General features: G+C 33.0%; 121 protein-coding genes, 4 tRNA genes and 5 pseudogenes (2 of these 130 running past the window's edge). 93 read left to right on the plus strand and 37 right to left on the minus strand.

Going from position 1 to position 115,343, the window contains the following annotated elements:
• The 3 genes in view from GKR88_14850 to GKR88_14860 are tightly spaced (at most 41 nt apart) and all read right to left on the minus strand, a layout consistent with a single transcriptional unit that may run on beyond the window.
• A protein-coding gene (locus GKR88_14850; GenBank protein ID QMU65435.1) for a hypothetical protein crosses the window boundary here: on the minus strand, nucleotides 1–179 show its 5' end (the start). 907 nt of this gene lie to the left of the window's left edge; 179 of the gene's 1,086 nt are visible here — the first part of the coding sequence; its start codon is at nucleotides 177–179; its stop codon lies beyond the left edge, outside the window.
• A 41-nt stretch (nucleotides 180–220) separates the two neighbouring features.
• Complete coding sequence (locus GKR88_14855) at nucleotides 221–1,078, minus strand: IS3 family transposase (protein ID QMU65436.1); 858 nt, start codon at nucleotides 1,076–1,078, stop codon at nucleotides 221–223.
• Nucleotides 1,078–1,449 (minus strand): transposase, encoded by a 372-nt coding sequence (locus GKR88_14860; GenBank protein QMU65437.1) that lies wholly within the window; start codon nucleotides 1,447–1,449, stop codon nucleotides 1,078–1,080. Before GKR88_14860 ends, GKR88_14855 begins: the two co-directional genes overlap by 1 nt.
• Before the next feature lie 899 nt (nucleotides 1,450–2,348).
• Here GKR88_14860 and GKR88_14865 point away from each other — a divergent pair.
• Together GKR88_14865 and GKR88_14870 are read left to right on the plus strand one after the other, a co-directional pair.
• Nucleotides 2,349–3,266, plus strand: a complete 918-nt coding sequence (locus GKR88_14865; protein QMU65438.1) for a hypothetical protein — start codon at nucleotides 2,349–2,351, stop codon at nucleotides 3,264–3,266.
• Nucleotides 3,267–3,767, plus strand: coding sequence for a hypothetical protein (locus GKR88_14870; GenBank protein ID QMU65439.1), 501 nt, complete (start codon nucleotides 3,267–3,269; stop codon nucleotides 3,765–3,767).
• Between the two features lie 32 nt (nucleotides 3,768–3,799).
• Here the strand turns inward: GKR88_14870 and GKR88_14875 are convergent, their stop codons facing one another.
• On the minus strand, nucleotides 3,800–4,129 hold the full coding sequence (locus tag GKR88_14875; protein QMU65440.1) for a helix-turn-helix domain-containing protein: 330 nt from the start codon (nucleotides 4,127–4,129) through the stop codon (nucleotides 3,800–3,802).
• A 135-nt stretch (nucleotides 4,130–4,264) separates the two neighbouring features.
• On the opposite strand from GKR88_14875, the pseudogene GKR88_14880 reads away from it, so the two are divergent.
• The 6 genes and pseudogenes from GKR88_14880 (at nucleotide 4,265) to GKR88_14905 (ending at nucleotide 10,328) form a co-directional block, all read left to right on the plus strand.
• Nucleotides 4,265–5,791: pseudogene (locus tag GKR88_14880) on the plus strand (hypothetical protein).
• Between the two features lie 110 nt (nucleotides 5,792–5,901).
• Nucleotides 5,902–6,837: a tyrosine-type recombinase/integrase gene (locus GKR88_14885; protein QMU65441.1), complete on the plus strand. Its 936-nt coding sequence runs from the start codon at nucleotides 5,902–5,904 to the stop codon at nucleotides 6,835–6,837.
• A 6-nt stretch (nucleotides 6,838–6,843) separates the two neighbouring features.
• Complete coding sequence (locus GKR88_14890; GenBank protein ID QMU65442.1) at nucleotides 6,844–7,869, plus strand: tyrosine-type recombinase/integrase; 1,026 nt, start codon at nucleotides 6,844–6,846, stop codon at nucleotides 7,867–7,869.
• A gap of 119 nt (nucleotides 7,870–7,988) precedes the next feature.
• The gene (locus tag GKR88_14895; GenBank protein QMU65443.1) at nucleotides 7,989–8,243 is read left to right on the plus strand and encodes a hypothetical protein; all 255 of its coding nucleotides are present in this window, start codon (nucleotides 7,989–7,991) and stop codon (nucleotides 8,241–8,243) included.
• Between the two features lie 623 nt (nucleotides 8,244–8,866).
• Nucleotides 8,867–9,859 (plus strand): hypothetical protein, encoded by a 993-nt coding sequence (locus tag GKR88_14900; protein ID QMU65444.1) that lies wholly within the window; start codon nucleotides 8,867–8,869, stop codon nucleotides 9,857–9,859.
• Complete coding sequence (locus tag GKR88_14905; protein ID QMU65445.1) at nucleotides 9,828–10,328, plus strand: hypothetical protein; 501 nt, start codon at nucleotides 9,828–9,830, stop codon at nucleotides 10,326–10,328. Before GKR88_14900 ends, GKR88_14905 begins: the two co-directional genes overlap by 32 nt.
• 14 nt (nucleotides 10,329–10,342) lie before the next feature.
• Here GKR88_14905 and GKR88_14910 read toward each other — a convergent pair whose 3' ends face one another.
• Nucleotides 10,343–10,678 carry a helix-turn-helix domain-containing protein gene (locus tag GKR88_14910; GenBank protein ID QMU65446.1) on the minus strand — a complete coding sequence of 112 codons (336 nt, stop codon included), beginning with the start codon at nucleotides 10,676–10,678 and terminating at the stop codon, nucleotides 10,343–10,345.
• Nucleotides 10,679–10,827: 149 nt separating this feature from the next.
• Between GKR88_14910 and GKR88_14915 the strand changes: the two are divergent.
• The 7 genes and pseudogenes from GKR88_14915 (at nucleotide 10,828) to GKR88_14945 (ending at nucleotide 16,751) form a co-directional block, all read left to right on the plus strand.
• Nucleotides 10,828–11,169: pseudogene (locus tag GKR88_14915) on the plus strand (hypothetical protein).
• A 904-nt stretch (nucleotides 11,170–12,073) separates the two neighbouring features.
• Nucleotides 12,074–13,243: a hypothetical protein gene (locus GKR88_14920; GenBank protein ID QMU65447.1), complete on the plus strand. Its 1,170-nt coding sequence runs from the start codon at nucleotides 12,074–12,076 to the stop codon at nucleotides 13,241–13,243.
• Nucleotides 13,230–13,949, plus strand: coding sequence for a hypothetical protein (locus GKR88_14925; GenBank protein QMU65448.1), 720 nt, complete (start codon nucleotides 13,230–13,232; stop codon nucleotides 13,947–13,949). Before GKR88_14920 ends, GKR88_14925 begins: the two co-directional genes overlap by 14 nt.
• Before the next feature lie 333 nt (nucleotides 13,950–14,282).
• Complete coding sequence (locus tag GKR88_14930; GenBank protein QMU65449.1) at nucleotides 14,283–15,776, plus strand: type IV secretion system DNA-binding domain-containing protein; 1,494 nt, start codon at nucleotides 14,283–14,285, stop codon at nucleotides 15,774–15,776.
• Nucleotides 15,777–15,809: 33 nt separating this feature from the next.
• Nucleotides 15,810–16,001 carry a hypothetical protein gene (locus GKR88_14935; GenBank protein ID QMU65450.1) on the plus strand — a complete coding sequence of 64 codons (192 nt, stop codon included), beginning with the start codon at nucleotides 15,810–15,812 and terminating at the stop codon, nucleotides 15,999–16,001.
• Nucleotides 15,998–16,351 (plus strand): hypothetical protein, encoded by a 354-nt coding sequence (locus tag GKR88_14940; protein QMU65451.1) that lies wholly within the window; start codon nucleotides 15,998–16,000, stop codon nucleotides 16,349–16,351. Before GKR88_14935 ends, GKR88_14940 begins: the two co-directional genes overlap by 4 nt.
• Nucleotides 16,352–16,376: 25 nt before the next feature.
• Nucleotides 16,377–16,751, plus strand: a complete 375-nt coding sequence (locus GKR88_14945; GenBank protein ID QMU65452.1) for a hypothetical protein — start codon at nucleotides 16,377–16,379, stop codon at nucleotides 16,749–16,751.
• 63 nt (nucleotides 16,752–16,814) lie between these two features.
• Here the strand turns inward: GKR88_14945 and GKR88_14950 are convergent, their stop codons facing one another.
• A complete protein-coding gene (locus tag GKR88_14950; GenBank protein ID QMU65453.1) occupies nucleotides 16,815–17,033 on the minus strand; it encodes a helix-turn-helix domain-containing protein in 219 nt (72 codons plus the stop codon).
• 59 nt (nucleotides 17,034–17,092) lie between these two features.
• Here GKR88_14950 and GKR88_14955 point away from each other — a divergent pair, with 59 nt between their 5' ends.
• From GKR88_14955 to GKR88_14970, 4 genes are all read left to right on the plus strand, one after another.
• Complete coding sequence (locus GKR88_14955) at nucleotides 17,093–17,284, plus strand: type I addiction module toxin, SymE family (GenBank protein QMU65454.1); 192 nt, start codon at nucleotides 17,093–17,095, stop codon at nucleotides 17,282–17,284.
• A 192-nt stretch (nucleotides 17,285–17,476) separates the two neighbouring features.
• Nucleotides 17,477–17,848, plus strand: coding sequence for a transposase (locus GKR88_14960; protein ID QMU65455.1), 372 nt, complete (start codon nucleotides 17,477–17,479; stop codon nucleotides 17,846–17,848).
• Complete coding sequence (locus GKR88_14965; protein ID QMU65456.1) at nucleotides 17,848–18,705, plus strand: IS3 family transposase; 858 nt, start codon at nucleotides 17,848–17,850, stop codon at nucleotides 18,703–18,705. The genes GKR88_14960 and GKR88_14965 overlap by 1 nt, the downstream gene beginning before the upstream one ends.
• 144 nt (nucleotides 18,706–18,849) lie before the next feature.
• Nucleotides 18,850–19,389 (plus strand): hypothetical protein, encoded by a 540-nt coding sequence (locus GKR88_14970; GenBank protein QMU65457.1) that lies wholly within the window; start codon nucleotides 18,850–18,852, stop codon nucleotides 19,387–19,389.
• A 581-nt stretch (nucleotides 19,390–19,970) separates the two neighbouring features.
• Here the strand turns inward: GKR88_14970 and GKR88_14975 are convergent.
• Entirely contained in the window at nucleotides 19,971–20,411 is a 441-nt protein-coding gene (locus GKR88_14975) for a hypothetical protein (protein ID QMU65458.1), read from the minus strand.
• A gap of 166 nt (nucleotides 20,412–20,577) precedes the next feature.
• Between GKR88_14975 and GKR88_14980 the strand changes: the two genes are divergently transcribed.
• Complete coding sequence (locus tag GKR88_14980) at nucleotides 20,578–20,820, plus strand: helix-turn-helix domain-containing protein (protein ID QMU65459.1); 243 nt, start codon at nucleotides 20,578–20,580, stop codon at nucleotides 20,818–20,820.
• A gap of 46 nt (nucleotides 20,821–20,866) precedes the next feature.
• On the opposite strand, the gene GKR88_14985 is transcribed toward GKR88_14980, so the two are convergent.
• Nucleotides 20,867–21,088: a hypothetical protein gene (locus GKR88_14985; protein ID QMU65460.1), complete on the minus strand. Its 222-nt coding sequence runs from the start codon at nucleotides 21,086–21,088 to the stop codon at nucleotides 20,867–20,869.
• Between the two features lie 478 nt (nucleotides 21,089–21,566).
• Entirely contained in the window at nucleotides 21,567–21,956 is a 390-nt protein-coding gene (locus tag GKR88_14990) for a helix-turn-helix domain-containing protein (protein ID QMU65461.1), read from the minus strand.
• 145 nt (nucleotides 21,957–22,101) lie between these two features.
• On the opposite strand from GKR88_14990, the gene GKR88_14995 reads away from it, so the two are divergent.
• From GKR88_14995 to GKR88_15025, 7 genes are all read left to right on the plus strand, one after another.
• Nucleotides 22,102–23,706, plus strand: a complete 1,605-nt coding sequence (locus GKR88_14995) for a hypothetical protein (protein QMU65462.1) — start codon at nucleotides 22,102–22,104, stop codon at nucleotides 23,704–23,706.
• A gap of 191 nt (nucleotides 23,707–23,897) precedes the next feature.
• Entirely contained in the window at nucleotides 23,898–24,806 is a 909-nt protein-coding gene (locus tag GKR88_15000; GenBank protein QMU65463.1) for a tyrosine-type recombinase/integrase, read from the plus strand.
• A complete protein-coding gene (locus GKR88_15005; GenBank protein QMU65464.1) occupies nucleotides 24,803–25,678 on the plus strand; it encodes a tyrosine-type recombinase/integrase in 876 nt (291 codons plus the stop codon). Before GKR88_15000 ends, GKR88_15005 begins: the two co-directional genes overlap by 4 nt.
• Nucleotides 25,679–25,743: 65 nt before the next feature.
• Nucleotides 25,744–25,992, plus strand: a complete 249-nt coding sequence (locus tag GKR88_15010; GenBank protein QMU65465.1) for a hypothetical protein — start codon at nucleotides 25,744–25,746, stop codon at nucleotides 25,990–25,992.
• Nucleotides 25,979–26,311 (plus strand): hypothetical protein, encoded by a 333-nt coding sequence (locus GKR88_15015; GenBank protein ID QMU65466.1) that lies wholly within the window; start codon nucleotides 25,979–25,981, stop codon nucleotides 26,309–26,311. The genes GKR88_15010 and GKR88_15015 overlap by 14 nt, the downstream gene beginning before the upstream one ends.
• A 100-nt stretch (nucleotides 26,312–26,411) precedes the next feature.
• On the plus strand, nucleotides 26,412–27,287 hold the full coding sequence (locus GKR88_15020; protein QMU65467.1) for a hypothetical protein: 876 nt from the start codon (nucleotides 26,412–26,414) through the stop codon (nucleotides 27,285–27,287).
• A 124-nt stretch (nucleotides 27,288–27,411) separates the two neighbouring features.
• Entirely contained in the window at nucleotides 27,412–27,654 is a 243-nt protein-coding gene (locus GKR88_15025) for a hypothetical protein (protein ID QMU65468.1), read from the plus strand.
• Between the two features lie 7 nt (nucleotides 27,655–27,661).
• Here GKR88_15025 and GKR88_15030 read toward each other — a convergent pair whose 3' ends face one another.
• Nucleotides 27,662–28,009: a helix-turn-helix domain-containing protein gene (locus GKR88_15030; GenBank protein QMU65469.1), complete on the minus strand. Its 348-nt coding sequence runs from the start codon at nucleotides 28,007–28,009 to the stop codon at nucleotides 27,662–27,664.
• 138 nt (nucleotides 28,010–28,147) lie between these two features.
• Here GKR88_15030 and GKR88_15035 point away from each other — a divergent pair, with 138 nt between their 5' ends.
• The 7 genes from GKR88_15035 to GKR88_15065 all read left to right on the plus strand — a co-directional run bounded on the left by GKR88_15035 (nucleotide 28,148) and on the right by GKR88_15065 (nucleotide 34,684).
• Complete coding sequence (locus GKR88_15035; GenBank protein ID QMU65470.1) at nucleotides 28,148–29,671, plus strand: hypothetical protein; 1,524 nt, start codon at nucleotides 28,148–28,150, stop codon at nucleotides 29,669–29,671.
• A 106-nt stretch (nucleotides 29,672–29,777) separates the two neighbouring features.
• Nucleotides 29,778–30,770: a tyrosine-type recombinase/integrase gene (locus tag GKR88_15040; GenBank protein ID QMU65471.1), complete on the plus strand. Its 993-nt coding sequence runs from the start codon at nucleotides 29,778–29,780 to the stop codon at nucleotides 30,768–30,770.
• Entirely contained in the window at nucleotides 30,760–31,743 is a 984-nt protein-coding gene (locus GKR88_15045; protein ID QMU65472.1) for a tyrosine-type recombinase/integrase, read from the plus strand. The genes GKR88_15040 and GKR88_15045 overlap by 11 nt, the downstream gene beginning before the upstream one ends.
• Nucleotides 31,744–31,780: 37 nt before the next feature.
• Nucleotides 31,781–32,029, plus strand: a complete 249-nt coding sequence (locus tag GKR88_15050; protein QMU65473.1) for a type II toxin-antitoxin system prevent-host-death family antitoxin — start codon at nucleotides 31,781–31,783, stop codon at nucleotides 32,027–32,029.
• Nucleotides 32,030–32,290, plus strand: a complete 261-nt coding sequence (locus GKR88_15055) for a Txe/YoeB family addiction module toxin (protein QMU65474.1) — start codon at nucleotides 32,030–32,032, stop codon at nucleotides 32,288–32,290.
• Between the two features lie 979 nt (nucleotides 32,291–33,269).
• Nucleotides 33,270–34,181, plus strand: coding sequence for a hypothetical protein (locus tag GKR88_15060; protein ID QMU65475.1), 912 nt, complete (start codon nucleotides 33,270–33,272; stop codon nucleotides 34,179–34,181).
• An 11-nt stretch (nucleotides 34,182–34,192) separates the two neighbouring features.
• Nucleotides 34,193–34,684, plus strand: coding sequence for a hypothetical protein (locus tag GKR88_15065; protein QMU65476.1), 492 nt, complete (start codon nucleotides 34,193–34,195; stop codon nucleotides 34,682–34,684).
• 242 nt (nucleotides 34,685–34,926) lie between these two features.
• Here the strand turns inward: GKR88_15065 and GKR88_15070 are convergent, their stop codons facing one another.
• Together GKR88_15070 and GKR88_15075 are read right to left on the minus strand one after the other, a co-directional pair.
• Complete coding sequence (locus tag GKR88_15070; GenBank protein ID QMU65477.1) at nucleotides 34,927–36,159, minus strand: helix-turn-helix domain-containing protein; 1,233 nt, start codon at nucleotides 36,157–36,159, stop codon at nucleotides 34,927–34,929.
• On the minus strand, nucleotides 36,122–36,469 hold the full coding sequence (locus tag GKR88_15075; GenBank protein QMU65478.1) for a helix-turn-helix domain-containing protein: 348 nt from the start codon (nucleotides 36,467–36,469) through the stop codon (nucleotides 36,122–36,124). The genes GKR88_15070 and GKR88_15075 overlap by 38 nt, the downstream gene beginning before the upstream one ends.
• Before the next feature lie 139 nt (nucleotides 36,470–36,608).
• Here GKR88_15075 and GKR88_15080 point away from each other — a divergent pair, with 139 nt between their 5' ends.
• The 6 genes from GKR88_15080 to GKR88_15105 all read left to right on the plus strand — a co-directional run bounded on the left by GKR88_15080 (nucleotide 36,609) and on the right by GKR88_15105 (nucleotide 43,169).
• Nucleotides 36,609–38,195: a hypothetical protein gene (locus tag GKR88_15080; protein QMU65479.1), complete on the plus strand. Its 1,587-nt coding sequence runs from the start codon at nucleotides 36,609–36,611 to the stop codon at nucleotides 38,193–38,195.
• 39 nt (nucleotides 38,196–38,234) lie between these two features.
• Complete coding sequence (locus GKR88_15085) at nucleotides 38,235–39,194, plus strand: tyrosine-type recombinase/integrase (GenBank protein QMU65480.1); 960 nt, start codon at nucleotides 38,235–38,237, stop codon at nucleotides 39,192–39,194.
• A 19-nt stretch (nucleotides 39,195–39,213) separates the two neighbouring features.
• A complete protein-coding gene (locus GKR88_15090) occupies nucleotides 39,214–40,245 on the plus strand; it encodes a tyrosine-type recombinase/integrase (protein ID QMU65481.1) in 1,032 nt (343 codons plus the stop codon).
• Between the two features lie 87 nt (nucleotides 40,246–40,332).
• On the plus strand, nucleotides 40,333–40,827 hold the full coding sequence (locus GKR88_15095; protein QMU66742.1) for an ORF6N domain-containing protein: 495 nt from the start codon (nucleotides 40,333–40,335) through the stop codon (nucleotides 40,825–40,827).
• A gap of 880 nt (nucleotides 40,828–41,707) precedes the next feature.
• Nucleotides 41,708–42,700, plus strand: coding sequence for a hypothetical protein (locus tag GKR88_15100; GenBank protein ID QMU65482.1), 993 nt, complete (start codon nucleotides 41,708–41,710; stop codon nucleotides 42,698–42,700).
• Nucleotides 42,669–43,169: a hypothetical protein gene (locus GKR88_15105; GenBank protein QMU65483.1), complete on the plus strand. Its 501-nt coding sequence runs from the start codon at nucleotides 42,669–42,671 to the stop codon at nucleotides 43,167–43,169. The genes GKR88_15100 and GKR88_15105 overlap by 32 nt, the downstream gene beginning before the upstream one ends.
• 14 nt (nucleotides 43,170–43,183) lie before the next feature.
• Here the strand turns inward: GKR88_15105 and GKR88_15110 are convergent, their stop codons facing one another.
• Nucleotides 43,184–43,519: a helix-turn-helix domain-containing protein gene (locus tag GKR88_15110; GenBank protein ID QMU65484.1), complete on the minus strand. Its 336-nt coding sequence runs from the start codon at nucleotides 43,517–43,519 to the stop codon at nucleotides 43,184–43,186.
• Between the two features lie 149 nt (nucleotides 43,520–43,668).
• Here GKR88_15110 and GKR88_15115 point away from each other — a divergent pair.
• From GKR88_15115 to GKR88_15125, 3 genes and pseudogenes are all read left to right on the plus strand, one after another.
• Nucleotides 43,669–44,010 (plus strand): annotated as a pseudogene (locus tag GKR88_15115) (hypothetical protein).
• A gap of 822 nt (nucleotides 44,011–44,832) precedes the next feature.
• The gene (locus GKR88_15120) at nucleotides 44,833–45,834 is read left to right on the plus strand and encodes a hypothetical protein (protein QMU65485.1); all 1,002 of its coding nucleotides are present in this window, start codon (nucleotides 44,833–44,835) and stop codon (nucleotides 45,832–45,834) included.
• A 2-nt stretch (nucleotides 45,835–45,836) separates the two neighbouring features.
• A complete protein-coding gene (locus tag GKR88_15125; protein ID QMU65486.1) occupies nucleotides 45,837–46,610 on the plus strand; it encodes a hypothetical protein in 774 nt (257 codons plus the stop codon).
• 292 nt (nucleotides 46,611–46,902) lie between these two features.
• Here the strand turns inward: GKR88_15125 and GKR88_15130 are convergent, their stop codons facing one another.
• Nucleotides 46,903–47,217 carry a helix-turn-helix domain-containing protein gene (locus GKR88_15130; GenBank protein QMU65487.1) on the minus strand — a complete coding sequence of 105 codons (315 nt, stop codon included), beginning with the start codon at nucleotides 47,215–47,217 and terminating at the stop codon, nucleotides 46,903–46,905.
• A 105-nt stretch (nucleotides 47,218–47,322) separates the two neighbouring features.
• Between GKR88_15130 and GKR88_15135 the strand changes: the two genes are divergently transcribed.
• From GKR88_15135 to GKR88_15195, 13 genes and pseudogenes are all read left to right on the plus strand, one after another.
• Nucleotides 47,323–48,828 carry a hypothetical protein gene (locus GKR88_15135; GenBank protein ID QMU65488.1) on the plus strand — a complete coding sequence of 502 codons (1,506 nt, stop codon included), beginning with the start codon at nucleotides 47,323–47,325 and terminating at the stop codon, nucleotides 48,826–48,828.
• 103 nt (nucleotides 48,829–48,931) lie between these two features.
• Nucleotides 48,932–49,891, plus strand: a complete 960-nt coding sequence (locus GKR88_15140; GenBank protein ID QMU65489.1) for a tyrosine-type recombinase/integrase — start codon at nucleotides 48,932–48,934, stop codon at nucleotides 49,889–49,891.
• A complete protein-coding gene (locus GKR88_15145) occupies nucleotides 49,881–50,864 on the plus strand; it encodes a tyrosine-type recombinase/integrase (GenBank protein ID QMU65490.1) in 984 nt (327 codons plus the stop codon). Before GKR88_15140 ends, GKR88_15145 begins: the two co-directional genes overlap by 11 nt.
• 36 nt (nucleotides 50,865–50,900) lie before the next feature.
• Nucleotides 50,901–51,149: a type II toxin-antitoxin system prevent-host-death family antitoxin gene (locus tag GKR88_15150; protein ID QMU65491.1), complete on the plus strand. Its 249-nt coding sequence runs from the start codon at nucleotides 50,901–50,903 to the stop codon at nucleotides 51,147–51,149.
• Nucleotides 51,150–51,410 (plus strand): Txe/YoeB family addiction module toxin, encoded by a 261-nt coding sequence (locus tag GKR88_15155; protein ID QMU65492.1) that lies wholly within the window; start codon nucleotides 51,150–51,152, stop codon nucleotides 51,408–51,410. It abuts the gene before it with no gap.
• A gap of 347 nt (nucleotides 51,411–51,757) precedes the next feature.
• A complete protein-coding gene (locus GKR88_15160; GenBank protein ID QMU65493.1) occupies nucleotides 51,758–52,108 on the plus strand; it encodes a hypothetical protein in 351 nt (116 codons plus the stop codon).
• Nucleotides 52,109–52,137: 29 nt separating this feature from the next.
• A protein-coding gene (locus tag GKR88_15165; protein ID QMU65494.1) for an IS3 family transposase occupies nucleotides 52,138–53,303 on the plus strand; the annotation gives its coding sequence in 2 pieces (ribosomal slippage) (nucleotides 52,138–52,402 and nucleotides 52,402–53,303; 1,167 coding nt in all).
• A 30-nt stretch (nucleotides 53,304–53,333) separates the two neighbouring features.
• A pseudogene (locus GKR88_15170) lies at nucleotides 53,334–53,525 on the plus strand (ISAs1 family transposase).
• Between the two features lie 100 nt (nucleotides 53,526–53,625).
• Nucleotides 53,626–53,711, plus strand: a tRNA-Ser gene (locus GKR88_15175).
• Nucleotides 53,712–53,723: 12 nt separating this feature from the next.
• Nucleotides 53,724–53,798, plus strand: a tRNA-Pro gene (locus GKR88_15180).
• A gap of 6 nt (nucleotides 53,799–53,804) precedes the next feature.
• Nucleotides 53,805–53,878 (plus strand) — tRNA-Arg (locus tag GKR88_15185).
• A 238-nt stretch (nucleotides 53,879–54,116) separates the two neighbouring features.
• Nucleotides 54,117–55,202 (plus strand): glycosyltransferase, encoded by a 1,086-nt coding sequence (locus tag GKR88_15190; GenBank protein ID QMU65495.1) that lies wholly within the window; start codon nucleotides 54,117–54,119, stop codon nucleotides 55,200–55,202.
• Nucleotides 55,186–56,316, plus strand: a complete 1,131-nt coding sequence (locus tag GKR88_15195) for a hypothetical protein (protein QMU65496.1) — start codon at nucleotides 55,186–55,188, stop codon at nucleotides 56,314–56,316. The genes GKR88_15190 and GKR88_15195 overlap by 17 nt, the downstream gene beginning before the upstream one ends.
• Here GKR88_15195 and GKR88_15200 read toward each other — a convergent pair.
• Nucleotides 56,313–56,984: an ATP-binding cassette domain-containing protein gene (locus GKR88_15200; protein ID QMU65497.1), complete on the minus strand. Its 672-nt coding sequence runs from the start codon at nucleotides 56,982–56,984 to the stop codon at nucleotides 56,313–56,315. The two genes, GKR88_15195 and GKR88_15200, sit on opposite strands and share 4 nt — an antisense overlap.
• A 169-nt stretch (nucleotides 56,985–57,153) precedes the next feature.
• Here GKR88_15200 and GKR88_15205 point away from each other — a divergent pair, with 169 nt between their 5' ends.
• The 4 genes from GKR88_15205 to GKR88_15220 all read left to right on the plus strand — a co-directional run bounded on the left by GKR88_15205 (nucleotide 57,154) and on the right by GKR88_15220 (nucleotide 65,432).
• Nucleotides 57,154–60,195 (plus strand): tetratricopeptide repeat protein, encoded by a 3,042-nt coding sequence (locus tag GKR88_15205; protein ID QMU65498.1) that lies wholly within the window; start codon nucleotides 57,154–57,156, stop codon nucleotides 60,193–60,195.
• Entirely contained in the window at nucleotides 60,195–61,964 is a 1,770-nt protein-coding gene (locus GKR88_15210) for a hypothetical protein (protein ID QMU65499.1), read from the plus strand. The genes GKR88_15205 and GKR88_15210 overlap by 1 nt, the downstream gene beginning before the upstream one ends.
• 366 nt (nucleotides 61,965–62,330) lie before the next feature.
• Nucleotides 62,331–63,764: a M20/M25/M40 family metallo-hydrolase gene (locus GKR88_15215; protein QMU65500.1), complete on the plus strand. Its 1,434-nt coding sequence runs from the start codon at nucleotides 62,331–62,333 to the stop codon at nucleotides 63,762–63,764.
• A 39-nt stretch (nucleotides 63,765–63,803) separates the two neighbouring features.
• Nucleotides 63,804–65,432, plus strand: a complete 1,629-nt coding sequence (locus GKR88_15220; protein ID QMU65501.1) for an amidohydrolase family protein — start codon at nucleotides 63,804–63,806, stop codon at nucleotides 65,430–65,432.
• 550 nt (nucleotides 65,433–65,982) lie between these two features.
• Here GKR88_15220 and GKR88_15225 read toward each other — a convergent pair.
• The 3 genes and pseudogenes from GKR88_15225 to GKR88_15235 all read right to left on the minus strand — a co-directional run bounded on the left by GKR88_15225 (nucleotide 65,983) and on the right by GKR88_15235 (nucleotide 69,016).
• A pseudogene (locus GKR88_15225) lies at nucleotides 65,983–66,668 on the minus strand (DDE transposase).
• A 124-nt stretch (nucleotides 66,669–66,792) separates the two neighbouring features.
• Nucleotides 66,793–67,179, minus strand: coding sequence for a hypothetical protein (locus tag GKR88_15230; protein ID QMU65502.1), 387 nt, complete (start codon nucleotides 67,177–67,179; stop codon nucleotides 66,793–66,795).
• Nucleotides 67,180–67,321: 142 nt separating this feature from the next.
• On the minus strand, nucleotides 67,322–69,016 hold the full coding sequence (locus tag GKR88_15235; GenBank protein QMU65503.1) for an asparagine synthase B: 1,695 nt from the start codon (nucleotides 69,014–69,016) through the stop codon (nucleotides 67,322–67,324).
• Nucleotides 69,017–69,371: 355 nt separating this feature from the next.
• On the opposite strand from GKR88_15235, the gene GKR88_15240 reads away from it, so the two are divergent.
• From GKR88_15240 to GKR88_15270, 7 genes are all read left to right on the plus strand, one after another.
• Entirely contained in the window at nucleotides 69,372–70,763 is a 1,392-nt protein-coding gene (locus GKR88_15240; protein QMU66743.1) for an anthranilate synthase component I family protein, read from the plus strand.
• Nucleotides 70,764–70,825: 62 nt separating this feature from the next.
• The gene (locus GKR88_15245; protein QMU65504.1) at nucleotides 70,826–71,401 is read left to right on the plus strand and encodes an aminodeoxychorismate/anthranilate synthase component II; all 576 of its coding nucleotides are present in this window, start codon (nucleotides 70,826–70,828) and stop codon (nucleotides 71,399–71,401) included.
• Nucleotides 71,402–71,436: 35 nt separating this feature from the next.
• Complete coding sequence (gene trpD / locus GKR88_15250) at nucleotides 71,437–72,429, plus strand: anthranilate phosphoribosyltransferase (GenBank protein ID QMU65505.1); 993 nt, start codon at nucleotides 71,437–71,439, stop codon at nucleotides 72,427–72,429.
• Nucleotides 72,430–72,436: 7 nt separating this feature from the next.
• Nucleotides 72,437–73,222, plus strand: a complete 786-nt coding sequence (gene trpC, locus GKR88_15255) for an indole-3-glycerol phosphate synthase TrpC (GenBank protein ID QMU65506.1) — start codon at nucleotides 72,437–72,439, stop codon at nucleotides 73,220–73,222.
• Nucleotides 73,223–73,245: 23 nt separating this feature from the next.
• A complete protein-coding gene (locus GKR88_15260) occupies nucleotides 73,246–73,860 on the plus strand; it encodes a phosphoribosylanthranilate isomerase (GenBank protein QMU65507.1) in 615 nt (204 codons plus the stop codon).
• 54 nt (nucleotides 73,861–73,914) lie between these two features.
• Nucleotides 73,915–75,099: a tryptophan synthase subunit beta gene (gene trpB / locus GKR88_15265; protein ID QMU65508.1), complete on the plus strand. Its 1,185-nt coding sequence runs from the start codon at nucleotides 73,915–73,917 to the stop codon at nucleotides 75,097–75,099.
• A 3-nt stretch (nucleotides 75,100–75,102) separates the two neighbouring features.
• Nucleotides 75,103–75,870: a tryptophan synthase subunit alpha gene (locus GKR88_15270; protein ID QMU65509.1), complete on the plus strand. Its 768-nt coding sequence runs from the start codon at nucleotides 75,103–75,105 to the stop codon at nucleotides 75,868–75,870.
• Between the two features lie 153 nt (nucleotides 75,871–76,023).
• Here GKR88_15270 and GKR88_15275 read toward each other — a convergent pair whose 3' ends face one another.
• The 4 genes from GKR88_15275 to GKR88_15290 all read right to left on the minus strand — a co-directional run bounded on the left by GKR88_15275 (nucleotide 76,024) and on the right by GKR88_15290 (nucleotide 80,561).
• Nucleotides 76,024–76,902 carry an IS982 family transposase gene (locus GKR88_15275; GenBank protein QMU65510.1) on the minus strand — a complete coding sequence of 293 codons (879 nt, stop codon included), beginning with the start codon at nucleotides 76,900–76,902 and terminating at the stop codon, nucleotides 76,024–76,026.
• Between the two features lie 188 nt (nucleotides 76,903–77,090).
• Nucleotides 77,091–78,053, minus strand: a complete 963-nt coding sequence (locus tag GKR88_15280) for a hypothetical protein (protein ID QMU65511.1) — start codon at nucleotides 78,051–78,053, stop codon at nucleotides 77,091–77,093.
• Between the two features lie 96 nt (nucleotides 78,054–78,149).
• The gene (locus GKR88_15285; GenBank protein QMU65512.1) at nucleotides 78,150–78,599 is read right to left on the minus strand and encodes a hypothetical protein; all 450 of its coding nucleotides are present in this window, start codon (nucleotides 78,597–78,599) and stop codon (nucleotides 78,150–78,152) included.
• Nucleotides 78,600–78,668: 69 nt separating this feature from the next.
• On the minus strand, nucleotides 78,669–80,561 hold the full coding sequence (locus GKR88_15290) for a type IV secretion system DNA-binding domain-containing protein (protein QMU65513.1): 1,893 nt from the start codon (nucleotides 80,559–80,561) through the stop codon (nucleotides 78,669–78,671).
• Between the two features lie 211 nt (nucleotides 80,562–80,772).
• Here GKR88_15290 and GKR88_15295 point away from each other — a divergent pair, with 211 nt between their 5' ends.
• Nucleotides 80,773–81,120 (plus strand): transposase, encoded by a 348-nt coding sequence (locus tag GKR88_15295; GenBank protein ID QMU65514.1) that lies wholly within the window; start codon nucleotides 80,773–80,775, stop codon nucleotides 81,118–81,120.
• Nucleotide 81,121: 1 nt separating this feature from the next.
• The gene (locus tag GKR88_15300) at nucleotides 81,122–82,099 is read left to right on the plus strand and encodes a DDE transposase (GenBank protein ID QMU66744.1); all 978 of its coding nucleotides are present in this window, start codon (nucleotides 81,122–81,124) and stop codon (nucleotides 82,097–82,099) included.
• On the opposite strand, the gene GKR88_15305 is transcribed toward GKR88_15300, so the two are convergent.
• A complete protein-coding gene (locus tag GKR88_15305) occupies nucleotides 82,079–82,309 on the minus strand; it encodes a hypothetical protein (protein QMU65515.1) in 231 nt (76 codons plus the stop codon). The genes GKR88_15300 and GKR88_15305 overlap by 21 nt on opposite strands.
• Nucleotides 82,310–82,426: 117 nt before the next feature.
• Here GKR88_15305 and GKR88_15310 point away from each other — a divergent pair, with 117 nt between their 5' ends.
• The 3 genes from GKR88_15310 (at nucleotide 82,427) to GKR88_15320 (ending at nucleotide 84,917) form a co-directional block, all read left to right on the plus strand.
• The gene (locus GKR88_15310; protein ID QMU65516.1) at nucleotides 82,427–83,077 is read left to right on the plus strand and encodes a helix-turn-helix domain-containing protein; all 651 of its coding nucleotides are present in this window, start codon (nucleotides 82,427–82,429) and stop codon (nucleotides 83,075–83,077) included.
• 16 nt (nucleotides 83,078–83,093) lie between these two features.
• Nucleotides 83,094–83,807: a hypothetical protein gene (locus GKR88_15315; protein QMU65517.1), complete on the plus strand. Its 714-nt coding sequence runs from the start codon at nucleotides 83,094–83,096 to the stop codon at nucleotides 83,805–83,807.
• 219 nt (nucleotides 83,808–84,026) lie between these two features.
• Nucleotides 84,027–84,917 carry a tyrosine-type recombinase/integrase gene (locus GKR88_15320; protein QMU65518.1) on the plus strand — a complete coding sequence of 297 codons (891 nt, stop codon included), beginning with the start codon at nucleotides 84,027–84,029 and terminating at the stop codon, nucleotides 84,915–84,917.
• Here GKR88_15320 and GKR88_15325 read toward each other — a convergent pair.
• Nucleotides 84,909–85,787, minus strand: coding sequence for a tyrosine-type recombinase/integrase (locus tag GKR88_15325; GenBank protein ID QMU65519.1), 879 nt, complete (start codon nucleotides 85,785–85,787; stop codon nucleotides 84,909–84,911). The genes GKR88_15320 and GKR88_15325 overlap by 9 nt on opposite strands.
• Nucleotides 85,788–86,189: 402 nt before the next feature.
• On the opposite strand from GKR88_15325, the gene GKR88_15330 reads away from it, so the two are divergent.
• The 5 genes from GKR88_15330 (at nucleotide 86,190) to GKR88_15350 (ending at nucleotide 88,889) form a co-directional block, all read left to right on the plus strand.
• Nucleotides 86,190–86,495 (plus strand): hypothetical protein, encoded by a 306-nt coding sequence (locus GKR88_15330; protein QMU65520.1) that lies wholly within the window; start codon nucleotides 86,190–86,192, stop codon nucleotides 86,493–86,495.
• Between the two features lie 226 nt (nucleotides 86,496–86,721).
• Nucleotides 86,722–87,168, plus strand: coding sequence for a DNA repair protein (locus tag GKR88_15335; protein ID QMU66745.1), 447 nt, complete (start codon nucleotides 86,722–86,724; stop codon nucleotides 87,166–87,168).
• A gap of 187 nt (nucleotides 87,169–87,355) precedes the next feature.
• Nucleotides 87,356–88,171 carry an N-6 DNA methylase gene (locus GKR88_15340; GenBank protein ID QMU65521.1) on the plus strand — a complete coding sequence of 272 codons (816 nt, stop codon included), beginning with the start codon at nucleotides 87,356–87,358 and terminating at the stop codon, nucleotides 88,169–88,171.
• 85 nt (nucleotides 88,172–88,256) lie between these two features.
• Nucleotides 88,257–88,490, plus strand: coding sequence for a hypothetical protein (locus GKR88_15345; GenBank protein ID QMU66746.1), 234 nt, complete (start codon nucleotides 88,257–88,259; stop codon nucleotides 88,488–88,490).
• Between the two features lie 213 nt (nucleotides 88,491–88,703).
• Nucleotides 88,704–88,889 carry a hypothetical protein gene (locus tag GKR88_15350; protein ID QMU65522.1) on the plus strand — a complete coding sequence of 62 codons (186 nt, stop codon included), beginning with the start codon at nucleotides 88,704–88,706 and terminating at the stop codon, nucleotides 88,887–88,889.
• 187 nt (nucleotides 88,890–89,076) lie between these two features.
• On the opposite strand, the gene GKR88_15355 is transcribed toward GKR88_15350, so the two are convergent.
• The 7 genes from GKR88_15355 to GKR88_15385 all read right to left on the minus strand — a co-directional run bounded on the left by GKR88_15355 (nucleotide 89,077) and on the right by GKR88_15385 (nucleotide 95,243).
• Complete coding sequence (locus GKR88_15355) at nucleotides 89,077–90,384, minus strand: type IV secretion system DNA-binding domain-containing protein (protein ID QMU65523.1); 1,308 nt, start codon at nucleotides 90,382–90,384, stop codon at nucleotides 89,077–89,079.
• A gap of 43 nt (nucleotides 90,385–90,427) precedes the next feature.
• Nucleotides 90,428–91,309 (minus strand): hypothetical protein, encoded by an 882-nt coding sequence (locus tag GKR88_15360; GenBank protein ID QMU65524.1) that lies wholly within the window; start codon nucleotides 91,307–91,309, stop codon nucleotides 90,428–90,430.
• A gap of 534 nt (nucleotides 91,310–91,843) precedes the next feature.
• Nucleotides 91,844–92,176, minus strand: coding sequence for a hypothetical protein (locus GKR88_15365; protein QMU65525.1), 333 nt, complete (start codon nucleotides 92,174–92,176; stop codon nucleotides 91,844–91,846).
• A 350-nt stretch (nucleotides 92,177–92,526) separates the two neighbouring features.
• A complete protein-coding gene (locus GKR88_15370) occupies nucleotides 92,527–93,261 on the minus strand; it encodes a hypothetical protein (GenBank protein ID QMU65526.1) in 735 nt (244 codons plus the stop codon).
• A gap of 183 nt (nucleotides 93,262–93,444) precedes the next feature.
• Entirely contained in the window at nucleotides 93,445–94,692 is a 1,248-nt protein-coding gene (locus GKR88_15375) for a hypothetical protein (protein ID QMU65527.1), read from the minus strand.
• Entirely contained in the window at nucleotides 94,676–94,999 is a 324-nt protein-coding gene (locus GKR88_15380; protein ID QMU65528.1) for a hypothetical protein, read from the minus strand. Before GKR88_15380 ends, GKR88_15375 begins: the two co-directional genes overlap by 17 nt.
• Nucleotides 95,000–95,009: 10 nt before the next feature.
• On the minus strand, nucleotides 95,010–95,243 hold the full coding sequence (locus tag GKR88_15385) for a hypothetical protein (GenBank protein ID QMU65529.1): 234 nt from the start codon (nucleotides 95,241–95,243) through the stop codon (nucleotides 95,010–95,012).
• A gap of 187 nt (nucleotides 95,244–95,430) precedes the next feature.
• Between GKR88_15385 and GKR88_15390 the strand changes: the two genes are divergently transcribed.
• From GKR88_15390 to GKR88_15400, 3 genes are all read left to right on the plus strand, one after another.
• The gene (locus tag GKR88_15390) at nucleotides 95,431–95,754 is read left to right on the plus strand and encodes a hypothetical protein (GenBank protein QMU65530.1); all 324 of its coding nucleotides are present in this window, start codon (nucleotides 95,431–95,433) and stop codon (nucleotides 95,752–95,754) included.
• Nucleotides 95,755–95,841: 87 nt separating this feature from the next.
• Nucleotides 95,842–96,411 (plus strand): sigma-70 family RNA polymerase sigma factor, encoded by a 570-nt coding sequence (locus GKR88_15395; protein ID QMU65531.1) that lies wholly within the window; start codon nucleotides 95,842–95,844, stop codon nucleotides 96,409–96,411.
• Complete coding sequence (locus GKR88_15400; GenBank protein QMU65532.1) at nucleotides 96,389–97,345, plus strand: response regulator; 957 nt, start codon at nucleotides 96,389–96,391, stop codon at nucleotides 97,343–97,345. Before GKR88_15395 ends, GKR88_15400 begins: the two co-directional genes overlap by 23 nt.
• Nucleotides 97,346–97,521: 176 nt before the next feature.
• Here the strand turns inward: GKR88_15400 and GKR88_15405 are convergent.
• A tRNA-Leu gene (locus tag GKR88_15405) sits at nucleotides 97,522–97,608 on the minus strand.
• Between the two features lie 359 nt (nucleotides 97,609–97,967).
• Here GKR88_15405 and GKR88_15410 point away from each other — a divergent pair.
• Nucleotides 97,968–99,299, plus strand: a complete 1,332-nt coding sequence (locus GKR88_15410) for a tyrosine-type recombinase/integrase (GenBank protein ID QMU65533.1) — start codon at nucleotides 97,968–97,970, stop codon at nucleotides 99,297–99,299.
• On the opposite strand, the gene GKR88_15415 is transcribed toward GKR88_15410, so the two are convergent.
• Nucleotides 99,296–101,581, minus strand: a complete 2,286-nt coding sequence (locus GKR88_15415) for a hypothetical protein (protein QMU65534.1) — start codon at nucleotides 101,579–101,581, stop codon at nucleotides 99,296–99,298. The two genes, GKR88_15410 and GKR88_15415, sit on opposite strands and share 4 nt — an antisense overlap.
• Nucleotides 101,582–101,610: 29 nt before the next feature.
• Between GKR88_15415 and GKR88_15420 the strand changes: the two genes are divergently transcribed.
• The 11 genes from GKR88_15420 to GKR88_15470 all read left to right on the plus strand — a co-directional run bounded on the left by GKR88_15420 (nucleotide 101,611) and on the right by GKR88_15470 (nucleotide 110,874).
• Nucleotides 101,611–102,159, plus strand: a complete 549-nt coding sequence (locus GKR88_15420; GenBank protein QMU65535.1) for a hypothetical protein — start codon at nucleotides 101,611–101,613, stop codon at nucleotides 102,157–102,159.
• A gap of 399 nt (nucleotides 102,160–102,558) precedes the next feature.
• On the plus strand, nucleotides 102,559–102,771 hold the full coding sequence (locus tag GKR88_15425; GenBank protein ID QMU65536.1) for a hypothetical protein: 213 nt from the start codon (nucleotides 102,559–102,561) through the stop codon (nucleotides 102,769–102,771).
• Nucleotides 102,772–102,823: 52 nt separating this feature from the next.
• The gene (locus GKR88_15430) at nucleotides 102,824–103,765 is read left to right on the plus strand and encodes a hypothetical protein (GenBank protein ID QMU65537.1); all 942 of its coding nucleotides are present in this window, start codon (nucleotides 102,824–102,826) and stop codon (nucleotides 103,763–103,765) included.
• Between the two features lie 202 nt (nucleotides 103,766–103,967).
• Entirely contained in the window at nucleotides 103,968–105,035 is a 1,068-nt protein-coding gene (locus GKR88_15435; protein ID QMU65538.1) for a hypothetical protein, read from the plus strand.
• A 425-nt stretch (nucleotides 105,036–105,460) separates the two neighbouring features.
• Nucleotides 105,461–106,456, plus strand: coding sequence for a transposase (locus tag GKR88_15440; GenBank protein ID QMU65539.1), 996 nt, complete (start codon nucleotides 105,461–105,463; stop codon nucleotides 106,454–106,456).
• A 631-nt stretch (nucleotides 106,457–107,087) separates the two neighbouring features.
• Nucleotides 107,088–107,372, plus strand: coding sequence for a helix-turn-helix domain-containing protein (locus tag GKR88_15445; GenBank protein QMU65540.1), 285 nt, complete (start codon nucleotides 107,088–107,090; stop codon nucleotides 107,370–107,372).
• A 3-nt stretch (nucleotides 107,373–107,375) separates the two neighbouring features.
• On the plus strand, nucleotides 107,376–107,678 hold the full coding sequence (locus GKR88_15450; protein QMU65541.1) for a hypothetical protein: 303 nt from the start codon (nucleotides 107,376–107,378) through the stop codon (nucleotides 107,676–107,678).
• A 31-nt stretch (nucleotides 107,679–107,709) separates the two neighbouring features.
• Entirely contained in the window at nucleotides 107,710–107,976 is a 267-nt protein-coding gene (locus GKR88_15455; GenBank protein ID QMU65542.1) for a hypothetical protein, read from the plus strand.
• A complete protein-coding gene (locus tag GKR88_15460) occupies nucleotides 107,936–109,459 on the plus strand; it encodes a TraM recognition domain-containing protein (protein QMU65543.1) in 1,524 nt (507 codons plus the stop codon). The genes GKR88_15455 and GKR88_15460 overlap by 41 nt, the downstream gene beginning before the upstream one ends.
• Entirely contained in the window at nucleotides 109,434–110,021 is a 588-nt protein-coding gene (locus GKR88_15465; GenBank protein QMU65544.1) for a hypothetical protein, read from the plus strand. Before GKR88_15460 ends, GKR88_15465 begins: the two co-directional genes overlap by 26 nt.
• Nucleotides 109,981–110,874 (plus strand): hypothetical protein, encoded by an 894-nt coding sequence (locus GKR88_15470; protein QMU65545.1) that lies wholly within the window; start codon nucleotides 109,981–109,983, stop codon nucleotides 110,872–110,874. The genes GKR88_15465 and GKR88_15470 overlap by 41 nt, the downstream gene beginning before the upstream one ends.
• A 335-nt stretch (nucleotides 110,875–111,209) precedes the next feature.
• Here the strand turns inward: GKR88_15470 and GKR88_15475 are convergent, their stop codons facing one another.
• The 3 genes from GKR88_15475 to GKR88_15485 all read right to left on the minus strand — a co-directional run bounded on the left by GKR88_15475 (nucleotide 111,210) and on the right by GKR88_15485 (nucleotide 113,455).
• Nucleotides 111,210–111,959: a T9SS type A sorting domain-containing protein gene (locus GKR88_15475; GenBank protein QMU65546.1), complete on the minus strand. Its 750-nt coding sequence runs from the start codon at nucleotides 111,957–111,959 to the stop codon at nucleotides 111,210–111,212.
• Between the two features lie 369 nt (nucleotides 111,960–112,328).
• Nucleotides 112,329–113,084, minus strand: coding sequence for a hypothetical protein (locus tag GKR88_15480; protein QMU65547.1), 756 nt, complete (start codon nucleotides 113,082–113,084; stop codon nucleotides 112,329–112,331).
• A gap of 11 nt (nucleotides 113,085–113,095) precedes the next feature.
• Nucleotides 113,096–113,455: a methyltransferase domain-containing protein gene (locus tag GKR88_15485; GenBank protein QMU65548.1), complete on the minus strand. Its 360-nt coding sequence runs from the start codon at nucleotides 113,453–113,455 to the stop codon at nucleotides 113,096–113,098.
• Between the two features lie 386 nt (nucleotides 113,456–113,841).
• Here GKR88_15485 and GKR88_15490 point away from each other — a divergent pair, with 386 nt between their 5' ends.
• Nucleotides 113,842–114,936, plus strand: coding sequence for an IS4 family transposase (locus tag GKR88_15490; protein ID QMU65549.1), 1,095 nt, complete (start codon nucleotides 113,842–113,844; stop codon nucleotides 114,934–114,936).
• A 147-nt stretch (nucleotides 114,937–115,083) separates the two neighbouring features.
• Here the strand turns inward: GKR88_15490 and GKR88_15495 are convergent, their stop codons facing one another.
• A protein-coding gene (locus tag GKR88_15495) for a hypothetical protein (protein ID QMU65550.1) crosses the window boundary here: on the minus strand, nucleotides 115,084–115,343 show its 3' end. 1,015 nt of this gene lie beyond the right edge of the window; 260 of the gene's 1,275 nt are visible here — the last part of the coding sequence; the start codon falls outside the window, past its right edge — the gene reads right to left on this strand; the stop codon is at nucleotides 115,084–115,086.

Genomic DNA, 115,343 nt, shown 5'->3' on the forward strand with positions numbered 1-115,343 from the left:
CCGCCTTTTACACCACCAAGTGATTTCCATTGTTTTGGTAAATCGTATTCACTTTTTCCATTTACCAATTTTCGACCAGGTTCATACATTATTTCAATTGTATAACTACAACTTTGAGAATATACCAACTGATGAATATTAAAAACTATAACTAATATTAATAAACTGTGTTTCATCATATGTCTCGTCCTAAAATAGGGCTACAGTTAATTATTAAAATTTATGCTACATTTTTGTGCACGTAATTAGGTGTTTTATAATCTAAAGATAAATGTAATCTTTTATTATTATATAATTTGATTGCATTTTTTGTTGCTTTTTTGGCGTGATTGATATTTGTAAATGTTTGGTCGAGGAAGAATTCATCTTTTAAAATTCCGTTAACTCTTTCGGCCATTGCGTTTTCGTAGCAATGATTTTCTTGGGTCATACTGATTTGTATCTTTTTTCTTTTCAAAATTTGAGTATAAACATTGCTACAATATTGTATTCCTCTATCAGAATGATGTATGATTTCTTCGGTATTTTTAGTTTGATAAATAGCTTTATTTAAAGCTCTAACACAGCCTTTAAGTTCTAAACTATCACTAATATCATAGCCTACTATTTTTCTTGAATACATATCAGTAATAAGTGCTAAATAACAAAATCCATTTATAGTTCTTATATAGGTAATATCCGAAGCCCAAACTTGGTTAGGTCTATTAATGATCAGGTCTTTTATGATATTTTTATATTTATAAAAACGATGGTAAGAGTTGGTTGTTTTAGAAGAATATTTTTTCCTTCTAATTAACAAATTATTTTCTTTTAAGATTCTAAATAACTGGTCTCTACCTATATTTATATTCTGTTTCCTAAAATCATTATGTAAGGATTTCATTAGCTTTCTAGTACCTTCTCTGGGTAATGTTTTCCTGCTTTTTTTAACAAGCATTATTACATTTTGTTCTATTTGTTTTTTAAGAACAAACCTTTTTTGATATTTGTAATAAGCATCTCTTTTTAACTCGAAAGCATTACAAATAGTAGCGATGGCGTACCTTCTTTTTTTTCTATTAATCGGTGCTATTTTCATTAAGGCTTTATGTTTAAGTTTTTTTTTAATTCTTCAACATTTTTATAGCCAAGATTTTCAGCAGCTACTTCAAGATAACTATCATTCACAAGTTTATCTAGATCCTTTTTAATAAGAAGATCTTTGAGTTGTTTTAGCTCTTTTTGAAGGGCTTTAATACGGGATAATTCGTCGTCTGTTTGCACGGTTACACGGGTGTTCATTAAATCTTTACGGTCATATTTTTTAATCCATACGTTTATCGTACTAGATTGTATGCCGTAAGTTAAGGCAATTTGTCTTTTGGAATGGTTTCCTTTGGTAAGTTCTGCTAATACTTTGAGTTTAAAACTCTCACTATAACGTCTTACATATCCATCATTTTTATACATATACTTGTTGTTTTTTGTATACATATTTCAGGACGGGTCACAGATAAGAAAGAAAACGAAAAACCACGAACTCAAATAGGTTATAAAAAAGATAGAAAGTAAAATCCCCACAAAACAAAATCCAGTTTTTTCGTTCCTCAAAATCCTCTGCTTTTTGTTTTGTTCCGCTCGCCACCGCCAAAATAATTTTTAAGTCACAGTTTTTGTAAGCCAACACACAAACAGCACTTTGTAAGTTGCTCGTTCCTCACAATCACAAAAAGCTGTGCCAACGCTCAAAAACAAAAAATCTGCCATAAAAATTACCCCAAGCTAAGTTACATAATTGGCATTATAATACTGCCAACATCCGCCAACGCTCGAAAAACCAAAGCCGTAGTTATAATGTAAATTATGTAAAATAGCCAGCATCGCCCACGCTTTTTGCAGCCACTTCTGCCAATGCCTACGCTACTTCCAACGCTCACGCACTACGAATGCTATTTAATTTTTTGCTATCGCAAACTGTGTGAAAAACAAGTCATTTTATTTTTGGTGGAAAATCCACGCATCAGCCACCTCTTTTTCCACCAAAAATAAAACGTTTTAAAACTTGCCGATTTAGAGGATGTTGGAGCGAGGAAAATCGACAAGTTTTAAAATGAAACAACTGAAAGGCGTTAGTCTTCGTCCGAGTAAGCAAAAGCGATGGAAGAAATGAGAAAGGGAGTATTTAACATAAAACTGGTTATAACTTACAGTTTGGGCGAAGTAAGGATTTAAGCGACTGTATTATAACCCGTTTTATGTTACAATATCGAGGAAAAGGAAGCGGAGAAAATACAGAGGTTTTTGAGATACGAAAATACTGGATTTTTGGAGCGTGGAATTCATTAGAAGTTTATATATTGTAAGTTCAAATGGGATGCAAACAGCTTACATATAAAAACTCAATTTTTTTAAAAGTAGTTCATAGTAAAAATGACAAAACTGCTTCTAAAAATGTGTTAAGTTCGTACAGATATAACTATCAAGGTCAGGAGCTTGACCAAGAGACTGGAAAAGTTGCATTCCAGTTGAGATTATACGACCCAAGAATAAATAGATGGCTTACCACAGACCCAGCAGGACAATACCATTCTCCTTATATGGCAATGGGAAATAATCCAATAACAAGAACAGACCCTGATGGTGGAGAAGATGAACCTGTATATGGTAGTGACGGAACTTATAGAGGTGATACAGTTGAAGGTTTTACAGGAGAGCCAATAATTTATGATGGTGATTTAGATTTTTCTAAAATGACGGCAGATGAATTAGTAACAGCAGGTGGTTCTTTTTATGATTTAACGCTTCTTACAAGTGCTGCCAAATCATCAATTTTAACCCATATTGTTTCAAGATTTGATGGTAATAAAGTTTATGATAAAACATTTGACATTAGTTCAATAGAGGGAAGTAAAATTTATTTCGATAGAAATGATGCTGGGGGATGGAATTCTAGACCTAAGAGTATGCATTCTTCCTGGAATGATAGGATTACATCAACAGGGCAATACAGTTATACCACTACGGTTGAAAATGTACAGAGTTCTGCAATTGTACACGAGTGGTATTCTCACATTATAAAGGGTCAAGGGAATTATAATCATCTAAAATCTCATAGGTTAGCCTATAAAAATGTTATTAATTTTAAAAAGTTACGGAATAAAACAACTGATGATTACAAAGGCTTTAATTTAAGAGCCTTACAACAATACACAAAAGAAGAAACAGGACGTAATTTAGTAGATCCTCTTTATAGAGGTTTATATAATCGTTATAAAAATTCTTATTAAATGAAAAAGTTACTGTTTTTTTCATTCATTTTAGTTTTTTGTCATTGTAAGAAACAAACTTCTAATAGTTTAAATAAAGAAGTTATGTTAAACGTCAACAAAAAAGACATAGGAGGTAATTTTTTACAAAAAAATGATAGTCTTTCTATTATTTTTTGGAATAGTTATAATGCAGTTGAATATCATATATCATATATCAACGATGGTATTATTTATGTGAAAAACAAAAATAAATCATCAATTAAGAGAGTAACATCAGAATTAAAAATAAAAGAATTTATTAAATATATTGACAGTTTATATATCAGAAAATTAAATCCAATTAATTCTAAAAAAGAAAAAACAATTATTCCTGTATCTGATTATTCAAAGATTATTGTAGTAGGGTTTAAAAACGATAAAATCCTTTTTAAAAGAGAAGATATATTATTTAGTAAGGATTATTTTTCAGAATCATTTTTAGATTTTCAAAAATTTTTAATACAAATTTGTAAAGAATAATAGTTATAAAAAGAGCCATAACTGGCTCTTTTTTACGAATACGCCAATCTCGCTTTAGCATCTCTAATCATTGCATCTATTGTAAAAAGTATGTGTTCTCTGTCTGTATTAGGCAATTTTTGAATTGTTAAAATCCTTTCCGAAATATTTTCATCCATTAAGAGTTCTGTTTTACCAACCAAATAATCTAAAGAAACATTAAAAATATCTGCTAATTTACTGGCTATCTCAATAGATGGTTTTGCTTCTTCACGTTCGTATCTGCCAATAACATTTTGATGTACACCAATTTTATTAGATAAATCTTCTTGTGATATCTTATGTTGTTTTCTTAACTCCAAAACTCTTTTACCAAAACTCATAAATGTACTATTTAAACTTAAAATGTAATAGAATACAAAGATAAAATACTTTTCAAGGTATAAAAATACAGTTTTGATTTGTTTTTTAAACACAAAAAGTTATTTTTGCACAGTAAAGTGTATAAATACAAACTTATGAACAAATTAAACTTTGACAACCCAGACCAATTAATTTACGAAAACGATATTTTACAACTCACAATTTTAGGAGGTATAAAGTTAGAGGGTTTAGATAGAATGCGAGTAACGATAAAAGTACAGTTACAAGAAAGTAGCCGACCACCTGTAAGGCATAATTTAGATTTATACAACGATACACAATTAGAAAAATTTATACGAAAGGTTGCAGAAAAATTAGAAATAGGAACAAGTATCATAGCAGCTTCACTATCAGAACTCACAGAAGAACTGGAAAAATACAGGCTTCAAGAAATCAAGAAAAGAACAGAAGATTTAAAACCCAAAGTAAAACAGCTTACCAAAAAGGAACTTGAAGAGACTACTAACTTTTTACTCAATCCAAACCTATTAGAAAAAACAAATGAACTTATTGGGGAATCAGGAGTTATTGGCGAAGTGGTAAACCGCCAACTCATGTATTTAATAATGACAAAACGTAAACAAGAACAGCCTTTACATGTTATAAGTTTTGGAGCTTCGGGAACAGGAAAAACACATTTGCAAGAAAAAATAAGCTAATGCATACCACAAGAAGATATTATAAACATTACCACTTTAAGCGATAATGCCTTTTACTATTTTGGCAAAACAGATTTAAAATACAAAGTCATTGTTATTGAAGATTTAGACGGATTATTAAATGCACTTTACCCATTACGAGAACTGCAAACCAAAAAACGCATTGTAAAAACCATTGTTAGAAAAGACAGCAATGGAAAAACCAAAACCATACATTTAATTGTTGAAGGTCCAGTTTGCGTAGCAGGATGCACCACAAAGGAGCAAATCTATGAAGATAACGCAAACAGGAGTTTCCTACTCTATTTAGATGAAAGCAAAGAACAGGACGAGCGTATAATGGATTATCAACGTCAATTATCTGCTGGTAAAATAGATGTACACAAACAAAGGGAAATACAAGAATTTTTACAGAATGTACAACGTGTATTAAAACCCATTAGAATTATCAATCGGTATGCAGAGCAATTAGTATTACCAAAATCTGTGTTTAAACCAAGACGAACCAACAATCATTATTTACAGTTTATAGAAGCAGTAACCTATTATTATCAATTACAAAGAGAAAAAAAATACGATAAAGATACAGGCCAAGAATATATTGAAGTAGCCATACAAGATATAGAAATAGCAAACCGACTTTTAAAAGAAACCTTGTTGCGAAAAAGTGATGAACTTAATGGAGCAACAAGAAATTACCTTGAAAGCCTTAAAAGTTATCTAAAAGCTAAAAAGAAGAAACAGTTTACAAATCGAGAAATCCGTCAAGCTCTACGAATAAACCCAAGTAATCAAAAGCGTTACAATCTACAATTACAAATCGGTTACTACATCAAGAAAGTACAAGGTAAAAAAGCAACAGGTTATCATTATGAAATCGTAAGCACTACAGAATACAACCAACTACAAAAACAGATAAACAGCATATTAGACAAGACTTTGGAGAAGTTAAAAAAGCTGTAAACGGTTCAATGGTTCAACAGTGGTTCAATCTACAAATGGACTACCTAAATAAAACATAATCAAATAGTTAATATAGTGGTTCGCAAAGTTCACTAAAAAGGGTATGCGCAATGAAAAAATTAATCTTAAAAAACGAGAGCTTCCAATATATCGAAAAGAGTTTTAGAGAATGGTTAGACATTTTAGGCTATGCAGAAAGTACGGTTTACAACTTACCAAATCATATACGAGAACTCTTTTATTTTTTAGAACAAAACAATATTAACAACATCAATAGGTTAGATAATCAAATTATAAAAGAACATTACAATAATTTAAAATTACGGAGTAACGATAGAAAAGGTGGAGCATTAAGCAATGGTAGTCTGAACAAACATTTACAAGCACTCTATAAGTTTACCGACTACTTACGCCAAAGCGGCAAGATGCTCTTGCCCCAATTAAACATTGACTGGGAAAATGACGAGACCAAACATATTGAAACCTTAACTAGAGAAGAAATTAGACAATTATACAAAGTAACCTACGGTTACAACGAGCATACACAATTGGAACCATTAAATGCCAGAGACAGGGCTATGCTCACCATATTCTACGGCTGTGGAGCAAGACGAAATGAGGGGTATCACTTGAATGTTGACCATATCAATTTTGATAAAAAGGTGTTGCACATCAAGAAAGGAAAAGCCCATAAAGAACGGTTAGTACCCTTTAATAAAACCAATAGTGAATACTTGCAAGAGTACATTTACGATAGTCGTCCACAGCTTGTAAAAGATAGACGGGAATCGGCACTTTTTATCAGTCAGCGAGGTAAACGTATGCACACAGTATCGATAGCATTACGCTTAAAATTATTACAACAAAGAACAGACGATATCCGATTACAACAAAAGAATGTACGCCTGCATGTTTTACGTCATAGTATTGCTACACATTTACTCTCAAATGGAATGTCATTAGAAAACATCAGCAGATTTTTAGGACATAATTCATTAGAATCCACCCAAGTGTATACCCACCTGACAATGTCAGGAGATAATTAAAAAGTGATGAGAAAAAATAATAGCAGCGGTGCTTCACCGCTAGGTAAAACCAAAGATAGTTCTACACGAAAAAAGAAAGTAACCCAAGATGCAGAACTGGAATTATTACAACGATTACAAAATGAAAAAGACCAACCAGGGTTTATAAAATACTTACTTCAAAAAGGGTACAGTATTAAAAGTGGCGAACGCTATTTAAAGGATATTGAACGCTATAAAAAGTGGTTAGATAAACAAAACATTACACAAGAAGTAGTTAGTTACAACGATATTACACATTATATCCAAAGCAAAAAAGGAAAGGTAAAACAAATTACTATTGCAACAGTTTTAGCGAGTTTAAAGCAATATTACAATTATCTTCAAGAGTTGGGTTTTGTAACAGAAAATCCAACGCTAAATGTACAAATCAAAGGTGTTAAACGAAGAATCTTACACAACATTTTAAGCACACAAGAGTTAGAGAAAATATACTTTGATTACAAACGTGTCCCTGCGGAGGCAGGGAACTCATCCAAAATAAGTTTGTCTAAAAAACGGAATGAAATCATTATAAGTCTGTTAATTTATCAAGGATTAAATACAAATGATATACAGAACTTAATTACCAAAGATGTAAAATTACGAGAGGGAACAATCTACATTAAAGGCAGTCGCCGAAGTAACGAAAGAACCTTAAAACTGGAATCACATCAAATCTTGGATTTTATGGAATACACCTTGCAGGTAAGGCAAACAATTATAAATGAGACTAAGAAAGAAACAGACCTGTTTTTTGTTACTCAGGGAAGCAGTTTAAAATTACAGAACGTGATGCAAAAGCTGATGGGTAAACTACACAAACAAAACAAACAAGTTCAAAGCGTACAACAAATCAGAGCTTCGGTAATTACCGGTTGGCTAAAAGTGTATAATCTTCGTGAAGTACAATACTTTGCAGGGCATCGTTACGTGAGTTCCACCGAAAATTATCTAATAAATGACTTAGAAGATTTAAAAGAAGATATAGGTAAATATCATCCAATTGGCTGATAAAAACCTGGAATCTGAAACCCCAATCCCGCACTTTCTATTATCAATTTTTTTGATAGCACCATAATAAAAATTGATAGTACAAGGCTTCTGGCCAGTGATTTAGCAAAACCTGAAACTTGAAACTTCTCAAACTTGAAACCATCTATAGCGGAATCAAAGGTGTTCACTCCGCCCATGCTATGCAGCACTTTTTAACGCTTCTGCGCTTCGCTCCGGCTTATAAAAAGCTGCTGCTCCCTTCTTCTGCTTCGTTCACCCGCAGCTACCCTGTATTTTTGCTTGTCCTGAAACAAGTTCAGGACAAGCAAAAATCCACCGCTGCTTCATTGGGCGCAGCCGCTGGTGCCAAACTCTACTGCGTATTTTTTTGATATTTAAAGATTGTTCAAACATAGGAACAAAAAATACTTGTGGCGCGTCCACAGGGCTCCTTGGTCGCCCATCTGTGTTCACGTCAAGTTTGGCGCTGCGCTATGGCTACGCCTTATTTTGCGTTCGCCACGCAGGCACACTCAAACGCCGTTTGGCTTGCCAATCAGTACGTAATCAGCTTTGTGAAAAAGGGTTCATTTTATTTTTAGTGGAAAATCTACCGCCTTTATCCACCTCTTTTTCCACTAAAAATAAAACGTTTGATACATTACCAACGTTTTAAAAAACAACGAAAAAGAGGTTGCTGATGCGAGGATTTTCGTTGCTTTTTAAAATGAAAACTTCTTCACAATTTTCTGAATCATAACTAAAAATATCCATTGAAGTTCCACTGCAAAGGTCGGCAGCTTGGGGCGAAGCTACGGGAGTATTTTACATAATTGACATTATAACGACAGTTTTTTTACCACTAAAAAATAACAATCAAAAAAACTGTGCGAAGCGTACTTATAATGCCAATTATGTAACATATCGAGGGTAGGGAAGCGGAAAAAATACAGGGGATTTTTATGAAATAAAATACTGGATTTTTGGAGCGTGGAATCAATCAAAAGTTTATATATTGTGTGTTCAAATGGGATGCCAACAACTAACATATAAAAAATCAAATTTTTTAAAAGTAGTTCATAGTAAAAATGACAAAACTGCTTCTAAAAATGTGTTAAGTTCGTATAGATATAACTATCAAGGTCAGGAGCTTGACCAAGAGACTGGAAAAGTTGCATTCCAGTTGAGATTATACGACCCAAGAATAAATAGATGGATGGCGCCAGACCCAGCACAACAATATCCATCGCCATATATGAGTATGGGAAATAATTGGGTAAATCAAATTGACCCTGATGGAGCGAAAGCAGATGATTGGTATGTAAATAAAGAAACAGGAGAATTGGAGTGGCACGCAGGCAGTGCAAATATTGAAGGGCTTACTTGGGTAGGTACAGACACAGCTTCTAGTGAGTATTTGAGTAGTATGTCTACTCTTTTTGGTGGTTCTGGTGAAGTTCCTTTTAGTGGTGGTTTATATTGGCAAGGAGTGAAAGATTATGGTTCTGCTCGTTGGGAACAAATAAAGAAAGGACAGTTATTTGGACAGGCTATGATATCTGCTGTTCCAGGAAAAGGGCTTTTAGTTAATAGCGAACAAGTAGCAAGTAATGTACAAACAGCAGCTTGGTTGTATGAGACGGACTTTGGTAATGCGGAATATGCATACTATGGAGGACGGTTTACAGGAGGTTTAGCAGAAACAGCTACACTAGCTTTAGTAACAAAGAAAGCAGGGAATCTTTTTGGAAGTTCTAGGTTTTTAAGAGATGTAGGACATAAATCATTATTTACATTTGGAGGAAGCCCAACAAAAAGATATTTATCTGGTTTTCAAATAGGTGGATTTAGATTCCAAGCACATAAACATTGGCTACCTTTAAAGGGAGTATCACCAGGAACAAAAGTTCCTCACATAAACTTCAGTTTTGGTAGCGGAAGTAATTATCACATTTTATTAGGAGGTTTTAGAAATAATGGTTCAAGATTTTTCAAAGGAGGTTTTTAATAGTAAAGAAAAAATTGATGTTTTTTTAGATGGATTAGCGACATACAACTTAAATGAAGATGTCGCAAATGCTCTACGTCTTTTAAAGAAAATCGATTTTAAAAATCATTCTGTTTTATTAGAAAATTTAATAGAAGAATTTCAAGTGATTGTTGTATCTAAATCTAATCCTGATGAAACTATCACAGCGGTTTTTAGAAGAGAAGGACATCATAAATTTTATATAAGCGGCTGTAAGTTTTGTTCCAATGATTTTAGAGAAAGTAATCTTTTAGAATTATTTGAAGTAATTTTAAAAGGTAATTATAGAGATAAAATATTATTAAAGTCAGGAGAAATACTTGAAAAAGAAGTTTCGTTATTAAATATTACAAGAAGAATTAAAACAGGATGGTTTAATTTTTTTAGAAATCCTGATAAAACAATTAATAAAACAGGTATGGATGTATTAACGGAAGAAGAGCTTTAGGCTCTTCTTTCCTTTTAAATACTTCCCAATTTAATTTTAGTAATCATAGCATCAAGCGCAAATAAAATATGTTCTTGTTCTTGTTTAGAGAAACTTGCAATATCATTAAGACGTTTAAGCATAGAAGAATCTTTAAGCACGTTTAAATTATCCGTTTCCCCAAGTAAATACCCAACATTAGTATCAAGAGCTTCTGCTAATTTTTTGACTACATCAATAGTTGGCTTCACTTCGTTACGCTCATATTTACCAATAATAGAATGATTGGTATTTAGCAATTTAGCTAAAGCCGATTGCGAAAGGTTTTTAGCTTCTCTACATTCTCGTAATTTTTTTCCAAAACTCTGCATATATAAAGTCAAATATGGTATTAAAAAGTAGTTAAATAACTGTATTTACAAATATACCGTTCATAATTGATATAAAAAAGCAATAAATATTTTGTTTAATTAGTCATAAGTTGTAATTTTGGGTAATAAATGAACAGTAAAATATTTTTATGAAACTAAATTCTAATAATCCAGACCAATTAATTTATGAGAATGAAATACTACAACTTACAGTTTTAGGAGGAATAAAATTAGAAGGATTAGACAGAATGAGAAGTACTTTAAAAGTACAGTTACAAGAAAGTAGTAGACCACCAGTAAGGCATAATCTTGATTTATACAACGATACACAATTAGAGAAATTTATAAGAAAAGTTGCAGAAAAGTTAGAAATAGGAACTTCAATAATATCAGCAAGTTTAAGCGAACTCACAGAAGAATTAGAAAAATACCGATTGCAAGAAATTAAGAATAGAACAGAAAATTTAAAACCTAAAGTAAAACAACTTACTAAAAAAGAATTAGAAGAATCTCAAACGTTTTTATCGAATCCAAATCTCTTAGAAAGCACTAATAAATTAATAGAACAATCTGGCGTAGTTGGCGAAGAAATAAACCGACAAGTAATGTATCTTATTTTTACACAACGCAAACAAGCACAACCTTTACACGTTATTAGTTTAGGAAGTAGCGGAACAGGAAAAACACATTTACAAGAAAAAGTAGGCGAACTCATTCCAGAGGAAGAACGAGTAAGCATTACTACATTATCAGAAAACGCTTTTTATTATTTTGGAAAACAAGAACTTAAAAACAAAGTAATATTAATAGAAGATTTAGACGGAGCAGAAAATGCGTTGTATCCATTACGAGAATTACAAACTAAAAAACGGATTGTAAAAACCATTGCCAGTAAAAACAGCAAAGGCGAAACCCAAACTAAATATTTAATTGTTGAAGGGCGGAGCGTTAAGAAAAGGTACAGTGTACCTTTTTAGCGAACGAGCCAGCCGGCGAAAGGTGGCGGTAGTCTTCATCCTGTTTTAAATCATAGCTACTATCATCAATCTTAGTTCCACCGTGCGCTCAGGCAGCAAGGAGCTTGGGACTATTTTACATAATTTACATTCTAACTACAGAGCGAATACCATTAAATCATAACTAATGATGAGCCTGTATTAGAATGTAAATTATGTATAAATAGGAGGATAAGGGAGTCCCCGAAGAACAGAGGCAGTTTGGTAAAACGGCTGGGCTTCGGGGGCCAGGAATTACTAACCAATAACTAATTAACCAATCATCAATCAAAAAAAATTTATATCTTAGCATCGGCTATGACAGCAAGCACCGGTACATATCAATATTTTTATCTCAGTAAGGGGATACCGGTTCAAAAAGAGCAAACTACCAAAAAAAATGTATCAGATTACTTTTCCTTTGGGATGCCAATGCCGAATAGACAAATTATTAATGGTGAACCGTATAGATACCGTTATCAAGGCTTCTGATAATCAGTACGTACAACAACTTGAAAATGTGTATGTAAATGAAATTATTCCTATAGCCTTAGAAAAAGCAAAGGATGATGCAAGCCACAATATTCCGTCTCCAGAGGCTAAAAATTTTATTCAGAGTAATTTTTTGACCACTCGTTTTAACAGGGAAGTAATTAATTACAAATCTTCATCTCAAAATTCCCAGCAACAATTTCACATGAACGAGGAAATAAAGATTTTTAAAAGGCAAAAAACTCGCCTTATGGAGAAAGTAAAAAAAGTAAAAAATGATCTTCGTATTAAGGAAAGAGCCATTGAGAATTTAAAATCGTACCGTGAGAGAATTGCACAATACAATAAAGTATATCCTGGAATTATAGGTTTGTGCTCTGGAGAGGCACTATTTTCAGCTACGAGTCTGCAACTACTGATGCCTAATATGCTCCTTAGTTTGTTGGTAGGATGTGTTTTTGGAGTGGCTCTATATTTTTCAGCATTAATAGGTTGTAACGTTTTACGCCGTACAAATACCAGAATTCAATTCATCGGAGCTTTAGTTCTTATTCTAAGTATTGTAGGCGGGATTTTTCTAACGCTGGGGGACTTTAGGTTAGAATATTTAAAGGTGATGTCTAACGGAAAAACTGGCTTTGAATTGTCCGCTTTTCAATTTATGGCAATTCAATTATTTATGTTCACTTGTGCATTATTTTTAAAGTATAATTATCTGCCTTTAAAATCTGAGATTGAAAAGTACCAGCAATGGAAAAACGCAAAAAAGGGAATTCAAAAAGATATAGCACAAAAAAATGATTTAGAGAATACTTTAGAAACTTTAGAACAAAATTTGAGTACAAGTCTTATTACAAGACGAACGTTGATTAGTAGCTCCAAAGATGTAGAGTTGAAAATAAAAGCAATGTATGAAGATGCTTACCAAGTGTATGTTAGTAAGAACATTCATTTTAGAAGTGATTCGATGATTCCAATTTGCTTTGAAGATAATCAAGGACTGCCTCCACTTACCTTATACTTCCAAGACAACAGTTTACTAGAGTTTAACAATGCTGATATGAATGATGAAATATAAGATACTACTATTGGTTTTTGTTCTTGCTAGTTGCAAGACAGAAACACCGAAAACAGAAGCATACACCATACTGTATGATGTAACTGACCCACTTATTGCAACTCCAAATGTCAGAGAAATTAAGGGTTTTGCAAATGCGACCAATACCGATAAAACACTTTTAATTCGGTATTTAGAAATTTCGGATGTAGATTTTAATTCTGTAAGTGAATTGGTGCGAAAAGCCAGCAAAGGAGGGCTTTTAAGTAATGCAGTTGATGAGAAACAAGTAGCTGATAGATTTCAAAATAATTTAACCCAACTTCTCACACGAAAGGATTCTATTATTCCATCCTCTCATTCTTCCATTTTTGGACCTATTATATCGGAAATTAAAGTATTAGCATCACTTCCAGAAAACGTCTCGAAACGTATTATTATTTATAGTGATTTAATGGAGAATAGTAATTGGCTATCGTTTTATCGCACTCACGATGTTTTGTTATTACAACGTCATCCCGAGAAACTAATAAAACGCTATTTACAAAAGGCTGAAGGCTTACAAAACACCTCGAAGCTTAGTGTTCATATTGTTTTTATTCCTAAAAACAATGCAGAGAATGAACGCTATTTGAAGCTTCAAAAAGTATATACAATGGTGTTTAAAGAACTAAAAATTCCTATTTCGTTCTCGGCAAATCTTACCAAAGCCCAAGACAATTTATGAATTGAAAATCATGTCCGATGATAGATAAAAGCAGTGGAAACACTGCTTTTTAAAACAGCTAAAAAAACATGTCTCCACTAAAAAAAACGAATACAAAATAATAAAATGAAAACATTTTTTACCATACTCACATTTCTATTCAAAATTTGCCTCATTGGTATCTATTGTCTTACTAGAGCAAGTGAGCTTTTACTTACGGCATTCAATTCTGCCTTCAAAAAGCTAATTGATGTAAATATAAAATAGGTCGATTAGATAAAAAGAAGAAAGAATATAGAGAAAAGAAACTGGAAGAAAAATAATTAATAATAATAAAACGCATAGAACATATATATGATACATGATATTTTAGATAGTATTTCTGACGGATTAGACAGTTTATTACAACTAATCGTTGGTGGTAAACACAATTACAGAGGAAGGACCGGCAATGCCAGACGAATACTCAAAAGAAAACACAAAAAAGGCAATGGACTTAAAATTGGCGATAAATACATCGCCTTAGACCAAACTTTAAAAGGCGGAATGTTATTGCTTGGAAAAACTGGGGCAGGGAAATCGAGTCGTATATTTTTAAATAACTTATTGTCTTATAGCGAATTATCTTCAATTTCATTCATCTGTTTAGATTTAGCAAAAGAATTACGAGATGTCGCTGGCGGTAGTTTACAAGAACATCTTGATGGGGAAGACATCGTTAATTTCTCTGATGCAAATGCAAGTACGACGACGTGGAATCCTCTACAAGATTTAAAACCCCAAGACATCCACCGTTTTGCATCAGACTTGGTGGCAAGTACGACTACGCAGAATGCAAATACAGACCCTATTTGGGCAAATCTTAGCGCTTCACTTATTAGTTATATAATTCAACTTTTAAAAGGTTTAGAATTGGTTTTAGACACAAATAAATTTACCAATTTATACAACGTACGGTTTCTCGTTGTTCAACTACAAGGAGAATTTGAAAAAATGAATATGCTAATTGCCAAATACGCAGATGATTTTTTATACAGTAATCTAAAGGCAATTTTAGCCAATGATAAAAAAATGTTGAACAGCATTTTCTCATCCACTTTGTCAGTTCTCAATCTTTGGCAAGATAAACATATAATTCGTACCACTTCCAGCACTACACTTGATATGGAATCCTATCGTTCTCAGAAAAAAATATTGTGGATTCAAAGTTCCATTACCCAACAAAAACGATTAATGGGGTTAAACTCATTATTTCTAAAAGCGTGGTTTACCCATATCATGGATGCAGGAATTCCAAAAAAAGAAGAGAATACTATTGGATTTTTAGCGGATGAAATGTCGGCAGTCCGAACGATGGATAAGGGCTATATCCCTTTTATTTCCAGTCAAATACGTAAGTTTAAAGCATTCGGTGTCTTTGGTTTTCAGTCCTATAGCCAATGTATAGAATTATATGGAAAAGAGGGAGCAACTACCTTAAAAGCGAATACAGGAACGGTACTTTATTTAGGACAACAAGATTTAGAAACGGCTACTCATATTAGCAAGTCTTTAGGAAGGTATTCTTATGAAAAAGATGGAAAAACCCTGTCAAGAGAAGTACTTACTCCTGAAGAAGTGATGCACAGTCATACCAAAGAAGGAGGTTTTTTATTGTGTAATAATGAAAGACCTATACAGCTAAAAAGTATCAAACCTTACTATGTAGATAGAAAAATGAAAAAACAAGCAGAAATACCAACGCCAGAGATTTTTGCGAACAATCCTATGCCTGAACTCTTGCCAATCGATATGTTGATTGGTGCAGTTGCAATAGAAGATTCAGTAGTTAGTAAAGCAGTACAATAGATAAATAACTTAATGATAAAGCATATACAAATTATGAAAAACAACAAAACAGACGTAAAAATGAAATTTTTGGAAGCAATTACAACACTTATTATGTGCATCGCTTTTTGTGCAGTGATAAAAATTGATTTAAAAAAATCAGATCTTACAAAAAGAATAGAAAGGCGATTGGATAGTATTGAATGCATCTTGAATAACAAATTTAAAACACCATTAAAAAAATGAAAACAAAAAACACTTCTATGTTCGGCATTTTATCCGTACTAAATAAAGCCTTTTTTTTTGCTGAAAAAGGCTTGGAAACCCTGTCTATACAACTAGAAAATAAAGTAGATAGATGGACAGGGAAAAAATCTAAAAACAAACGTCAAGAATGGATTAACAAAAGGGAGAAAGAACGGAAAAAACAATTACAAATGATTGCGGAGGAGCATCAAGGTTTTTTAGAAATGCAAAAAGAGACGAAAACTACACCTAATACAGAAAAACAAATTAAGGAACGATTTGAAGCATTAGAAGCCCAAGATAAGGCTAATGAAAATGAAGATTCTTTAGATGTTGATGTTGAACGCTAAAAACGATTTACAGGAAGATAATCAAATGAACACAACAGAATTTCCATACACAAATGTACAAGAGTATTTAGATGCTACTGGTGTTTTAGAAACAGGCACAGCAGAAGAAATAGCATATTCTCGTAAAGTGTTTCGTAAACTGTATTTACAGCAATATCAAAAGCGTAGATATGACAAAACGCATATAAATATTAGTATTTCTTTTTCAAAAAAAGAACAAGAATTGATACAACAACTAGCGATTGAAAACGGAAAAAAACTCGCTAGTTTTTTAAAAGATATGGCACTTGATTATGCAAAAGATAGTACAGGAAATTCAAAATCACTTACCGATACAAAGAATTTTATAGCAATCAAACGTCTGTTATCACTTAGTTGGGCGCAATTGGCAATAAAATGATAAAATCTGTTGGTTATCAAATAAAGTGGAATCATACATCTAAAGTAATACAGTAAAATTGAGCTATTTTAGAAGTACAGAAACCGAAATTTCTAATCCATCAGCAATTTTCATCAAAGTAAACAAACGAGGATTCGTTTTTCCGTTTTCAATCATATACAATTGAGTTCTTCCAATTCCACAATCAAAAGCAAAAGACTTTTGGTCAATCTCTTTTTCTTCTCTTAATTGCTTGATTTTAGCACCTAATTTTTTAAAATATTTTAATTCTTTTGTGTTCACTATACCGAATTTCGATAAATTATTTATATATTGTGTTCGTCATAACGAACAAGTTTTTAATGAGTCGATTTAGAAAGCTAAAAATTTATCAAAAATACCAATCTCGCGAATGGAGTAAATATGCTGTTGTTCCTGAAATTCGACTTGAAGGAAAATGGTTGAGAGAACTTGGATTTGAAATCGGAAAAGAAATTGAGATTGACCAACAAAAAAATAAACTGACTATTACACTAACTGACAAAAACGAATGAAAAGTAACATACGCCCAACACGGTATATAAAAAATAGCGGTTTAAGTGCTTCATTTAAAGTTAGTTTTGTAAATTTAGCATTAGGTATAAATTGAAAAGTCAGTGCTTTTAAGTCCGCTACTTTTCATATACTAAATCGTTATGATATTGTATGACCCGTCCTGAAATATGTATACAAAAAACAACAAGTATATGTATAAAAATGATGGATATGTAAGACGTTATAGTGAGAGTTTTAAACTCAAAGTATTAGCAGAACTTACCAAAGGAAACCATTCCAAAAGACAAATTGCCTTAACTTACGGCATACAATCTAGTACGATAAACGTATGGATTAAAAAATATGACCGTAAAGATTTAATGAACACCCGTGTAACCGTGCAAACAGACGACGAATTATCCCGTATTAAAGCCCTTCAAAAAGAGCTAAAACAACTCAAAGATCTTCTTATTAAAAAGGATCTAGATAAACTTGTGAATGATAGTTATCTTGAAGTAGCTGCTGAAAATCTTGGCTATAAAAATGTTGAAGAATTAAAAAAAAACTTAAACATAAAGCCTTAATGAAAATAGCACCGATTAATAGAAAAAAAAGAAGGTACGCCATCGCTACTATTTGTAATGCTTTCGAGTTAAAAAGAGATGCTTATTACAAATATCAAAAAAGGTTTGTTCTTAAAAAACAAATAGAACAAAATGTAATAATGCTTGTTAAAAAAAGCAGGAAAACATTACCCAGAGAAGGTACTAGAAAGCTAATGAAATCCTTACATAATGATTTTAGGAAACAGAATATAAATATAGGTAGAGACCAGTTATTTAGAATCTTAAAAGAAAATAATTTGTTAATTAGAAGGAAAAAATATTCTTCTAAAACAACCAACTCTTACCATCGTTTTTATAAATATAAAAATATCATAAAAGACCTGATCATTAATAGACCTAACCAAGTTTGGGCTTCGGATATTACCTATATAAGAACTATAAATGGATTTTGTTATTTAGCACTTATTACTGATATGTATTCAAGAAAAATAGTAGGCTATGATATTAGTGATAGTTTAGAACTTAAAGGCTGTGTTAGAGCTTTAAATAAAGCTATTTATCAAACTAAAAATACCGAAGAAATCATACATCATTCTGATAGAGGAATACAATATTGTAGCAATGTTTATACTCAAATTTTGAAAAGAAAAAAGATACAAATCAGTATGACCCAAGAAAATCATTGCTACGAAAACGCAATGGCCGAAAGAGTTAACGGAATTTTAAAAGATGAATTCTTCCTCGACCAAACATTTACAAATATCAATCACGCCAAAAAAGCAACAAAAAATGCAATCAAATTATATAATAATAAAAGATTACATTTATCTTTAGATTATAAAACACCTAATTACGTGCACAAAAATGTAGCATAAATTTTAATAATTAACTGTAGCCCTATTTTAGGACGAGACAGTAGAAATGCTCCATTTTGAAAATAATTATTCAGAATTACAACAAAGTTATGAGGAGTTAATCGATCTTTTTAAACAACTAGAAACGCTATTAGAACCCATTAAATGATTGTAAAAAGTATTTCTCACACAAGTGATAGAAAGTCCGCTAGAAAACTGATTAAATACATCTTTGATGCTAGAAAACCACTCAAAGACAATGAAGGAAATCAATTGATTTTTAAACAGCACATACGAGGCTTTGAGGATAAAGACAAATGGGCAAAACAGTTTGAAAATTTAGAACAGGGAAGACAATCTTTTTATGCCAATAAATCGGTGATTTGTTATCATGAAGTGATTTCTTTTTCGGATAAATCAACCAAATATTTAAACCGAGTTATTATTAAAGATTTGGTCAACAAATACATCAAACTACGAAGTAATGAAGAAATGCTTTGTGTTGGAGCGGTGCATTTTGAGAAGAATAAAAATTATCACGCACATTTAATTTTTAGCGGTTTAAAAACATCAGATTATAAGAGTGCGAGAATTTCTAAAAAACGCCTATCTGATATAAAAAACCAGCTCCAGGCATACCAAATTAATAAGTACCCTCAATTGGAAGATAGTGTGGTACGACATGGTTTAAAAAAAAAGAATTAACCAAAGCCTATTCTGAAAAAGAAACTCAATATAAGAAAAGGAAACAAAAATTATCAGATAAGGATATCGTCTTTGGAAAAGCAAAATATTATTTTCAAAAAAGTAATAGCATTACTCAATTTGAAAAATTACTGCAAAAAAACAACCTCAAAACCTATTCTCGTAATGGTAAACTAACAGGAGTTTATTTTGGAAAACGAAAATACCGTTTTAAACATAGTCTAGGAATTGACTTGCAATTGCTACTATTAAAAAAAGACAAAACTAAGGAGCGTTTTGCATCCTTACAAAGACAAAGAAACCAACAAGATTTAGACAGATCCAATGACATAGAACGCTAGAAAAAAGCGTTCTATTTTTTTTGGTGGTGGTAAAAGGGAGTTTGAGGGAAGCCCTCAACCAGATGCAAGTTTTATTGATAACTTTAGTTTCAATTAAACTTGCAATCTGGCTTTGGATTGTCCTAAAAGTTTTGCCATTTGAAATTTGGCAATTACGACTTAGGAAAATCCAAACCAAATGTCCTAAAAGCCCACAGGCGACTTAGGACATTTGCCAGCGAATTAATATATAAAAGACAATTAGATACTCTCATATTCTCGTTTAATTTTATCAAACAATTCTTCGTTTCCTTTTTTAGCCGAAGCATAGAAGTTTGTCGAATAATTAATAGTTAATCGAATAATAACTTCGTTTGAAACAATAGTAGCAGTAACATTTTTAATAGTATGCTTACCAGTTGCTACACCTGTAATTGTATTCACTTTTGAATAGGAAACCAAAATCATATAGACATCTGTCTCAAGCGTTTTTTTATCTTCATCTTTTTTGTTCAGTTTAAGATTTACTAATGCTTTTTCAAGGTTTCGCAAACTCTCGGCAACGGTTTTGCCATCTTTAATAGGTAGTTTATATTCTGCTTCATAACTTTCTAAATCACCACCAACCGCCGTGCCTAAAACTCCACAGCTGAATATTGAACTTACAATAATTGTAAATGCTAAATAATATAGTTTTTTCATTTTTTATATAGTTTTTCTACTCCGTGGCTCGACTGGAGTGTTCTATTTGAGCCGTTAGGGAGGGCAAACATAAACAATTAATTCAAAAAGACGGCGTAAACGCCGTTAATTATTTTTAAGAATACTAATACTTTCCATCAGTTTTAAAACATAAATATTTAATACGATGATGTACTCAAATGACGAGGAATTAAAAAAAATATTTGGAAAGAGAATCAAACAACTTCGTAAAGAATATAAATTATCGCAATCGGAGTTGTCAGCATTAACTAATATAGATAAAGGTTCACTTCAGAGAATAGAAAGAGGTTATAATTCAACACTTAAAACTTTCAGAAAATTAGCCAATGCGTTTGAAATAACAATGTCGGAATTATTTGATTTTCCAAAAGAAGATACAAAAAAGTAATTGCAAATAAAAACACCTTTTTTAGGATGTTTGTTTAGTTGCAGGATTAACCGTAACATTTACCAGGATTTTTATTTACTACTTTCTGTAATTCTTTTAAAGCCTTTGGATTACTTCTATAATCTTTCATTTGTTTGCCCGTTCGCCAGTAGAAAATATAATTAGGTGTATCAGAAAAGTTATTTATTACATCCTTTACAGCTTCATATTGTTTAAGGTAATTTGCATTATTTAATTCCGAAGCATCATCAATAATACTTTCGTACATTTTGCTTCCTAAGAGAATAACAAAACATTCAAGGCTATCAATATTGCTGTTAAATTCATGGAAGGCATCAAGTATAGGGTTGTTTATTTTTTTACTTGTTTTTTCGATGAGTTTTTGAAGCCACTCGTCAAAAGCAATAATATCTTTTAAAGGACGATTTGTAGCTCCTTGGGCTATCCCTTCAAGCTGTTCATTCCAATCTTAACGTTTATGTAGTGATGCATCTATCCATTTCCAAAATTGTTGTGATTTCATATAATATAGTACCAAAAATAGACATCGGAATAAAAGATTTAAGTGTTAAGCAAAAATCATCCGATGTCTATTTCTGGTCTTAAATCTTAATAATGATTATTGCTTAACATAGATAGTATAGCATAACAGGTAAAATGATGCAAGGAATTTGGTAGCTAACTTTTAAAGCAAAAAGAGAAAACAAAACAGAAAAAAACAAAAAGAAAAGAAATAAAAAGATACTTTAAGATTTACGCACTCGCTCCAATTCCGCCAAACGTTTTTTCATCTTCACATCCTGCAATTGCTCCAAACGACTTTTCTCCAATACCGTATCAATTAAGATTTCTACAATACCTCTGTCGGTTTCAGAAAGGGAATTAATCATTTCTAGTTTCTGCGCTAACGAACGATCTTTAATATCAGAAGATTGAAACAATTCTACAACTGCAACACCAAGTGCAGCAGCTATTCGAACAATAGAGGCTAAACTCGGATTAGAACCCCCACGCTCCAAACGTGAATAAGTAGGCACAAGCATCCCACAGCCTTCTGCTACGTCTTTTTGTGTGAGTCCTTTTTCTTTACGAATACGTTTAATGCTGGCGAGTAACAATGCTTGTGTAGGCTCCATTTGAGGTGTTTTAATGTCAATTATCGCCCAAACATAGGGTAAAAATCTATAAAAACCAAAAAACACAAGTTTTATTTATTTTTATAAACAAATTAGTTTATATTTGAAAATAATTATTGTGTAATTTGTTTTGTAATATTATTTATTGAAACCACTTAAAAACATACCGCCCAAAAATACGGAATTTATTGTTCCGAAAATAGCAGATGCTGTGGAGGGAAGCAACACCTATGGATTGGATATTTCGAATCCCGATTATATTGTTTTTAAAAGTGAAAATATTGTGATTGAAATAATTGGTGGCATCCATGATGTGATGTTATCCTCTCTTCGTGTGAGTTTAAAAATATACAAAGTAGGTACCATTTCTCCAATGGAGATTTACAGAAGTTCTTTGGTAGATGTTTTTAATGACAATCAAGTCGATTATGTAATTACCAAAGTATGTGAACGCTTAAAAATTGAAAGCCTACGTTTTCAAAATATCTTATATGATTGTATAGAACGCTTGGACAACTACAGACGTAATAAAGAGAAATTTACAACCCCTGTAATTGCAATTCCATCAAGATACAAACAAGAAGCACAAACCATTTTAAAACAAGAAAATGTAGTACAGGGAATTTCAAATTTATTAGCAAGCGCAGGAATCAGTGATGCACGATTGGGGTTACAATTATTCATTACTTCCATATCAAGAATAACAGACAAACCTTTGCATACGATTGTAAATGCACCAAGACTGTTGGCACATGCGTTAATTTCAGAATACAAAGAAGTACTTCCTAAAGAACATCTACATGAAGTAACTACCATAAGCAAACACGCTTTATCTTATCCACCAACACCAGATTTTTGGAATCATAAAACTTTAATGTTACATCAGCTAGATAGTATTAAAGAAAAAGACAACACCTTATTAGAATATTTATTACAAGGACAATCCAAGCGATTAGTAACTCAAAGTGATGCAAAAACTGGAAACTACGAATCCCAAAAAAAAGATGTTACGTCCACCATTAATTTGATTAGTTATACTAGTACAGATTACCATCCCGTTTTTGGTAGTAAATACGCCTTATGCATTCCCTTAAAAAACACCAATAAAACCCAAGAGAAAATCTACGAACGAGAAGTCAAAGAACTATCTGGTCTTTGGGATAGTGAAAAAAGTAATCAAGCATCAGAAATCTTGCAACACATCCAAAGAGGATTGAAATCCTTTTCTATTTACAATCCCATCATAGAACAAGTAAACATTACAACTTTTTTTGGAAATGACATCAAAGCGATGAGTCAGTATTTACAAGTAGTAAATTGTATTACCCTACTACATCAGTATCAAGTAGATATTAAACTGACAAAAACCAAACAATATATTGATGTTAAAGCTGAATATATGATTGTAGCATTGGAAACCTTTCGAGAAGTCTGGTTGAAGAAAGACGATGAATTGTATTTCAATGTACGAAGTACTTTTAATACCATTAAGAAAAATATAAAAAAGCAACATCCAAGTGATTACTTAAGCCAAACCTTTCTGTTAAAAGAAATCAGAAAAGCAGTTGGTAAATCACCCGTAACGATGCAACGACACCTAAAAACTTTAGAGCTTTATGGAAAGATAGAACGCTCTGGTGGAAATAATAGAATTGGTTACCAGTACAAAATATTAGAATGGCAAGATGCGAATAGCAAAGTAGCCGCCTATGAAAAGTTAATAGATGAACTAAAAACAGGAACTATTTGAGTTTGTTTCTCATTGGCAAATCATTTGTTTTTCATAACGGAAACATTTATAGAATAAGGGCAAAAGAGAAGATTTGAAAAACAAAAAATTATGGATATAAGAAGGTGTTAATTTTTGGGATGCCAATGCCTTGAGATATTAGCAGTAAGTAGTAGACAGTAAGCAAAAAAGGAATTACCACAAAAAAATAGATGAAAAAATTACAATTAGACAATACAAACTTTCAAGACTTACTCAAAGTTTTTGAAAAAAGAAAAATGGATGAAGGGAAGTCTACATCTCATATTACAAGCGTTGTAAATCTTTCCAAAGAATTTTTACATTTTTTAGAATCTAAAAGCATCATTGAAATTAAAAATGTTACCCAAGGGATTATTGATGATTACTTTAGCTATTTAAAACATCGAAAAAATAACAGACGATTAGGTGGTTTGTCTGATGCTTATATAGAAAAGCATAGAGAAGCTGTACTTCGGTTGATGGAATTTGTACAAGGCGTTGCTGTAGGGCAAACCTCTTTTTTTATTCTCAAACATCACAAACAAGATATTCCCAAAGACATTTTAACCGTAGACGAAATAGCATCACTTTTTAAACAAACAGACAATTCTATTAATGGCATCAGAAACAAAGCCATATTGAGCATTTTATATGGCTGTGGACTTCGTAAAGGCGAATTACACAATTTAGATATGCAAGATATTGATATGTCAAAAGATGTAATACGTGTTCAAAAATCAAAAACAGCCACACAACGAGACGTACCGATGTCTCCACAAGTAAAAACAAATATTGAAATGTATTTGTATACAGTTAGAGAATTGTTACTTGCGGAATACCATCATGAAGTTGCTTTTTTACTGAACAATAGTGGTAAACGTTTATCTCTTAACGGCATTCAAAAGAAAATTGAAGGGATTGCAAAATATTCAACTATCAACAAACCCATTACAGCCCACAGATTACGTCATGCGATTGCTACCCATTTACTAGGTGATTTCTCCATTGAAGAAATAGCTACTTTTTTAGGACATCGTAGTATTGATAGCAGTCAGATGTATACGCATATCAAATACACTAAAGCACCAAAATACTTATGAAAACAGCTTTTGAAACCTTTTTAATTCAACGTGGAATTTTAGAAAAAACCGCATATAAATACAACAACTATCTCAACGTTTTTTTTAAATGGTGTGATAATTTTAGTATAGATAATGCATCGGCAACCCTAGATGATTTATATACTTATAAAAGATATTGTGTAGAAAAAGGATTGTCTGTGAATCGAACCCGACAGCTATTAGGGGTTATCAAACATTATTACCAAAGTATTGAACGTCAAGAAAATCCTGCACTCCTAATTCAACATAAAAAACGAGAAAATACATTGCCTAGTCGTTTATTATCAGAGGTACAATTAAAAGAGTTGTATCATTCTATTGAAGCTAAAACTTATATTCAAAGGAGAGATAAGGTAATGTTGGGCTTGGTTATTTTTCAAGGATTAAAACGAGAAGAGTTGAATGCTTTAGAATTAAACCATCTGAATTTAGAAGAAGTAACTGTTTATGTTCCATCTTCAAGAAGAACCAATGCGAGAACGATAGAATTACATCCCTTACAAATGGCACACTTAATGGCATATATGTATGAATACAGACCACGTTTACTTATTGAAACAAAAAAAGAAACCAATCATTTGTTTTTTTCTATGGGCAATGGTTTTCAAGTAAACAATGCTTTGCAAAGAAAAATTAAGGAGCTAAAAATACTATTTCCAAGTTTTGAATCTTTGACACAGCTAAAGGAGTCAAGGATGAGTATCTGGGTACAAGAACATGGTATCAGAAAAGCACAATATTTATCAGGTATTAAATATGCTTCTTCAATGCTTCGTTATAAAACGTCAGATATTGAAAAACTAAAAACAAAACTAGCAATTGTGCATCCTATGGAACGATTGAAATTGTAGTTTTGGAATAGTTTTTGTTGTTTTAACACATAGGAAATTATGGTATAATTATGTATATTTGTAATATGAGTACAGCAGAATTAAGAAATAAATGGCAAAAATCTATTCATCTTGTAGATGATAAATTTATACGTATGATTGATACGCTTTATGAAACTTACACCAAAGAAGATGAAGTTGATTTTTTTGATGAATTACCTAAACAAGTTCAAGAGTTACTTATGATAAGTCGAGAGCAAGTTAAGCAAGGAAAGGTAACTCCTCACAAAGATGTAATGGCTAAGTATAGAGAAAAATATAATGTCGCAGGATAAATTGTATCAAGTTGTTTGGTCAGATTTAGCAGATGAAACATACGGAAGAGAGCTTAATTTTATTGATTTAAAATGGAACATCAACGAGGTAGTCAAATTTATGACATTAGTTGATGAGTTTATAGAAAAGCTAGAGTCTGGTGTTATAGCAGGAAAGTTTTTCAAGCATGTAAAAATAAATTCTTTTGTGCTTTCAAAACAAACAACACTTTTTTTCGATATTGACGAAGCAAAAAAGGAGATTGAATTATTGTTGTTTTGGAACAATAAAGAAAACCCCGAAGATTTAGAAACTATTATTAAAAGATTGAAAAAATAAAAAGCAATGATTGTAAAATCGTTGCTTTTTTCGTTTCTTTGATATTAGGAAGTTCTTTGAAAAAAATAATGAAAACTGTATAGGGTGATAACTCGGCGGTATGGTGATGCCTAATCGACAAATTATTAACGGAGAACCGTATAGATACAATTATCAAGGACAAGAATTAGACCCAGAAATTGGGAAAGTGGCTTTTGAAGCTCGTTTATATGATCCGAGAATTAATCGTTGGTTGACTATTGACCCTGCGCGTGAGTTTCACTCACCTTATTTAGCTATGGGTAATAATTGGGCTAGAGTAATAGACCCTGATGGAAGATGTACAACTTGTCCAGATAATGCAAAAGTTGGAGATACTTTTGAGCATACAGATTATGGAACTTTAACTTTTACAGAATCTGGTGGTTGGAGTAATGATACTTATGGTTCAATTTTAGATGATATTGTTATTAACACGGGACAACTACAAGGAATAGATTTAGTATATACACCAATAAAATCACTTGAAAGAAATTTTTTTAAAGAAGATATTAAAACAGTAGTGTTGCATAGAACAGTTTCAAATACAGCGGAATCAACTATGAGGTATTGGAGAAGTAAAAAAAGAGCGGCAGGAACAAATTTTTTAATTGGTAAGGATGGAACTATTTATCAAACAGCCAGTATTAATAGAAGAACCTCTCATTTGTATCCTACAAAAAAACAGATGTACCCTGAATGGTATGGTGTTTATGATAATCAAAATACTATTGGTATAGAAGTTGTTGGAAATTATAAAGATGGTAAATGGGATGAATTGCCATATAAACAAGTTGTAGCTGTTCATAATCTTTTAAACAGATTACACAATAAATATAATATGCATAATGAACAATTTTTTGCACATGAAACATTACAAAGAAAAACTGCTGGTGAAGGTGGTACTGTTATTTTTGCTCTTCGGGTTTATAGGTCTATGTTGGAGCCAAACCCTTAATTTTCAAAAGAATAATATAGAAATACAATCATCTATTTATTTTAATAATACGAAGAAAAAAGATAAGGTTTTTGATAATTGGGAACCGCCAAATGAGGAAGAGTTAATCTTTCTAATAAAAAAGATGGATACTATAGTTTCACAAGATTGGAATTATTGTTTTGGTACAATAGATATTGGTATTAAAGGAATACTTTGTATAGATAATACTAAATATAAATATATTTTAGATGGAGGTGGATGGATATCAATTAACCCTTATGAATCTAAAAGAGAAACTATTTATCTAGCGAATAAGGGAGACAAATATTTAAAATATTTTGCAATTGAAAGTCATTGTGATGAAAATCTAGAATCTAAATTTTAGTAAACAATTAAGCTAATTTATCTTGTAGTGTATTGTTTTGAGCATCTTTAAGCATTACATCAAGCATATATAAAATCCTGTCTTTGTAGGCAGGATTTATTTTTTGTAGTAACTCAATACGATACAACATTTTTTTATCTTTTAATAAAACAGTAGTATCGCCCACCAAATAATCTAAACTTACTTCAAGAGCTTCCGCAATATTTTTAGCAATCTCAATAGAAGGAGTTCTTTCATTTCGTTCATAACGTCCTATAATAGCAGCAGAAGTGCCTATTTTTTTTGCAATATCCTCACGTTTCAACTCTTTTTCTTCTCTTACTACTTTAAGTCTATATCCAAAATCTGTATTCATAATATGCTATTAATTACCGTTATGTAAAGGTTCTTGCAAAATTACAGCATAGTTTGGATAAAAACAAATCCAAAAGTTTTGTATATGTCTTACATATTGTTTAGTTTTGTAGCCAAAGTGTAACAATAAAATATTTTTATGAAACTAAATTCTAATAACCCAGACCAATTAATTTACGAAAACGAAATTTTACAACTCACAGTTTTAGGTGGCATAAAGTTAGAAGGATTAGACAGAATGCGTGTTACTCTAAAAATACAATTACAACAAAGTAGCAGACCACCAGTACGACATAATTTAGATTTATACAACGATACACAATTAGAAAAGTTTATCAGAAAATGTGCAGAAAAGTTAGAAATAGGCACAAGTATTATAGCAGCTAGTTTAAGTGAACTTACAGAAGAATTAGAGAAATATCGTTTACAAGAAATTAAAAAAAGAACAGAAGATTTAAAAGTTAAAGTAAAACAACTCACGAAAAAAGAGTTGGAAGAAGCAGAAACCTTTTTAAAGCAAAAAGATTTATTAACCAAGACAAACGAACTCATTGGAAAATCTGGAGTTATTGGAGAAGAAGTCAACCGCTTATTAATGTACATCATCTTTACAAGTAGAAAAAGAGAACAACCTTTACACGTTATTGGTTTAGGAAGTAGCGGAACAGGAAAGACACATTTACAAGAAAAAGTAGGCGAACTTATTCCAGAAGAAGAACGTGTAAGCATTACTACATTAAGCGAAAATGCATTCTACTATTTTGGAAAACAAGAACTAAAAAACAAAGTCATATTAATAGAAGATTTAGACGGAGCAGAAAATGCATTGTATCCGTTACGAGAATTACAAACTAAAAAAAGAATAGTAAAAACTATAGCAAGTAAAAATAATAAAGGAGAAACTCAAACAAAATATTTAATTGTTGAAGGTCCTGTTTGTGTTGCAGGTTGTACTACTAAAGAACATATTTACGAGGATAATGCGAATCGTAGTTTTTTAATTTATCTTGATGAAAGTACAACGCAAGATGAAAAAATAATGCAATATCAAAGACAATTATCTGCTGGTGAAATCAATACTTACGAACAAAAAGAGATACAAGAATTTTTACAGAATACACAAAGATGCCTAAAGACGGTTACCGTCAGAAATCCTTTTGCTAATAAACTCAATCTTCCACAATCCGTATTTAAACCAAGAAGAACCAATAACCATTATTTACAATTTATAGAAGCGATTACTTTTTACTATCAATATCAGCGAGAGCAACAAACAGACAAAGAAACAGGAGAAATATATATCGAAACCACATTGGAAGATATTGAAAATGCAAATATGCTTTTAAAAGAAGTGTTATTACGTAAAAGTGATGAACTCACAGGAAGTTGCAGAAACTATTTAGAAACCCTTAAAACGTATTTAAAATCTAAAAAGAAGAAAGAGTTTACAGGATTAGAAATTAGAACACAATTACGCATCAAAGAAAGTACGTTACGTAACTATCATAAGCAATTACAATTATTAGGTTACATCAAACGCAACACCAATAAAAAGACAAGAAGTTATACGTTTGAACTGGTTATATCTAAAGATTATGATAAACTGCAAAAGGATATACAAACCGCATTAGATAAGGCTTTACAGAATATTAAGAAGAAATAAAACGCAAGTCGCAATTAACTCGCAAGTACTCTTTTTGCGAAATACTACACAGTAAATCAATTACTTAAACTTAAATCGCAACAAATCTAAAAAATGGATAAGTGCGATGAAAAAAGTCGAGAGCCTCGACACGCAAATTATGAGAAAACTGCCACTAAAAAACAAGAGCTTCCAATATATCGAGAAATCATTTAGAGAATGGTTAGATATTTTAGGCTATGCAGAAAGTACGGTTTACAACTTACCAAATCACATACGAGAACTCTTTTACTTTTTAGAACAGAACAATATCAATAACATCAATCAATTAGATAACGGGATTATAAAAGAACATTACAACAATCTAAAATTACGAAGTAACGACAGAAAAGGTGGAGCATTAAGCAACGGTAGTTTAAATAAACATTTACAGGCATTGTATAAGTTTACAGAGTATTTACGCCAAAGCGGTAGAATGATTTTACCAACCTTAAACATAGATTGGGAGAATGACGATACCAAACATATAGAGACTTTAACCACAGAGGAAATACAACAACTTTACAAAGCAACACAACTCTATCCCAAGAATATAAAATACACAAAACCACATTATTTTTTTGAAGCGATTGCATTACGAGATTGTGCAATGTTAACGGTCTTTTATGGTTGTGGATTGCGGAGAAATGAAGGTTATCATTTAAGAGTTGACGATATTAATTTTGATAAACAGATACTACACGTTAGAAAAGGAAAAGCCAATAAAGAACGGTTAGTGCCATTTAATAAAACTAACTCAAAATATTTACAAGATTACGTGTATGATGGTAGAATTAATTTAATCAAAGATAAACGAGAAAGTGCTTTTTTTATCAACGAAAGAGGAAACAGATTAACAGCACAATCAATGTCAATACGTTTAAAATTACTGCAACAAAGAACGCACGATTTACAACTACAAGAAAAGAATGTACGATTACACGTTTTACGTCATAGTATTGCTACACATTTACTCTCCAATGGAATGCCATTAGAAAATATCAGTAGGTTTTTAGGACATAATAGTTTAGAATCAACACAAGTTTATACTCATTTAATAAATCAAGAAGATGGCAATTAAATTAGGTAAAACTAAAGATAGCAGAACACGTAAAAAGAAAGTTACAGAAGATGCAGAACTGGAATTATTGCAACGTTTACAAAATGAAAAAGACCAACCAGAGTTTATAAAATATCTACTTCAAAAAGGTTATAGTATAAAAAGTAGTGAACGTTATTTAAAAGATATTGAACTTTATAAAAAGTGGTTGAATAAAGAGAATATTATAGAAGAAGCAGTAAGTTATAACGATATTACGCACTACATACAAAGCAAAAAAGGAAAGGTAAAACAAATCACGATACAAACTGTTTTAGCGAGTTTAAAGCAATATTATAACTACTTGCAAGAATTAGGTTTTGTAGCAGAAAATCCAACCGTAAACATTCAAATAAAAGGAATAAAGCGTAAAGTACTGCACAACATTTTAAGCAAACAAGAACTTGAAAAAATCTACTTTGATTATAAGAATTTAAAAAGTGAAAGTTTATCCAAAAATCGAAATGAAATTATAGTAAGTCTATTGGTTTATCAAGGTTTAAATACTAACGATTTACAAAGTTTAACTATCAAAGATGTAAAATTAAGAGAAGGTAAAATGTTTATAAAAGGCAGTCGTAGAAGCAACGAAAGAACCTTAAAACTGGAAGCACACCAAATCCTTGATTTTATGGAGTACCAACTCAAAACAAGAGAAACCATTTTACAGGAAACCAATAAGCAAACCGATTTATTTTTTGTTACTCAAGGAAGCAGTTTAAAATTACAGAACGTAATGCAAAAACTGATGCAAGAATTACACAAACAAAATAGCCAAGTTGAAAGCGTAAAACAAATACGAGCTTCTGTAATTACTGGTTGGTTAAAGGTTTATAATCTTCGAGAAGTACAATATTTTGCAGGACATCGTTACGTGAGTTCTACTGAAAATTATCTAATAAACGACTTGGAAGATTTAAAAGAAGATATCAATAAATATCATCCAATCAATTAAAAGTACTTAATTAAGTACTTTTTTATATATTTGCATTATGGAAACAGTAAACTATACAGACTTTCGTTCAAATCTAAAGCATTGGTTCGACAAAGTAGTCAATGATGTAAGCGATATCATTATCAAGCGTAAAAGTGGTAAAGACCTCGTTTTAATATCATTGGATGAATACAACTCATTAAAAGAAACTACTTATCTGTTAACAGGGAAAAACAGAGATATTTTATTAAACTCTATCAAAGAACTGGAAGCAGGAAAAGGAATAGAAAACGACTTAATCGAATAGATGAAATTAACGTGGTCTACATCTTCTTGGGAAGATTATTTGTATTGGCAGAAAGTCGATAAGAAAATAGTAAAACGAATTAACGAACTGATTAAAAGTTGTATGCGAACACCTTTTGAAGGTATAGGAAAACCCGAAGCTTTAAAAGGCGATTTACAAGGTTATTGGTCAAGGCGAATAACATCAGAACATCGATTGGTTTATAAATACGAAAAAGAACAAATCTTGATTGCAGCTTGTCGTTATCATTACGGAAAGTAAAACCCCCACAAAACAAAACCCAGTTTTTTCGTTCCTCAAAATCCTCTGTTTTTTGTTTTGTTCCGCTCGCCACACTTCTGCATTTTATTGGCTTGCCAAATCACTCACACAGCACATTACTTTTTTGCAATAGAATTTAATATTTAAAAGTCGATTATCGACAAAAAAGTAAAGAGCTGTTCCCACCGCTGAAAGCCAAAAAATGCCCCAAGCTATGTTTACATAATAGAAGTTATAGTAGCAAAAATCCTTTCAATGGTACGCTATCGCTAAACTCTTATATTTTCGTAGCTATAACTGCTATTATGTAAAATATCCGCACTTCCAACGCTTTTTGCAGCGACTTCTTCCATCGCACTAGGAAAACTGAACTATTTACTTCGTAAGCCAACGCACCGAATTTGCATAAAAAAATCTTCACAAAAAGACATCAAGCGAAAAAGCTTGCTTTACTTCTTTGCTTGTTTTTTTACACAACTCGTTCAATCATTGGAATGCGACATTCAATCGCCATTTAAGCTAGCATTTTAAAAAGCTGAAGATTGCCTTTGCGCTCGAAATCCAGCCTCGCCAAAATCTTCATCTTTTTAAAACGTTTGCTTCCTCTGAAAACGTTCCGATAATAGTTGAAAAAGAGGTTGGCAAAGCGTAGGATTTTCAACTATTATCGGAATGAAACAACTGAAAGGCGTTAGTCTTCACAATCTTTTACAATCAAATCTAAAAATATCAATTGAAGTTCAGAAGTGAGCGTTGGAAGTCAGGCGAATGGGAGTATTTTACATAATTTACATTATAATGACAGTTTTTAAACAACAAAAAATAACACCTTAAAAACTGTGCGAAGCGAACTTATAATGCCAATTATGTAACATACCGAGGGAAAGGAAGCGGAAAAAATACAGAGGATTTTGAGGCACGAAAATACTGGATTTTTGAAGCGTGGAATTAATCAGAAGTTTATATATTGTAGGTTCAAATGGGATGCCGACAGCTTACATATGAAAAAAATAATTTTCTAAAGGTAGTACATAGGAAAAACGGTCAGGTGCAGAAAAAAAATGTATTAGATTACTTTTCAGGTGGGATGGCGATGCCAAATAGAGATATTGTAGGAGATTATAGGTATGGCTATCAGGGAAATTTTTCTGAAAAGGATAAAGAAACTGGTTTAAACTCTTTTGAAAGAAGGCTTTATGATGCAAGATTAATGCGCTGGTTAACACCTGATGATATTAAAAAGTTAGATCAATCTCCTTATATGGGAATGGGCAATAATCCAATACTATATGGAGACCCAGATGGTAGAGATATTATTATACTTAATTCCAGTATGGCAGTTGGAGGATTAGGACACACAGCTACACTAATAGGAAATGATAAAGATGGTTGGAGATATGTTTCTAAAAATGGAACTGAAAACCATGGTTTATTTGGAAGTTCATATGCTCCTGATTTAGGAGATATAGCATATGATCTTAATACAGGTGAAGGAACTGATTTTAGAGGTACAGGATTTACGGCTACTCAAGTAATGCGTATTGTAAATAAACAATATATGGATGCTCACTCCGATGGAGAGAGTTATAACAATTACATAAGAGTTCAAACAACTAAGGAGCAAGACGAGTTAGCATATCAGGCTGCTTATAAAGAAGCTACAGAATATTATGGTGTATGTGGGGCTTCTTGTGTAGATGTACCTCAAAATGCTTTAATGGCTACTGGGAAAGAGTTTACAAAACCTAATTTTAATAACATTTTCCCCAACGAATGGTTTATCAATTTTGGATGGCATAATAACTTTAGGAGTTACAATAAAGTCCCCAAACCATTAAGAGTGGTAAATATTGAATTTGGAGAAGGAACATTTAGCTACCCAGAAGATTAATTTGTATGGTTATGATAAAAAAAATCTTTTTACTTATAATTGGCGTTTGTGTACTATTAATCGTTGGTTTTTATATAATTACTGGCGGTAAAGGAACCTATAAACTGAGTGAAGGTATAGGATATTCAAGAACCATAGAGGCTTCTAAAAAAAGAGGTGTTTTTGTAAAAGAACTGGATTACAAAATTATACCAGATAGTATTCAGCTAGCAAAGGATAAAGTTTTTTTTGTTGAAAAAGGTTTTAGATATGGAAAATATAGTGCAAAAAAGACACTTCCTTTAAGGGAAACAGACGATTATACCTATCGTATTGGCATGAGCCCTGCTTCAGGAGAGATATTTTCAGGAAGTTTCTTACTGGGTTATGGAGATAGTTTTCACTTTCATAAAATAAAAGATACTATCAGGAGAGAAATAGTAACAAAAAAACCACCTTACGATAGTATTTATAAGGTAGGCGAGTTATTTTTGTTTGAAAAGAAACCCTCAAAGGGAAATTGAGGGTTTCACAAAGAAAAATTCCTAACGATTTTTAGATCGTTAGGAATTACGTTTCATAATCTCTTTAAGGGTTGATCATTTTTTCACTTTTTCTAGCAATTATCCCCTGATTCAATAACAATCTGATCTTTTGGTTTTTGATATAACAAAGGTCAGATTTTTATATTATAAATTTTACGATAATTCTTCATTAGCAATATTACGACTTGTTAGCAGACTAGAGGTTCGGTATTATGAAGTAGTTAGAAATCCCGAACTAATTTTTTAAAATTATTAGGGGTAGTGTCGGTGTACTTTTTAAATGTGGTATAAAAACTTGTCTTAGAATTAAATCCTGATTCTAATCCAATGGCCAGTATTGTATAATTGTCAAAATCTTCGTTTTTTAAAATATCTTTAGCTTCATCGACTCTTAGTCCATTTATAAAATCATTAAAATTTAATTGAGTATTTTCATTTATTAGTTTGGAGATATAGCCTTCACTAAGGTTTAACTTTTTCGAGAGACTTGTCAAGTTTAAATTAGGGTCTAAAAATAATTTATTTTCAACAATTAGTTTTTTTATTCTAGTAAATGATTTAGGCTCTGATTTGTCCTTACTAAGTCTCGATTTAAAGTTTCTAATTCGCTTTTTTCTTAGCTCAATTCTTTCTTTTAGTTGTTTGGATTTAATCAATCCTACATAACCTATCCAATACACTAAAATCGAAATTCCAATCCACATTGGATAAAAAAAGTAGGATTTATTTAGATTAAAAACAACTACGATTACAATAGCAAATAGCCAAAAGACACATATTGTCAACCCAATGTATATAAGTTTTTTTAACCAGTTAGTTTCAGATTTGACCCAGTGAATATTATAGCTTTTATCATTCTCGTGTTTTACAATAAGTTGATATGTAAAGTACATAATCAGTACATTGAAAATAATTGAAAAAAATTCTAGATAAACAAATACACCTCTTTTAAAATGAGAAGGAATTTGATAGCCTGTATTTATTGCAAATTTATAGAGCAATTGTAAAATGTGGATAAAAACAATAATAACGAAAGGTCCTATCAATAGACTTATTTTTTTAAAGCCTATTGAACGAGTTCCAATAAATTTATATACATATAGGTAGAACATAGGTAATACTAACCACTGCCATGGAATGTAGATGTATTTTAAAAATTCGTACCTATCAATAATAAGAGTATCAAAAACCCAATACTGTAAATTGCTCAAAGACAAGAACAAAACAGTTAAAGACAAGTAAGTTATGTTGTCAGGCTTATCTTTTTTTTGGATCAGAGTAATTAAGCTAAAGAAAACCCCATGTAAAACACCAGAGATAATAATGATATTGAAAATATTGAAGTTTAAATTATTTACCATTAAATCAAAAGAAAATTTATAAAGGGTGAGTTTGTTGTCATTAATAAAATGACCACTAGGCCAACTTATCCTGCAGTGTGTTGTTTTGAGCATCTTTAAGCATTACATCCAGCATATATAAAATCCTGTCTTTGTAGGCAGGATTTATTTTGTGTAGCAACTCAATACGGTAGAGCATTTTTTTGTCCTTTAATAAAACGGAAGTATCACCAACCAAATAATCCAAAGATACTTCTAAAGCTTGTGCAATATTTTTGGCAATATCAATAGATGGAGTTCTTTCGTTACGCTCATAACGTCCAATAATAGCAGCAGAAGTACCAATTTTTTTTGCTACATCTTCACGTTTTAAGTTTTTTTCTTCTCTTACTACTTTAAGTCTATACCCAAAATCTGTATTCATAATATGCTATTAATTGCCGATATGTAAAGGTTTTGGTAAAAATACAGTATCGTTTGGATAAAAACAAATCCAAAAGTTTTGTTTAAAAAGAACATATTGTTTAGTTTTGTATCCAAAGTGTAACAATAAAATTTTTTTCATGAAACTCGAAACTTCCAATACAGACCAATTAATCTACGAGAACGAGATATTACAATTAACAGTATTAGGCGGAATAAAATTAGAAGGACTGGACAGAATGCGGGTAACTCTAAAAGTACAGTTGCAAGAGAGCAGCCGACCACCGGTACGCCATAACCTGGATTTGTATAACGATACACAGTTAGAGAAATTTATCAGAAAATGTGCGGAGCGATTGGAAATAGGAACATCAATAATAGCAGCTTCTTTATCAAAACTCACAGAAGAATTAGAAAAATACAGACTTCAAGAAATCAAGAAAAGAACAGAAGATTTAAAAGTCAAAGTAAAACAGCTTACCAAATCGGAAATAGACAAAGCAGTCGAATTTTTATCTAACCCAAAGCTTTTAGAAAGCACCAATAAATTAATTGGACAATCTGGAGTAGTTGGCGAAGAAATAAATCGACAAGTAATGTATCTCATTTTCACACAACGTAAACAAGAACAACCATTACACGTAATAAGTTTAGGAAGTAGCGGAACAGGAAAAACACACTTGCAAGAAAAGGTTGGCGAACTCATACCAGAAGAAGACAGGCTCAGCCTGACCAGTTTATCAGAAAACTCGTTCTATTATTTTGGTAAACAAGAACTAAAACACAAGGTCATTTTAATCGAAGATTTAGATGGCGTAGAAAATGCCCTCTATCCCTTACGAGAATTACAAACCAAAAAGCGCATCGTAAAACTTGTTCCACTTAAAAGAGCAAACTCGCAAGAACCCAAAACAAAGTGTATGGTAGTGGAGGGTCCGGTATGTGTAGCAGGATGTACTACCAAAGAACATATTTACGAAGACAACGCAAACAGGAGCTTCCTGCTCTACTTGGATGAAAGCGAACAGCAAGACCAAAAAATAATGGATTACCAACGTCAACTATCTGCTGGAAAAATAGATATGTATAAACAAAAAGAAGTACAGGAGTTTTTACAGAACGTGCAACGAGTTTTAAAGCCAATTAGGGTAATCAATCCTTATGCAGAACAATTAGTATTACCAAAGACAGTATTTAAGCCAAGACGAACAAACAACCATTATTTACAGTTTATAGAAGCTATTACATTTTATTATCAATACCAAAGAGAGAAGCACTACAACAAAGAAACAGGCGAAGAATATATCGAAGTAAGTATTGAAGATATAGAAAATGCAAACACTTTATTGAAAGGTATTTTACTTCGTAAAAGTGATGAACTCACAGGAAATTGCAGAAACTATTTAGAGTTGTTAAAAGCGTATTTAAAAAGCAAAAAGAAGCAGCAGTTTACAGCATTGGAAATACGCAAACAATTACGTTTACCAAAAACAACACAATGGCGTTACCACAAACAATTGATGGATAGTTATTTGATTAAAAAAATAGCTGATAAAAAGACAAAAATCAATCATTTAGAAATAACCAACGAAAAGGAATACAAAGAGTTGGAAGCACAAATACAAACCGTTTTAGATGATTGCTTAAACAATATCAAACGTTCCATTGTTCCAAAGCGTTCCAAAACCAAAATGGAACAGTCAACCACAACAAAAAGAGCGAGTTAGGTCAATCGTTCCTATGTTCCTCGAAAAGGTATAAGTGCAATGAAAAAATTACTGTTAAAAAACGAAAGCTTCCAGTATATCGAGAAATCATTTAGGGAATGGTTGGATATTTTAGGTTATGCAGAAAGTACCGTTTATAACTTGCCAAATCATATACGAGAATTATTTTACTACCTCGAACAGAACAAGATTAATAGTATTAACAAATTAGATAATAAATTAATCAAAGAACATTACAACAATCTAAAATTACGAAGTAATGACAGAAAAGGTGGAGCATTAAGTAATGGCAGTTTAAACAAACATTTACAAGCATTGTATAAATTTACAGAGTATTTACGCCAAACAGGAAGAATACTATTACCAACTCTAAATATTGATTGGGAAAATGATGATACCAAACAGATTGAAACTTTAACGACAGAAGAAATACAACAACTCTATAAAGCTACACAGTTTTATCCTAAAAATATAAAACACACAAGACCAGAATGGTATTTTGAAGCAATAGCCTTACGAGATTGCGCAATGTTAACTATTTTTTATGGTTGTGGATTACGCAGAAATGAAGGCTATCATTTAACAGTAGATGATATTAATTTTGATAAACAAATCTTGCACGTTAGAAAAGGAAAAGCCAATAAAGAACGATTAGTACCATTTAATAAAACGAATTTAAAATACTTAGAAGACTATGTCTTTGATGGCAGAATTAATTTAATAAAAGACAAACGAGAACCTGCTTTTTTTATTAATGAAAGAGGAAGTAGATTAACAGCACAAAGTATGTCTATACGGTTAAAATTATTGCAACAAAGAACAGACGATTTACAATTACAACAAAAGAATGTACGCTTGCACGTTTTACGTCATAGTATTGCTACACATTTACTCTCCAATGGAATGCCATTAGAAAATATCAGTAGGTTTTTAGGACATAATTCTTTAGAATCTACACAAGTGTATACACATTTAGTCGAGAGCCTCGACACGCAATAAATCAAATCATTACGAAAAAATGGTAATTAAACTCGGAAAAACCAAAGATAGCAGAACACGTAAAAAGAAAGTTACAGAAGATGCAGAACTGGAATTATTACAACGATTACAAAACGAAAAAGACCAACCCAAATTTATAAAATATTTACTTCAAAAAGGGTATAGTATTAAAAGTAGCGAACGTTATTTAAAAGATATTGAACGTTATAAAAAATGGTTAGAAAAAGAGAACATTACAGAACAAGCAGTAAGTTATAACGACATTACACATTATATACAAAGCAAAAAAACAAAGGCCTGTGGTGAGCAAGGTCGAACCATAAAACAAATTACAATACAAACTATTTTAGCAAGTTTAAAGCAATATTACAACTACTTGGTTGAATTAGGTTTTGTAAAAGAAAATCCAACATTAAACGTTCAAATAAAAGGAATAAAAAGAAAAATACTTCACAACATTTTAAGCAAACCAGCACTTGAAAAAATCTACTTTGATTATAAGAATTTAGAAACCTGTACTGAGCGTAGCCGAAGTAGTGAAAGTCTATCAAAAAAGCGAAATGAAATTATAGTAAGCTTACTTATTTATCAAGGATTAAATACAAACGATTTACAAAATTTAATTGTTAAAGATGTAAACTTACGAGAAGGCAACATCTTTGTAAAAGGCAGTCGCAGAAGTAACGAAAGAACCTTAAAACTGGAAGCGCATCAAATCTTGGATTTTATGGAATACACCTTGCAGGTGAGGCAAGCAATACTATCGGAAACCAAAAAGCAAACTGATTTATTTTTTGTTACCAGGGGAAGTAGTTTAAAGTTACAGAATGTAATGCAAAAACTAATGCAAGAATTACGCCTTCAAAACAAGCAAGTTGAAAGTGTAAAACAAATACGAGCTTCAGTAATTACTGGTTGGTTAAAAGTTTACAATTTACGAGAAGTACAATATTTTGCAGGACATCGTTACGTTAGTTCAACTGAAGGTTATTTAATAAATGATTTAGAAGATTTACAGGAAGATATTAATAAGTATCATCCAATCGAATAAATATTTAAGATTTCAATTTGTGACCTTAAAGATTAAACGGTAGATTTACAAACCAAATTAATTAAAAAAATGAGGGATAAAATTACTATTCCAGACGAAGTAATCATCAATAAAATATATGTCATCAGAGGTCAAAAAGTAATGTTAGATAGAGATTTAGCAGAGCTTTACGGAGTAGAAACAAAGCAGTTAAAAAGACAAGTAAGGAGAAATATAGAGCGTTTTCCTTTAAGTTTTATGTTTGAATTAACTAAAGAAGAAAACCAAGAGTTAAGGAGCCAAATAGGCACCTTAAAACAAGGAGCTCATTTTAAATACCCACCTTTTGTATTTACAGAACACGGAATTTTAATGTTATCAAGCGTTTTAAATAGTGAATTAGCTGTAAAAATGAGTGTGCAAATTATAGAAACCTTTGTTGAACTGCGAAAACTGGCTAACAATTATGAAGAAATAATGAGCAAAATACAACAAATGGAATCTTCATATAACGAACAGTTTAGTGAGATTTATCAAGTATTGCAACGTTTATTATCCAAGCCAGAAGAAAAACCACGAACTAAAATTGGTTATAAAAAATAAAAAGGAAAATATCTGCGCAAACAAAATCTAGTTGCTTCATTCTTCAGCACCCTCTATCTTTTGTTTGCTTCCTTGCAGCCGCCAAAGTAATTTTTAGGTCATATTTTTTGAGCCACCGCCAAAACCAGCACATTGTTTTTTTATATTTTAAAGAGGAACATTTTTATAAATAAATTTCCAATAAAATTGATAAATGTATTTACAAAAACGGCGTTTACGTTTTAAAATATAAAAAACCAAAAAGCTGTGCCATCGGCTAAAAGTCAAAAAATCCGCCATAAAAATTACCCCAAGCTAAGTTACATAATTGGCATTATAATACAAAAAACTTCTTCAAAGGTACGCTAACGCTGCTTTTTTATTTTTTCGTAGTTATAATGTAAATTATGTAAAATAGCCAACATCGCCCACGCTTTTTGCAGCCACTTCTGCCAATGCCTACGCTACTTCCAACGCTCACGCACTACGAATGCTATTTAATTTTTTGCTATCGCAAACTGTGTGAAAAACAAGTCATTTTATTTTTGGTGGGAAATCCACGCATCAGCCACCTCTTTTTCCACCAAAAATAAAACGTTTTAAAACTTGCCGATTTAGAGGATGTTGGAGCGAGGAAAATCGACAAGTTTTAAAATGAAACAACTGAAAGGCGTTAGTCTTCGTCCGAGTAAGCAAAAGCGATGGAAGAAATGAGAAAGGGAGTATTTAACATAAAACTGGTTATAACTTACAGTTTGGGCGAAGTAAGGATTTAAGCGACTGTATTATAACCCGTTTTATGTTACAATATCGAGGGAAAGGAAGCGGAGAAAATACAGAGATTTTTGAGGAACGATAAAACTGGATTTTTGGAGCGTGGAATCAATCAAAAGTTTATATATTGTGTGTTCAAATGGGATGCCAACAACTAACATATAAAAAATCAAATTTTTTAAAAGTAGTTCATAGTAAAAATGACAAAACTGCTTCTAAAAATGTGTTAAGTTCGTATAGATATAACTATCAAGGTCAGGAGCTTGACCAAGAGACTGGAAAAGTTGCATTCCAGTTGAGATTATACGACCCAAGAATAAATAGATGGATGGCGCCAGACCCAGCACAACAATATCCATCGCCATATATGAGTATGGGAAATAATTGGGTAAATCAAATTGACCCTGATGGAGCGAAAGCAGATGATTGGTATGTAAATAAAGAAACAGGAGAATTGGAGTGGCACGCAGGCAGTGCAAATATTGAAGGGCTTACTTGGGTAGGTACAGACACAGCTTCTAGTGAGTATTTGAGTAGTATGTCTACTCTTTTTGGTGGTTCTGGTGAAGTTCCTTTTAGTGGTGGTTTATATTGGCAAGGAGTGAAAGATTATGGTTCTGCTCGTTGGGAACAAATAAAGAAAGGACAGTTATTTGGACAGGCTATGATATCTGCTGTTCCAGGAAAAGGGCTTTTAGTTAATAGCGAACAAGTAGCAAGTAATGTACAAACAGCAGCTTGGTTGTATGAGACGGACTTTGGTAATGCGGAATATGCATACTATGGAGGACGGTTTACAGGAGGTTTAGCAGAAACAGCTACACTAGCTTTAGTAACAAAGAAAGCAGGGAATCTTTTTGGAAGTTCTAGGTTTTTAAGAGATGTAGGACATAAATCATTATTTACATTTGGAGGAAGCCCAACAAAAAGATATTTATCTGGTTTTCAAATAGGTGGATTTAGATTCCAAGCACATAAACATTGGCTACCTTTAAAGGGAGTATCACCAGGAACAAAAGTTCCTCACATAAACTTCAGTTTTGGTAGCGGAAGTAATTATCACATTTTATTAGGAGGTTTTAGAAATAATGGTTCAAGATTTTTCAAAGGAGGTTTTTAATAGTAAAGAAAAAATTGATGTTTTTTTAGATGGATTAGCGACATACAACTTAAATGAAGATGTCGCAAATGCTCTACGTCTTTTAAAGAAAATCGATTTTAAAAATCATTCTGTTTTATTAGAAAATTTAATAGAAGAATTTCAAGTGATTGTTGTATCTAAATCTAATCCTGATGAAACTATCACAGCGGTTTTTAGAAGAGAAGGACATCATAAATTTTATATAAGCGGCTGTAAGTTTTGTTCCAATGATTTTAGAGAAAGTAATCTTTTAGAATTATTTGAAGTAATTTTAAAAGGTAATTATAGAGATAAAATATTATTAAAGTCAGGAGAAATACTTGAAAAAGAAGTTTCGTTATTAAATATTACAAGAAGAATTAAAACAGGATGGTTTAATTTTTTTAGAAATCCTGATAAAACAATTAATAAAACAGGTATGGATGTATTAACGGAAGAAGAGCTTTAGGCTCTTCTTTCCTTTTAAATACTTCCCAATTTAATTTTAGTAATCATAGCATCAAGCGCAAATAAAATATGTTCTTGTTCTTGTTTAGAGAAACTTGCAATATCATTAAGACGTTTAAGCATAGAAGAATCTTTAAGCACGTTTAAATTATCCGTTTCCCCAAGTAAATACCCAACATTAGTATCAAGAGCTTCTGCTAATTTTTTGACTACATCAATAGTTGGCTTCACTTCGTTACGCTCATATTTACCAATAATAGAATGATTGGTATTTAGCAATTTAGCTAAAGCCGATTGCGAAAGGTTTTTAGCTTCTCTACATTCTCGTAATTTTTTTCCAAAACTCTGCATATATAAAGTCAAATATGGTATTAAAAAGTAGTTAAATAACTGTATTTACAAATATACCGTTCATAATTGATATAAAAAAGCAATAAATATTTTGTTTAATTAGTCATAAGTTGTAATTTTGGGTAATAAATGAACAGTAAAATATTTTTATGAAACTAAATTCTAATAATCCAGACCAATTAATTTATGAGAATGAAATACTACAACTTACAGTTTTAGGAGGAATAAAATTAGAAGGATTAGACAGAATGAGAAGTACTTTAAAAGTACAGTTACAAGAAAGTAGTAGACCACCAGTAAGGCATAATCTTGATTTATACAACGATACACAATTAGAGAAATTTATAAGAAAAGTTGCAGAAAAGTTAGAAATAGGAACTTCAATAATATCAGCAAGTTTAAGCGAACTCACAGAAGAATTAGAAAAATACCGATTGCAAGAAATTAAGAATAGAACAGAAAATTTAAAACCTAAAGTAAAACAACTTACTAAAAAAGAATTAGAAGAATCTCAAACGTTTTTATCGAATCCAAATCTCTTAGAAAGCACTAATAAATTAATAGAACAATCTGGCGTAGTTGGCGAAGAAATAAACCGACAAGTAATGTATCTTATTTTTACACAACGCAAACAAGCACAACCTTTACACGTTATTAGTTTAGGAAGTAGCGGAACAGGAAAAACACATTTACAAGAAAAAGTAGGCGAACTCATTCCAGAGGAAGAACGAGTAAGCATTACTACATTATCAGAAAACGCTTTTTATTATTTTGGAAAACAAGAACTTAAAAACAAAGTAATATTAATAGAAGATTTAGACGGAGCAGAAAATGCGTTGTATCCATTACGAGAATTACAAACTAAAAAACGGATTGTAAAAACCATTGCCAGTAAAAACAGCAAAGGCGAAACCCAAACTAAATATTTAATTGTTGAAGGGCGGAGCGTTAAGAAAAGGTACAGTGTACCTTTTTAGCGAACGAGCCAGCCGGCGAAAGGTGGCGGTAGTCTTCATCCTGTTTTAAATCATAGCTACTATCATCAATCTTAGTTCCACCGTGCGCTCAGGCAGCAAGGAGCTTGGGACTATTTTACATAATTTACATTCTAACTACAGAGCGAATACCATTAAATCATAACTAATGATGAGCCTGTATTAGAATGTAAATTATGTATAAATAGGAGGATAAGGGAGTCCCCGAAGAACAGAGGCAGTTTGGTAAAACGGCTGGGCTTCGGGGGCCAGGAATTACTAACCAATAACTAATTAACCAATCATCAATCAAAAAAAATTTATATCTTAGCATCGGCTATGACAGCAAGCACCGGTACATATCAATATTTTTATCTCAGTAAGGGGATACCGGTTCAAAAAGAGCAAACTACCAAAAAAAATGTATCAGATTACTTTTCCTTTGGGATGCCAATGCCGAATAGACAAATTGTAAATGGAGAACCGTATAGATATGCGTATCAAGGACAAGAAAAAGACCCTGAAACTGGGAAGGAAGCGTTTCAATTAAGACTTTGGGATAGCAGAATTGGGCGGTGGTTGAATACTGATCCTGCTGGGCAACATGCATCTCCTTATTTAGGGATGAGTAATAACTCTATTGTTAGAGTTGATCCTGATGGAGGTTGGGATTGGGTTAAAGGTGAAGATGGTATTTATTGGGATCCAAATGCAACAAATCAGCAAACAACAAAAGCTGGAGAAACATATATAGGTGCATCACTAAGTGATGTAAAAAGTTATTTAAATGACAATTTAAAAGGTTTAGATTGGTTTAAGTTTAAAATAGGTATTACAAATGTTCTTTCTTATATAGATGCCAATTCTTATTATCAAGCAAAAGGACCCGGATTAGTTGATAATATATTTAAAGCAAAAAGAGATTTGAGCTTATCGCCTACAAAAAAGATAGAGAGAAAAACTGATATGTATACTTCTCAAGATTTGGATGATTACGAACCCAAATCCTTTGAAGTAATAGGAGGTTTTAATATGATAAATTCTGGAGGTAGTTTTAATTATACTATACAAATTGGAGGAGAAGTAATTTTCGCTGAAGCAGCTATATTTGGAGCTCAATATAATGCTGCAAATAAAACCTTTAATAAAATCTCTTATGGTCTTTCTGAACACAGAAGTGTACTTAACGGTGTAGATAAGGGAACTTTAATGCTTGGACACAGTAATTATAGTTCCAACATAATTAGAATACAATTTAAAACTTTAGAAGACATTCATTTAGTTAGAGATTTTTTAAATGGACGTAGTCTAATTAATATTTCACCTTCTTTAAAAAATTAGTAATGAAAAATAAATTTAAAATATTAATAGCATTTTTTTCATTATTAATTTTAATGATTTTATATAATTTACTTAATTATAAAGTGTTTATTGATGACTTACTTTTTGATAAAAATTTATTAGACGAGCAATATTCAAATTATTCATTAGATTATTTTGATTCTCAACCAAAAGAGAATAATGATATTAAGAATCTGATAAAATGGTCTAAGCGAACTTCAAATTTTAAAAGCTTTAAAATATTAAATTTAAACAATGTTTTAGTTAACTATGATTCAACCATTAAAAAATCAAAAGTTTTTTATTCAAATGGAGGCAAAAAAAATATCCTACTTTCTGAATTTACTTTTTTTGAATATCTTTTTAATAAAAAAAACAGTAATATTTTATTAAGTAATTTTGCTAAACCTATTTTTAATTGTGCTAAATTATCAAGTAAAGAAAAAATTTCTAATGAAGTAATATTATCTCAATTTGAATTATTTAAAGAAGAAATATCACTTCTTGGAAATAAAAATAGCGCTAGCATTTTTTACAAGCAATTAAATGAATTTGAAAAGATATTTAATGATGAAATACCTAAACCTAGAAAGCTAAGTGTTTTATGGTTTATTTATAAAGAAGGTAAAGTCAAAATAGTTTGTGCTGATAACTTTTCGATTAAAAAGACAAAGTTATTATTAATAAATCTAGAGAAATATTTTGACAAAATAGATACTGAGTATTTTGATTACTCTTTATTTGCGCTAAGATTATTTTCACACCAAGCGCGCTAGCTTAGTTTGTAATAGTGATGCTATCAAGTAGTAAAAAAGAAATTACAACCATAAAAAAAATTATGAAAAAACTCATCATTTTAGCAATAGCTATTTTAACATTGAGCAGTTACACGGAAGAAAACTGTACCAAAACCATAGATACCTTTAACGGTACACAAGAGATAGAAGTTCCTTGTGAGTTTGCAGATTAAGCGTAAAAAAACTATTGGGGTTATTTAGAAGAAAACCATCGTCTGTTGTTTTAGGGCGGTGGTTTTTGAAATTCCGTGTTTAAAGTTCCAAGTTCCGGTTACTTTAGCAACGCCTTTATAAGTACCAGGGCAGCTTTTTGTTTGTCCGTATTGAGTGTTTTTACCTTTTTAGCCAGTAGTTCAAACTCACTCACTCCTTGGGGGTCATTTCCTTTAAACACATCCAGAGAACACGTCAGAGCATTGGAGAGCTTAATGGCCATCTCCAGATTGGGCGTTACCTTTCCTATCTCATATCGTGAAATTTGCGTTACTTTTACCCCTGTCATATCCGCTAATTGCTGTTGAGATAAACCTCTTTGCTTACGAATCCGCTTTAAAATAGTGGCAAAATGCGTGTCTTTTGCTGTCATAAACCCAAGAATATATCAGCAAAGATACAGGTTTTCACTATATAAACAAAAATGTATAATTTGTTTTGTAATCATTTTCATGATAAATAACAAAAATGTATTCTTATGAAACTTCAAACCGATAGCACAGACCAGCTAATTTACGAGAATGATATCATACAATTAACGGTTTTAGGGGGTATAAAGTTAGAAGGTCTGGACAGAATGCGCTGTACGCTCAAAGTAGCTTTGAGAGAGAGTAGTCGTCCTGGGGTACGCCACAATCTGGATTTATACAACGATACCCAGTTGGAAAAGTTTATCAGAAAATGTGCCCAAAAACTGGAAACCGGTACAAGTCTACTGGCAGCTTCATTTGCAACCCTTACAGAGGAGCTGGAAAAGTACCGTTTACAAGAGATCAAAAGCAAAGAAGAACATCTAAAGCCAAAATTTAAGAAACTCACTGAAAAAGAAATCGAACAAGCGGAAACCTTTTTAAGGTCTAAAGACCTATTAACCAAAACAAACGAACTCATTGGAAAAAGTGGAGTAATTGGCGAAGAAAAGGGCCGATTGTTAATGTACATCATCTTTACCAGTAGGAAACGAGAACAACCGTTACACGTTGTAAGTCTTGGAAGCTCTGGTACAGGAAAGACACATTTACAAGAAAAAGTAGGGGAACTGATTCCCGAAGAAGAACGAGTGAGTATAACGACATTATCGGAAAATGCTTTATATCCATTACGAGAATTACAGACCAAAAAGCGTATTGTAAAGACCATAGCGGGTAAAAACAGCAAAGGCGAAACGCAAACCAAATATTTAGTGGTAGAAGGTCCTGTTTGTGTGGCAGGATGTACTACCAAAGAGCAGATTTATGAAGACAATGCTAACCGTAGCTTTTTGCTCTACCTGGATGAAAGCCTGGAACAAGACGAGAAAATCATGCAGTATCAACGCCAATTATCAGCAGGCGAAATCAACACTTACGAGCAAAAAGAGATACAGGAATTTTTACAGAACACCCAGAGAGTACTAAAACCTGTAACCATTAGAAATCCATACGCCAACAAACTGAATTTACCACAATCCGTATTTAAACCCAGAAGAACCAACAATCACTATTTACAATTTATTGAAGCGATTACCTTTTATTATCAGTATCAAAGAAAACAGCAGGTGGACAAAGACACAGGGGAAATCTATATCGAAACTACATTAGAAGATATAGCCAATGCCAATGAACTCTTAAAAGAAGTGTTACTTAGAAAAAGCGATGAACTGACCGGAAGTTGTAGAAATTATCTTGAAAATCTTAAAAGTTATCTCAAAAGCAAAAAGAAAAAACAATTTACCAATCGGGAAATACGACAAGCATTACGTATCAACCCAAGCAACCAAAAACGCTATAATCTACAATTACAAATCGGTTATTACATCAAGAAAGTACAAGGTAAAAAAGCCACAGGTTATCATTACGAAATCGTCAGTACAACCGAATACAATCAACTACAAAAGCAGATAAACAGTGTATTGGATAAAACTTTAGAAGAATTAAAGAGGTTCAGTAGTTCAAAAGCGGTTCAAACCAAAAATGAACCACGTAAATCAAAGAAAGTCAGTTAATTAAACAAGTGGTTCGCAAAGTTCACGAAAATGGATAAGTGGACGTAAAAAAATCTCACTACTCCAACACCTAATACCCAATACCTAATACTTAATACCACTTATGAAAAAATTACCATTAAAAAACGAAAGCTTCCGGTACATCGAAAAGAGTTTTAGGGAATGGCTCGACATGCTCGGCTATGCAGAAAGTACGGTTTATAACTTGCCAAATCACATACGAGAACTGTTTTACTACTTGGAGCAGAATGGTATCAACAACATCAATCAACTCGATAACCAATTAATCAAAGACCATTACAGTAACTTAAAACAACGCAGTAACGAAAGAAAAGGTGGTGCATTAAGCAATGGCAGTCTAAACAAGCATTTACAAGCACTTTACAAGTTTACAGACTACTTACGCCAAAGCGGTAGAATGCTATTACCAGTTTTAAATATTGATTGGGAAAATGACGATACCAAATATATAGAAACCCTAACCACAGAGGAAATACAGCAACTTTACAAAGCCACACAACTTTATCCCAAGAACATCAAGCATACAAGACCCGAATGGCATTTTGAATCTATTGCATTACGAGATTGTGCAATGTTAACGGTGTTTTATGGTTGTGGACTACGAAGAAACGAAGGCTATCATTTACAAGTGGACGACATAAATTTTGATAAACAAATATTACACGTTAGAAAAGGAAAAGCCAATAAGGAACGGTTAGTGCCATTTAATAAAACCAACTCAAAATATCTGCAGGATTACGTGTATGATGGCAGAATAAATCTACTCAAAGACAAACGGGAAAGTGCTTTTTTTATTAATGAAAGAGGTAAACAACTATCCTCACAAAGTATGTCGTTACGTTTAAAATTGTTACAACAAAGAACAGACGATTTACAGCTACAGGAAAAGAATGTTAGATTACACGTTTTACGCCATAGCATCGCTACACATCTACTCTCAAACGGAATGCCATTGGAAAATATCAGCAGATTTTTAGGGCACAACTCTTTAGAATCAACCCAAGTATATACTCATTTAATCAATCAAGATAATGGCCATTAAATTAGGAAAAACCAAAGACAGCAGAACACGTAAAAAGAAGATTACAGAAGATGCAGAACTGGAATTATTACGACGATTACAAAACGAAAAAGACCAACCAGAATTTATAAAATACCTACTTCAAAAAGGTTACAGTATTAAAAGTGGCGAACGTTATCTAAAAGATATCGGACTGTTTAAAAAATGGTTGGATAAAGAAAACATCACAGAAGAAGCAGTAAGTTATAACGACATTACACATTACATACAAAGCAAAAAAGGAAAGGTCAAGCAAATCACGATACAGACGATTTTAGCCAGTTTAAAGCAATATTACAACTACTTACAGGAATTAGGTTTTGTTGCAGAAAATCCAACGTTGAACGTCCAAATCAAAGGTATAAAGCGGAAAGTACTACACAACATTTTAAGCAAACAGGAACTTGAAAAACTCTACTTCGATTATAAGAATTTACAGAGTGAAAGCCTATCAAAAAAGCGAAATGAAATTATAGTAAGTCTATTGGTTTATCAAGGCTTAAACACCAACGATTTACAAAACTTAACAATCAAAGATGTAAAGCTACGAGAAGGTAAAATCTTTGCAAAAGGCAATCGCAGAAGCAACGAAAGAACCCTAAAACTGGAAGCGCACCAAATCCTTGATTTAATGGAGTACCAACTCAAAACAAGAGCAACCATTTTACAACAAACCAAGAAGCAAACCGACTTATTTTTTGTAACCCAAGGAAGCAGTTTAAAATTACAGAATGTAATGCAAAAGCTGATGCAAGAATTACACAAACAAAACAAGCAAGTTGAAAGTGTAAAACAAATACGAGCTTCGGTAATTACTGGTTGGCTGAAAGTTTACAATCTTCGAGAAGTACAATACTTTGCAGGACATCGTTACGTTAGTTCAACTGAAAGTTATTTAATCAACGACTTGGAAGATTTAAAAGAAGATATTAATAAGTATCATCCAATCAATTAAAAATACTTAATTAAGTACTTTTTGTATATTTGTATTATGGAAACAGTAAATTATACAGACTTTCGTTCAAATCTAAAGCATTGGTTCGACAAAGTAATCAATGATGTAAGCGACATTATTATTAAGCGTAAAAGCGGTAAAGACCTCGTTTTAATATCATTGGATGAATACAACTCATTAAAGGAAACTACATACTTGTTAACAGGAAAGAATAGAGATATTTTATTAAACTCTATCAAAGAACTGGAGGCAGGAAATGGTATAGAAAAAGACTTAATCGAATAGATGAAATTAACTTGGTCTACATCTTCTTGGGAAGATTATTTGTATTGGCAAAAAGTCGATAAGAAAATAGTAAAACGAATTAACGAACTCATTAAAAGTTGTATGCGAACACCTTTTGAAGGCATCGGAAAACCCGAAGCTTTAAAAGGCGATTTACAAGGTTATTGGTCAAGGCGAATAACATCAGAACATCGATTGGTTTATAAATACGAAAAAGAACAAATCTTGATTGCAGCTTGTCGTTATCATTACGGAAAGTAAAATCCCCACAAAACAAAACCCAGTTTTTTCGTTCCTCAAAATCCTCTGTTTTTTGTTTTGTTCCGCTCTCCACCACAATGTAAGTTTTTATGCGCCAACGCTCATAACAGCACATTGCAAGAAAAATGCAAAGAGCTGTTGCCTAAAAAAATCTAATGGATAAAAACTTACCCAAAGCTATGTTACATAATAGTAGTTATGCCGCCTTAAGGTCGCCATAAAGCCATTATGTAAAATAGCCAGCTAGTTCAACGCTCACAGTGGAACTAAACCATAAACTAAAGGATTTATAATGGGTCAACGACAATTTATGGGGATTGATTATTTTAGATGCATAAAAAAAGACGATGCATTTAGAATTATTAGCATCTATCCTCCCTCAAGATTTATTACTTCATTTTGATATTGTATTTTTTGAAGAATTAGGAGATATTTCAGTTAAAAAGGATGCTTTTCACATTTATTTAGAAGAGAAGAATATTCTACCAGAGGGTTACTCAAAGGGTAATTATGAGTCCAAAGGTTTTATTAGCAGTAAACAGATTCAAGATTTTCCCATACGCGGTAAAGCAGTTTATCTACATATAAAAACAAGACGATGGCGAGATAAGAAGACTAAAAAGGGAGCGATTAAAAATGATTATTCATTCATTGCAGAAGGTTCTGGACTTGCTACATTTAGAGTGACAAAGAGTTAAGCTAATTTTATCTAAAATAACTTAACCATATGAAACGAAGAAAATACAGTAAAGAGTTTAAAATTAAAGCAGTAGAATTAAGCAATGTACGAGGTAACACAAAGCAGATTGCCATGGAATTGGGAATCAGTGCAGATCTTATTTACAGATGGCGTAGAGAATTAGAACAGCGTCCTGATTTAGCTTTTAGCGGTAATGGCGTCAAACAACTCACAGAAGATCAGAAAGAGTTAGAGCGATTACGTAAACAGCTCAAGGATGTTACCATGGAGCGGGATATCTTAAAAAATGCCGTGAGCATCTTCTCCAAGAGCGATCGGAAGTATTGAAATTTATCAAAGATTACAGTAGAGAATATCCGGTTGGGAAGATGTGTAAAATTTTTAAAATTAGTAGAAACAGTTATTACAGGAGTAAGAATTATGTTCCATCAGATAGAGATGGAAAAAATCGTATGCTACTCTCTGAGATTCACCGTATCTGTGAGCGAAGTAAATCTACTTATGGAAGTCCTAGAATTACAGAGGAACTCAAAGCTAAAGGGTTTAAAGTATCTAGGTCTAGGGTAGCACGATTGATGAAAAAACACGGGATTAAAGCAGTTCGTAAAAAGAAATTTGTTGTCACGACAGATTCTAAGCATCAATATCCAGTAGCTGATAATGTATTGGATAGAGATTTTAAAGCTACCGCTGCTGCACAGAAATGGGTTTCTGATATTACCTATTTAAAGACTGCACAAGGATGGCTGTACTTAACGGTAATTATTGACCTGTTTGATCGTAAAGTCATTGGTTGGTCTTTGAGCAATGGACTCAAAGCAAGACAAACTATCATTGCTGCATGGAGAATGGCTGTAAACAACAGAATGCCTTGTGAAGGTATGATTTTTCATTCTGATCGAGGTGTACAATACGCATCTCATGCGTTTGTTAATATCCTTAAAAGTTATCATGTAACACCCAGTATGAGTAGAAAAGGAAACTGTTGGGATAATGCAGTAGCTGAATCTTTTTTTAAAACAATCAAAACAGAACTAATGATAGACAATAAGTTTATATCCAACAAAAGTCTTCAAATTAAAGTCTTTGAATACATAGAAACTTGGTACAACAGATACAGAAGACATTCTGCTCTTGGTTACAAAAATATCATCGAATTTGAAAAATTATATCAAATCAAAAATGTAGCTTAACTTTTTGTACCATTTTTTGTTGCATATCCAGTTGCATTCGAAGAAGATGCTTCTAGAAAAAGAAAAGATAATGCTGCGCAAAACTTTTCTATTCTAAACAAAATTGCGCTTAATCTTCTTAAAAATGAAAAAGCATCTAAGGTTGGTGTCAAAAGCAGGAGATTAAAGGCTGGATGGGATAATCATTACCTCATTAAAGTGCTAAATCTTATGAAAGTTTAATGCGTTTGCCCTGGCAAAATAGTAAAAACATTTGCAAGATTGTTTTTCTAACCTTACATTTGCATTCGCAATTTTTATCGATACTTCGATATTAAATTCAGGAGAGGTGGCAGAGTGGTAATGCAGCAGATTGCTAATCTGTCGACGTTTTTCGTCGCCAGGGTTCGAGTCCCTGTCTCTCCGCCAGGAAATTGCATTCGGGGTGTAGCGTAGCCCGGTCATCGCGCCTGCTTTGGGAGCAGGAGGTCGCAGGTTCGAATCCTGCCACCCCGACATAAGGGTCGCGTAGCTCAGCTGGATAGAGCATCTGCCTTCTAAGCAGACGGTCATAGGTTCGAATCCTATCGCGATCACAAGCCCATAAAGCCTCAAAAGCCCTTAATTACTGAGGGTTTTATTTTTCTTTTTTTATTATCTTCGTATGCTAAAGTAAGTCAAAATAGGCGTTATTTTGGTGTCAAAAACGCGGCAAAAATGACAGGAGGAATAAGAGTTCATAATTATAACCCATAACTTTTTCATAGCAAATTTCCCGCTCTTTTCAGGTGAGAGTGGGTTTTCTTTTCTATATTGCTTCTAAAACATATCTTCTTGAAAAGAGTTATTGTCTCCGTAACAAATGATTTAATTACCGACCAACGAGTTGCTAAAACTTGCGATGTATTATTGTCCCTTAAATATGAAGTACTCTTGGTGGGGAGAAAGCTAAAAAATAGCCATCCGGTTTCCAGAGCTTATCAAACCAAGCGATTTTCATTGGTTTTTAACAGCTCGTTTTTATTTTATGCAGAGTACAATATCCGATTATTTTTCTTTTTACTAGGTAAGAAAAAACACCTCCTGTTTTCAAATGATCTTGACACGCTCCCTGCAAACTACCTCGTCAGTATTTTGCAAAAAAAGAAACTTGTTTATGATAGCCATGAATTATTTACCGAGATTCCGGAGCTGGTTAAAAAACCATTGATTAAAAAATGCTGGTTGGGAATTGAAAAGATATTATTTCCAAATCTGAAAAATGTAATGGTAGTAAGTGATGCCATTGCTGATTTTTACACTAAAAAATACGGTGTGTTGTGTAATGTTATTAGAAACCTTCCACAAGTTTTTACTATTGAACCCGGAGTTTTTCCTTTTGAAAAAAATGCAAAAAAAGTGATTCTATACCAAGGTGCGGTTAACATAGGTCGCGGACTAGAATTAATAATAGATACAATGCCATTACTGGAAAATTATTTATTGGTGATTATTGGTGATGGTGATATTTTCACTACTTTAAAAGAAGATACTGCCCACAGAGGTTTGGAAAATAAAATTTTCTTTTTAGGAAAGAAATCTCCTGAGGAGCTAAAAAAATTAACTCCCCTTGCCGACATTGGTATCAGCCTGGAAGAAGATATGGGCTTGAATTACAGGTATGCGCTACCAAATAAATTGTTTGATTATATACATGCTGAAATTCCTGTAGTTGTATCAAATTTACCGGAAATGAAAAAAATAGTAGCTCAATATAGTGTAGGTAAAATTTTAGAAGAAAGAAGCTCTGAAAAACTAGCAAGCCTACTTCTTTCCATAGATAAACCGAAATATACCAATGTTCTGAAAAAAGCAAAAGAGGAATTAAACTGGAATATGGAAAAGGAGAAATTAATTCTTATTTTTGAACATCTCTCATAAGAAATTACATATCGTCTCTTTTGATGTTCCATATCCTCCTGATTATGGAGGGGTAGTGGATGTTTTCTATAAAATAAAAACACTGGCTGAATTGGGTATAGATATCTATCTACATACTTTTGAATATGGAAGAAAACAACAAAAAATACTGAAGAAATATTGCAAAAAAGTGTTTTATTACAAACGGAATTCTTTTACAAGAAGCTTCTTATCTGCTGCTCCTTTCATTGTAAAAAGCAGAGCTAATGCCGAACTGGTTGCCAACCTCAATACGCATCATTTTCCAATTCTTTTTGAGGGCCTGCATACCACCTGTCCCGTATATGAAAACAAATTGACAACCCAACAAATCTTTGTAAGAGCACACAATATAGAACACCGATTTTACAGAGGATTGTCTGAGAGCGAATCCAATATTTTTAAAAAAAAATTCTTTAGGCGAGAATCAAAAAAATTAAAAAAATATCAAAACATTTTAAAAAATGTAAAAGGAGTATTTACCATCTCACCTTTTGAACAAGAATACTTTCATAAAAAAATAGGGAATCACTCTACGTATATTCCTGCGTTTCACGATGTCCAAAGAAAAAAGTACACCACAGAAAAAGGAGTACATATTTTATATCATGGGAATGTACTCGTTTCTGAAAATGTAAAAGCTGCTTTATTTTTAATCGATACTTATAAGAACTCCAAATTTAAATTGGTAATTGCGAGCAGTTATACAAATGAAAAACTGCTGCATGAAATCCGTAAGTTTCCAAATATTTCTTTTTCAAAAATTAATACGGAGAAAGATCTTTCCATATTGCTAGATAATGCACATGTCAATGCATTGCCTACATTCCAAAAAACAGGAATTAAGCTTAAATTACTAAACACATTGTACAGAGGTAAGTTTATAATTGCCAATACGTTTATGGTGGAAGATACCGGCTTGGAAGGTCTTTGTGAACTGGCGAATACCAAAGAAGAATTTCTGGCGAAAACCAAAAAATTATTTACTCTGAATTTTACGAGTGCTGTTATAGGCGAGCGAATGCAATTATTGGAAAAATGGAACCCCATAAATGGAGCTCGGAAAATAATTGATATTATTTTTGAACAGCCCTAAGAGACTTCAAAAAGTTTTCCTCCTTCACATTTAATTGTACGTTGCTTGAACTTAACAATTAATTGGTAATCGTGCGTTGCCATTAAAATACTTTTTCCGCTTTGATGAATACCATTTAGTAATTCCATTACTTCCAAAGAGGTTTTAGGGTCCAGGTTTCCGGTAGGCTCGTCTGCTAAAATTAGCTCAGGATCATTTAATAATGCTCTGGCAATAGCCACCCTCTGTTGTTCTCCTCCCGAGAGCTCAAAAGGTTTTTTAAAGTATTTGGTTTTCATACCTACATGGTCTAAAACCTCTTCAATCTTAAACTTTATATCCTCTTTATTTTTCCAGCCGGTGGCTTTTAAAACAAATGAAAGGTTGTCAAAAACAGTTCTGTCATTCAGCAATTTAAAATCCTGAAAAACAATTCCAATCTTTCTTCGCAAAAAAGGAATCTCTTTTTCCTTCAGTTTCTTTAAATCAAATCCAACGATTGAACCTATACCTCTTTGTAATGCCAAATCTCCATAAAGGGTTTTCATTAAGCTGCTTTTGCCGCTTCCTGTTTTTCCTATTAAATAAAAAAAATCCCCTTTTTTTATCGTTAAATTCACCTTGGACAAGACCAAACTATCTCTTTGATAAATATCTGCATTTTCTAAGTGTAAGATTGAATTCTCCATAAGATTATTTTACAAACCTACATAAATTTTGATCAAAAAAATAACCTAAATCTTCTTACCTTCCTCTATATTTGAATTATAAGGTATATTTTATCACTCATTTTTTTGAAGCCTTACTCAACAAAAATAAAAATTAGACGTTATAATCAATAATCAAAAAATGATATCAATGCAACGTTTTTTTTTAAACTCTTCGACATTTGTATTAATTACGATGCTGTTTCCCAACCTCTTTTTTAGTCAGCAATCAGATATTGATGTAAATGTATTTAATGACTATAATCATGCGGTAAAGCTATTTAATAATAAAGCATATGCTGCAGCTCAAAAGAATTTTATAAAGGTTTCCAAACAGCTAAAAGACAAAACCAATTTAAAAGCCGAAGCCGATTATTACGATGCTATTTGTGCAATTCGGTTGCAACAGACAGGGGCAGATAAAAAAGTGTTGAATTTTGTTGAAAAACACCCTAACAGCACAAAAAAAGACAAGGCATATTTTTTGGTTGGAAACTATTATTTTGCTAACAGAGAAGCTGCTCATGCCCTTAAATGGTATTCCAAAACGAATCGCGACGGATTATCTGAAGACAACAAAAAGGAATTGGATTTTAAAATGGGATATGCGCTTTTAACCACCCAGCGTTTGACCTCTGCCAAGAGCAGATTTTTAAAATTAATTAACGATGCTAAATATGGAAACGATTCGAGGTATTATTACGGATATATAGCCTATAAACAAGAAGATTATGAAGAAGCGAAAACAACCTTAAATATGCTTGCAGATGAGGAAGCGTATAAAAACGAAGTAACGTATTTCTTATTAGATATCAGCTTTAAGTCCGGCAAATTTGAAAAATGTATTGAAGTCGGGTTAAAACTCTTAGAAAAAGCAAAACCAAAAGAGCGGTCGGAAATTGCAAAAATTGTCGGAGAGAGTTATTTTAATTTAAAAGAATATAAAAAAGCAATTCCCTACTTAGAAGAATACAGAGGTAAAAAAGGAAAATGGAGCAATACCGATTACTACCAATTGGGTTTTGTATATTACAAGCAAAATGATTTTAAAAAAGCAGTAAGCTACTTCAACAAAATTATTGATACAAAAAACAATGTTTCGCAAAATGCATACTATAATCTCGGAGAATGCTACATGCATTTAGATAAAAAAACAGAAGCATTAAACGCATTTAAGAACGCGAGCGAAATGGATTTCAATGCAACCGTTAAAGAAGATGCAGCACTAAACTATGCCAAACTCAGCTATGAAGAAGGAAACCCCTATAAAAGTGTAGCCGAAGTGTTGCAGGATTTTTTAAAAGCATACCCCGAATCTCCCAGTTATCAAGAAATAAATGAGTTAGTAGTTTCTTCCTATTTATACCAACAAGATTACATAGGTGCTTTAGCCTATCTGGCTAAAAACAAAAGTGCGCAAAATAAAGAATTGACTTACGAAGTATCTTATTACAGAGGTGTACAACTATTTACGGAAAAAAAACTACCCGAATCAGTTCCCTTTTTTATAGCAGGTATGAAATCTTCAGATAAGATCATTACAGTAAAATCTCAATACTGGAAAGCGGAAGCCAATTATCAATTAGGAAATTTCCAAAACGCACTGGATGATTTCATCGCCTTTAAAAAGAATGTTTATTCTAAAAAAGTTGAAGAATTTAAAGAAGTAGACTATCATTTAGGATACAGTTATTTTAAATTAAAAAAATACCGTGAAGCCGCAAAGGCTTTTCAAGCTTTTATTGCTACAAATAATGAAGATATAGTCATAACTGATGATGCCATTGTTAGAAAAGGAGATAGTGAGTTTGCAACAAAAGATTACCGTAAGGCAATAAAAACTTATAAAAAAGTAATTGATTCCTATGACACCGGAGCAGATTATGCACAGTACCAATCTGCTATGAGCTATGGTTTTCTAAAAAATAATAACGAAAAAATCAATCAGCTACTGTCATTCAATAAAAATTTTCAAACATCTAATTTAAAAGACGACGCTTATTTCCAGTTAGGAAATACATACGCTATTGAAAAAGATGTTGACAATGCCCATATATTTTACCAAAAATTAATTACGGAATTTCCTAAAAGCTCATACAATCCAAACTCGCTATTAAGAAAAGGGCTTTTATATTTTAATGAGAATGAAAATGATAAAGCACTTAACCTCTTTAAGCAAATTGTAGCTAAATATCCTAACTCCAATGAAGCAAAACAAGCTGTGAGTAGTGCCAGAAATGTATATATTGAACTGGGAACCGTAGATGAATATGCTATTTGGGTAAAAACGATAAAATTTGTGAATGTATCAGATGCAGAATTAGATAACACTATGTATGAATCCGCAGAAAACAAATTTCTGGAAAATAAAACAAATGCGGCAATTTCCGGATTTCAGAAATACCTGAAAACGTTTCCTGACGGTTTACATGCTTTGAAATCTAATTTTCAACTAGCGCAACTTTTAGTAAAAACCGATAAAAAAGAACAAGCAATTCCAAATTATCAATATGTAATTGATCAGGGGCAAAGCGAATTTAGTGAAGAAACGTTAAACAAATTATCACAAATTTTATTAGAAAAAGAAGATTGGGTACATGCAACTCCCTTATTAGTACGATTAGAAGCGGAAGCAAACCTGCCTCAAAACATCATCTACGCACAGAGTAATTTAATGAAGGGATATTACTGGGCCGATGATTATAAAAATGCCGTAGCCTATGCTGAAAAGGTATTGCAAAATACCAAAATAGATACCTCTTTAGAGTATGATGCTAAAATCATTATTGCCCGTGCTGCCTATAAAACAGACGATTATACAAAAGCAGAAGAATTTTATAAAGAAGTAGAACGAAATGCAAGAGGCGAATTAAAAGCAGAAGCATTATACTACAGTGCATTCTTTAAAAATTATCATAAAGAATACGCCGAATCCAACAAGGTCATTCAGGAAGTCATTTCAGACTATTCTGCCTATAAATACTGGGGATCAAAAAGCTTTATTATCATGGCTAAAAATTATTACGCTCTTGAAAATGCAGACCCATATCAGGCCACTTTTATTTTGGAAAATATTATCAAAAACTTTAGCCAATTTGAAGACGTTATTGAAGAAGCGCAAAAAGAACTTAAAAAAATCAAAGCTAACGAAGCGAAAACAAACATTTCAGTAACTCCAAAAAATAAAAAATAATGAAAAAATTTGCATTCATCTTAGGGGTTATATTTACTACATTTCATATAAATGCCCAGAAAAACGAAAAAAAAGAAGTCGCCAAAGATACTGTAAAAACAGAAGTAATTAACGTTACTACCTCTTATACTCCCACCGTAGCAGATGCTTTTAAAATTAAAAAAAGCCCTATCATCAGGTTGAGTGAAAAATCGCAAAAGAAAAAATTAAAGTATACCATTTCTTTTGCACCTGTAGCGTCCACGTTTGTTCCCAAAAGTGGTGTTGTAAAAGGTATTGATCTGGGAGTAAAAGAACGCCTTTTCAACAATTATATAGCCGCCGGTTATGGAAATTACTCAACGCCTTTTGCTGAAATATTCTTACACCGCAATACAAGATTTGATACGGAGTATGGCCTGTATGCCAAATATATCTCTTCTGAAAACGGTGTTAGAGATGCCTTGTTAAGCAGTAGTTACAGAAACTTAAATCTGGGTGCGTATTATATGAAAGAAGAGCGTTATTTTGATTGGAAAATAGGGTTTGATGTAGAATGTAATGCCTATAACTGGTATGGATTACCTGCTAGGCCGTTTAATCAGGCAATCATTAATGCAATAGATCCGGCACAAAAGTTTAATTATTTTGAACTAAACGGGCAGTTAGCTTTTAAAGATGCTTATATAGAAAATGCCAATACTACACTCTATTTATTTACAGATCATTTAAAAAGCAGAGAAATCTATTTTTCTTTAGCATCTGCACTAGAACTCCCGCTTACCGGTATCGGCCGAAATTTTAATCCTTTAAATATCAATACTTCCTTACAATATTTAGATGGAGAATTTGCAAGAAATTATAACGGATCTGCCAAAGAGACCTATCGTTTTTTCAATTTTAAAATAAATCCGGTATATCGGTTTGAAGTTGAAAAATTAAATATCAAACTAGGTACAAAATTATATGCTGCTTTTGATCTGGAAAATAGCCTTACTGATTTTTTTGCATATCCAGATGTAGAGATCTCATACCCTGTAGTTTCCGGGTTGGTTCATTTATACCTGGGCGCCGGAGGTGATTTGGAAATGAATAATTACAAAAATTTTACGGATACAAATCCCTTCGTATCCCCTACCTTATTTATAACGCAAACAAATCAACAGTACAATATCTTCGGAGGTATTAACGGAAAGTTTTCTTCTAACGTAACCTACGGAATAAGAGGAAGTTATACAAGCGAGGAAGATAAAGCTTTATTTGTCAGAAATAACTCAAAAACCGATGGAACAACTATTGTGAGTAATGTTACGCTTTTAGGGTATGAATATGGTAATTCTTTTAATGTATTTTATGACGATATAAAAACTCTTAGCATTTACGCCGAACTGGAAGTCCCCGTTTCCAGTAAGCTAACTATAGGTATGAATGGACAAGTAAATTCTTACAGCCTGACGAACCAGCAACAGGCTTGGAATTTACCTGATATAGAAACTGCTCTTTACGGAAAATATAAAAAAGATAAATGGTATGCCGGAGCCGATTTATTCTTTGTAGGAACCCGAAAAGATGTGGTTTACAGTAGTATATTTCCATCAACAATTACCGGAATTCAAAATCTTGATTCCTATCTGGACTTAAATTTAAATGGAGGGTATCACTTTAATGATATGTTATCAGCTTATATAAAATTCAACAACGTCCTAAATACAAATTACCAACGCTATGCAAACTTTAATGTGCAAGGCTTTCAGGTACTGGCAGGAATTGCTTATAAATTCGGGTTTTAATATATAGAGACCTTTGCAAAATAGTGATATATTCCGTATTGAAATTGATTTGGCTTCAAATTTCTTCCTTCTCGAAAATTTTAAATCCTCAAAACCAACAGGTTATTCCGGTTTAAAATTTTCTTCGGGCGTCGAACTTTTTTGCCAAATCAATTCTGCAAAGGTCTTATATATTTAGTTTAAAAAAGTTTAAAAGTTAGAAAGTTTAAAAGAGAACTCATTACCACACCTTGGAAATCTTTTAATCTTTATAATTCATTAAACACCTATAGGGATAAAAATTTGTAATCTACATAATTAAAAGACCTAGCAGCATTGATTTTGATAACTTTCCGTAAATTTAGCTGTTTAAAAACCAGAAACCAGATGAAAAAACTAATGTTATGCCCTCTCATTCCTCTTTTATTTTTAGCTTGCCAACCCAAAAAACAGGTGAACATAACCTCTTTAGAACTATCTAAAGAAGAAAAAACAGATTCTACAACCATTAAACACCTATTTAATACCGTACTGACTCAAGGTCAATCCTACGAGTGGTTACGAGATCTGACTTCCAATATAGGAGGACGTTTGTCAGGATCTCCGGAAGCACAAAAAGCGGTGGTATGGGGAGAAGCTTTGATGAAAAAAGTAGGTTTGGACTCTGTTTGGTTACAACCTGTAATGGTACCTCATTGGGTTCGTGGCGAAAAAGAAGTGGCAAATTATACTGTAAACGGACAAAAGAAAAATGTTCCTATCTGTGCTCTGGGGTTTTCAGTAGCAACTCCGGAAAACGGAATCACTGCAAAAGTAATAGAAGTACAAGGTTTAAAAGAAGCAGAAGAACTGGGAGAGAAACTAAAAGGAAAAATTGTATTTTTTAACCGTCCTTTTGACAACACGTTGATTAATACCTTCAAAGCATATGGAGGATGTGTAGGCCAACGTGTTCGAGGTGCTTCCGTTTGTGGAAAGTTTGGAGCCAAAGGAGTAATTGTCCGCTCAATGACGGATGGTATTGATGATTATCCGCACACAGGAACCATGACCTATGGAGACATTCCAAAAGAGCAATATATTCCGGCAGCTGCAATCAGTTCCAGAGCTGCGAACATATTAAGCAAAGATTTAAAAGCCAATCCAAATTTAAAATTCTATTTTAAGCAAAATTGTAAAACTTTACCCGATGCTCCTTCTTTTAATGTGGTTGGAGAAATTAAAGGTACTGAGACTCCGGAAAATATTATGGTGGTTGGCGGGCATTTGGATTCCTGGGATTTGGGTGACGGTGCGCATGACGACGGAACCGGAATTGTTCAATCTTTAGAAGTAGCCTATTTATTCAAAAAAAACAATATCAAGCCAAAAAACACATTACGGGTTGTCTTTTTTATGAATGAAGAAAATGGAATGCGGGGTGCAAAAAAATATGCCGAACTGGCAAAAATAAACAGAGAAAATCATATTGGCGGTTTGGAATCCGATGCCGGAGGGCATACACCCAGGGGATTTACTATTGATGCCAATGCCGCAAATACGGCATTGCTAAAAAGCTGGAAAAAACTACTGGCTCCCTATGGCTTACACGATATTGACAAAGGAGGAAGCGGTGCGGACATTGATCCCTTAAAAGGTGAAACCGTAACCTTAGTGGGGTACAGACCCGATAGCCAACGCTATTTTGATTACCACCACACTTCTACAGATACCTTTGACAAAGTAAATAAAAGAGAACTGGAATTAGGAAGTGCCTCTATGGCAAGCATTATTTATTTGATGGATAAATATCTATATCACCATACACCTGTCAAACCGTAAGCAGTTTTATACTGATATTAAAATGATAACACCACCGCAATGAAAAAATACAGCTACTTTATAATAATTATCTTTGCATTCATTTCCTGCAAACAAAAACAAGTCGACATAATTATTACTAATGCTCATGTATATACTGTAGATGCTGATTTTAGTAATGCTGAAGCTTTTGCTGTAAAAAATGGCAGATTTATTGCCGTAGGGGCTTCCAAAGAAATAACATCAAAATACAAAGCTTCAAAAACCGTAGATGCAAATGGCCAAACCATTGTTCCGGGATTGATCGATGCACATTGTCATTTCTATGGTTTGGGTCTGCAACAACAAAAAGTAGATCTGACAGGAACAACCAGTTATCAGGATGTTTTACAAAAACTCGTTGATTTTCAGGAAAAAAAGAAAGTCTCTTATATTACAGGCCGAGGATGGGACCAAAATGACTGGCAGGTAAAAGAGTTCCCGACAAAAGAAAAATTAGATCAATTATTTCCCAATACACCCGTTGCTATTCGCAGAGTAGACGGTCATGCATTACTGGTAAATCAGGCGGCAATTGATGCCTCGAAACTGACAAAAGATACTGAGGTGAGCGGTGGTGAAATTATCATGAAAGATGGTAAAATGACCGGAGTACTTATTGATGCTGCCATGCGGTTTATTGAGACACCCAATACTACAAAAAAAGAAGCTATTGCAGGCTTATTAGATGCTCAAAAAATAAATTTCAGTTATGGTTTAACGACGGTAGACGATGCCGGTCTTGATAAGAGTACCATCGAGCTTATAGATAGTTTACAACAAGCAGGAGATTTGAAAATAAGAATATATGCTATGGTTTCCGCAACACAGCGACACCTAGATTACTACATCAAACGAGGAATCATCAAAACAGACCGGTTACATGTTCGTTCGTTCAAGGTGTATGGTGACGGGGCCCTGGGCTCCCGCGGAGCTGCTATGAAAAAACCGTATAGCGACAGAGTGAATCACTATGGTGCTCTGATTTTTTCCCCGGAACGTTACCAGGAAATGGCAAAGCAAATTGCTGCTTCCGGTTACCAAATGAACACTCACGCTATCGGGGATTCCGCAAACTATTGGTTATTAAAAACATATCGAGAAGTATTGAAGGGCAAAAAAGATCGACGTTGGAGAATTGAGCACGCTCAAATTGTAGATGAGCAGGATTTTAAATTCTTTGAGAATATAATTCCATCTGTTCAACCCACACATGCCACTTCAGATATGTACTGGGCAAAAGATAGAGTGGGTGCTGAAAGAATTAAGGGCGGATATGCATATAAAAAATTATTGAAAGTCTACGGAAAAGTGGCTTTGGGAACAGATTATCCTGTAGAAAAGGTAAATCCGTTTTTAACCTTTTATGCGGCAACCGTGAGAAAAGATATACACGGGTATCCGGAAAACGGATATCAGGCAGAGAATGCTTTGTCCAGAGAAGAAACACTAAAAGGGATGACTATCTGGGCAGCATATTCAAATTTTGAAGAAAACGAAAAAGGAAGTATTGAAACAGGCAAATTTGCTGATTTTGTGATTTTAAATCAGAATATCATGGAAATCGAAGAAAATAAAATTCCGGATACTAAGATCGTTGCTACCTATCTTAATGGTGAAAAGGTATATTATATAAATGATGAATTATGAAGTACGAATTCTAACCTAATCAATATCAATTGATTAAATTTAACTTTAGATTCCATATAACATAAATCCTCTGATAGGAGTTTTAAGTTAAAAATGCTCTTTTTCCTTTCCATCTCTACAACTTTGAAGCTCTCAAAGTTATAACCTTTATATGAACGTTCATTTTGTAAAGGAATGTTACAGATGCATTCTCCCGTGATGTTTCTTTTTAGCGGTAACTCTCTTGTTTACTTACTTTATGTTTCATTTGAGAGAATGCTCTATAAAAAATAGTTTTTTAAACATATTTATTGTAAAAGTATGACCTCTAAGCGAAAAGAGTGTAAAAACTAGATAAAGCTGTAAAAATTATCAGACGAGTTTACCTTTTCTATCGATAGGCAGTTATTATTATAACCCGTTGTGCATTTTGATAAAATTCGTCAATTCGAGTAAATTTTTCGATTGAAAATGAGAAAAATTTGTATCGAGAATAGAATTTTTGCTCTAAATATGTTCTCGATACGATTTTTCGTAGCTCAAAATCAGGCTCAAGTAAATTTTATGGGTATTAAGCGAATAATTTTTCAAGTCTAAAGAGGAAAAATTGTGTATCTCTTACGCCTCTTTGATTGGCTCTAAAGAGTTTTATTTTTGAATTAAAAGACTCTGCATTTGCATTTGTATTCCTATTGTCAAAAAAGTTTAAGATGGTATTAAAATGATGTTTAATACTGTTCATTGCTGTATTGAAATTTTTAAATTCCAATTTTTCTGTATCCTCAAACCAATGTTCAAATCGTTGTTTGGCTTTTACTTTACATTTTTCTTGATAAATGCTTCTAAATTCTAAAGTGTGTTTATAGGCTTGTTGGATGTTTGGATAAAGATTACATAATAATTCTGCTCTTTGTTTTCATCTTCTATTGCTTTCCACCGATGCTGTACTCTAACATGCTGTAAAGCTTCTGTTACCAGTTTTACCACATGAAATCTATCGGTAACAATTTTAGCATTTGGAAAACAAATCTTAGCTGTTAAATTCATATTATTTGCCATATCTAAAGTTACTTCTTTGACTTGTTTGCGTTGTTCTAAGGGTATTCTTTCAATAGCAGTAATAATATCATCACTTTTAATTCCTTTTACACAAGCCACTAAAGTTCCTTGTTTACTTCGTCCGTTCTTGTTGGTCAAATAGGTATAAAGTTCACCTTTAGATAGACTTACTTCATCAAGACTTAAATACTCTCCTATATTCTTCGGATAAATAAGATAATCTTCACAATGGGGCTTTTGATTCCAACTATCAAACCCACTTATCTGTTTCTTATAATGGCGTTGTAAAGTTCGTGGGTAAATACCGTAATAACTCGCTATATTACTGATCGTATCTTCTCGGGCCTCTACCTGTAGCTTTTAAAAAATCAGAAAGTTCTGACGTTAATTTAGAACCTTCTGCAATGAATGAATAATCATTTTTAATCGCTCCCTTTTTAGTCTTCTTATCTCGCCATCGTCTTGTTTTTATATGTAGATAAACTGCTTTACCGCGTATGGGAAAATCTTGAATCTGTTTACTGCTAATAAAACCTTTGGACTCATAATTACCCTTTGAGTAACCCTCTGGTAGAATATTCTTCTCTTCTAAATAAATGTGAAAAGCATCCTTTTTAACTGAAATATCTCCTAATTCTTCAAAAAATACAATATCAAAATGAAGTAATAAATCTTGAGGGAGGATAGATGCTAATAATTCTAAATGCATCGTCTTTTTTTATGCATCTAAAATAATCAATCCCCATAAATTGTCGTTGACCCAAAAATCACTCGAACTGACGTTTAAATTTACTTTTTAGTTCAAAATGCACAACGGGTTAACTTATGACTATGTGGCCTTTATTTTTAGTTCACTTTATCTTTATCGGAGGAAGCCCATGAACTGTAGTAATGGCTCTTCCGGATGGTTCATTCTTGTTTTTAAAACTTTCATCCCATTCCAAAGCGATTTTAGTGCTACAGGCAACAGATGGTTCCTGAGGTACGGATAGCGCTGCAGTATCACTCGGAAAATGTTCTGCAAAAACAGAACGATAAAAAAACTCTTCTTTACTTGTTGGTGTTTGAACTGGAAATTTATAAGTCGCATTTGCCAATTGCTCGTCGGTTACTGCGGTAGCTGCAACTTCTTTTGTGTCAATCCAGCTGCCCACCCCGTCAGAGAATTGCTCTTTTTGCCTCCAGGCTACACTTTCCGGCAGATAACTTTCAAATGCTTTTCTTATTACCCATTTTTCCATTCGCTCTCCACGAATCATTTTATCTTTCGGGTTGATACGCATTGCCACATCTATAAATTCTTTGTCTAAAAAAGGAACACGCCCTTCTATACCCCAGGCAGCCAGAGATTTGTTAGCTCTTAAACAATCATACATGTGTAATTTGTTCAGTTTTCTGACCGTTTCTTTATGAAATTCCTCAGCATTTGGCGCTTTGTGAAAGTACAAATACCCTCCAAAAAGCTCATCTGCTCCTTCACCGGACAATACCATTTTTACACCCATAGATTTTATAACTCTGGCCATCAAATACATAGGAGTAGAAGCTCTGACGGTTGTAATATCATAGGTTTCCAATTTATAAATTACATCTCTGATAGCATCTAAACCTTCTTGAATAGTAAATTTGATTTCATGGTGTACCGTACCAATATGACCTGCTACTTTTTGTGCGGCAGCCAAATCGGGAGAGCCTTCCAGGCCTACTGAAAACGAATGCAATTGAGGCCACCAGGCATCTTTGGTATCTCCGGATTCAATTCTTTTTTCCGCATATTTTTTTGCAATGGCGGAAGTAATTGACGAATCCAACCCGCCGGAAAGTAATACACCATATGGGACATCACTCATCAATTGCCTGTGTACAGCAGCTTCTAAGGCTTCTCTAATTTCATCAATATTCGTTTGATTTTCTTTTACGGCTTTATATTCCATCCAATCTCTTTTGTACCATTGTTTTACTACCCCATCTTTTCCGGATAGATAATGCCCGGGTGGGAATAGTTCAATTTTTGTACATACTCCCTCCAGTGCTTTTAGCTCTGAGGCTACATAAAAAGTTCCATGCTGATCCCAACCTATATACAGAGGGATGATTCCCATATGATCTCTCGCTACAAAATATTCGTCTTTCTCAACATCGTAAATGGCAAAACCGAAGATACCATTCAGTTCATCTAAAAAATGCATTCCTTTTTCTTTATATAGCGCAAGAAGTATTTCACAGTCAGATTCTGTCTGAAACTCATAAGTTGGCTTCGAATGATCTGATCTGTAATTTTCAAATTGTTTTCTTAATACTCTGTGATTATAAATCTCTCCGTTTGCAGCCAACACAAGCTTTTTATCTTCACTAAACAAGGGTTGTTTTCCTGATGCCGGATCTACAATCGCCAGGCGTTCATGCGCTAAAATTGCTTTATCATTACTATAGATTCCACTCCAATCCGGGCCTCTATGCCTGATCTTTGAAGACATCTCTAATAATTGAGGCCTTAATACATCTGATTTCTCTTTTAGGTCAAAAGCACATACAATACCACACATAATTTTTATTGAATATTAATAATAATGCAAATAAACTGAAATAAGTATCTAAATATTACTTTTTTATTTAAAATAATTACAATATGATACATTTTGTATCTTTTTTAATTTATAATGTAATTATTTAAAGCTAAATGTTGTTTTAAAACTTATACTTTAAAAAAAGTATAGGAAAACTTGTCGTATTGGAAATCAGTATTTATTTTTGCCTGACAATGTTACGGAATAAAAATATATGGTGGTGGATATCTTTGCACTCATAAGTGAGAAGGAAACCTGTATGTTAAAAATATAAAAGGCTTATCTCACGATAAGTCTTTTCTGATTCTAATAATTACTGAAATATAGTATGGAAATAAAAAAAACAACGATAAAAACCAGTAGTAGACGACGAATTTCCGATACAGTTACTCCGGTAGGTTTGTACTTTCGTTTACGAGACAGATACGCAAATACGTTGCTTTTGGAAAGCTCTGACTATCACAGTAAAGAAGAAAGTTTTTCTTTTATTTGTATCGAACCCATACTCACCATGAAGGTTGAAGATGGTCAATTTTCTGTGTTTAAAAACGGTTCTCTCATCTCGTCCGAAGGCATCAATCGGAATTTTTATCAGCTTTTTAATCAGTTTAGCGATGCGATTATTTTAGAATGCGAAGCGTCATTAAAATCATTTAATGGCTTGTACGGATATACTACTTATGACAGTGTCCGGTATTTTGAAAATATTCAACTAAACACTTCAAAAGCACCTTCGGCAATTCCGTCAATGCAGTACAGTTTTTATCGATTTATTATTGCGATCAATCATTTTAATGATGAAATGATATTGATTGAAAATATAATGGAAGGTACTGATTCGAGGATAGCAGAGATAGAAACCATTATTGAAGCGCGGGCATTTACTACTCAAAGATTTAAAATCTCAGGAGGTGAAGCTTCTAATTGTACCGATGAAGATTTTAAAAAATATGTAACAATAGCAAAAGCACATTGTAAAAGAGGGGATGTATTTCAACTGGTATTGTCGCGTCAGTTTCAACAAGCTTTTACAGGTGATGAGTTTAATGTATACAGAGCACTACGGTCGATAAATCCGTCACCGTATTTATTTTATTTTGATTACGGAAGTTTTAAACTGATGGGCTCATCGCCGGAAGCACAGATAAAGGTAGTAGCAGGAAAAGCCCTCATCAACCCTATTGCAGGAACGTTCAAAAGGACAGGTGATATGGCAGAAGACATAAAACTTGGTAAACTGTTATGCGAAGACACTAAAGAAACCGCTGAGCATGTCATGCTGGTTGATTTGGCCAGAAATGATTTAAGCAAACACGCTGATAATGTAACTGTAGAAGTGTTTAAAGAAGTTCAGTTTTTTAGTCATGTTATTCATTTGGTGTCTACGGTAAAAGGGGAAATCAAAGGCGATCCGATCAAGATTGTCGGAGATACATTCCCGGCAGGAACCTTAAGTGGAGCACCAAAATACAAAGCAATGCAACTGATTGACAAATATGAAAATCAATCACGCGGATTTTATGGGGGTGCTGTCGGTATAATAGGATTAAACGGTTCTGTGAATTTGGCTATTGCGATTCGCTCTTTCGTGAGTAAACAAAACAAATTATACTATCAGGCAGGAGCAGGAATTGTTATCCATTCTGACGAGGAAAAAGAATTACAAGAAGTCAATAATAAATTAGCTGCATTAAAAAAAGCACTGGTTTTGGCTGAAAAAATATAAGTAGTAAATGATTCAAAAATTGAAACTTTAAATTTTTGAATCATTCAATTTTTCAATAAATTATGAACATACTAATAATAGATAATTACGATTCGTTTACATACAATCTTGTGCACATGGTTGAAAAAATTACGGGAACTTTTCCTGCGGTTTTTAGAAACGATGAAATTGGACTGGAGGAAATACATCCATACGACTTAATTATGTTATCTCCAGGGCCTGGAATCCCGGATGAGGCAGGAATTTTAAAGCAGATTATTAAAAGATACGCCGGTGAAAAACCCTTTTTTGGAGTATGCTTAGGCCTTCAGGCAATTACAGAGGTGTTTGGTGGAACCATTGTAAATATGGACATGGTTTTTCACGGAGTGGCTACGACAATGAGAGTGGTTCAACCTTCAGCCATTATTTTTAAGGGTATTCCTTCCGAATTTTCAGCAGCAAGATATCATTCGTGGATCGCTTCCAAAGAAAACATCCCGGAGTGCCTGGAAATTACAGCAACCGATGGAGATGGAGAAATTATGGCCACTCGTCATAAAGAATTTTCAATAAGTGCAGTGCAGTTTCATCCCGAATCTATCTTAACAGAAGTAGGAGAACAAATCGTTAGGAATTTTATAGAAGCTTATGTGTAATATGATCATTCCCGTAAAAATGAGGATTAAATAAAATGAAAGAAATATTAAACGATTTATACCAACACAAACGCCTGTTAAAATCCGAAGCAAAACAGATTTTGATTGATATTACTGCATCAACTTATAATGATGCACATTTAGTTTCTTTTATGACTGTTTTTATGATGCGCCCTATTACAGCAGACGAATTATCAGGGTTTCGGGAAGCACTAAAAGAACTGGCAATTACGGTCGATTTATCAGCATATAATACCATTGATATTGTAGGTACCGGAGGCGATGGAAAAGACACGTTTAATATCTCTACATTAGCATCTTTTATTGTGGCGGGAACTGGGCAAAAAGTTGCCAAACATGGCAACTATAGTGTGTCGTCAAAATCCGGATCTTCAGATATGTTAGAGAATTTCGGCTATCATTTTACCAATGATGAAAACACTTTAAAGAGGCATTTGGAGAAAGCAAATATTTGTTTTTTACATGCCCCGAAATTTCACCCGGCTATGAAAGTTGTTGGGCCCACAAGAAAGGCACTGGCATTAAAAACTTTTTTTAACATGTTAGGGCCGCTGGTAAATCCGAGTTCTCCACAGAATTTGATGTTGGGAACATTTAATCTGGAAATTGCACGATTGTATCATTATATATTACAGGGGGAAGATTCAAATTACGGGATTATTCATACGTTAGACGGATATGATGAAATCTCTTTGACGAGTGGATTTAAATTATTTACCAAATCGGGGGAAGAAATCATCAATCCGGAAGATATTGGCCGGAGAAGAATTTTACAATCCGATATTTACGGAGGTAATTCCGTAAAAGACGCAGCAAAGATTTTTAATACGATTTTGGACGGAAAGGGTACGGAAGTTCAGAACGATGTGGTATTAACCAATGCTGCTTTTGCTCTGAAAATTGTAGATAAAAGCAAATCATTCGAAACTGCTTTTGAAGAAGCAAAAGATGCCTTGTTTGGAGGGAGAGCAAAAGAATGTCTTCATAAATTAATTCGTAATTCATAATTATTGTATGACCATATTAGATAAAATAATAGCATTTAAAAAGAAAGAAGTAGCTAAAATAAAGGCAGACGTTCCGGTTAAGAAATTAGTGGAAAGTCCGTTGTTTCAGAGAGAGCCGTTATCGCTTAGAAAATCACTGTTAGAAACAGATTCAACTGGAATTATTGCAGAATTTAAAAGGCAATCTCCCTCAAAAGGAATTATCAATGATAAAGTAACTATTGAAGAGGTAACAACAGGTTATTTAGATGCCAATGTAGCTGCACAATCCATTTTAACAGATACTTCATTTTTTGGCGGAACAATGGTCGATCTGATGCAGGCCAGAACTATAAATACCACCATCCCTATTTTACGAAAAGACTTTATTGTAGACGGCTTTCAGGTTGTGGAAGCCAAAGCTATCGGAGCGGATGTGATTTTGCTGATTGCTGCCTGTTTAACCAAAAAAGAGTTAAAGAACTACGGACAGTTGACAGAGGATTTGGGAATGGAAGTTTTGTATGAAGCACATACAATAGAAGATTTGGATAAGATAGCACTTACTCATAAGATTGTAGGAATTAATAATAGAAATCTCAAAACCTTTGAAGTTGATTTGGAGCACTCCATTACACTGGCAAGTCAGATTCCTTCCGACTGCGTAAAAGTTTCCGAGAGCGGAATCAACGATCCGAAAATTATCACCGGTTTAAAAGAATATGGTTTTAAAGGATTTTTAATTGGAGAAAATTTTATGAAGGAAGAAAATCCGGGATTGGCTTGTGAAACATTTATCAGTCAAATACGATAGCGATGAAACTAAAAATTTGCGGTATGAAATATGTAGATAATATTCGGTTAATTGCCGATATGAAACCTGATTATATGGGGTTTATTTTTTATAAAAAATCCATGAGAAATTTTGAAGGAATTATGCCTGAACTTCCAAAACCGGTTAAAAAAACAGGTGTTTTTGTAAATGAAGGGTATACAATGGTAGTTTCGACAGTCAAAAAACACTTATTAGAAGTCATTCAGTTGCACGGAGATGAACCTGTGAAATACATTCAAGAATTAAAAAATCATTTGTCATCAAAGGTTGAAATTATCAAAGTATTTGGTATTAAAGACGATTTTGATTTTGAAGTGTTGAAGCCCTATGAAAATGAAGTTGATTATTTTTTGTTTGACACAAAAGGAAAAGAAAGAGGAGGGAATGGAGTAAAATTTGACTGGAATGTATTAAAAAATTACCCTTTTTCAACACCTTTCTTTTTAAGCGGTGGCATTGAACCTGGGGATGTGGAGGAAATTATAAAAATAAAAGCGTCCGGATTACCTGTTTATGCTGTTGATATCAACAGTAGATTTGAAACCAAACCGGGATTAAAAAATATAAAGGAAGTTCGAAAATTTAAGAATAAACTAATAGCATCCGGAGTTTGTTGAGATAACGTAAAGAACTTATTTTGAAAAGACGGTAAAAGTAATAACTAACTATTTATGAAATCAAAACTTCATCCGGATAAAAACGGATATTACGGGCAATTCGGAGGAGCATTCGTTCCGGAATTACTATATCCCAATGTGAAGAAAATTCACGATACATATATTCAAATTATTGAATCTTCGGAGTTTCAAAAAGAATACAAGAACCTCTTAAAAGATTATGTAGGAAGGCCGAGCCCGTTGTATTTTGCGAAACGATTATCATCATTATACGGAGCACATATTTATTTAAAACGGGAGGATTTAAATCATACGGGAGCACATAAAGTAAATAATACGATCGGTCAGATTTTGATTGCTAAAAAACTGGGAAAAACCAGCATTATTGCAGAAACAGGTGCCGGACAGCACGGAGTGGCTACTGCCACGGTTTGTGCCCTAATGGGTTTGGAGTGTACGGTCTTTATGGGCGAAAAGGATATCATGCGCCAGGCACCGAATGTAGCCAGAATGAAAATGTTAGACGCAAAAGTAGTTCCGGCAACCAGCGGAAGTAAAACACTGAAAGATGCAACCAATGAAGCCATTCGATATTGGATTCAGCATCCGGAGATGTATTATTTAATAGGCTCCGTAGTTGGCCCTGCTCCATATCCGGATATGGTAGCGCGCTTACAGGCAATCATTTCAGAGGAGATAAAATGGCAGTTGAAAGAACATGTCGGTAGAGAAAATCCGGATATGGTTATTGCCTGTGTAGGAGGCGGAAGTAATGCGGCAGGGGCTTTTTATCATTATTTGGATACCCCGGAAGTAGCACTCATAGCAGTGGAAGCTGCCGGTTTAGGAGTCAACTCCGGTAAAAGTGCTGCGACTTCTCAACTGGGAGATATAGGAGTCATACATGGAAGCAAGACCATGCTGATGCAAGATGGTTACGGACAAATCGTTGAACCGTATTCTATTTCCGCAGGATTGGATTATCCGGGGGTTGGACCGTTACATGCATTTTTATTTGAAACCAAACGGGTAAAATTTATGAACGCTACCGATAAAGAGGCACTGGCAGCAGCATATGAATTAGCAAAGACAGAAGGAATTATTCCGGCTTTGGAATCTGCGCATGCACTGGCCGTATTACCAAAGTTGAACCTGGGAAAAGAACAAGTGGTTGTAATGAATTTATCGGGTAGGGGGGATAAAGATTTAGAGATGCTTATCAAACATTTAGAAGAGTAACCTATGAGTTCAGTTGCAAAATTATTAGAAGAAAAATCGTCAAATATTTTATCGGTTTATTTTACTTCCGGTTTTCCAAAGTTAAACGACACTGCTAAAACAATTCGGGAGTTAAGCGATGCCGGTGTGGATTTTATAGAGGTTGGTTTACCCTATTCCGATCCGTTAGCTGATGGATCTACAATTCAAAACAGTAGCCAAAAAGCACTAAAAAACGGGATGAATTTAGACATTGTTTTTGATCAATTGTCAAAAATCAAACAAACAAACGAAACACCTTTGGTGTTGATGGGGTATTTGAATCAACTTTTGGCATACGGAGAAGATATATTTTGCCAAAGAGTAGTGGAAAGCGGAATAGATACCATTATTTTACCTGACCTGCCGATGATAGCATACGAAAACCATTATGAAAAATTGTTTTCCACATACGGAATTCATAATGTGTTTTTAATTACACCGCAAACTTCGGAAGAACGTATCCGAAAGATAGATTCCTATACACGAAGCTTTATATATATGGTGGCTGCTACTTCTATTACGGGAGCAAAAGGGGAAATTTCCCAAGAACAAATAGCTTATTTTAAAAAAATAAAAGCAATGAACTTAAAAAGTAAGCTTATTATTGGTTTTGGAATTTCTGACCACAATACATTTTCAGAAGTCTGTAAATATGGAAACGGAGCTATTATTGGCTCGGCTTTTATTAATCACATAGCACAACATGGAATAGAAGCTATTTCTGCATTTGTAAAAAGTGTCAGAGGTTGATATTTTTTGAATGAAAATTCAAAGATTCAAAATATTTAAAGATTGAACTCATTTAAAAGTTTCAAGTTTCAAGATTCGGTTTTCTTCAATTTTTCAACTTTTAACTGAATAAAGTAGCCATATTGTACGTTATAATAACACCTGTTGTGCATTTTAAATAATGCTGATTTTAATATTGTTGATATTTCTATCAAAGAAAAATTTGTTGATGTATTGAATTACAGTTAAAGCAGATATCTTAGATATTATTCTTGTTTTAAATCCTTCAAAAGTTTTAGCATAGTTTCTTCGAATCATAAACTGGTCATATAATTGTGAGAACAAAGTTTCTATACGTTTTCTAGATTTTCTAAAAATATAAGCTTGTTTCTTATACTGATTTTGATTATTTCTCATTGGTGTATTTAATTTAATATCATAGGTTTCAAATAAATTAAGTTGAACTTCTGCGGATAAATATCCTCTATCACCAATTAAAGTAGCGCTTTTAATCTGCATTTTAACCGCTTTAAGATAATTGATATCATGTACAGATGCTGGACTAAAATCGATACTCTGAAAAACACCGCTCACAGAACAAATTGCGTGCAACTTATACCCGTAATAATTAGTACCTTGAGATGCACAATAACCTTTGTCTGGAAAGGTATGCATTGTTTCTTTGCAGATTTTAGAACGATAACTTCTTGATAATTTGCAAACTTCCAAAGGCATACTGTCAACGATAAAATAATTCTCAAATTCATTAAAGTAGGAAGCTAATTTTAATCGAATACTGTCCAAATGATCTAATAATCTACGCCTTCTTTTGTTATAAACATTTCGTTCTATTTTCTGGTAAATTGCAATTGGGAGTTTCCTAAACAAATCATTCTCGCTATCAATTCCCATAAATTCTACCGTTAAACTTAAACTGATGAGTTCTAAATCACTAAGTTTAGGTTCACGCCTTTGATAAATTAAAAGTTGTTCTTTTGATATTTTTCTTAATACTTCCAATATTCTTTCGTAATTTGCATTTAAGTTGTTCATTATAAATGATTTGTGATTAAATCAATTTACTGATTTTCAGTAAGATGAACAACCTTTTTTGTCCTAAATCATAATGCACAACGGGTTATATTTGAAAAATCTTGTCAAGAAACACAAGTTCTATTACTATGGAGTTAAGTCACATTATAAAAGAAGCTAGGGAAAGCAAAAATCTGTTAATGCGAGAATTAGCCGCAAAGATTGAAATTGACATTGCTAAGGGTGTGTTGCCCATTTGTTCCAGTTTCTAAAGAAGGTGGCATATAGCCATCAGGCAAGATTTTATACAGATTTATTTCAATATCATCCTTGCCAACAATAATCTTATCCACTATCGTTTCAATAATATTTCGCTTTTGATCTCTCTCTAAAGTATCCCATCGTTCATATAAATTACGTGCTTCTTCTATGATAATATCTGTTGACTTTTCTTGTTGCGTGAAACAAAGAAACTCTGTTTCTAGTTCTGCCATTGATTGTTCTACCTGCATCAACTGCTCGTAAGGTTTTGCATGATAGGAATGAAAAGCTTCTGTTTTAATTTGTCCTTGAACATGAAGTTCCATAAGCTTTTCAATCTTTTCATTAAGTTTCTCTTGCTTTCTTTTGAGTTGTTGCAATTCTTGTTTCTTATTCCCAATCACTCCTTGCAATGTACTAAAATATTCATCAACATGATTTTGCGAAACGGTGTAAGTATGCAGTTCACTTTTAAAAACTTCTTCTAAATCTTCTTTGTGTATTTTATTCCCACATGAATGTTGACACACGTAATTTTCGCTACTCTCTCGTGTGTACATTCTACCGCCGCACACACAAAACACATAGCCAGTGAATAAATGAACTTTGAGATTGAGGGGACGAGCATTGTTACGTGCTTGTTTTTTAATGATTTGATTGACTTGCTCCCATACTGCTTCATCAACAACTGCCTCCACTTTGTGAAATACCCACGCTTCTTTTGGTTTAAATCCTGTTTTTTTACTCTGTCTTCTATTCATTATCTGTAACCCCTTAGCAACGGGTTCTTGCAGTAATCTCCGCACCGTTGAATCAGTAAACATATTGCCACGTTTAGTTCGATATCCTCGTTCATTCAATATTCGTGCAACAGTCTTTTTTCTTTTGTGTTCCAAAAATAATTCAAACATAAGTTTGAGTATTGGTGCTTCTTCTGTGTGAGGAACAAGGCGTTTTTCTTCATATTTAAAACCATAAGGAGGTTGACCTCCAATATGTAATCCTCTCTAGGCACGGCTTTGAACCGAACCTTGAATTCTATCCCTAATAGTATCTAACTCCCATTCAGCTATTGAACTCATAGAGCGAAAAAAATGGCGACCAATAGGTGTTGAGGTATCAATTGACATATCCATTGATATTAAGTCAGCATCATGTTCTCTAAAAAACTTTGCAATACTAATCAGTTCTTGGGTATTACGAGCCAATCGTGCAATTTTGGTAAAGACAATACCACTAATTCGTTTGTGCTTAATATCATCTAGCATCTGTGTGGTTTCAGAGTAAGCCATAATTGATTCACCAGTCATAGCTTTGAGGCGATATACTTTCGCTACTTTCCAATTACGAGCTTTAATAAAGTTTTTTGCTCTCATTTCATGGTGGATGTGATTTTCTTTATCAACTGATGCTTGACCAGAAACTCGTACCCAAATACCTACTTCTTTTTGTGCCATAATGTATGTGTTTATATACAGCTAACCTACGTTTCATGTGCCTGAAAAGCAAGGAAATATCGCTTTGCTTTATTTCTTCTTTTTTGAACCTTTTTTAAGTGATTTCAGTAAAATATTTTTGAGTGTTGAACCTTTATCTTTCGCATCATTTCCTTGAACATCGGTATAATTAGATTTCACACGATATCCTCGAACTCGTTTTTTTTGCTTCTTTTTTTCAAATGAATCTAAAAACTTTGCAATCTCTTGGGGTGGCATAAAACGAACCTTTTTAAATGCCTCTTTTGAGATATGTTCTTTTGTTCGTTTTTTAATATTCTTTAGATGTATGTTGCTTTCAGATACCATACAGATATGACTATATCCAGCTAGAATACATTTCTGTATATTCTGTACTTCATAATCAATGCTGTTGGTAACTGAAACTTCACAAGCAATTGAAAGAGTATCTTTAATTAATAATGCATCAACACGCCCTCCATCATCAGTTTCGTGTTCAATACTCGTAAGAAAACCTCTTGGCGAGGCTAAGGTTTTAATATAGTCTTGAATTGAACGGTGTCTCCGTATAGTTTCTTTTTCTTCTTCTTGCTTGAGGTAGGTATTTTTTTGAGTTTCTATTTCCGATGTATCTTCATGAATATGTGTTTGCGGAATTTCTATTGATTTAATAATAGTAGGTGTACTAGGTATTTCTTTTTCTTCTTGTTTAATTTCAGATACTATATTTTCTTGAGCACTGTCTTTTTTCCTTTTTACATTGCCAACTTTTGGTAATAACTCTTTGAGTAATTCGTCAATTTCAACTTTGGGTTTTGCGTAATTACTTCTTGTATTTTGCACAATAGTACTTTTAATACTCTGTGCTGTTTCAGTATCAAAGTTTGGCAATGGAAATGTTGAAATATTACAATCATTATTTGCACTTCCAATACGCATAATAGCTTGTCCAATCCTTAAACTTTGTAAATCGTCTTGCTGGAAATATGAGAACCCTTGCTCTAATCGTTTTGCATCATTATCACCAAGTCTAAAACAAATCCGTGTATGTGGATTAGAAATAATTGAGTTTAAAATTTTTGATTCTTCAATTTGTCCTAATTCTTGATGTGCCAAGAGTAGTCCTAATCCATATTTCCTCGCACCTGATAGTATTCTTGTGATACTTGGTGTTATGAAATTCTGAAATTCATCTAAATATATGTAGTAGGGATGACGTTCTGATTTTGAAAGTGATTGTCTTCCTTGTGCTACTTGGTTAAATTTTGAAAGAAAAATTGAGCCAAGTAAAAAACTATTTTCTTCGCCTATAAGTCCTTGTGATAATTTAATGAGGACTATTTTCTTTTCTTCAATACATTCTTTAAAATCAATACCGCTTTTTTGAGCTAACATAGAGCGGATAATTTTTGGACGTAAAAAAGTATCTATTCTGGTCAACAGGGGAGCAATCCCTTTTTTAACCATGTAATATTCATGCTCCCAATAGTAATGAATAGATGGGTCTTCTACAGATTGCAAAAACTCTTTTCTAAAGGTATCTTCAAGTAAAAATCGTTTGAGTTCAATGAGTGTTCCACTTTTACTACTTTCTAAAAAGGCATTAATAGCATTTGATAGTACTGCTGTCATGTTATCCCCCCAAGCCGTAGCGTGTCTTTTAAAGGAAGAAACTAAATCAGAAGACAATACTATTTTCTCAGGTTCGGTACTTGCTCCTAATAAATTAAAGCCAATTGGATATTCTGTATCTGATGGGTCAATAACAATGACGTCATTTTTTCGATGTTCTGGAATACGCAATAAAATGTCTTCTACTATATCTCCGTGCGGGTCGAATAAAGCACAGTCATTGCCTAATTTCATGTCCTCAATCATCATATTGGCAATGAGCGTTGATTTACCGATCCCAGTAGCACCGATAATATGCGTGTGGCGGAGTCGCATTTCGTCATTAAGCATAACTTTGGTTTCAATTCCGTTATGCTCATTTATACCAAGCGTATATTTTTGATTAATGACTTCTTGTGCTAATAGTTTTGTTTTTCTGCCTTGTATTCCAAGTTTAGAAGAAACAACTGAACTATTCGGATAATGAATAAAGGTATTGAGGGATCAAGCAAAAAGTTTGTGGAGTAGGTTAATTTTTTAGAGTTTTGGTTTAAAAACTCAAATGCATACACAAGAGCTCCTGAAGCATTTTTTACCCGAAGGTATTTTAGATTACTTTGAACTTAAAGAGGTAAAAGATTCAACGAACAAACTTACTTTGGTTTTAGAAGAAAAACCTATACAACCAGATGAGTTATCTCATCGTAAATTACATTCCAAAGGATTTTACCCAGTAGTAGATATTCAAGATTTTCCAGTACGTAACAAGGCTTGTTTTTTACAAGTAAAACGTAGACGATGGTTAGATGTTGATACCTCAGAAGTATTCTCAAGAGATTGGAATTTGGTAGCAAAGGGAACTCGAATGACAGAAGAGTTCTCTCTTTTTTTAAAGAGGCTTGTTAGATAGTATTCCAGTAAGTTGTAAAAGTTTATCTACCTACTATCACCTTAACGGCAAGCGATTAGAAGAACAATATCGCAATCATTTAAGTAACTTTTTGACTTGGGATCAATTAGCTCATGCCGACCAATGGCTGCTTTTTAAGAAGAATATAGGAACTCATTTAAGTATTGATGAAGTAGCACTTACTCAAGGCGAGCTCTATACAGTGATTACCAACAAAGCAGGTAAAGGAAAACGAGGCAGTTTAGTAGCCATAGTAGCTACCACACAAAGTGAACGAGTCATAGAAGTGTTAAGGAAAATTCCAAGTAAAGACCGATATTTAGTAGAAGAAATCACTTTGGATATGGCACCTACTATGGAAAAGATTGCTAAAAAAGCCTTTCCTAAAGCTACTCAGGTCACAGACCGATTTCATGTACAAAAACGAGCTTATGATGCCTTGCAAGAAATTCGAATACAGTATAGATGGAAAACCATAGAACAAGAAAATAATGAAATAGCATTGGCTAAAGAAACAGGAAAAAACTTTAAACCGAATATCCTTGACAATGGAGATACTCCCAAACAACTACTAGCTAGAAGTAGGTATTTACTCTTTAAAGCCCCTAACAAATGGACAGCCAAACAAAAATTTAGAGCAGAATTACTCTTTGAAAGATACCCCAACTTGGAACGAGCTTATGAGCTTACTAGAGAACTGGCAACGATTTATCAAAAGACAAAAGACAAGGCGGTAGCATATACAAAACTAGCTAGATGGTATGATAAGGTAGAAAAATCAGAGTTCAGTAAAAGTTTTGGAACAGTAGCTAGATCAATACAAAGTCATTATCGAAGCATCTTAAATTTCTTTGATAATAGAAGTACCAATGCTTCTGCTGAATCTTTTAATGCTAAAATAAAAACTTTTAGACTACAATTTAGAGGCGTAAGATCTGTTCCTTTCTTCCTATTCAGACTATCTAAAATTTATGCGTAAAAATCTAAATCCCACAACTTTTTTGCTTGACCCAAAGAAGTCTTTAAATTCAATTTCGTGGCTATCATTCTCATACTTACCGTAATCGCCATCCCATTCTAACTCAACCCCAATATTTGGTATGCTTTTAACTAAAAAATCAAACTTGCTTTGAGTTAATTGTTGTAATTTGTTTACAATGTTGAGAGTTTTGACTATATTTGCTTCCATTTCCTTGTAATTGTTTTACAAATATATACCAAATATTTGGTATTCAAATAAAATAATACTGAATATTTTGTTAATAAAATGTTAAATATTTGGTATTTGTAATGAAACAAGCTGATTATGAATGATTTAAGATTAAAAGAAAAACGTGAAAAACTGGGTCTAACTCAAGTTGAATTAGCCCAAATATTTGGTGTGAGCTCTAATACTATTCAAAACTGGGAGGGAGGAGCTAAAATTCCTAAAACAAAAATTGACTTTGTAAAAGAGAAAATAGATGAGGTTTTTAATAGGTACAGGTATGACGAAAACTCATTAAGCTATAAAAGAGTTGTAAAAGAGGAAAGCGTTAGTTTGCAAAGCGGAGTACCTTATTATGATGTTGATTTTACTGCAAGTTTTTTAGAAGTTCAGAATAACCAGTCAATAAAGCCAAATTCATACATAGACCACCCATTTTTTAAAGGTTGTGATTATGTAGTAAGAGCATCAGGGCAAAGTATGGCAAAAGTAATTTCTCACGGAGACGCTATTGGTTTAATTAAACTGAATAACTGGATAGAGTTTTTCCCTTTTGGAGAAATATATGCTATTGTAACAAATGACGGTTTCAGAATGATTAAAGTAATAACTAAAGGCGAAACTGATAATACTTATACTTTAATTAGTAAGCCAACTGATAACAAAAAAGACGAATTCCCGCCCCAGCAAATTAACAAAGAAAGTATAATGCAAATATTCAAAGTTCAAGCATCAAGTCATTTATTTTAAATCAAAACCTAACAGTATGAAAAGAGTATTAGTAATATTATTAATTTGTGTTTTTATTAGTTGTTCTAATAATGATACAAATATAGATGCAGCAACTCCTAATTTGTCTAAGAAACTTATGGAGGAGAAACAAATAGTAAGCCTAAGTAATGGAGGGGCTGGGGAAACTGTAAGAAAGTTTCATTATTCAAGTAACACCTTAATTATGATTACGGCTACTCATAATAACTTAAATAGCAATTCAATTGATACTACAAGGTTTGAGTACCTTAATGATAAAATAAGTAAAATAAAAACTGTAAGCTGGCAGCAAGGAATACCTATACCATCGGAATCTATTCTTACTTATCAAAATGATTTAATAAAATCCATTTCAATCCCCTCTTTATTAAATACTATAAACTACGAGTACAATACTGACAACCTTATTTCAGGGGAAACAGACAGTTTTGGAAACACCAGCACTTATACATATGATTCAAACAGTAACAGAATTTCTGTAACAAACAACAATAATACAACTACAATTAATTTTGATTCAAAAAATAATCCTTACAAAAATGTTTATCAAGACTACTTTAAAAAAGTGCTTTACATAGGTAGTAATAATTCAATTAGCAATTCGGATGGAACAGTGTGGACTTATGAATATGATACTGATGATTTTCCAAGTAAAGTTACATTTAACACAAATGGAAATGATTGGGAAATAGAATATAGATATGAATAACCGCATACAAAAGTTGGTTTTTAGAATAAAATAGAAGTATAACAAACTGATAATCAGTTGTAAATTTTAATAGCGGGCTTGATATTTGCCTCATAACCCGAAGGTCGCAGGTTCGAATCCTGCCGCCGCAACCAGAATGAGACTATAACGGCCATAAAGTGGCGTTTGCATAAAAAAAGTATTCGTCTAACGACTGTCAGGTTTTACCCGATAGTCACAATGAATACTATTCTCCAACGGCATCAAGAGTTCTGTCAGTATCAAATTGTTTTTAAAAACAACACCCCAAGAACGATTAAATGGTTTAAAGAAGTCATTAATTATTTTGTAAAACATACCGAAGTATATCATATCGAAGATGTTACCCAAAATGTGATTAAACAATGGCTTATTCACGGAAAGTGTGAAAAGAATTGGTCAGCTAAAACCATCCGCACTCGATTAGGTAATGTACGCTTGTTTTTTAAATGGTGTGTAGCACGAGGATATTTAGAAAAAAATCCTGCCGATGATATTCCTGCACCAAAACTAGAATCCAAAATCCCTAAACATCTTACCAAAGAACAATCCACGCTTATTTTAGATTGGGCAAAATGTTACCCTTATCATCACTACTATGAAAAGCCACGAGCGGTAGCCATTCTTGCCGTTTTTCTCTTTACAGGGATTAGATTGCAAGAATTACTCAATCTAAAAATCAATGATGTAAATATTAAAGAGAACGTTTTATTTGTTCAAGCAGGAAAAGGCAAAAAAGACCGAATGATTCCTATAAATGCTCAATTAAAAAGATATTTAGAAAAATACCTTGCTATACGCTCCAAAATTAATAATAAAAGTGTGTATTTTTTTGTTTCTCTTATTTGTACAGCACAAATGAGCGCAGAAGTTATCCCTCGTTTGCTTAGGAAAATCGGCAAAAAATCTGGTGTACATATTCACGCTCATTTGCTCCGTCACACCTTTGCCGTCCTAATGCTAGAGGCAGGCTGTAACCTCTTTAGTGTTTCTCGATTATTGGGTCATAGTGATATTAAAACCACTACCATTTACTTGTCTGCAACGGTGCATCATTTGCAAGACCAAGTGAGTAAGCATCCATTACAATAAAACGGTTTTCTGAAAACTCTCTTTGAGGTTGTTATCGCTCACGTACACATAAATTTGCGTAGTTTCTATACTGGAATGACCCATAATCTTTTGCAATTTGAAAGGATTGAGGTTGCCCTCAATAGAAAATTTACCAAAGGTATGGCGTAACTGATGCGGAGTAAAGTGGAACTTTGTTTTACATCGTATCTTTTTAATGATGCTGTATAAATTGTTTTCTGTGAGTGGTTTATCGGAACGAATGCTGGAAAAGAAATATAAAGTCGGTTTCTTTTTTGATTGATGGTAGGTTTTGAGATAAGGCATCAAATCTGGATGAATTGGGATTACCCTGTCCTTATTCCCCTTTCCTTGATAGATGATGATTTCTGATTCTTCAAAATTCACTGATGTTGTCTGTAATTTAAGAAGTTCATTTAACCGAACCCCTGTAAATAAGAATGTACGAATGATTGCCTTGTTCCTCTTAGCTTCTAAATCATTGAACCACGAATAACAATCTAAGTGCAATAATAAATTTTCAACTTGATTTTTGTCCAAACATCGAGGAATGCGTTTCGGGAGTTTAGGTTTTTCTATTTTTTCAACGGGATTCATATCAATGTAATTTTCTCGTAAACAATAATCAAAGAATGTTTTGAGGTACTGCCGATAGTTTCTAAAAGTCTTGTTCGTCCACATCCGTTCTAATTTTCTTTGATAGAGAAATTCACGAATTTTTGAAGTTGTTAGGGTGGTAACTGATGGATTTGAAAGTTCTTTTGATAGTGCAGAAACTATGGCTATAATTTCTTTAATAGTTTTTTGTTTCATTCCTTTTTCGTGTAATGCGAAACGTTTAAAAAGAGGAAGAATAAGGGGTATTTTCATTGGAGTGGGATTAAAATGTGTTTATTAGGCAGATGAAACTGTGAACCTCGTTTTATTCTTTTTTGATAAGACCTTGATTGGCTTTTCTTTGATTGATTTTTACTCCGTAGTGCTTCAAGTGCAATTTTTGAAAGTCGGTAATGTCTTTTGTATTCCATTTTTTCATTAAGAGGGGTTAAGAAGTAGAAAAAAAGTTGACCGCCGTTTTACCACAAAAATTCATATTCCCCAAAACGGCTAATTGTGGAAAACTTTTTTAAAAGTCTGCCATTACGTCCTAAAGTTTTTTGCTCAACCCAAAAGCTCAGGGATTTTTTAAAGTGTGTGTTAGAAATCTTCGCAGCAAAAAAATCTTTTCAATTATGAAAAGTCCTTTTTTCTATTTTCTAACCCCTTTTTCTTATGAAAAACTTTGACTTCATTCAGGTCAAGCGTCGGCTGGTGAGTTATCTCCACGAGTTCGACATCCACAAAGGAGCTATCTTTAATCTAGAAGAACTCCGTCACAATACCATTATGGTTAAGTACTTGTGCAAAATGCACACTATCGACCCGTATTGCCTTGTCGGATATATCGGCAAACTCTATCGCATTCGTGAGGAAATTTTGTTCCTCGAAAAATATGGCGATATGAAATATGTTGAATATTTACAGGAAATGGTGCGAAAAGGTGTGTACTCATTACCGAAAAAGAGTAAGCCTCAATAAGAATATCAAACAAAACCTCGAAATCTCCAAACGGAATAAACACTATTTGTTTGCGTTTCTGGGATTTAATAAGTGTGATAAACCCTAATATTAATTCCCCTTTTTACTTTCTATCTCTTTTATAATGAATACTCCCAAAAAATTATCATCAGATTATCTGCACAAACCCTTTGCACCAACAAAAGAAGAACTCAAAGCCGAGTTCAGAGCCAGAGTTCTAGAACAGATTCCCGTTGCCGAAATTAAACTCCAATACAATAAAGAGGTTGCACCGAAAAATCGCCTCAAAATACTGGACAGCCGACAAGCGGCTGAAATCCTAAGAGCACTATGGAAACACGATACTCTGGAATTACAGGAACAGTTTAAAATACTATACCTTAACAATTACAATCAGGTAATTGGGTTATATCCACATAGCCAAGGTGGTATCACCAGCACATTCGCCGATATTCGCCTCATTCTAGTTGGAGCGTTTCAGTGCGGAGCAGTGGCGATGATTATTTCTCACAATCATCCGAGTTCCAATCCCAATCCTTCACAGGCTGATAAAATACTCACCAAAAAAATTCAGGAGGCTTCCAATTTAATAGACATCAAACTTCTCGACCATATTATTTTAACCAAAAATGATTATTACTCCTTTGCTGATGAGGGAGATTTTAATAAATAAAATCGTTTAACTATCTCATTGTAAATATGTGTCAATTACTCAAAAGAGATTAAATAAAATCTGCAATAATATAAAGCCACACACAAACAGGACAAGGAATCATTCTATTTCCACGCATTGCGTGTCTCCTTGCCTGTTTGGTTTAGGCTTCATTGTGAAAGAGCATATTTAATTAATCTCTCTCACAATGAGTAAATCGACGAAATATCTACCTAATGAGTTTAAAACGTTTAACAATGCTTTTGAATCCTTATCACGACGACACGGCTACTACTACGTCTTTGAGGACTTTCTCGACCTCTATATCAATGCGTGGTGTTTTGATTATCAGTTTAACCGAGAATTGATACAAAACCGCTATACCCTAGAGGAACGCCAACAGTTTACCCTAATGATGTATGAAGTTATTAAAATACTAGATAAGGAAATACAGAGCGATTCCGATTGCTACGATTTCTTTGGAACGTTTTATGAAAGTGCAGCTTTATCAAAACAAAAAGGATTTGCGCAATTTTTCACACCAATGCCGATTTGTAATTTTATGGCACAGATTGTCGCACCAAACAATAACGAAACCTTTAGTGACCCTTGTTGTGGCAGTGGTCGATTTTCGTTAGCATCAAATTCGGTTTCGTTAGGTAGTTTTCATTTTTTGGTAGACCTTGATTTTACGTGCGCTAAGATGGCAACCCTTAATCTGATGCATCACGGCATTCACGGGATTGTCATTGCTGATAATGGTTTGTTTCCTGGCAATGATTTCAAAGGGGCGTTTGTGGTTAACAGGAAACTACCCAAAACAGGTATCCCACAAATTGAATACATAGACAATGCCCAGCAAGCCTACAATTACGTACGCTATACCATTAATCCGTTTGATATGGTGAGAGATTTGTTTCCAAGAACAAACAAAACTCATACATCATCACCAAAAACAACCGATGATTATGAGGATATAAAAACAATGTTAAACGAAAAAACAGGGCAATTTTCTATGTTTTAAAATATCAAAGGTTTTCATAAGAAAAGATATTCAAAACGAGTAGGCTATGCTACACTTAAAACTGAATATCTGCAATCCTCTACGTATGAAGAAAAATATAGAAAAGACCATTAACCTTGACCTTGTTAGGGTAGATGGAAATGCCTTTGCAATAATGGGGGCTTTTTCCAAACAAGCTAAACGAGAGGGCTGGACAAAAGAAGAAATAGAATGTATTTTAGATGAAGCCAGATCTTCGAACTATGAACATCTAATTGCTACCATAGCTAATCATTGTGAGGTCAATGAGGGAGAAGACTTAATAATTGATTTTGATTAATAAACTATTGGGCAAAACCCTTTCCAGAAATTTTTGTGATGAATTTGCAAAAATCTCCGGAAAGCGTTTAGCAGTAGTTTTCATTTTGAGTGAATGCACCTTTTTTTAGGAAAAAGAAGCATCCCACTCAAAAAAGTTTGCTCCTGCGGGAGCAAAAGCAAGTGGGTGAAATCTCTGTATAATCTCATGAGATTATACAGAGATTTCACCCACTTGCCAAAAGGAAATGGCGTTTCCCTTTGGAATCCCTTTGCAAAAAAAAATGAACACAAAAAAGGATTTTCTCGCGAGGATCCTTTTTTATGCTTTCAGAATAGTAAAGAGGGGTTTAATGGCATTGAAGATGAATTTGAAAAATTCCAAAATAAGCCAGCCCAGCCAATAGCAAAAGCGTGGTAAGAACCACAGCAGTTTTTTGAATACATATCCGAGTAAAGCAATTGCTCTTTTAAGAAAAAAATTCGCCAACTTTACCAACTGCCTTGATATCCATTTCCAAAACACAAAAAATTTTTTCCTGTTAAAAAGAAGCAGGATAATATTAATTAGAATAAACCAAAATATTAGTGTGTGACCCATAACCTAATTATTTTTTGAGTTTGAGTTTAAGCCAAAAATTCTTATACCATGGACGAAGTTTGAGCAACACGGCTGGCATGTTTCCACTTAAGAAAATCGCACGTCCATTCTTCAGTGTTCGGATAGCTTCAGGGGAAATAAGGGCAGACCTACCTTCTTTCTTTTTGTTGGTTGGGAAATAGGTACTATTTCCGTCCGATTTATAGCCTATTTTCTGGCTTATCTCTCTCGTTGTTGAATAGGATAATCCAGGTAAATAGATATGATGCTTAGTATTTTCGATAATAGTTTCCGCATCGTTACCATATAAGGCGCGTAGCTGGCGCATTGACTGTAGGATTAAACTTACGCTCACTTTTCGCTTGCGAGCAACCGTCAGGAAATTTGCTAGCTTTGGACAGTATATATTACCTGCCTCATCGTATAGGATGAATTGATTCAAATCATTTTTTTCAGGCATAATCATCAGCGTATCGGTTATCTCTTTTAGTAGTAAGGACAAATAGAGGCCATACTCTTTCACGCGATTTTCCGCTACACAGATAAAGCAAATTGACGGTTTTTTGCGATAGCCTTTGAAGTCTATATCGTTACTACTTGAGACCTTTTTGAGCGTTTCGGTAGCCATCGGAGCAAGAGCCGTGCGACACGTCGCTACGGTGCTACCAAAAAGCTTTTCAGGTTGGCTAATGATGGCTTTAACCTCTAACCATGTTTCATTGTCCAAATGTTCGGATAACTCTTTAATAAGTTCTTCTTTGTCGTGTTCGTTAAACCGATTGAGCATATTAAAAACGTATTGTAACGTTTTCTGCTCTGGTCGATTGAGAACAGACACTATCAGGCAATAAATCAATGATTTAGCAGATTCATTCCAAAAACGTGTCGAGCCAGTTTCTTGCGGGAACGCACTCGAAACAATAGCATCGGCAAGCATTTTAGCGTCCTCTCTTGTCTTGACACTATGAAGTGGACACCAATGGCTACTGTTATCGGGGTCAATCGTATTAATACAATCTACCTGAAAGAATTTTTTGAGATATTCCCCGCAGAGATTAAACAACTCTTGCGAAGGGTCTATGACGTACATGGAGGCATTGCGAATTTTCATCAAATTTGGTACAACAAAGGCGGTAGATTTTCCGTAGCCTACTGACCCTAAGCAAATTAATCCCTGCATAGAATCCTTGACCGATATTCTGGATACGCCATCTATAACAAGCCCTTTTCGATAACGATTGAGCAGAGAGAAGCGGTCAATCCCTTTCAGGAATTTGGCAGATGTCTGCGAGTGGGAATAGGAAAAAATACTCATAGGTGGCTATGTTTATAGAGTTAATGAAATGGTGGTTTTTATATTAGCGTTCCAACTCGTTGGACTGCTCACGTTCGGTAATTTTTTTGAGTTCTGCCATGCGTTTCAGCACGTGGAAGTTTTCCTTAAAAAGTGGAATCCCTAATGTTTTCCACCTAAACTTATTTTTACGTTTATAGATAATGCCCGTTAGCTTGCCATTGCCATCTCTCCTGTACGTTTGTATGTCTGGTGTGTTGTTTATTAATGTTTCAAATTCTTCAATGGTATTACTTTGGCGTACAAGGTCATGGACTATTTCGGCTACCTTGTCTTTTTGATGGTTGCGTTTTTTAGCGGGTTTCTGTAGTTGTAAAAGCCGTCTTTGACTACGGTATTTATGTGGTAAGCGTTCTTGGATTTCTTGCTCATTCAGGTACACGGTGCTTTGATGAAGTTCAGGCATGGTGCGTAAAACGTATCTTTCCATGCTTCTACGCAAATCGTAGTACTGCTCGTTAGTCATCATCATGTCGCTACTGCGCTCACTTTCAAGATGATTCGAAGTCAATAAGAGATGAACATGATAGTGTTTTCCTTGCTCAATATGTGGTACACAGACCGCTTTGGATAAACCTTTTGGGTCTCTCAAACGGAGATATTCATTGGTGATGGTTTGCAGTTTGGCTCTGGTTAAATCCTTTGAGTTTTCAGGGCTGAATGCCAATACCTCATGATAACGGTAGCACCGCTTGCGTTTCGGGTTTTTCGTCAGATACCTCGCATTATCATTGAATGAATCTATGATATCTTTTCTCGTAAAACCCCGCGAGATATTCTGAAAAATAAGCCACTGATGTTCTGGCTCATCAGAAATGCCGTCAAAGATGTAATTCACACCATAATTCGATAAAAGTTGGGTATGGCGGATGCTGGCAATTATCATGGTTGTAATTCGTTAAGCACTATTTGTATTTCTTCGGCATAGTCAGGTGTTCGTATTACGGTGTTTCTTACTAATATTTTCACTTCTATCGGGGCGTTGTATATCTTCATAATTCCTTGCTGCATTTCTGCGAAATTTGCGCTCACTTGCTCAATAATTTCTGGGCTGACCATTCGCGTGGAATTAACCATAAATGCGACCTGATTGAGCAAAGTTCCGTACTTAGCCAACTGAACAATGACGTCTTTGGTGAGCCTATCAAAAGGTAAAACGTATTCTTTTTTGGCATTTCCAATGGCTTGTTCACGTACATACGCACCAAATGATTTGCCGGCTTTTTTCGCTTTGGACGAAAGGAAATCGTGTTGTTCCAGTGTGAAAATTATCTGGCAATGTTTCTTTTCTTTCCGATACTGTTTTTGGTAGGTGTTTTTTCTGTCTTTTTCTGTCTTTTTCTGTCTTTTTCTGTCATGCGTTATTTTTTACATAGATGAAATAACCTGTGGTGAACAGGAGGGGGTTTTTTGGCGGTTTTTAGTTATAGCATACAATCTCGTCTGCGCCAAATCCCCCACTATCTACCTCGTTCCTGCTCTCTGTTTTGCACTTTCTCGTAATAGTTTGGATTTCTTTCAGGCGTTGAGCGTTTCGCTCCTTACTACGGACATTTTCTATTTCATAACAAAAGCCCGTCAACAGTGAGTGAAAGGTTACGTTTTTGGGTTGCTCCAATATCATAGCGTGAAGCACCTCTTTGGTCAGTTCCCAACGGTCAGGTGACATTTTTTCAACCAAAGATTTGCCAGCACCAAAACCAATACAATATTGCTTTTGAAAACGCTTATCTTCTTTATCTTTTGGGAACATAATCAGAACGTTTTACGGGTTCGTTTTGCCAGAAATTGTAGTACAGATTCCTTGACGAAAAGGATATGTTTGCGTGAAATCTGAACGTATGCTATTTCTCCGTTATCCTTGATTTTTTGGAGCGTCGTTTTGCTCTTGATATTAAGCATTTTCATTGTTTGTTCTGGTGAGATATGAGTGGTATCGTTCTTAAATTCCTCAATAGTGTCCAATACCGTCTGGCGGATTTCTGCTCGTAAATCTTCTTTGTTAAAAACCGTTAATTCTATTTTTTTTGTATTCTCCTGTATTCATAATGTGTAAATTTTAAAGACAGTTCCCCACGTCAGCAAAGAACTGCCTGATTAATGTTATAGATTCGCCACAACTTCTACTGACTGCATCCCTTTGCTTAAGAGATAATCCTTAAATCGCTGGCTGATTAAGCGGAAAGCGTAATCGGTCTGGGTGTCTGTCGGCTGAAACACTATTATCACTTTCATTTTTTGTAATGATAATGATGTGGCGGTAATAGGAGCGTATTGTTCCAAAAGTTCGGCTAAGTAGTTTGGTGATTGCACCAGCTTTTTCATATCCTGACGATTGTAGGCAGAAAATTCTCGGCTATTATTAAGCATATCGCTTTGAATTATCACGAGTTGTTGGTCAGCGTTATTATTGGCTACCTTAGTAATGGTATTGTTGACATTGAGAAAAATCGTTGACGATTCTCGGTCGTAATCAGCTTGCTGTACATCTTCAATCGCCTGCATTACCTGAGCCACGAATCTTTTTACTTTAGCACGTCGCTTGTACTTGTTGTACTTCGATGGACTGGCAGGGACTAATGCTATCGGCAATTCCTGATTAAGATGTACTTCGGTAATGAGGCTCTGGGTATAGGTTACACCAGACTTTGGCTCACTATCCAGCCCACTCAACCGCATCAATTTATCGGCAGTCAAATGCACAGGCTGACTTTGATGAGAGCCTGTTACATCCACAAGGTTATAGATTTCGCTGGTTGGGGGTGTTTCTGATGGTGTGCAAGCAACAAACAATATGGCTACACATACAACAAAGAGTATTCTGATAATTGTTTTCATATCTTATTATTTTTCTGGGTTATTTTTAATAAATGAATAATGTGGGTCTCCGTTTTGGCTTTCGCTCATTACTTGCCATGCGGTTGGTGCTGATGTTGGTGGTGATGCACTACTCGGTGTAGTAGTAGGGATTGGTGGGGTTACGGGCAACAACGCAATGTTCTCAAACGGGTTTTGTAAATCCTATAGGGTGTTCATATCTAACAGGATGGCTTTTCCGTCCGTGTATTGTGGTATAGTGTTAAATAACAACGCCACCGAAGATTTATAGTCAGCATTGATTTGTGCATAAAAATTGCGTGCCTGTGCCAGTTCGGTATTGAAGTTCAGAGCAGCCTTCCTAAACGTCTCGTTTTCACCTTTGATAGCAGCCTGAAAAGGTTTGATTTTGGCATCAAATTGCTTATTCACTTGCTCTCGTTTTTTATGTTCTACTTGGTAACCATTAAAAAATCGCTTTTTGTGATTGGCAAGGGCTTTTTCACTTTCTTTCAGATCTTTTTTTGCTCCGTCATAAGCCTCATTATCAGCTATTTTTTGAGGGCTAGGGTATAAGAGTAGCTTTGAGAGAAAAATTCCTACAAACAGCACAAGGTTCATCGTCATAAAATAAACAGGCGACAAAATGAACGTTCCTTCGGTTTCCTCCAGAGTCAGTTGAGAAACCCGAATCATTCCTAGCGCAAAATAGACCGTAGCTACCAAAAGGGTCAGCACAACACTGGAAGCTATTTTCGCCATTTTCTGATACTTTTGGCTTCTCCATATGGTTGCTAAACCCATTCCAACCGCATACGTACCAATGGCAATACCCAAGCCTATCAAAGTGGATGCAGGGTCATAGAAGCCTGCATACTCGTAAGCATCACGATTCATATAGATTTCTGCTAATACCAAAAATCCAATTACAATACCTGAACTGATTTTACGAGGACGCAGATTGTGTTTGGGAAGTGTCTTGAGTTTGTTCTTTTTGTCATTAACCTCTTGCTCTAATGTTCCAATGGTTTTTTCTGTGTCAGACATATCTTTGGTATGACCATCGGAAGCACCATCAAGAAATTTTGTTCGTTCTGACGACAAATCATCAATGCTTTTTTGTTTGTCGGCTTCGGCATTGGGAGCATTATTACCAAACGATTTTTCGTATTTGTTGTAAATTGTTCGATATTCTGAAAGATTTTTAGAAAAAATCACGCCGATTTCGTTCGTTTTACTCTGAAAAAATTGGCGAAGATGCACCACCGCAGGAATATGATTGATATTAAGAGCAACATCTATCATTGCCAACAAGTAACGGGCAATGTTCTGTACGTTGTCTTTGACCCATTTATAAGCCAATCTTTTGTGAGTAAGCAATTCTTTGGCAACATCAATAACGGTGACGTTGCTTTTGCTTTTGGATTTGTTTCGTTTAAATAGATTTATCATAATATGTAATTTTAAAATTTGTATTCATTTGTTTTTCGTTATCATTTTGGGTGAAATATGCAAGCCATTGGGCATTCCGCTCACTGATTTTGTCTGTCTCGTAATTGCGGGTTAAAACTTCATTAAGTTTTGCCAAATTTTCCGCAGATTTTGATTGCAAGCAATCATTGAGCAAGGCAAATTTTGAGGCCAAATCGAGCGTACTCCTAAAGAAGTTCCCAAACAGTTTTGGGTTCTTTTGATACAGTTGGTTAAAGAATGGAACTAACATTGTATTAGTTCCATTCTGGGGTTGTGAAAATTCCATAACTGCTATTTTATGGGGTTTCAAAATTGTTCATCATCTGCTCGAATTTTTCTTCGGGAGTTTTATCTTGACGCAACTTATTTTTAAAGTGGGTCTCGAAAATTTCCCTAGCTTTGAGCAATGCATAGGAATTTTGTTGTGTGAATGTTCCTGTTCGTTGTGGTGTAGGTAGTGCAATTCGATCTCCTATAACCTTATCGCCTCTTAAAATGGCTTGTTTGATATTTTCTACTATAATATTCATATCTTTAGATTTAATTTTTATCATAGATGAACTCACTTATGCTGATTTGGTATCATTGTTCACTTATTAGGAGTAAGAAATAGGTTTTTGGAAAAGTGAAAATCAACTTATTTTTCACCAACACCCTAACTATTTGACATAGTATATGTTATCCTGTATAATAATTTTGGTTTTTTACAGTATCTGAATGGAAAGAGACAAGAAATCGGATTTAGAAAGAAGTAATTTTCCAAATGTTAAAAAGGCTCACTTAGAAGAACATATTATCGAAGATTTGCTCAGTTTTACATATAATGATGAGGTTTTAACTAAAGAAGAAAAAGACTTAATAAAATATAAAATAGATTATAATTCTGAGGTTGAAGAAATATGGTTGGGGATGAATATGCAAAAAGAAGATTATGGGCTTAAAACTAAAGGTGAGCACTTAGAACTACTGAATAAATTTACTAAGGATGTAGCTAAAAAAATTCAAAAAAAGGGAAATATAAAGTTTCCAAAATCTGATTAGCCTGTAAAGCTTTACAACCTATTGTGAGTTAAAATGTAAAAAAGATAAATTTGTAACTTTATTGAATTTAATTTTTAGCATACAATATTGAATTTACAAAAAAATACCAACGAAGAATTAATAAAGAAATTTTATGGTTGTAGTATTGATGCTTTTGCTGAATTGTTTATACGACATTACGAGATGTTTAATCTGATATGTTATTATAAACAAGTACAACCAGCAGACATAAATCATATTATTTCTGACAGTTATTTTGTGCTACATAAGAAATTTAATCACTCTAAAGGTGAAAAGAAAAAAATAGAAGATATCATTGGATATACGAAAACAGTAGTTCGTAACCAAATGCGTCAGTTTTTTAAATCAAAAAAGAAAGAAAAAATTCAACTAACTGATTCCTTTGATTTATTTGAGATAATTGATAAAAAAAAAGATGAACTGACAAAAGCACAAAAAAATCTATTTCTTGAAAAACTTAAAAAAATACTAGGAGAATTGGAGTTCAAATATATTAATATGAGGTATTTTGATAAAATGTCAATTAGTGAAATAGCCGAAGAAACAGGAAATAAATATAAGAACATAACAACAAGTCTTTCTAATGCTAGAAGAAAAATAAAACCAATAGTTAATGAGTTTATTAAAATCAAATAAACATTATGAAGATTCATTGATTGTTTCATTACTTGATTTTCTATACAATGAAGAACAATTGAGTAAAGATGATATTAAGAAAATTGAAAATAAAATAGACAACAATATTGATGTTGAAGAAATATGGTTGGGGATGAATATGCAAAAAGAAGATTTTGGATTCCAATCAAAAAAAGAGCATTTAGGTTATTTAAAGAATTCCAAAGAAAAAGTTGTTAATTCGATTAATAAAGGAATACAAGAAAATAATATATATAATGATTTAAATGTTTTGATACTAGGGAATGATAAAGTTATTAAAGAGAGTATTGAATCACGTATTAAAAAAGTAAAGCCCAAGTCTCAATGCCATTTTGTAAGTAATGCTAAGTTAGCTATTTCCAAAATGCACGAAATTTCAATAGACCTTATTTTTTGCGATTTAGAGTTTTCTGGAGAAACCGATATTGATGGTTTTTATATTATCAAGAGTATTTTAAAATTTGAACCGAAAGTAAAAGTCATTGCTCTGACTCATTACAACTCGTATCGGATTATGAAAAAAGCAATGACAATTGGTTTTCATAGTTTTTTAGACAAAGGTTGTTCGTTTAACGAATTTTCAGAAACATTAATCAATGTAAGTGTTAATGGCATGTATGAATCCCCAACAATGAAACGTCTACTAAAAAAACGAAATCAATTTTTAAGCACAACTTTTTCCAAATCTCTCTATGGAATTTCTGATTTAAGCCCTCGTGAATTAGAGTTTATTTTATTATCTGCCGAAACAATCAACAAATTAAAATTAGCTGAAATAATGAATGTAACACCAAATATAATCGATACATATTTTGATACGGTTTTATCTAAACTTCAATTAAAGTATCGTGAGGAATTATCTTTATTTAGTTTAGAGTGTAAGGATGAATTATTAAAGTTACTCAATAAATAAAACCATATAAACTATAAGTTTTTATAACTAGCTGAATCATTGTTCTAAATTTTTTATTGCTAAAAATACAAACAAAAAAATGGTTGTAGTTTTTGATAATCCTACAAGACTAAAATAGTCAAATTTGTTTTAGGAGAAGAAAAAGTCGAAGAAAAAACTCCGACTTTTAAAAAATGTACCGAAGGTGGGACTCGAACCCACACGCTAGTAATAGCAAGGGATTTTGAATCCCGCGTGTCGTCTACCAATTCCACCACTTCGGCAATTCAATATGTCAATTTCTAGGACAGATTTTGAATCCATTGGATATATGCAACACTCACTTCAACTTTTAAAATGTTGTACATATGTTGTACATAGCGTAATAAAAAAGGGCTTCAATCTCTTGAAACCCTTGTCTTTACTAGTAGCGGGAACTGGACTCGAACCATCGACCTTCGGGTTATGAACCTAGGGTTGAATACAAGTATTTAACTGCAAATACCTGACATTAATACATTTAATTAGGCTTCAATTCCAAAAACAATCAAATTAAACCAATCTAAAACACATTATTCTGTACCTATTATGTACCCATTATTAAAAACTATTTTGTACCTTTAGAGCAATAAATAAAGGAAAAATGGCTGCAATAAAAATTGTTCGACGTAAAAATAAGCAAAGAAAAGATGGAACAGCTCCTTTAACTATACGAATTAGCAAAGATTATAAGACAAATTACAATTTTCTAGGACAATATGTTTTGGAAAAAGACTGGGATTCAGCAAGCGGACGTGTTAAAAAGTCACATCCCAATTCTAAGCGTTTAAATAATTTCTTGTTGAAAAAATTAACTGAAACAAACAATATCGTTTTTGATACAGATGATAAAATGACTACTGTTGAAGTTAAAAATAAAGTAAAAGGACAAACTCGTAAATCTTCTTTCTTTCAAGTAGCTGCTGCACGAATTAAAGATAAGCACGAAAGAGGCACATACTCGGTTGCAAAAGCGGAACTTTCTATACTATACAACCTTGAAGAGTTTTTAAACCTTAAAGCAACTAGAGACAAAGAAACTGTCATTTTAGAAATCTTAGATCGAAGAAAAGAGCGCATCAGTAAAGCCCGAAAATCGCAATACAATATGCTTGATGGCGTTAAAAAATTCAGCAAAAACAAAACACTCTTTTTTGAAGATATTAATTCTGCTTTTATCAAAAAGTATAAAACGTTCTGTATGTCATATTTAGGTCAAAAAACTAGAACTATTACCAACCAACTTATTTTTATTCGAACTCTTTTTAATGTCGCTATAAAAGAGGGGGTTGTAGATTCAAAATACTACCCTTTTGCTGGAGAAAAAGAGAAAATAAAAATTGGTTCTGGTTTAAAAATAGGTTTGACATCAGAAGAAATTGAAAAATTAGAAATCTTAGAGTTATCACCTAATACTTCTATTTGGCATACACATAATGTTTGGCTTATAGCATTCTATTTTGCAGGAATTAGAATTTCTGATGTAGTAAAACTTAAATGGTCAGATTTTAAAGATGGACGTTTAATGTATATTATGAATAAAAACGAGAAACCTTTGAGCCTCAAAATCCCTAAAAAAGCTTCTGTTATATTAGAAAAGTATAAAAAATCGAAAAAATTAAATAACGGTTATGTTTTTCCCTTTTTAGCTATAGCTGATCAAGATAATCCAGAAGATATTTTTAAGAAAACAAGAAATGCCTCCCGACTATTTAACAAATATTTGAAAAGAATCGCAATCATGTGTGATATAGACAAAAATATTTCCAATCACATTGCCCGTCATTCTTTTGGAAATATTGCAGGGGATAAAATCCATCCTTTAATGCTCCAAAAATTATACAGGCATAGTGATTTAAAAACTACTATCAATTATCAAGCAAACTTTATCCATAAGGAAGCAGATGATGCTTTGGATAGTGTCATTAATTTTTAATAGGTAAAAGGGAAGTGCCTTTTTGTTTTCTTTAATTTCGGATCTAGATTCGTCGCTTTAAAATAAGCCCTTTTAGATTCTATTTTCTTCCCTTCATACTCCAATAGCAACGATTTAGCAACCCAACTGTGTGCAGATTTTGGGTCTAATTCCAATGCTCTATCAATTGCCATTTTAGATTTTTCTAACGTAACAGCATCCATCTTTCCATTAGTTCTCAGGATCAAAATAGTTCCTTTAGCTGCCCAAAACCCTCCATTTAAAGAATCCAAAGCTATTGCTTTATTTATAGCTTTTTCTGCATGAGTATCATTTTTGGATTTAGAAAAACGGATAGCTTTTCTAAACCATGCTTTTGCATAATTTGGATTCACTTCCAATGCTTTATCTAGTGCTTGAGTTGCTTTTCTATCTTCCTTTCTCTTATCAAATACAATTGAAAGGTTTAACCATGATTTATAATGTAAAGAATCTATTCTAAGAGATTTTTTATAAGCTTCTTCTTCTTTACCAAACCAACCTAAGTCTCCATATAGAACGCCCAAACTAAACCAGTGCTCTTCAGGCCATGGGCTATCATATTTTATGGCGTTTAAATATGACTCTACAGCTTTTTTCTTTTCTCCAAGTTTTGAATACACTACACCTAGTTGCCTCCAAATTATATAATCTTCGGGAAAGGAGTCTAATATTTTGAGATAAATCTTGAGACATGTATCATAATCTTCTTGATTCCCGAAGTCTAGAGCAATAATATGCCAAGCAAATTTTTCAAAAAAAGTTGGCATACAAAGCTTAGGGTGCTCTAGTAACTCTAGAAATGTAATATCCTTTCTTTTATTTCCAAACAACCTTCCTTTAGCTATAATCTTAGCATATTTAAGTGAATTAACTGTATCTTTCAACTGAAACGTATTGATAAGAGCTACCGTATAATGGATTGGATGAATTCTTTCAGGGTTTAAAAGGTGCTTAATCGAATTTAAGGATTTTTGGTGATCTTCTTTTTTTGAGTAGTACTTAGAAAGGCTCCAAAACACTATATCATTAATTCCCCCTTGAAGGTATCCATTTTTAAGATCAGAAACCATTTCTAAAGAATGTATTCCAGAGTCTCCTTCTTTGTAGATCTCTTTCTCCTTTCCTTTTGATTTGTTATTAGGAACATCATTAATTCCATAAAAACGATCTGTATTATAGCTATGTTTGATATAAATGCTGGTAGCATCTCCGCACTTTTCTTCATATCCGCCCCATAAAACCAAGTCCAAATTATACTTTAAAAGAATTGAGGAGTAATCATAGATCTTGTTTTCATAGTAGGGAAGTTCTGAATAATAATGCACTTCCATCTTCAAACGATCTTTTTTTATAATACTATCAAACCTCTGTAAAATTTGACGTTCATATCCTGATTTCTCAATGGTACAGTTTTTTACTGGATCAAAGGGAAGAATAAGTAACCTAAATTTCGTGGAGTCTTTTGAAAATAATTGACCTATATTTCTTTGATGATGATCAGTTATAGAATCAAACTGAGTTGTTTGATCTCTCAAAAAACTCTGGTAATAGTCTATTGGTGTGTTCCTATTTTTAAAAATGAATACCGAAATAGTAATCAATGCTACAATTAAAAACAGGGCTGCAATTTTTCTAGAGTTTCTTTTAAGATTAACTATAAAATTACTTTTTGATTTCTCAATCTCTTTTGTATCAATATTTAATGGAACTAAATCGTATTGATCGACGAGTTTCTTACAAGTAGGGTCTTTACAATCTTCCAGAATTTGAAATAATTCTTTAACGCTAATTTTATGACTTTTCCTAAAAGAATTCATTCCAGCACAACCTACATACAAGCATAGAGAATCTAAAACTAGACCTGTCATACTTGTTCCTTGGGTTTTCCCTCTATAAAAGTTATATACAGCAAAGTAACTCAGGACTTTTTCTTTCCCTATATCACCATATTTCCCAGTATTGAAATATTCAAACAACGAATTATCAAGATTGTTGAATATTGATTTTTTAACAATCCTCTTCTGAAAATCATCTAGGTTAAAATAATACCTTTTTAAATCTTCGAGTAAACACCTAATATCTGCATGAAGTTGTTTGTAATTAAGATTTTCTCTCTTCCTCTTATATCTGATTTGTAATCTTAATTTTTCAATGTGAACATTGATAGGTTCTGCTTTTTCTTTACTTAATGAGGTTAGAGCCTTTCTTATTATTCTTCTACAATAAGCAATCATGGTACGCAGGGAGTATTTATTTGACAATTGGTTAAAACGTAATATAATACAAATTGATGAAAGAATCTTTTAACAGTAGCCAATTACACTATATTCCAGAAGAATATGGCGGAGATGAATTTTTTGAAGGAATTCCGATTCCAACAAAAGAAGCTTTTGACTATCTTGGAAAAGAGGGAGTACAATACATTCAAAATAGACTGGCAGAGATGTTAAGTTGGAGGAAAATTATGTTTGGTCAAAGACATAGAGAAATCTACGGACTTTTACATATCCAACGATTTGTAGATTTAAAAAATAAAATTTGTTATGAAGTAGGAAGAAGTATCATTGAAAAAGATGCAAGTATTATAAATGAACTCGTAATTCTCGACTCAGATGTATCTCAAAAACTTCACATATCAAACTCATTACTTGCTATCCAGCTTGATAAACATTTTGATGATATGGACAAATTAAAACTTACTCAGGATTACATCACCTTACAAAAGATTGACCATCACCTTATCGAAGTTGCTCCTTTAGATATCTATCCAAAAGACAGAGACATCCTTGAATATTTCAGATTTTACTATGATCCCTCTACAGCCATTCCAGAATATTAGAAAGGAATAAGGATAATTCTATCCTGAAAAAGTCAATAACTATGAAGTTTTTTTTCGGCAGGCTAACTTCTCATTCCTAGCGTTTTTAGTAAGCTAACATCAATTTGAAAACAACTTGCAAACCGTTGCAAAGCATCTGCAATTTCTTTGTTTGAATTTGGTTTGATTTGAATCCAAAACAATACAATTTTACCTCGTAAACGCAATAAAAACAGTATTTTATGAGTAAACTTTTTCAAAATATCAAAGAAGTGTTTTTACCCTTTATTAAGAATGAAGTGAGTAAATTCAAAAAACCGTTCTTTATTGAAATTGAGAATGCAGCCAAACAAGAGGGTGCATAACATTTTGTCGCGAAATAGTTATTTTTAAGGATTAACTTTTAAAAGCGACACCATTATGATTAGCGAAGAGGAATTTTTAGCCCAAGCCAAGAAGCGTTATCAAGCGATAGCAAAATTATCAAACATAAAGAGTTACTATGATTACGAAAAGACTTTTGATCAAATATGGACGGACTATGGTCGAGAGGTTTTAGAGAGAAGTATAAGCGAACCATCTAAAGACAGGCGTAAAAAAAAACTTATCACGTTACGGAAAGATAGAGATTAACAACACTCATCCCTTTAGTGAAAAAGTCAATGGATTTAAGATAAGTCCCTATATGCAAGACAAAATGATTTATATTGGTCAAAACGATTGTTATGGAGATGGTCATGAAGTTTTATCGAATCTTCTAGGTGTTTCAGTCAATGCGATGCAGCTTTACAGAGTCACAGACTTTTATGGTGGTTTATTAGAGCAAGAAAAAGTATTGGAGGTTGATGCCGTTGAACCTGATATTCTTAAGGTAGATAACCAAGAGTGCATATATGCTATGGTCGATGGGTCGATGCTTTTCACTCGGGAAGAGGCTTGGAAAGAAGTAAAATTAGGCAGAATTTTTAAACAGAGTAGCTGTATGGACATATCAAATAAACGTGGATGGATACGCCATTCGTTGTATGAAGCATATTTAGGCAAAGCTGATAAGTTTACAGATAGAATGGATAGATACTTAGGCTGTTACAGGAGTATTGATAAGCGACTGATTTTTGTTGGTGATGGTGCTAGATGGATATGGAAATGGGTAGATCAACATTACCCTTTTGCCACACAAATATTGGATTGGTATCATGCTTTAGAACATTTACACGATTTTGCTAAGGTTTGTCTCTCTAATCAAGAGTCATATAACAGTTGGGTTGGTCAACAGGAGCAACTACTAAAAAACAGTCAAGTAAATCAAGTCATTGAGAATATCAAAAACTTAGAATTGACAAAGCAAAATCAACGTAAACAACAAAGCCAACTTATCACATATTATACCGAAAATAGGTCGCGTATGGACTATCAGCAATATCAAAATACAGGAGCAGGTATTATAGGATCTGGAGCCATAGAAGCAGCTAACAGGGAGGTTGTTCAAAAAAGAATGAAACTCTCTGGACAACGTTGGTCTAAAATTGGAGCTCAAAATATGCTCACATTAAGAACAACTAAACTGAGTGATAAATGGAACAAAGTAGTTAACCTAATCTGTACTGAGAAAAATAAAGCTGCTTAAAACGACAAAATGTTATGCACCCAAACAAGAAGGCAAATCTCAATCTTCAATAAAAATTACTAAGAAACATCCTACTATTGTTTGGATTCTTAGTAAATGCCATGCTTTCTTTCAGAGTAAAGCAAATTCGATTCTAGATGAGCTAGAAGAAACACTCTCCAAGTACAAACAAATCTTAAATGACTTTTTTAAGAATAGCACATTGGAAGATTTGGTTCATGAGAAGGAGCAATTGTACGAAAAATTACAATTGAAGATTATTCAGATTAATTCTCACTTTGGTGTTCAAAAAGAAGCAATACAAAAACAAATAGATGAAGTAACGAAACTTCTCAATCATGATCGAATTGAAATCCAGAATTACGCTAAGATTAACATTCGTTGGAAAGTATTTATTGCCTCTGTTCTGATTACAGGAATTGTATTTGGCGAAACCTTTACCAATCAGCAGGCTTTTTTAGCTATTCCCAAACAATCTTTTATTACCACTCTTATTGCAGCCATAGCTATTTCTTTTGGAACATATGCTATGGGGGCTCTTTTTGTCAAAGTAGTTCGCAATACAGAATATTCAGAGCTTAAAAAAGGGGTGTCAGGAATTAGCATCATAGCTATTGTACTTTTTGCCTATTGGAGCATTGGAAATTTTAGACAAAGCGCAATGTCCGCTGTTCAAGCTTCTGCTGAAGGAAGAGAATCTCTGGAAATCGCTCCTTTTACATTTCTAACTATTAATTCGTTGCTCTTCTTTGGTCTTATCGGAGTCAAATTGGCTATTTATCCTTCTCGAAAAGTCATTGAAAACAACAAGAAATACAACGATCTTAAAAAGAAGATTAAGGAAAAAGAGGCGAAAATTAAACGTCTCAATAACGATCTAAACGAATTGGAGGAACGTAAAGAGAAAGAGAAGAAAAAAGCTTCCCAAGAATACGAAGAACTGATCGATAAAATTGATCAGATTGTATCTAAACATTACAACGCACTCAAGGAACAGCAGACGATCTACAACAAGAAACTTGCCTTTGGTAACTGTTTCTACCAGGAAATGTGCAGTATTAGTCAAGAAGCAATCGGATTGTTTGCCCAGCAAGTAGGGTTGTATCAGGGAAACTTAAACGAGTTAACAGTAGATATTGATACTACAGCGTTTAAAAACTCTTTTTCAAAATTCCAACCCATATACGATAACGAAATTAAATCAATGTTTAATCCTATTAAAACTAAAAATCATGAGAAATCTCATCCATTCACTTTTCACAAGAATTAGAAAATTAATTATCTGTTCAACTTTTTTAGTAGTAATCCTTTAGGTTGCTCTAATGAGCAGAGAGAAAAAGTTGATAATGTTGTTATTATCGATGTAACAGGCTCTAATGCTCACAATTTACAAGGTATTACACCAAGCCTTTAGATTAGCAAATAGAAATAATTACTTAAAATAAAAACATAATAGTTATGATGAAATTTCTTTTTTTGCTTCTTTTTTTCTTTGTTAATAACTCTTATTTTGTTGATAACCAAAAACACAAAAGAACGGAGTGAACTTTAGCGGCCAGCTAGCTTTTTAGAGCCATCCCCCGTATTAGTCTCCGTTCTTTTTAAAAGTTACTTAGAACCATATAGAATTTCAGTTTCTGCCCTTATTAAAGGTCTTAGTTTAAGTAACTATTATTAATATCTAATTACAAAATTATGAAAACAAATGAAATTATCGGAATCGATGTCAGTAAATTATTAATTGATGTTTGTATCTATTCTAAACAAATTGTTCAACAGTTTGAGAACAGTAAATCTGGATTTAAATTAATGCTAAAGTGGAGTTTTAAAAATTCGTCTTTCTCTAAAGAAGAAACCATGTTTGTATTTGAACATACAGGAATGTACTCTCATTTATTATCTGTGTCTTTAACTGAACAAAAATTATCTTTTTTCATAGCTTCTGGTTTAGAAATTAAAAGATCTATTGGTATTGCTCGTGGAAAGGATGACCAAATTGATGCCAAACGCATTGCTCTATATGGGTATCGATTAAAAGAAGAACTTAAACCCAGTAAGCTACCTAAAAGAAGTATATTACAACTAAAAAGTCTCTTATCTTTAAGGACAAAACTTAACAAACAAAGAGCTGGTTTTAAAGTTACTTTGAAAGAACAAAAAAGAATTTATAAAGCAAAAGAGTATAAAATAATCTTTGACGTTCAACAAAAAATGATTGCAGAACTAACCAAACAAATACACAAGATTAATACTCAAATGCAAGCTATTATTGACCAAAATATAATGTTAAAAGAAACCTATAAACTTGTTACTAGTGTTAAAGGTATAGGAATGCAAACTGCTATAATGATGATTGTGTTTACTGACAATTTTTCAAAATTTGAAAACTGGAGAAAGTTTGCCTCTTATTGTGGTGTTGCTCCTTTTCCTTACCAATCTGGAACTAGTATTAAAGGACGTACAAAAGTCTCTCATTTGGCTAATAAAAAATTGAAAGCAATTATTAATATGTGCGCTATTTCTGCTATACAACATAACCCAGAAATGAAATTATACTATCATAAAAGAATAAAACAAGGCAAAAGTAAAATGAGTACCGTTAACATTATTAGAAACAAATTAATAGCAAGAGTGTTTGCCGTTGTCAAACGACAAACACCCTATGTAGATACTTTTAAATTTGCTGCATAAATTAGTAAAAATAATATCTCAACTTTTACTTGTTTTTATCATAGAATACGAGGTGATTAAAACAATTGAAGTTGATAAATACAATGTGTTTGAAAACAATTACCGTCAAACTCTTATTACTGAAAGCTTTTTATCCAAAAAGCGAGAGTTTAATTTGAAAGCTCGCCCTTTGTGGTTGATTTCCAATGAATATGACAGGGAATCTCATGTAAATATTTTTCAAGCAACAAATTACTGAGAGTTTACTAGAAATTAAGAAAGATACATCGGGAAGGAAAGCCAGTAGCGTTTTTATTCCTATCGCAATGGAGTTGAATCGACTAGCTAGTTCAGATGCTTCCGTTAAAAAGCTCATAATCTACTCTGACCTCACTGAAAACTCTGACTGGTTCTCGTTTTTCAAGAAAACGAATCAAAATAAGCTTTTGAAAAGACCTCATATAATTGAAAAAGCTTTTCTCAAAGAATACAAACTGAATGATAATCTGTCGGGGATTCAGATTTATTTGGTGTATCAACCCACTTTGGAAACAGAAACGATATATCGAAAACTTTCCGCTCTGTACAAATCTATTTTAGAGAAAAGGGGAGCGATTGTACATATACAAGCAAATCTTTAAATCAGAACTCAATGACAAATAAAGATCAATTTGAAGTGTTGGTAAAACTGGATTTGAATCAGTTTGCCATAAAACTATTAGAAAAGATGGCAGAACAAATGCCTTCTACTACAAAACAAAAGGAATTTATCACCAAAAAGGAATGTATGGATATCCTTGGTATTAAATCCTCGACCACTTTGCAGAAGCTAAGAGACCTTGGAGCCTTTGAATACACAAAAGTTGGAGGAATCTATCTGTACAAGTACAGTAGTATTATGGAATATTTAGAAGAGAACAAACAAGCAAAATTTTAAATTATGATACAGAATTTTTTAAAAAATAATAGTGAACTATCTCCCAAAGAAATAGAAGATTTGACTGTTCAACTTCTCAATCAAGGGTACAATTTTGGAAAGAGTATTCCGATGGAACTTCAAGAAAAACTTGAGTTTAAAATCTACAAACTTTCAAAAGAATCACCTAATAAAGGAAGGTGGCAAGTTCTTAAAAAAGGCTTTGATTTAGCCATGTTTGAGCGATTAAGAAATCGTAAACAAGAGATTGAAAAAGTCAAAATCACCAGACGTTTACCTCCAAGTCTAGGAAGAAGTAAAAATTAAATTAGGTCAAATCTCTAAAACCTGTTATAAGATGACTACTGTAGATATTTTTATTCTATTTTTTATTTTTTGCATTATCTACCCAAAGTATTTCTTTAAATTCTTAAGGGTAGCAAATAGAGTCGCCACTCCATTATGGGTGTGGTTGGCTGCTTTGGGCGTTGCCCTTTTAAAACGTTTGTTAGCGTTTTTAAAACATCTTCTAAGATGGCTTGTTAAAACCTTGTTACATCTTCTAAAACTTTTAGGGCTAGCTCTTGAAAGAATTGCCGAAGCAGGGCTCTCTTTATTTCATTAATCTTTATCAAAACTCAATGCTAATTCAAATGTTTACAGAATTAATAATGACAATCGCAAAAGGAATCATAAACTTACTGGATGTCCTTATAAACGGTATATCTACCGAGAAGAATCAAAAATACAATGCAAAGTTCCTATCTAGTTCTAAAACCCATAAAATGCTCAACAGACGGCATAAAGGCATTCGGTTTGGAACAAAAAGAATTTCAGTTGAACAATCGCTAGAACACGTTTTGGTCTCAGGTGCTAGTGGTTCTTCCAAGACAACTTCTGTAGTAATTCCAACTGTACTTGATGGCAATCATAATATGGTGATTACCGATGTTGATGGAAAAATTTTTGAACTGACATCAGGGTTTTTAAAGGAGAAGAAAGATTATCAAATCATGGTTATCAATCTTCAGGACTTAACCAAGTCAGAATTTTTCAATTACTACGAACTCTGCTACAAGGATGATTCTAAGTTAAAAGGACTTGCCATGGTTATTGTTTCCTTTGCGTATCCAAATCCAAACTCAGATAACAAATATTGGTCTTATGGTGCTGTACTTGCCATATATATTGGACTTAGACTTTTGAAAAATCAATCTATAGAATATCGAAACTTTACGAATCTTCGCTATATACTCCAACAATTCCACAATATAGAGGATTGGATAAGAGCCAATTCAAGTGATGAGATTTGGAGTGATTATGTTGGTTTTTCATCAGGAGATGAAAAAACGATTGCAGGCCATCTCTCTACAGCTCTTTTAGCTCTTGATGCCCTTTCAGATGTTGGAATAAGTCATTTAATGTCAAAAAATACCATTGATTTTAATATGTTTTCTAAAGATTCAGATAAAAAGGTGGCACTATATCTGATTGTACCAGAAATAAAGTTGGAGTTTTACTCCTTTTTTCTCTCACTTTTTTATGATGCGCTGTTTAATCATGTGCAGTCTCATAAGCCAGCAAATCCACTTTTCGTGATCTTGGATGAGTTCAGTAATATGAATAAAATCAATTCCTTTCCTGTCTTATGTACGACGCTAAGACGATATAATACAAGTCTTACTCTTATCACTCAGACAACTGAGCAGATAATTTCTAAATATGGTGTACATCAGGCGGCTACCATCATTAATGGTTCATGTAGAACAAAATTATTTTTCCCTGGCATGTCTACCAGACAAGCCGAGGAATTAAGCAGAAGTTACGGCAGAACATCTATAAAAATAAAAGGAAATGATCAGCCTGTAGATAGAGAATTAATCACAGTTGATGAACTCATTCAATTGGAAGATTCAAAAGTATTGTTTCAATACAAGAACAAAGCTCCACTTATCCTAAAAGATGTACTAAAACCTTATTTTAAACAATATTCACTATTAAGAAAGACCAAGCTTCCTCCAGTGAAACTAAGAACAAACCCAATTAAAAAAGTTCCTCTCATTTCTTTTAAACCTAACTCCTATGAAGAAAGACAACCTACAGAATAAGTTATTTGAATCAGGGCTGATTGAAAAGGGAAATTTAGAAGATATTGAAGCTTTTAAAAGACAACACAAACTGGAATATGCTTTAGAACACCAAAAGGAATATTCAAAAAAAAGAGTACGAAAAACCTTGATTTTAACGCATAAAGAGTTTGCTTTTCTATCAGAAATGGCTTCAAAACACAAAATGAAGCTCCCTCCTTTTATGGTGTATTTGATGTTTAAAAGTCTTAGAGAGATTCAAATTGAACCTACAGATATTGTGCAGAAAGAAATCCTATCTCTTCTTAGAAGCATAGACAATTCTTTTACCGAGCAATGTTTGGTAACCAAATTCAACCCTCAAATTGATCAAAGTGTAATAGCCAGTAACAAAGAAGAAGTTTCAAAAAGGATTCAAGATATAGAAGATTTACTCTTATACCCGCCTAAACTTATCGATTGGTTGAGTTTTCAGGTTCAAAATGATGCTCAGTTTATTATCAAACTCCTTCAGGAAATCAGTCTTTATTTACAAAACTCCCATGATTATAAAATTCAAAACCAGAAAGAACATCTACAGTAGTAAGCAAATTGTACGATATGTTTTAGAGATTGATAAAAAAGGGATTGATAAAGCATTTGATGCTCCTGTTTTGATGAGAAATATAGATCATTTAGAAATAGAAAAGATTCATAAGAGCTTCTTGGCAAATCATAAATATGTCAAAAAAAGGAAGAATGGAGTAGCCATATTCCATGAGATCATTGCCGTTCACAAAAAAGATCGAACATTAACAGATGTCGAAATTCGAGATTTTATGGAAACCTACATCAGATTAAGAAAAGCACAAAATGCCCTTACATTAGCTAAATCACATGACAACGGACAGCATCTACATTTTGTTTTTAGTGCCTCAGAATATAAAAGTAGTAAAGCTCTGAGAATGTCGAAAAGTCAAATGGAAAATTTACTGGTCGATTTTGAGAGTTACCATAAGGAAAGACATCCCGATCTTACCTTCTCGATTATTCATACCAAATCTCCTAAAAGAGAAAGACGAGATATTGCTGAGGAGCAAAGAAATAGCAGAAAAGAAAAAGAATATCAATTGAAGCTACGATTAGGAGAAAGCAGAAAAACAAATAAAGAGCTTGTGTTTGAAAAAGTGAATGCACTTTTTGATAGGGTAACAAGTCATGACGAACTTATCGAAAAAATACAACAAGAAAAAGATCTTCAAATATATTCTTATAGGTCTAAACTAAAAGGAGTTATTTTAATTGGTAACAGTAAAACCAAATATCGCTTCTCTACATTAGGTATTGATACGAATAAAATTCTTCGTTTGGAAAAACTACAGTCCAGATTGGAAGAATTGAAACTTGTAAAAGAAGTTTACAAATCAAAAACAAAAATCCGCTCTAGGGGTAATTAGGGGTCTCCCCTAATCAAGTTGCGATTATGTCATCTTAAATGAACCTGAGTTTATTACGATGGTCATTTAAATGTTCATTAATCGCATACTTGCCGAAATGTTTATATTGAATAATAAACATCAAGTTAAATAGCCAAGCTTACTATATAAGAATTTATAAACTATCCTATAACTTTTCAACAATCCATTTTAATGTTTGTTAGTAGCATTAATTGTTATGTATTTATAATAGCTTATAAATGTTGTAAATAATAGTATTTAAATTTAAAATCAAAAAGAACCACTGTATTAAAAAACTTTAATACAGTGGCTCTTATATTTATAAAAATCACATTCTAATGAATAAAAAGTTTTTTATTGTAAGTTCCAGTATTTGTATAGACTCTACAATTATATAACCCTTTTTTTAAAGATAAATTTATAGTAATATATTCATCGTTATTTTTTTCACTAATAGAATTATTGCTTTTATCTAACCAACTATATACAGTTTTTGCTCCATCATATATTTCAATTTTATGGACTAATTCATTTTTATTTTTTTTAATATACAATAATCTTCCATCATTAGGATTAGGATAAAGCACAATTTCATCTTTCACCTTTTGTTTATTGGAAATCCTTAATTGAGAAATAGGGGATGAAGGACTATCAAAATAATCTTCATCTACAGCTTTTAAAACAGTACCTGGATATAATATTATTGGAGTCTCATCTCCTATAACAACATGCCAATCAGGATTGAAAGAAACTGAACCCCATGTGCCGTCTGGTCTAACTCCTAAAAAATTATATGTAGGGTCTATTATAATTTCTTGTGAAATAAATTTTGAATCCCTAAAAGTAGCAGTCTTTGAGGTATAATTTTTCTTTGCACCATAATAAGGGATACTAAAAACTGTGTTTTTAATTTTTACAAAATCTAAATATTTCCCTTGAACATTATTAAAATCACCCCATACGAAACTTCTTCGAGATGGTCCCCATTTTACTGTAACTTCTTTTAAAATAGAATTATTATCAGAATCAAGGAATTGTGCTACTACATGACCAATTGTACAAGGGTGTGTGAGAAGGTAAATTATTTAAATCATACCTATAAGTATCTATAACATTACCCGAATTAGCTGAGACATTAAAATAACCTATATTATCTGTTATTAAAGGCGAGTAATCTAAAACCCTTACAGCATAATTTCTATTTGTTCTATTCCATGCTGTCCAAGAAAAAACAGAATTATTACCATTAAACCTGTTTATTAAACCATAACTACTTTCAGAGTGTAGCTACAAAAAAATTAGTTACTTCGCCAAAATCTATATATTCACTACTGTAAGTCATACCATTACCACTACCGCCTACTCGCTGAACTAATTCAAGCTGTTGGCAATGTGAAGGTGAAATAGTTATTACAAGAAAAAAAACTAATAAATATGTATATTTTTTCACAATATTATTTTTTTTGATTTTTAACTTCCTTAAGCTCTTTTTTAAGACTATCTACTTTTTTCTCTAACTTAATAACATACAAAAACAATTCTTCTATTTTTTCCATTTGCTTTACTTGCATTTCTCCTAATTTAAGCCCTTCTTTAACCACTACTGATTCCTTAGGGATATTTGGTAGATGTTTATGTTTTTTGATGAACTTTTCTACCTTGTATAGAGGCATTAAATCATAGTCATCTTTAAAAACATAGTCTGGAAAAATATTTATTTTAACTCTAACCTCGGTCGCCCTTACATTTCCATTCCCCATTACTGCAAATTTATCAATATAATTTCCATTTTCCTTGAGAAGAACTGAAAGAGCTTTAGTATTCACTCTATCCACAGCACTAAGAATCCCATATTGATAATCTTGACTATGACTCACTTCAGAAACTATTCCGACTTTTAAATTATTAGACTTGACATATAACCTAGTATCTGAAGGAGGGTTTGTTAGCCCTATTCCTGTAATACCAGTTCTATAAATTTTTCCACTGGTGTTATTATCTCCAGCCCATCTAAAACTACTTGATATAAATCGAGGGTCTAGTGGTTCTAATATTAATTCGTTTCTTTCTGTTATAGTATTTTTCTTGGTTTCGCTAACACCTTTAAAATCAGACTTTGGAATGGTTTTGTTATCTGTATTATTTTCTTGTGATAATACGGTCAAGAATGACATACAAAATATTAATAGTAATGGTTTTAAATTTTTCATGATTTTTAAATTTATTTAGTTAATATATATGTTACTTGTTTAAAAAAAAGTAAGAAATTATAGTATTTTACTTTTTCAATTTTTAAATTATTTTTATTGAAAACTTGTTTCCAACCTAAATCTGTTTTGTTAGTATGAGGGTGTCCAATAAATTCCCAGTTATTAATACTATCAGCTATAAAAGTTATATATTTTTGAAATTTACTGGTATAGATATCTTCCATTATAATAATTTTTTTTCCCACTCTTACAGCTTCTTTTATTGTTTCTTCTGGATCTTTTATATGGTGCAATACAGTAATGAGTTGCACTATATCAAATTCATTATCCTTAAAAGGTAATTTGCCTCCTTTATATATAACGGGCTTTATTCATTAAAAGCAGATTTATTAACTATATCTAATCCCGTTATATTAAATCCAGCTTTTTTAGTTAATAAATTTAATGCACAATTACCAGAACCTATATCTAAAATAGAATCCTTAGGGTTATAGAATTTGAAAAGTCTTTCTTCTTTTATTATAGCTTTTTTTTATACACCATTTTTGGTAAAAATTCATTGTACTGATGTCTTTTTAGGATAAAATTGCTAAGGTAGTCGTTTTTTTTCTAAGTCATTACACTTCGTTTAATAAAAAAGCCTTTAGTACATGACAAAAAATATAATTAATTGATTATCAGTAAATTAAATGTTAAATAATTAAAATAAAGCATTGATTTTCAGTATATTAGAAGAATAACATCACTCATTTTTCTAATGAAAAAAACCAATGCTTCCACTAAAAGTAGTGAATTAAATTCAGTTTTAAGTTCTCATTTCCAAGGTAAGATCAATTTGGCAAGAATCAAACTCATATCACATTTCATTATCGCCCTCTGTAAGGTACAGACAGTTACCTTTGAAAAGGTAGCCAACGCTTTTGAGACCTCAGTAGATTCGAAGTCATCACTCAGACGTATTCAAAGATTTATTGCTGATTATTCGTTGGATGGAGATTTGATCGCTCGTCTTATATTTAGTCTCCTTCCTAAGCAAGAGGGATTGATCTTGAGTATTGATAGGACCAATTGGAAGTTTGGTCAGACCAACATCAACATTTTTAAGTTGGGAGTTGTCTATAAAGGTGTTGCCTTCCCATTGTTATTTACTATGTTAGATAAGCCAGGGAACTCTAACAGTCAGGAGCGTATTGATCTTGTGAATCGTTTCATAAGACTTTTTGGCAAAGATGTTATTAAATCCATTGTAGCCGATAGAGAGTTTGTAGGTAATCATTGGTTGGATTTCTTGAATACAAATGGAATCAAATATTATATCCGCATTCGAAACAACTTTAAGGTAGAGCTTCCTGATAAGAACAAAACCATCAAAGTATTTCACTTGTTTAATCCACATAAGATCAATGAGTTTGTGTATTATCCTAAAATTGTACGTGTTAATGGTCAGCTTTGTTTCCTTTCCGGATGCAAGTTGTACCCAAAAAATGGAAAGCCTGATTTCTTAATCATTGTATCGTTCAACGCTCCTGATAAGGCCTTTGAACAATACAAAGAACGATGGCAGATAGAGATGTGTTTTAAAGCAATGAAAGCCAGTGGCTTTGATATTGAAAACACACACCTGCAAGATATTAAGCGTATTGAAAAATTAGTACTGTTTGTAATGATGGCTTTCGTATGGTGTTACAAAGTTGGTATATATTTACATCAGATTAAGCCTATCAAAATAAAAAAGCATGGAAGAATGGCTAAAAGCATATTCAAATATGGATTAGATTATATCGCTTCTGTGCTATTAAACCCTGTAAATCAAAACAATATGAACTTGACTAAATTTTTGTCATGTACTTAGAAAAAAGCCTCAAAACTTAATTGTAAAAAAATCTTTTCTATTTTTGTTTTAGACAGTTTAAGTTCTGATTTAAAACATCAATAAAACGTTAGCTTTATATTTTGATGCCCGAAAACTATTGATTTTTATAAATAGACTTATTTCAATCTATTTCCTAAATTCAACCACAAAATTAAATATAGTTCTTTTTGGCTCACATTTTTCTTTTCTTGGAGTGATGGCTGTCTTTTTCATCATCTCTAAAATTCTATCAGTAATTTTAGACAATAATTTATCTAAAGGATAGTTAGGAACTTTTGATTCATAATGAATGGTATGGTCTCTTAATCCAGTATATGTAATCCCGTGTTCATATTGACTATTTGTAACTTCACCATTTTTATCTGTAATAATCTCAACTTCAGCTT

Source organism: Flavobacteriaceae bacterium (genome assembly GCA_014075215.1).
Lineage (GTDB): Bacteria > Bacteroidota > Bacteroidia > Flavobacteriales > Flavobacteriaceae > Polaribacter.

Bases quoted from the DNA above. Each gene is read 5' to 3' on its own strand.
- GKR88_14985 (QMU65460.1), bottom strand. From the start codon at position 21,088: ATGTACGAAAGTATTATTGATGATGCTTCGGAATTAAATAATGCAAAT.
- trpC (QMU65506.1), top strand. From the start codon at position 72,437: ATGACCATATTAGATAAAATAATAGCATTTAAAAAGAAAGAAGTAGCT.
- GKR88_15160 (QMU65493.1), top strand. From the start codon at position 51,758: ATGCATTTAGAATTATTAGCATCTATCCTCCCTCAAGATTTATTACTT.
- GKR88_15480 (QMU65547.1), bottom strand. From the start codon at position 113,084: ATGAAAAATTTAAAACCATTACTATTAATATTTTGTATGTCATTCTTG.
- GKR88_15370 (QMU65526.1), bottom strand. From the start codon at position 93,261: ATGAAAACAATTATCAGAATACTCTTTGTTGTATGTGTAGCCATATTG.
- GKR88_14885 (QMU65441.1), top strand. From the start codon at position 5,902: ATGAAAAAATTAATCTTAAAAAACGAGAGCTTCCAATATATCGAAAAG.
- GKR88_15445 (QMU65540.1), top strand. From the start codon at position 107,088: ATGACAAATAAAGATCAATTTGAAGTGTTGGTAAAACTGGATTTGAAT.
- GKR88_14930 (QMU65449.1), top strand. From the start codon at position 14,283: ATGATACATGATATTTTAGATAGTATTTCTGACGGATTAGACAGTTTA.
- GKR88_15080 (QMU65479.1), top strand. From the start codon at position 36,609: ATGAAACTCGAAACTTCCAATACAGACCAATTAATCTACGAGAACGAG.
- GKR88_15390 (QMU65530.1), top strand. From the start codon at position 95,431: ATGGAAAGAGACAAGAAATCGGATTTAGAAAGAAGTAATTTTCCAAAT.
- GKR88_15230 (QMU65502.1), bottom strand. From the start codon at position 67,179: ATGCATTTAGAATTATTAGCATCTATCCTCCCTCAAGATTTATTACTT.
- GKR88_15200 (QMU65497.1), bottom strand. From the start codon at position 56,984: ATGGAGAATTCAATCTTACACTTAGAAAATGCAGATATTTATCAAAGA.
- GKR88_15070 (QMU65477.1), bottom strand. From the start codon at position 36,159: ATGCTCAAAACAACACACTGCAGGATAAGTTGGCCTAGTGGTCATTTT.
- GKR88_15275 (QMU65510.1), bottom strand. From the start codon at position 76,902: ATGAACAACTTAAATGCAAATTACGAAAGAATATTGGAAGTATTAAGA.
- GKR88_15455 (QMU65542.1), top strand. From the start codon at position 107,710: ATGACTACTGTAGATATTTTTATTCTATTTTTTATTTTTTGCATTATC.
- GKR88_15440 (QMU65539.1), top strand. From the start codon at position 105,461: ATGAAAACAAATGAAATTATCGGAATCGATGTCAGTAAATTATTAATT.
- GKR88_15400 (QMU65532.1), top strand. From the start codon at position 96,389: ATGAGTTTATTAAAATCAAATAAACATTATGAAGATTCATTGATTGTT.
- GKR88_15360 (QMU65524.1), bottom strand. From the start codon at position 91,309: ATGATAATTGCCAGCATCCGCCATACCCAACTTTTATCGAATTATGGT.
- GKR88_15205 (QMU65498.1), top strand. From the start codon at position 57,154: ATGCAACGTTTTTTTTTAAACTCTTCGACATTTGTATTAATTACGATG.
- GKR88_15040 (QMU65471.1), top strand. From the start codon at position 29,778: ATGAAAAAAGTCGAGAGCCTCGACACGCAAATTATGAGAAAACTGCCA.
- GKR88_15025 (QMU65468.1), top strand. From the start codon at position 27,412: ATGGATACTATAGTTTCACAAGATTGGAATTATTGTTTTGGTACAATA.
- GKR88_15430 (QMU65537.1), top strand. From the start codon at position 102,824: ATGCAAGACAAAATGATTTATATTGGTCAAAACGATTGTTATGGAGAT.
- GKR88_15085 (QMU65480.1), top strand. From the start codon at position 38,235: ATGAAAAAATTACTGTTAAAAAACGAAAGCTTCCAGTATATCGAGAAA.
- GKR88_15055 (QMU65474.1), top strand. From the start codon at position 32,030: ATGAAATTAACGTGGTCTACATCTTCTTGGGAAGATTATTTGTATTGG.
- GKR88_14890 (QMU65442.1), top strand. From the start codon at position 6,844: ATGAGAAAAAATAATAGCAGCGGTGCTTCACCGCTAGGTAAAACCAAA.
- GKR88_15120 (QMU65485.1), top strand. From the start codon at position 44,833: ATGACAGCAAGCACCGGTACATATCAATATTTTTATCTCAGTAAGGGG.
- GKR88_15135 (QMU65488.1), top strand. From the start codon at position 47,323: ATGAAACTTCAAACCGATAGCACAGACCAGCTAATTTACGAGAATGAT.
- GKR88_15140 (QMU65489.1), top strand. From the start codon at position 48,932: ATGAAAAAATTACCATTAAAAAACGAAAGCTTCCGGTACATCGAAAAG.
- GKR88_15470 (QMU65545.1), top strand. From the start codon at position 109,981: ATGATTATAAAATTCAAAACCAGAAAGAACATCTACAGTAGTAAGCAA.
- GKR88_15420 (QMU65535.1), top strand. From the start codon at position 101,611: ATGAAAGAATCTTTTAACAGTAGCCAATTACACTATATTCCAGAAGAA.
- GKR88_15060 (QMU65475.1), top strand. From the start codon at position 33,270: ATGGGATGCCGACAGCTTACATATGAAAAAAATAATTTTCTAAAGGTA.
- GKR88_14990 (QMU65461.1), bottom strand. From the start codon at position 21,956: ATGGAGCCTACACAAGCATTGTTACTCGCCAGCATTAAACGTATTCGT.
- GKR88_15465 (QMU65544.1), top strand. From the start codon at position 109,434: ATGAAGAAAGACAACCTACAGAATAAGTTATTTGAATCAGGGCTGATT.
- GKR88_15310 (QMU65516.1), top strand. From the start codon at position 82,427: ATGAATGATTTAAGATTAAAAGAAAAACGTGAAAAACTGGGTCTAACT.
- GKR88_14920 (QMU65447.1), top strand. From the start codon at position 12,074: ATGTATCAGATTACTTTTCCTTTGGGATGCCAATGCCGAATAGACAAA.
- GKR88_15410 (QMU65533.1), top strand. From the start codon at position 97,968: ATGGCTGCAATAAAAATTGTTCGACGTAAAAATAAGCAAAGAAAAGAT.
- GKR88_14910 (QMU65446.1), bottom strand. From the start codon at position 10,678: ATGCAGAGTTTTGGAAAAAAATTACGAGAATGTAGAGAAGCTAAAAAC.
- GKR88_15260 (QMU65507.1), top strand. From the start codon at position 73,246: ATGAAATATGTAGATAATATTCGGTTAATTGCCGATATGAAACCTGAT.
- GKR88_15245 (QMU65504.1), top strand. From the start codon at position 70,826: ATGAACATACTAATAATAGATAATTACGATTCGTTTACATACAATCTT.
- GKR88_15340 (QMU65521.1), top strand. From the start codon at position 87,356: ATGAGTAAATCGACGAAATATCTACCTAATGAGTTTAAAACGTTTAAC.
- GKR88_15150 (QMU65491.1), top strand. From the start codon at position 50,901: ATGGAAACAGTAAATTATACAGACTTTCGTTCAAATCTAAAGCATTGG.
- GKR88_14905 (QMU65445.1), top strand. From the start codon at position 9,828: ATGGTTCAAGATTTTTCAAAGGAGGTTTTTAATAGTAAAGAAAAAATT.
- GKR88_15315 (QMU65517.1), top strand. From the start codon at position 83,094: ATGAAAAGAGTATTAGTAATATTATTAATTTGTGTTTTTATTAGTTGT.
- GKR88_15145 (QMU65490.1), top strand. From the start codon at position 49,881: ATGGCCATTAAATTAGGAAAAACCAAAGACAGCAGAACACGTAAAAAG.
- GKR88_15020 (QMU65467.1), top strand. From the start codon at position 26,412: ATGGTGATGCCTAATCGACAAATTATTAACGGAGAACCGTATAGATAC.
- trpD (QMU65505.1), top strand. From the start codon at position 71,437: ATGAAAGAAATATTAAACGATTTATACCAACACAAACGCCTGTTAAAA.
- GKR88_14935 (QMU65450.1), top strand. From the start codon at position 15,810: ATGAAAAACAACAAAACAGACGTAAAAATGAAATTTTTGGAAGCAATT.
- GKR88_15215 (QMU65500.1), top strand. From the start codon at position 62,331: ATGAAAAAACTAATGTTATGCCCTCTCATTCCTCTTTTATTTTTAGCT.
- GKR88_14975 (QMU65458.1), bottom strand. From the start codon at position 20,411: ATGAAAAAACTATATTATTTAGCATTTACAATTATTGTAAGTTCAATA.
- GKR88_15090 (QMU65481.1), top strand. From the start codon at position 39,214: ATGGTAATTAAACTCGGAAAAACCAAAGATAGCAGAACACGTAAAAAG.
- GKR88_15000 (QMU65463.1), top strand. From the start codon at position 23,898: ATGAAAAAATTACAATTAGACAATACAAACTTTCAAGACTTACTCAAA.
- GKR88_14870 (QMU65439.1), top strand. From the start codon at position 3,267: ATGAAAAAGTTACTGTTTTTTTCATTCATTTTAGTTTTTTGTCATTGT.
- GKR88_15320 (QMU65518.1), top strand. From the start codon at position 84,027: ATGAATACTATTCTCCAACGGCATCAAGAGTTCTGTCAGTATCAAATT.
- GKR88_15355 (QMU65523.1), bottom strand. From the start codon at position 90,384: ATGAGTATTTTTTCCTATTCCCACTCGCAGACATCTGCCAAATTCCTG.
- GKR88_15110 (QMU65484.1), bottom strand. From the start codon at position 43,519: ATGCAGAGTTTTGGAAAAAAATTACGAGAATGTAGAGAAGCTAAAAAC.
- GKR88_15270 (QMU65509.1), top strand. From the start codon at position 75,103: ATGAGTTCAGTTGCAAAATTATTAGAAGAAAAATCGTCAAATATTTTA.
- GKR88_15075 (QMU65478.1), bottom strand. From the start codon at position 36,469: ATGAATACAGATTTTGGGTATAGACTTAAAGTAGTAAGAGAAGAAAAA.
- GKR88_14855 (QMU65436.1), bottom strand. From the start codon at position 1,078: ATGAAAATAGCACCGATTAATAGAAAAAAAAGAAGGTACGCCATCGCT.
- GKR88_14865 (QMU65438.1), top strand. From the start codon at position 2,349: ATGGGATGCAAACAGCTTACATATAAAAACTCAATTTTTTTAAAAGTA.
- GKR88_15325 (QMU65519.1), bottom strand. From the start codon at position 85,787: ATGAAAATACCCCTTATTCTTCCTCTTTTTAAACGTTTCGCATTACAC.
- GKR88_15210 (QMU65499.1), top strand. From the start codon at position 60,195: ATGAAAAAATTTGCATTCATCTTAGGGGTTATATTTACTACATTTCAT.
- GKR88_14925 (QMU65448.1), top strand. From the start codon at position 13,230: ATGATGAAATATAAGATACTACTATTGGTTTTTGTTCTTGCTAGTTGC.
- GKR88_15220 (QMU65501.1), top strand. From the start codon at position 63,804: ATGAAAAAATACAGCTACTTTATAATAATTATCTTTGCATTCATTTCC.
- GKR88_15045 (QMU65472.1), top strand. From the start codon at position 30,760: ATGGCAATTAAATTAGGTAAAACTAAAGATAGCAGAACACGTAAAAAG.
- GKR88_15155 (QMU65492.1), top strand. From the start codon at position 51,150: ATGAAATTAACTTGGTCTACATCTTCTTGGGAAGATTATTTGTATTGG.
- GKR88_14875 (QMU65440.1), bottom strand. From the start codon at position 4,129: ATGAGTTTTGGTAAAAGAGTTTTGGAGTTAAGAAAACAACATAAGATA.
- GKR88_14980 (QMU65459.1), top strand. From the start codon at position 20,578: ATGATGTACTCAAATGACGAGGAATTAAAAAAAATATTTGGAAAGAGA.
- GKR88_15015 (QMU65466.1), top strand. From the start codon at position 25,979: ATGTCGCAGGATAAATTGTATCAAGTTGTTTGGTCAGATTTAGCAGAT.
- GKR88_15295 (QMU65514.1), top strand. From the start codon at position 80,773: ATGCATACACAAGAGCTCCTGAAGCATTTTTTACCCGAAGGTATTTTA.
- GKR88_15050 (QMU65473.1), top strand. From the start codon at position 31,781: ATGGAAACAGTAAACTATACAGACTTTCGTTCAAATCTAAAGCATTGG.
- GKR88_15065 (QMU65476.1), top strand. From the start codon at position 34,193: ATGATAAAAAAAATCTTTTTACTTATAATTGGCGTTTGTGTACTATTA.
- GKR88_15345 (QMU66746.1), top strand. From the start codon at position 88,257: ATGAAGAAAAATATAGAAAAGACCATTAACCTTGACCTTGTTAGGGTA.
- GKR88_14960 (QMU65455.1), top strand. From the start codon at position 17,477: ATGTATAAAAATGATGGATATGTAAGACGTTATAGTGAGAGTTTTAAA.
- GKR88_15235 (QMU65503.1), bottom strand. From the start codon at position 69,016: ATGTGTGGTATTGTATGTGCTTTTGACCTAAAAGAGAAATCAGATGTA.
- GKR88_15450 (QMU65541.1), top strand. From the start codon at position 107,376: ATGATACAGAATTTTTTAAAAAATAATAGTGAACTATCTCCCAAAGAA.
- GKR88_15425 (QMU65536.1), top strand. From the start codon at position 102,559: ATGATTAGCGAAGAGGAATTTTTAGCCCAAGCCAAGAAGCGTTATCAA.
- GKR88_15030 (QMU65469.1), bottom strand. From the start codon at position 28,009: ATGAATACAGATTTTGGATATAGACTTAAAGTAGTAAGAGAAGAAAAA.
- GKR88_15330 (QMU65520.1), top strand. From the start codon at position 86,190: ATGAAAAACTTTGACTTCATTCAGGTCAAGCGTCGGCTGGTGAGTTAT.
- GKR88_14945 (QMU65452.1), top strand. From the start codon at position 16,377: ATGAACACAACAGAATTTCCATACACAAATGTACAAGAGTATTTAGAT.
- GKR88_15490 (QMU65549.1), top strand. From the start codon at position 113,842: ATGAAAAAAACCAATGCTTCCACTAAAAGTAGTGAATTAAATTCAGTT.
- GKR88_15035 (QMU65470.1), top strand. From the start codon at position 28,148: ATGAAACTAAATTCTAATAACCCAGACCAATTAATTTACGAAAACGAA.
- GKR88_15365 (QMU65525.1), bottom strand. From the start codon at position 92,176: ATGTTCCCAAAAGATAAAGAAGATAAGCGTTTTCAAAAGCAATATTGT.
- GKR88_15280 (QMU65511.1), bottom strand. From the start codon at position 78,053: ATGTTTGAATTATTTTTGGAACACAAAAGAAAAAAGACTGTTGCACGA.
- GKR88_14955 (QMU65454.1), top strand. From the start codon at position 17,093: ATGAGTCGATTTAGAAAGCTAAAAATTTATCAAAAATACCAATCTCGC.
- GKR88_14860 (QMU65437.1), bottom strand. From the start codon at position 1,449: ATGTATAAAAATGATGGATATGTAAGACGTTATAGTGAGAGTTTTAAA.
- GKR88_14940 (QMU65451.1), top strand. From the start codon at position 15,998: ATGAAAACAAAAAACACTTCTATGTTCGGCATTTTATCCGTACTAAAT.
- GKR88_15290 (QMU65513.1), bottom strand. From the start codon at position 80,561: ATGCTTAATGACGAAATGCGACTCCGCCACACGCATATTATCGGTGCT.
- GKR88_15285 (QMU65512.1), bottom strand. From the start codon at position 78,599: ATGGCACAAAAAGAAGTAGGTATTTGGGTACGAGTTTCTGGTCAAGCA.
- GKR88_15380 (QMU65528.1), bottom strand. From the start codon at position 94,999: ATGGAATTTTCACAACCCCAGAATGGAACTAATACAATGTTAGTTCCA.
- GKR88_15385 (QMU65529.1), bottom strand. From the start codon at position 95,243: ATGAATATTATAGTAGAAAATATCAAACAAGCCATTTTAAGAGGCGAT.
- GKR88_15305 (QMU65515.1), bottom strand. From the start codon at position 82,309: ATGGAAGCAAATATAGTCAAAACTCTCAACATTGTAAACAAATTACAA.
- GKR88_15130 (QMU65487.1), bottom strand. From the start codon at position 47,217: ATGACAGCAAAAGACACGCATTTTGCCACTATTTTAAAGCGGATTCGT.
- trpB (QMU65508.1), top strand. From the start codon at position 73,915: ATGAAATCAAAACTTCATCCGGATAAAAACGGATATTACGGGCAATTC.
- GKR88_15375 (QMU65527.1), bottom strand. From the start codon at position 94,692: ATGATAAATCTATTTAAACGAAACAAATCCAAAAGCAAAAGCAACGTC.
- GKR88_14970 (QMU65457.1), top strand. From the start codon at position 18,850: ATGATTGTAAAAAGTATTTCTCACACAAGTGATAGAAAGTCCGCTAGA.
- GKR88_15010 (QMU65465.1), top strand. From the start codon at position 25,744: ATGAGTACAGCAGAATTAAGAAATAAATGGCAAAAATCTATTCATCTT.
- GKR88_15005 (QMU65464.1), top strand. From the start codon at position 24,803: ATGAAAACAGCTTTTGAAACCTTTTTAATTCAACGTGGAATTTTAGAA.
- GKR88_15125 (QMU65486.1), top strand. From the start codon at position 45,837: ATGAAAAATAAATTTAAAATATTAATAGCATTTTTTTCATTATTAATT.
- GKR88_14965 (QMU65456.1), top strand. From the start codon at position 17,848: ATGAAAATAGCACCGATTAATAGAAAAAAAAGAAGGTACGCCATCGCT.
- GKR88_15105 (QMU65483.1), top strand. From the start codon at position 42,669: ATGGTTCAAGATTTTTCAAAGGAGGTTTTTAATAGTAAAGAAAAAATT.